This window comes from Streptomyces sp. LHD-70 (assembly GCF_031157275.1).
GTDB lineage: Bacteria > Actinomycetota > Actinomycetes > Streptomycetales > Streptomycetaceae > Streptomyces.
Window position 1 is genome coordinate 341,146 of record NZ_JAVIFW010000002.1, and the last position, 111,186, is coordinate 452,331.

Genomic DNA, 111,186 nt, shown 5'->3' on the forward strand with positions numbered 1-111,186 from the left:
CGGCTACTGCAGGATGGGCCGCATGCACGACCCGAACGACACCGAGCAGCAGCCCGTCGTCCTCGACCGCCGCACCGGCCCGCACGGCGAGGTGGTGTTGCGCAGGCACGGCGGGCTGCTGCAGATCATCGCCAACGGCACGTTCCTGATGGACACTTCGGACGGGCGTTCCGAGCGGCTGCTCGTGGACGCCGCCCGGGACGCGCTCGGCCCCCTCGACGACAGGCCCGCGCCCTCCGTCCTGATCGGCGGCCTGGGCGTCGGCTTCTCCCTCGCACACGCCGCCGCCGACCCGTACTGGGGCCGCATCACCGTCGTCGAGCGCGAGGCGGCCATCGTCGACTGGCACCGCACCGGTCCCCTCGCCCCGTACACCGCCGAGGCGTTCGCGGACCCGCGCACCCGGATCGTCGAGGCCGACCTCGTCGCCCACCTCCACGAGCCGGCCTCGGCCGAGTATCCGGGGTATGACGCGCTCTGCCTCGACATCGACAACGGGCCCGACTGGACCGTCACCGAGGACAACGACAGCCTCTACTCCCCCGCCGGACTCGCCGCCTGCGCGGCCCGTCTGCACCCCGGCGGAGTGCTCGCCGTCTGGTCCGCCCAGCCCTCCGCCGGATTCGAGAAGGCTCTGCGCAATGCCGGTTTCGACGCGGTACGTACGGAAGAGGTAGCCGTTGCCCGGGGCGTACCGGACGTGGTCCACCTCGGCATCAGGGCTGCGTAGCCGAGGGCCCGTAACTCCCCGTACGCTCTGACCCGACACACGCGGGATCTTTACTGCAGATCCACCGAAGGCATTCAAGGCGCATCTTCAGGGGCGGGGCCATGGAGCAGACACACACCTCCCACAACGGCACGGCGCCCACGCCGGGTGCCCAGCGCCGGGTCCTCGTGGTCGAGGACGATCCGACCATCGTCGACGCCATCGCCGCCCGGCTGCGCGCGGAGGGCTTCCTCGTCCAGACCGCGGTCGACGGCCCGTCCGCCGTGGACACCGCCGAGGCCTGGCAGCCCGACCTGCTGATCCTCGACATCATGCTGCCCGGCTTCGACGGCCTCGAGGTCTGCCGCCGGGTCCAGGCGCAGCGCCCGGTGCCGGTGCTGATGCTGACGGCGCGTGACGACGAGACGGACATGCTGGTCGGCCTCGGCGTCGGCGCCGACGACTACATGACGAAGCCGTTCTCCATGCGGGAACTGGCGGCCCGGGTGCACGTGCTCCTTCGCCGGGTGGAGCGCGCCGCGCTCGCCGCCGCGACGCCACGCAGCGGCATACTGCGCCTCGGCGAGCTGGAGATCGACCACGCGCAGCGCCGCGTGCGGGTCCGCTCCGAGGACGTGCACCTCACGCCGACCGAGTTCGACCTGCTCGTCTGCCTGGCGAACACCCCGCGCGCGGTGCTCTCCCGCGAGCAGCTGCTCGCCGAGGTCTGGGACTGGGCGGACGCCTCCGGCACCCGCACCGTCGACAGCCACATCAAGGCGCTCCGCCGGAAGATCGGCGCGGAGCGGATCCGTACGGTGCACGGGGTGGGGTACGCCCTGGAGACCCCCACTCCGTGAGGGGACGGGCATGAACGGGCTGCGGAGCCGGGCGGCCTCCGCCCTGGCGCAGCGGGGCCGAGCGGCGCGGCCGCTCACGGCACGGCTGCGGCGGCTGCGTCCGCGGACCCGCGGGCGCGATCTGCCCACCGCGCTGCGGCCGAAGCGGCTGCTCTCGGCGGTGCGGCGGCCGAAGACACTCTTCGCGGGACTGCTGCGGCAGCCGGGCGCGCTGCACGATCTGCGGCCGTTCTCGATCAAGACGAAGCTCGGCACCCTCGTCGTCGTCTCCGTCTTCATCACCACCGGCCTGCTGATGATCGCCGTGCGCACCGAGACCGAGCTGCGCTTCATCACCGTCTTCTCGGTCATCGCGACACTGCTGATCACTCAGTTCGTGGCGCACTCCCTGACCGCGCCGCTCGACGAGATGAACACCGTCGCCCGGTCCATTTCGCACGGCGACTACACCCGCCGGGTCCGCGGCGCTGGCCGCCGCGACGAGCTCGGCGACCTGGCCTGCACCATCAACCGCATGGCCGACGACCTGGAGGCCCAGGACCAGCACCGCAAGGAGCTGGTGGCGAACGTCTCGCACGAGCTGCGCACCCCGATCGCGGCGCTGCGCGCGGTCCTGGAGAACGTCGTCGACGGCGTCTCCGAGGCCGACCCGGAGACCATGCGTACCGCCCTGAAGCAGACCGAGCGCCTCGGCCGCCTGGTGGAGACGCTGCTCGACCTGTCCCGTCTGGACAACGGCGTCGTACCGCTGCGGGCCCGCCGCTTCGAGGTCTGGCCGTATCTGTCGGGCGTCCTGAAGGAGGCCCAGCTGTCCGGTGCCGCCGCCGCGCAGCGCCAGGGCATGCCGTCCGGCTCGGGCCGGCACATGCGTACGGACGTCCATCTGCACCTCGACGTCTCGCCGCCGGAGCTGACCGCGCACGCCGACGCGGAGCGCCTGCACCAGGTCGTGGCGAACCTCATCGACAACGCGGTGAAGCACTCCCCGGCGCACGGCCGGGTCACGGTGCGGGCCAGGCGCGGGCCGACGCCCGAGTCGCTCGACCTGGAAGTGCTCGACGAGGGCCCCGGCATCCCCGAGTCCGAGTGGCACAAGGTCTTCGAGCGGTTCAACCGGGGCACGGCCGCGGGCAAGCACGGCCCGGACAACGACGGCGGCACCGGCCTCGGCCTCGCCATCGCCCGCTGGGCGGTCGACCTGCACGGCGGGCGGATCGGAGTGGCCGAATCCACCCGTGGCGCCCGGATCCAGGTCACCCTTCCGGGAATCCCCTGACACCGCGGGTTGACGTAGGGTTCGAGGCGGAAGCACAAGATCTTCGAATCTTCGGCTCGCCGCGAACGAAGCAGCGGGGTGTTCACGAGGAACGACGTCTTCCGTGCCAAGGGTGCGGGCCGACCAGGGGCCGCAGTCGCGGGCGATGCTGCCCAGCCGCAGCGGAACCTCGCTTGTTTCCCGCCATTTACGGCACCGAAACACGCGATCCAATGTGACTTACGCGACCAAAGTCCCGCCCGGTCTGCACCTCTCGGCCACAGAGGCGTAGCCTTTATTCCCGCTGTCCATCACCTTGTGAAGCGGAAGAGGGCGGTTACCGCCGTGTCGCCACAGTCCCCCAGTAACTCGAGCACCACGACCGACCAAGAGGGGCAGGGCAAGAACCCTGCCGCCGCGTTCGGTCCCAACGAGTGGCTCGTCGACGAGATCTACCAGCAGTACCTCCAGGACCCGAACTCGGTTGACCGAGCCTGGTGGGACTTCTTCGCCGACTACAAGCCGGGGGGCGCCACCGCCACCCCGGCCCAGCCGACGCAGGCTCCCGCCACCGGTACCGCAGCCGCGGGGGCTGCGGGGACCCCCACCAAGCCGAGCGCTCCCGCAGGCGTATCGACGCAGACCCCGGCCCCGGCCAAGCCCGCGGCCGACGCCCCCGCTCCGGCGAAGCCCGCGGCCCAGGCCGCGCCCGCCGCGAAGCCGGCCGCCGCCCCGGCGAAGCCCGCCGCCGCGAAGGCCGAGCCGGCCAAGGAGGCCCCCGCGGGCCCCGAGCTGGTCACGCTGCGCGGCCCCGCCGCCGCGGTCGCGAAGAACATGAACGCCTCCATCGAGGTCCCCACGGCCACGTCCGTGCGCGCGGTCCCGGTGAAGCTGCTCTTCGACAACCGCATCGTCATCAACAACCACCTGAAGCGCGCCCGGGGCGGGAAGATCTCCTTCACCCACCTCATCGGGTACGCGATGGTGCAGGCCATCAAGGCCATGCCGTCGATGAACTACTCCTTCGCGGAGAAGGACGGCAAGCCGACCCTGGTCAAGCCGGAGCACATCAACTTCGGCCTCGCCATCGACCTGGTCAAGCCCAACGGCGACCGCCAGCTCGTGGTCGCGGGCATCAAGAAGGCCGAGACCCTGAACTTCTTCGAGTTCTGGCAGGCCTACGAGGACATCGTCCGCCGCGCGCGCAACGGCAAGCTCGGCATGGACGACTTCGCCGGCGTCACGGTCTCGCTGACCAACCCCGGCGGCCTCGGCACCGTCCACTCCGTGCCGCGTCTGATGCCCGGCCAGTCGGTCATCATGGGCGTCGGCTCCATGGACTACCCGGCGGAGTTCCAGGGCACCTCCCAGGACACCCTGAACAAGCTCGGCATCTCGAAGGTCATGACGCTCACGTCGACCTACGACCACCGGGTCATCCAGGGCGCCGCCTCCGGCGAGTTCCTGCGCATCGTCGCCAACTTCCTCCTCGGCGAGGAAGGTTTCTACGACGACATCTTCAAGTCGCTGCGCATCCCCTACGAGCCGGTCCGCTGGCTCAAGGACATCGACGCGTCGCACGACGACGACGTCACGAAGGCCGCCCGCGTCTTCGAGCTGATCCACTCCTACCGGGTCCGCGGCCACGTCATGGCCGACACCGACCCGCTGGAGTACCGCCAGCGCAAGCACCCCGACCTGGACATCACCGAGCACGGCCTCACCCTGTGGGACCTGGAGCGGGAGTTCGCGGTCGGTGGCTTCGCCGGTCAGTCGATGATGAAGCTCCGCGACATCCTCGGCGTGCTGCGTGAGTCGTACTGCCGCACCACCGGCGTCGAGTTCATGCACATCCAGGACCCGAAGCAGCGCAAGTGGCTGCAGGACCGCATCGAGCGCCCGCGCAACAAGCCGGAGCGCGAGGAGCAGCTGCGCATCCTGCGCCGCCTGAACGCCGCCGAGGCGTTCGAGACGTTCCTGCAGACCAAGTACGTCGGCCAGAAGCGGTTCTCCCTGGAGGGCGGCGAGTCCGTCATCCCGCTGCTCGACGCGGTCATCGACTCGGCCGCCGAGTCGCGCCTGGACGAGGTCGTCATCGGCATGGCCCACCGCGGCCGCCTGAACGTCCTCGCCAACATCGTCGGCAAGTCGTACGCGCAGATCTTCCGCGAGTTCGAGGGCAACCTCGACCCGAAGTCGATGCACGGCTCCGGTGACGTGAAGTACCACCTGGGCGCCGAGGGCACCTTCACCGGTCTCGACGGCGAGCAGATCAAGGTCTCGCTCGCGGCGAACCCCTCGCACCTGGAGGCGGTCGACCCGGTCCTGGAGGGCATCGCCCGCGCCAAGCAGGACATCATCAACAAGGGCGGCACGGACTTCACGGTCCTGCCGGTCGCGATCCACGGCGACGCGGCCTTCGCGGGCCAGGGCGTCGTGGCCGAGACCCTCAACATGTCGCAGCTGCGCGGCTACCGCACCGGCGGCACCGTGCACGTCGTCATCAACAACCAGGTCGGCTTCACGGCGGCGCCCGAGTCCTCGCGCTCCTCCATGTACTCGACCGACGTGGCCCGGATGATCGAGGCCCCGATCTTCCACGTCAACGGCGACGACCCCGAGGCCGTCGTCCGCGTCGCGCGCCTGGCCTTCGAGTTCCGGCAGGCGTTCAACAAGGACGTGGTCATCGACCTCATCTGCTACCGCCGCCGCGGCCACAACGAGTCGGACAACCCGGCGTTCACGCAGCCGCTGATGTACGACCTGATCGACAAGAAGCGCTCGGTGCGCAAGCTCTACACCGAGTCCCTCATCGGTCGCGGCGACATCACCCTCGAAGAGGCCGAGCAGGCGCTGCAGGACTACCAGGGCCAGCTGGAGAAGGTCTTCACCGAGGTCCGCGAGGCCACCCAGCAGTCCGCTCCGGGCGAAGTCCCGGGCGCCGAGGCCGAGTTCCCGGTCGCGGTCAAGACGGCCGTCTCGCAGGAGGTCGTCAAGCGGATCGCCGAGTCCCAGGTCAACATCCCCGACCGCGTCACCGTGCACCCGCGTCTGCTGCCGCAGCTGCAGCGCCGCGCGGCCATGGTCGAGGACGACACCATCGACTGGGGCATGGGCGAGACCCTGGCCATCGGCTCGCTGCTCCTGGAGGGCACCCCGGTCCGCCTCGCGGGCCAGGACTCCCGCCGCGGCACCTTCGGCCAGCGCCACGCGGTCCTCATCGACCGGGAGACGGGCGACGACTTCACGCCGCTGCTCTACCTCTCCGAGGACCAGGCGCGCTACAACGTCTACGACTCCCTCCTCTCCGAGTACGCGGCGATGGGCTTCGAGTACGGCTACTCGCTGGCCCGTCCCGAGGCGCTCGTGATGTGGGAGGCGCAGTTCGGTGACTTCGTCAACGGTGCGCAGACGGTGGTGGACGAGTTCATCTCGTCCGCGGAGCAGAAGTGGGGCCAGCACTCCGGTGTGACCCTGCTCCTCCCCCACGGCTACGAGGGCCAGGGCCCGGACCACTCGTCCGCCCGCCCGGAGCGGTTCCTGCAGCTGTGCGCGCAGAACAACATGACGGTCGCCATGCCGACGCTCCCGTCGAACTACTTCCACCTCCTGCGCTGGCAGGTGCACAACCCGCACCACAAGCCGCTGATCGTCTTCACCCCGAAGTCGATGCTGCGTCTGAAGGCCGCGGCGTCCAAGGCGGAGGAGTTCACCACGGGCGGCTTCCGCCCCGTCATCGGCGACGCCTCGGCCGACCCGGCCGCGGTCCGCAAGGTCGTCTTCTGCGCGGGCAAGGTCTACTACGACCTGGAGGCCGAGCGGCAGAAGCGCGGTGCCACGGACACGGCGATCATCCGCATCGAGCGTCTGTACCCGCTGCCGGGTGCCGAGCTCCAGGAGGAGATCGCCAAGTTCCCGAACGCCGAGAAGTACCTGTGGGTGCAGGAGGAGCCGGCGAACCAGGGTGCCTGGCCGTTCATCGCGCTCAACCTGATCGACCACCTGGACCTGGCCGTCGGCGCCGACGTCCCGCACGGTGAGCGCCTGCGCCGCATCTCGCGCCCGCACGGCTCCTCCCCGGCGGTCGGCTCGGCCAAGCGCCACCAGGCGGAGCAGGAGGCGCTGGTGTCGGAGGTCTTCGACGCGTAACGCTGCGCTCTGCTTGAGCGGTACGTGATTCGGGCCGCACCCCCTGGGTTGGGGGTGCGGCCCGATTGCCGTTCGTCTGCCGCGCCGTCGTGGCTGGTCGCGCAGTTCCCCGGCGGTAACCCCGGTCCGCAGCACCCATATCCTGGGCACATGTACTTCACCGACCGTGGCATCGAGGAACTGGAGAAGCGGCGCGGCGAGGAGGAAGTCACCTTCGAGTGGCTCGCCGAGCAGCTGCGGACGTTCGTCGACCTGAACCCGGACTTCGAGGTGCCGGTCGAGCGCCTCGCCACCTGGCTGGCCCGCCTGGACGACGAGGACGAGGACGAGTAGGGCCAGTAAGGCGACCAGGGCGAGCAGTGCCCGGTCAGTCGAGTGGGCGCCGGAGTTCCCGTACGAGACCGAGCGCACCGTGGACGAGGAGCACCGCACCAACCGCCGTCAAGGCCGCGCTGTGGCGCCGTAGACCCCAGAGCGTGAGCGGGAGGCCCGCCGCGAGGTGGGCCGCGGCCAGGGCGCGGGCCGTCAGGCTGCCGCCCTCGGGGGCGGGTTCGGCGCGTACGGTTTCGCGTCGGCCGGGCCACTCCACCGCCTCGGCGTCCGGGAGCGCGCGGGCCGCCGCGCTCAGGGACGCCGCGCTCGCGCCCGGGGTGAGGCCCCTGGGCGCGGTGAGTCCGGCGCGGGTGAGGATCGCGAGCAGTACGCGCAGCCGGTCGTCGGCGTCGGCCGCCGGGTCGGCCCGGGTGAGCGGTTCGAGGGACTGCACGTCGAGGACGGGGTCGAGGCCGAGCCGGGCGGCGAAGGTCCGCATCGCCTCGTCCTCACCGACGGGGGTGCCGTCGGCCAGCCATACGTAGCCGACGCCGCGGCGGAAGCCCGAGGCGAGGAGGTAGCCGCTGCGGTCCGGGTCCCACCAGAGCGCGAGCACCGGCCAGGGTGCGCCGACGGCGAGGGCGGTCGCCCAGCCCGCGAGGACGCGGTCGACGGGCTCACCCGCCCGGGTCCACGGCGTGCCGTCGGGGACGAGGACGCTCCACTCCGGTCCGGCCGGCGCGAGGTGGACGCGTTCGCGCAGGAGACCGGCGACGGGGCGGACGTCAGCGGGTGCGGCGCGGCAGAACAGCAGCGCACCGGCGGAAGCAACGTCGGAATCGGGTTCGCGCGGGGTCGGCACAGATCCACGCTAGGGCAATGTGGCCGCCTTGGCCCTGGTGTGCCAACCAGAGCCCTGGTGCGCCAACCAGATGGGAGCCCGGCCCCCTTGACGTCACCCGTCCGCGATATATCGTGTTGTACGAGAGAACGCGATATGGCGCGTCAGGCGCACCGGCCGAGGGAGGCAACCATGGCGGAGTCCAGCTGGGAGATCGCCGAGCCGCGGAAGTTCAGCTTCGACGAACCGGTGAGCTCGGTGCGCGTCCGCATCGCGCGCGGCGCGGTGAACGTGGTCGGTACGGAGGAGAGCGCGGCCCGCCTGGAGGTCTCCGAGATCGACGGACCGCCGCTGCGGGTGACCCGGGAGGGCACGACACTCACCGTCGCGTACGACGACCTGCCCTGGAAGGGCTTCCTCAAGTGGCTGGACCGCAAGGCCTGGCGGCGGCACGCCGTGGTCTCGCTCGTGGTGCCGTCGGGCACGGACGTCGAGGTCGGCACGGTCGGCGCGACCGCCATGGTCTCCGGCGTCGAGGGCCGCACCGCCGTCCGGGGCGTCCACGGCGAGACCACGCTGGCCGGACTGTCAGGCGATGTGCACGCGGAGACGGTGAGCGGCACCGTCGAAGTGCAGGGCGTGACGGGCGACTTGAAGTTCAGCTCGGTCTCCGGGGACCTGACCGTCGTCGCGGCGGGCGCGTCCGTACGGGCGGAGTCCGTCAGCGGCGACATGATCGTGGACCTGGACGGCTCGGACCGCGCCCCCGACGTACGGCTGTCGAGCGTCTCCGGCGAGATCGCGATCCGGCTCCCGCACCCGGCGGACGCGGTCGTGGAGGCGGACACGACGAGTGGCACGGTCTCCAACGCGTTCGAGGACCTGCGGGTCGGCGGCGGGTGGGGCACGAAGAAGATCACCGGCCGCCTCGGTGCCGGCACGGGCACGCTCAAGGCCACCACGGTCTCCGGCGCCATCGCCCTGCTGCGCCGCCCGCAGCCGGACGCGTACGAGACGCACGAGACGTACGAGACGCACGAGGCGCGCGAGCCACACGAGACACACGAGACACACGGCGAGGGCCCCACCCCCGACGCATCGGCCCCACAAGCGGACGGGAACAATCCTCCTACGGACACGCCCCCGGCGGACACCCCGCCCGCCGGTGACAGCACGACCGGGAAGGTGCTCTGACATGCCCCCCGTCTTCGCCCACGGCCGCCTGCGCCTCTACCTCCTGGGACTCCTCGACGAGGCGCCGCGCCACGGCTACGAGGTGATCCGGCTCCTGGAGGAGCGCTTCCAGGGCCTGTACGCGCCCTCGGCGGGCACCGTCTACCCGCGCCTGGCCAAGCTGGAGGCCGAGGGCCTGGTCACGCACACCACCGAGGGCGGCCGCAAGGTCTACTCGATCACCGACGCGGGCCGGGCCGAACTGGCCGACCGCAGCGGCGAGTTGGCCGACCTGGAGCTGGAGATCCGCGCGTCGGTCGCCGAGCTCGCCGCCGAGATCCGGGACGACGTCCGCGGTGCCGCCGGTGACCTGCGGCGCGAGATGCGGGCGGCGGCGAGCGAGACCCGGCGCGGCACGGCGTCCGGCGGGGCGGGCGGCAAGGCCGACGACGGGGAGGGCTCGTTCGGCGACAGCGAGGCCTGGCGGGCCGCGAAGGAGGAGCTGCGTCGGGCCAGGCAGGAGTGGAAGGAGCAGGCCCGCCGCGCCAAGGACGAGTCGCGCCGCGCCCGCGATGAGGCCCAGCGCGCCCGCCGCCAGGCCAAGGAGGCCGAGGACGAGGCGCGCGACGAGGTCCAGCGGATCGCGAAGCGCGTACAGGACCAGGTGCAGGACCACTTCGCGCGCGGGGACTGGCCCACGGGGCTGCGGGAGGGCCTGGCCGAGATCACCAAGGAGTTCGGGCGCTTCGGCAAGCAGGGCGCTGCCGCGGGCTCTGCCACGCCAGCGGAACCCGCCGAACCGGCGTGGGTACGCGAGGAATCCACCGGCGATCCGGCCCGCGACCTGGACCGTCTCCTGGACCGCTTCCGCGACGACATCCGGGACGCTGCCCGCGACAACGGCGTGACGGAGTCCCAACTCCGCGACGCCCGCCGCCACTTGTCCGCCGCGGCGGCACATATCGGGGCGGTGCTGCGGGGGGCGGACGGGGGCTGAGGCACCCCGGGGAACCCCCAGGGGGCTCCGCCCCCGGCCCCGCTCCTCAATCGCCGGAGGGGCTCAATTTGAGCCCCTCCGGCGATTGAGGAGGCCCGTCCGGCAGGACTTTCGGGAAGGGGTGGGTAGGGGAAGAATCAACCGCCCCCCAACACCCGCACCACCGCATCGTAAGAACCCCCGTACGCCCCCAGCACATCCCGCACAACCCCCGGCCGGACGGCCAGGGCCAGCAGCAGGTGCTCGTCGCCGATGGTCCGGTCCCCGCGACCGATCGCGACCCGCAGCGACTGCTCCAGAACCCCCTTGGACTCCCGGTCGAACGGACGGTGCCCGGTGAAGCGGCGACGCTTCGTGCGCGTACGCCCCAACGCCCCCTCCCCATGGGCCTCTTCGACGCGCGAGACGATCGCGCCGACATCGATGCCGAGCCCGGCAAGGGCCGCCTCGTCCGCCTCGGACACTCCCCCGCGTCGTCGCGCCTCGGCGAGCGCGGCGACGACCGCGGAACGCCGCTCGACGACGCCGAGCTCGGCCAGCGCGTACGCCGCCTTCGTACCCTCGGCGTCGAGGAGGGCAAGGAGCAGGTGCTCCGCGGTGACCGTGGGGGCGTCGGCCCGTTCGGCGTGGCCGACCGCGCCCTCCACGACGTCCCTCGCCCCTTGCGTGAACCGCTCGAACATCACTGCCTCCCGTACTTCTTGTGCACGGCCTGCCTGCTGACGCCCAGCTCGGCGGCGATCTCCTGCCACGACCAGCCCTGGTTCCGGGCGCTGCGCACCTGGACGGACTCGAGCTGTTCGAGCAGCCGCCGCAGTGCGGCGACCGCCCGCAGCCCGATGCGCGGGTCACGATCTCCGGCTCGCTCGGCGAGATCCGTTGCCTCGGTCATGACGTCAACTTACGTTGACACACCTCGACCTGTCAACCTCGATTGACACATCCACGTACATCCACGTACCAGCACGTACGTGCACATACGAGAAAGGCCCGGTCGGCGCGCACGCACGCGCGCGCCGACCGGGCCCCGGGAAGGCTCAGACCGTCAGCACGATCTTGCCGAACTGCCCGCCCTCCGCCAGCCGCTCGAAGCCCTCGCGGGCCCGGTCCAGGGGAAGCTCCTCGTCGATGACCGGCCGGATGCCGGTGTTGGCGCAGAACGCGAGCAGGTCCTCCAGCTCGTCCTTGGAGCCCATCGTGGAGCCGACGACCTTCAGCTCCAGGAAGAAGATCCGGGTCAGCTCGGCGTGCGAGGGCCGGTCGCCGCTGGTCGCGCCGGAGATCACCAGCGTGCCGCCGGGCTTCAGGGACTTCACGGAGTGCGACCAGGTGGCCGCGCCGACCGTCTCGATCACCGCGTCCACGCGCTGCGGCAGCCGGGCGCCCGACTCCACGGCCTCCACTGCACCGAGCTCCAGCGCCCGCTTGCGCTTGGCCTCGTCGCGGCTGGTGGCGAAGACCTTCAGGCCCGCCGCCTTGCCGAGGACGATCGCGGCCGTCGCGACACCGCCGCCCGCGCCCTGCACGAGCACCGAGTCCCCGGGCCGCACCCCGGCGTTGGTGAACAGCATGCGGTACGCGGTCAGCCAGGCCGTCGGCAGACAGGCGGCCTCGGCGAAGCTGAGCTCCTTGGGCTTCGGCAGGACGTTCCAGGTCGGTACGGAGACCTGCTCGGCGAACGTGCCCTGGTAGCGCTCGGTCAGGATCGAGCGGGGCTCGTCCGGGCCGACGCCGTGCCCGGACTGGCCGATGACGGAGTGCAGCACGACCTCGTTGCCCTCGGCGTCGACCCCGGCGGCGTCACAGCCGAGGATCATCGGAAGCTTGTCCTCCCCGAGGCCGACGCCCCGCAGGGACCAGAGGTCGTGGTGGTTGAGGGAGGCGGCCCTGACGTTGACGGTCGTCCAGCCGGGGCGCTCCCCGGGGGCAGGACGCTCCCCCAACTCAAGGCCACTGAGCGGCTGGTCACGGTCGATACGGGCGGCGTATGCAGCGAACATGGCGCTGAGGCTATTGCGGGTACGGGTGCCACGGAACCGTAGCCGGATGTGACACCCCGCACCCGCGACCGATTACGCGTCTCGCCGGTACTGCGCCGGCGACCCCTTGGTCCCCTCGTCCTCGTACGAGCCGACCTCGCCCCGGTCCACATGGAAGCTGGTCAGCGTGCTGACCGGCGACTTCGGGTCGCGGCGGTCGCCGATCACCCGCATATGGGCGGAGAAGCGCTCCGGCGTCACCTCGTACACGTCGTAGCCGTAGCGGTTGCCCTCGAAGTACTTGAGGTGCGGGTTGGCCTTGCCCATCAGGGGGCCGTTGGTCTCGTTCCAGTCGGCGGAGTACGCGCCGGACGTCACCGAGTGCGCCGTGAACTCCGTACCCACGAGCGGCGATTCGGTGTCGTCGAAGTCCACGCGGACGTCGTCCACGAACGCCGAGTGCCAGTCGCCGGTGATGACGACCAGGTCCTCCAGACCGCTCGCGTGGACGTGCCCGAGCACCTCCTTGCGCTCGGCGAGGAAGCCGTCCCACTGGTCGGTGAACATGTACGAGCCGCCGGGCCGGCCGCGCAGCTGGCTCAGCATGATCGAGTTGGCCCAGACGTGCCAGGCGTCCGGCGCCCGGTCGATGCCCTGCTTGAGCCAGGACTTCTGTTCCGCGCCGAGGATCGTCCCGTCGGGCAGGTTCTGCGCGGAGCGGTACGAGCGCAGATCGAGCACCGTGAGTTCGAGCAGATCGCCCCACGTGCGTACGCGGTGGATCTCCGGGTCCGGCAGCGCCGAGCCGCCGAAGCTGTCGCGGTGCGGCATGTGCTCGAACCAGGCCTGGTACGCGGCCGCCCGCCGCTGCATGAACGGCGCCCCGCCGCCCGTACCGCTGTAGTCGTTGACGACCTCGTGATCGTCCCAGGTGAGGAACCACGGGTGGGCGGCGTGCGCCTCGCGCAGGGACGGGTCGCCCTTGTAGAGGGCGTGGCGCCTGCGGTAGTCGGCGAGGGTGAGGACCTCGGGGCCGTCGTGGTCGCGGACGTGCTCCTCGGGGACGCCGCCGACCTGGCCGTGCTCGTAGATGTAGTCGCCGAGGTGGACCACGAAGTCGATGTCCTCGCGGGCGACCGCGCGGTGCGCCGCGTAGTAACCGTCGTGGAACGCCTGGCAGTTGAGGGCCGCGAACCGGACCTTCGAGACTTTTCCGAGCGGAGCGGTACGGGTGCGGCCGACGCGGCTGGTCCTGCCGAGGGCCTTGAACGCGTACCAGTAGTGCCGGTTCGCGGACAGGCCCGTCACGGGTATGTGGACGCTGTGCCCGAGCGTCGCCGAGGCCGGTGCCTTGCCGCGGGCGACCACGCGGCTGAGCTCCGGGTCGGCGGCGACGGTCCACTCGACCTCGACCACCTCGGGCAGCGGCTGCTCGGCGGCGAACGGCTCGGGCGCGAGTCTGGTCCAGAGCACCACGCTCGACGGCTGCGGATCCCCGGAGGCCACGCCGAGCGTGAACGGCGCCGGGTCGTAACGGGCGCCCAGCTGCTCGGCGGCCTCGCGGGCCTGCGCCGGGGTGAGGCCGACACTCAGCGGCCAGAGGGCGCCGAGCGCGCCCGCGACTCCGGCGGCCTTGAGGAGATCGCGGCGGTTGACGGTCATCGGCGGCCTCCGGTGGCGCTCAGGGTGAGGGAAAGGGCGTCCGCGTAACCGTCGTTGGAGGTTCCGCTTCCGGTGCGGGTGAAGACGAGCAGGACGCGTGCGGTGCGCGCACCCGGCGGCACCGCGGCCTCGGCGGTCCGCTCGACCAGGCCGGTCCTCCCGCCGCGTTCGGCCGCGGTGACCGGTCCGAGGACGCTCAGGGCGAGCGGGGTGCCCCGGCTGTCGCGGAACTCCACGGAGAGGCGTACGCCGTCCTCCTGCGCCGCGTAGCCGCCGAGCCAGCCGGTCACGGCGTACCGCACCCGGCCCGCGTCCACGGCGGCCCGCCCGGTGGCGCCCTGCGCGGGCAGTGCGACGTCCTGGAGCAGGGCGGTACGGGGTGAGTCGCCGCCGGAGAAGAAGCGGCTGCCGCGCCGCTCGGGGCCGGGGTCGGCCGGGGTGGGATAGCCGCCGCCCAGGCTGTAGTCGATGAGCGCGGGGGCGCCCTGGACGACCTTCCAGCCGGTGACGGTGGGCACAGGTTCAGCGGTGCCGCCGGGACCGGCCTCGGCGTCGCCGTTGACGACCAGATTCACGCACGCCTCCTGGTAATAGGGGGAGTTGGCGCCGGAATCACATCAGCCGCACGTGAACCTCGGGAAGAGCTTCCGCGAATCTTTCTGTTGGACTTGTATGGACAACTTGCGCTGTGGACGGCGCTGCGGACGTCCGCCTCGGGGCACGTGAAAGGGCCCCGCCTGTCGGCGGGGCCCTTTCAACAGTTCAGCCCGTCAGGGCTCGTACGCCGGGTTCAGCGGCGCGCGACGCCCTCCGCACGGGCCGCGGCCGCGACGGCCGCGGTGACCGCCGGGGCCACCCGCTCGTCGAACGGCGACGGGATCACGTACTCCGCGGACAGATCGTCACCGACGACCTCGGCGAGCGCGTCGGCCGCCGCGATCTTCATGCCCTCGGTGATCTGCGAGGCGCGCACCTGCAGCGCACCGGCGAAGATGCCGGGGAACGCGAGCACGTTGTTGATCTGGTTCGGGTAGTCCGAGCGCCCGGTGGCCACGACCGCCGCGTACTTGTGCGCGATGTCGGGGTGCACCTCGGGGTTCGGGTTGGCCATGGCGAACACGAAGGAGTTCTCCGCCATGGACGCCACCGCGGGCTCCGGGACCGTACCGCCCGAGACGCCGATGAAGACGTCCGCGCCCGCGAGCGCCGCCTCCAAGGGGCCGGACAGGCCCGCCTTGTTGCTGATCTCCGCGAGCTCGCGCTTGACCGGGGTGAGGTCCTCCCGGTCCTTGCTGACGACGCCCTTGCGGTCGGCCACCGCCACGTCGCCGATGCCCGCCTCCAGGAGGAACTTGGCGATGGCGACGCCGGCCGCGCCCGCACCGGAGATCACGGCGCGCAGGTCGCCGAGGGTCCGGTCCGTGAGCTTCGCGGCGTTGCGCAGCGCGGCGAGGGTGACGACCGCCGTGCCGTGCTGGTCGTCATGGAAGACGGGAATGTCGAGGGCCTCCTTGAGGCGGTCCTCGATCTCGAAGCAGCGCGGCGCCGAGATGTCCTCCAGGTTCACACCGCCGAAGGACGGGGCGAGCCGGACCACGGTGTCGACGATCTCGTCGACGCTGGTGGTCTGGAGGGCGATCGGGACGGCGTCCACGCCGCCGAACTGCTTGAACAGAATGGCCTTGCCCTCCATCACGGGGAGGGAGGCTTCCGGACCGATGTCGCCGAGTCCGAGCACGGCGGTGCCGTCGGTGACGACGGCGACGACGTTGGACTTCCACGTGTAGTCGTGGACGAGCTCGGGCTGCTCGGCGATGGCGCTGCACACCTTGGCCACGCCGGGCGTGTACGCGAGGGACAGGTCGTCCTTGTCACGCACAGGCACGGTGGCCTGGACGGCCATCTTGCCGCCACGGTGCAGCGCGAACGCGGGATCGAAGGGCTCTTCCGCGCCCTCCGCACCGGCGTCGCTGCGAGGGTTGACGATCTCCGCTGCCACTTTTGTCTGACCCCTTAAGTCTTATTCGTTGAGGGTGACCACTCCTGGTTTAGGGGTGGGCGGGCACCGCGTCCGTGACTTGCTTCGGCGGTTGGCCCGCCTCCGCAAGGGGAGGTACGCACGCGCGGGCGCGCCGCACACGCGCCCTGAGCCCCGGATGAGGGGTGTAACAGCCCTTTTTACCTGAAGACCGCACGGCCCGGCGAGCGGCATTGGTCACTGACCGGTAAGGCCCTTTTGCCCACCCGCCAAACGAACGATCATCGTTCATCGGGCGGCCACCGGAAATTGCCCCGCACGCTTCCCACCTGCGACGTTCCCCGCACCCCCGACGCCGTACGGACAAGGCACCGGCCGTCCGCTCGTCCGGCAGACCCAACTCGCCCGATAAGCACACAAGGCGCACACTGATTACCCGGAAACAACTGTCCACATGGCGAGATTCGCCGGAGATGGGCAGTTAGCGACTGTTCACCGCCTTGTTCGGCGATTACGCCGCGTTCCCCGCATTGCACGGATCGCTCACCCGACCGCCCGCTATCCGGCACCCGTTATCCGATTTTGACATCGCCGACCCCCTGAAGCCGTGCGTCCGAATGGCAAGATGCGTCAATCACCCGAGGTCGAGGCACTCGAAGCCGCGTGCGGACCGGCCTCATCGCACGGCAGCTCCCTCATCCGCCGGAGGAACCACACATGACCGCAAGCACCACTTGTCGCACGGCCGCAGGCAGGTCACGAATACTCGCGGTCGGCGCCATCGCGGTCGCGGGCACCCTGCTCCTGGCCGGCTGCGGCGACCAGACCGACGCGGCCCAGCGCGCCCGGAGCAGCGAGAGCGCCCCGCTCGCCGACAAGCTCCCGCAGAGCATCAAGGACGCCGGCGTCGTCAAGGTCGGCTCCGACATCGCGTACCCGCCGGTGGAGTACAAAGACAAGGACGGCAAGGTCGTCGGCATCGACCTGGACATCGCCGAGGCGCTCGGTGAGCAGCTCGGCGTCGAGTTCAGCTTCGAGAACGGCACGTTCGACACCCTCCTGGGCGGTCTGCGCTCCAAGCGGTACAACATCGCCATGTCCGCCATGACGGACACCAAGGACCGCCAGAACGGCGTCGACTCGGACACCGGCAAGAAGGTCGGCGAGGGCGTCGACTTCGTCGACTACTTCAACGCGGGCGTCTCGATCTACACCAAGAAGGGCGAGACCCAGGGCATCGAGACCTGGGCCGACCTGTGCGGAAAGAAGGTCGTCCTGCAGCGCGGCACCGTCTCGCACGACCTGGCCCAGGCCGAGTCCAAGAAGTGCAAGGGCGGCAAGAAGATCGCCATCGAGGCCTTCGACAACGACCAGCAGGCCCAGACCCGGCTGCGCTCCGGCGGCGCCGACGCCGGCTCCTCCGACTTCCCGGTCGCCGCGTTCGCCGTGAAGACCTCCGGCGGCGGCAAGGACTTCGAGCTGGTCGGCGAGCAGGTCGACGCGGCTCCGTACGGCATCGCCGTACCGAAGAACAACCCCGAACTGCGGGACGCCATCAAGGCCGCGCTCGACGCCATCATCAAGAACGGCGAGTACGAAAAGATCATCTCGAAGTGGGGCGTCGAGGCCGGCGCCGTCACCGAGGCCAAGGTCAACGGCGGCAAGTGACGACCTCGTGTCGTCGGTAAGGGCATCGGTGAAAGGCAACTCGTGACTGTGGACATCGACAAGAAGGGCCCGGAGGACACCCCTCCGCAGGCCCCGCAGGCCATCAAGGCCGTGCCGGTGCGGCACTACGGCCGCTATCTCTCGGCACTCATCACCCTCGCGGCGCTCGGCGCGATCGTCTTCGCGTTCGCCCAGGGTGAGATCAACTGGGACGCGATCCCCGAGTACTTCTTCGACTCCCGCATCCTCGGCGGCATGCGGGAGACCCTGCTCCTGACCGTGCTCTCGATGGTGATCGGCGTGGCCGGCGGCATCCTGCTCGCGGTGATGCGGCTCTCCAAGAACCCGGTGACGTCGTCCATCGCCTGGTTCTACATCTGGTTCTTCCGCGGCACCCCGGTCCTGGTCCAGCTGTTCGTCTGGTTCAACCTGGGCTTCGTCTTCGAGTACATCAACCTCGGCCCGGTCTACAAGGACGAGTGGTCCGACTTCATGACGCCGTTCCTGACGGCGCTGCTCGGACTCGGCCTCAACGAGGCCGCGTACATGGCGGAGATCTGCCGCGCCGGACTGCTCGCCGTCGACGAGGGCCAGACCGAGGCGGCGCACGCGCTCGGCATGAGCCACTCCAAGACGCTGCGCCGTGTGGTGCTCCCGCAGGCTATGCGCGTGATCGTCCCGCCGACGGGCAACGAAGTCATCAACATGCTGAAGACGACGTCCCTGGTGGCCGCCGTCCAGTACTACGAGCTGCTGCGCAACGCCCAGGACATCGGCCAGAGTTCGGGCGCCACGGTCGAGGTGCTGTTCCTCGCCGCGGCCTGGTACCTGATCATGACCTCGATCCTGAGCGTCGGCCAGTACTACCTGGAGCGCTACTACGCCCGCGGCTCGTCCCGCCAGCTCCCGCCGACGCCCTGGCAGAAGGTCAAGGCCAACATGCTGTCGCTGCGCCGTCCGGAGGTCGCCCGATGAACGCCATGGTCAAGGCCGAGAACGTGCACAAGTCCTTCGGGCACGTAGAGGTCCTCAAGGGCATCGACCTCGAGGTCAAGCAGGGCGAGGTCTTCTGCCTGATCGGCCCGTCCGGCTCCGGCAAGTCGACGTTCCTGCGCTGCATCAACCACCTGGAGAAGGTCAACGCCGGGCGGCTCTACGTGGACGGCGAGCTGGTCGGCTACCGGCAGAAGGGCGACAAGCTCCACGAGCTCAAGGACAGCGAGGTCGCCCTGAAGCGCCGGGACATCGGCATGGTCTTCCAGCGCTTCAACCTGTTCCCGCACATGACGGCCCTCGAGAACGTCATGGAGGCGCCGGTCCAGGTCAAGGGCGAGTCGAAGTCCGCGGCCCGCGAGCGCGCCGGCTCCCTCCTGGAGCGCGTGGGCCTCGCCGACAAGGCGGGCAACTACCCCTCGCAGCTCTCCGGCGGCCAGCAGCAGCGCGTGGCGATCGCCCGCGCGCTCGCCATGGAACCGAAGTTGATGCTCTTCGACGAGCCGACCTCGGCGCTCGACCCCGAGCTGGTCGGCGACGTCCTCGACGTCATGCGTGACCTCGCGGAGTCCGGCATGACGATGATCGTCGTCACGCACGAGATGGGCTTCGCCCGCGAGGTCGGCGACAGCCTGGTCTTCATGGACGGCGGCGTCGTCGTCGAGTCCGGCAACCCGAGGGACGTCCTGACGGATCCGCAGCACGAGCGGACGAAGTCGTTCCTGTCCAAGGTGCTGTAACGCAAGGCAGTTGAATACGAGGAGGGCGGTACGGAAGGTTCGTACCGCCCTCCTCGCATGCTCGGGCTACTTCACGGCAAGCACCAGCGCGTCCGACGGCGAGGCCCAGACCGTACGCGCCTCGGCGAAGCCCTTCTCGCGCAGCACGCGCGCGTGCCACTCGGCGGGCGGGGTGTCGCCGTCGGCGTGCTCGCCGTAGATCTCGAACCGCCGCGCGGTCGGCTCGGCGAGCGCCGGGTCCTTGGCCGCCAGCTGCCACCAGTCCGCCCAGTCCAGGGCGCCCGCGGCCTTGGCCCGGTCCTGGCGCGCGTGCCGCTGGGCGCGGTCGGCGGCGTTGATGCGCGGGGTGGACGGGTCGGGCATGTGGTCGGCGTTCATGAACACCCCGCCGTCCCGGACAAGTTCGGCGACCTGGCCGTAGAGCACGGCGAGCGGTTCGCTGTGCAGCCAGTGCAGCGCGGTGGCGGTGAGGACCGCGTCGTACGCGTCGTACGGCAGCTTCGCGCGCCAGTCCGGGTCCTTGAGGTCGGCGGGGACGAAGGTGACGCGGTCGTCCCCGGCGAAGGTGCCCTCGGCGATGGCGAGCAGCGCCGGGTCGAGGTCGACGCCCGTGCTGACCGCGTCCGGGAACCGCCCAAGCAGCCGGTCCGTGATGCTGCCCGTGCCGCAGGCGAGGTCGAGCACGCGCGGTTGCGGGCCGACGAGGGCCTCCACCAGGTCGAGCATGACGCGGAACCGCTCCTCGCGGTCCGGCATGTACCACTCCTGCTGCCGGTCCCAGCTCGTCTGCCAGGCTTGCCAGTCGGCGACGCCCGCCGTGGTGCCGGTGCTGGTCTCGGTCATGGAACCCTCCCGTACGAAATCACGAGTACGTAATACCCTGGACGCAGCAGCGCCCATTACCTCGGCTGAGGTCGACGATAGCCCGCCCCAGTAAGGACTACAAGTGGAACTGGCCTATTACTCGGACTACGCCGTGCGCCTCGTCAACAGTGAGGAGCCGGCCCGGAACAAGGACTCCCTCACCTCCGTCGAGGCGGTCCGCGAGCTGTTCGGGCCGGGTTCCACGGCGGCCCGCCGCGCCACCGACGCCGACGTGACCCGGTTCCGGTCCGTACGGGCCCGGCTTCGCGCGGTCTTCGAGGCGGCGGACGGCGGCGACGAGACCCTCGCCGTCGACCTGCTCAACTCGCTGCTGCTCGAATTCCCGGTCAGCCCGCAGATCTCCGGGCACGGCCACAGGGATGATGGGGGCACCTCCCTGCTCGAGCGGAGCCGAGAGCTTGGGGGAAACCGGCCGCTGTGGCACATGCACCTCGCCGACCATCCCTCGAACGCGACCGCGGGCTACGCCGCCATCGCCTCCATGGGCCTCGCCTTCCACCTCACCGAGCACGGGGTGGAGCGCCTCGGCATCTGCGAGGCGACGCCCTGCCGCAACGCCTACCTGGACACGTCCACCAACCGCTCCCGGCGCTACTGCTCGGACCGCTGCGCGACCCGCGCCAACGTCGCCGCCTACCGGGCCCGCAAGCGCGAGGAGGCCGACCGGTCGCACAGCACCGGACGTACGGCGGACAGCGCCCAGAGCACCGCACGCAACGGCGAGCGCTGCCCCTCCGAGCGCGGCCTGAACCGGCCCACGACGCGGGCGAGGACCAGCTCCTCGGGCACGGTGCCGTAGTCCGTACTGTCCCCGCCCGCAAAGGAGTTGTCGCCGAGCACCCACCAACCGGCCTCACGGCGCTCGACGGCCCGCTTCACGACGAGCAGGTCCTGCTGGAACGGGTGGCGCAGGACGACGACGTCACCCGGCCGGACCCGCGCCCCGTACCGGACGAGCAGCTGGTCGCCGTGGCGCAGGGTGGGCACCATCGACGGCCCGTGCACCTCGGCCACACCGAACGGCGCCCGCGCCTGACCGGCCCGTCCCGGCTCGCTGCCCTGCTCCCGCATTCCGCACCTCTCGCCCGTCGTTCTCACGCGCGCCGTTCTCACGCGTGCCGTTCTCACGCGTGCCGTTCTGACGCCTGTCGTTCTGACGCCTGCCGTTCTCACGCCTGTCGTTCTGACGCCTGCCGTTCTCACGCCTGTCAACGGATGTCACCAGTCTGCCGTTCGCATCCGTCCCGGGTCCCGGTTCCACCCGGGACTTTTGTCCCAGCCCCTGGGCCCCTCGCGAAATCCCCTCCCTCACGGAGTAATGTCCCCCCTGAGAAGACGATCACGAGGAAGGACAGCTCAATGCTCTCCCGCCTGTTTGCCCCCAAGGTGAAGGTCAGCGCTCACTGCGACCTGCCCTGCGGTGTGTACGACCCGGCCCAGGCCCGCATCGAGGCGGAGTCGGTCAAGGCCGTCCAGGAGAAGATGGCCGGCAACGACGACGCGCAGTTCCAGACGCGCGCCATCGGCATCAAGGAGCAGCGCGCGGAGCTCGCCAAGCACCACGTGTCGGTGCTCTGGAGCGACTACTTCAAGCCCCCGCACTTCGAGAAGTACCCGGAGCTGCACCAGCTGGTCAACGACACCCTCAAGGCCCTCTCGGCCGCCAAGGGCTCGTCGGACCCGGCCACGGGCCAGAAGGCGCTGGACTACATCGCCCAGATCGACAAGATCTTCTGGGAGACGAAGAAGGCCTGACCTTCGCGTTTCGTCACGCACATCGCGTCACACAGAACACCCGGCATCCGCGCGGAGCCGGGTGTTCTGCGTTGTGGGGGGGGTGGCCGACGGGCTGTCTCCGATGGGATCTGGGCCTCCGCGTCACTCGTCCACCTCGACACGGCGGACGCAGTGGACGTGCTCGGCCAGTTCGCCGAACTCCTGCGCCCTGGGGGCGATGTACGTGCGCCTCAAGGCCACTGGCAGCACGGGCTGGCTCGACGAACCCGACGGCCGACGGTGGAACACGGTTGGGACCCGGATGAGTTCGCCGCCGCGGTGGCTGGTGCGGGTTCGCGGTCGACGGTGTGGGCCGGGGCCCGTACGTCGAGGTCTGGGCGACCCACAGCGACTGGCCTCCAGGTCGCGGGTGTGCGATGGAGACGGCCTGACCGGCCCGGCCTCTCAGTGGCGACGGCACACGAGAATGCCGCCAAGACAGTGGATCTCGAACGCCCCGTGTCGGGCGATGTGTTCCTCCAGGAGGGTGCGAGCCCGCGCGATCGTGGACTCGAAGGGCACGTCGTGCTGGTCCGCCCATGCTTGGTACGAGGCCATGTGTGCGACCACGGGGTCGGGATCGGTGACCGTGATGGTGCCGGGTAGTTCGGTCGTCTCGACGCGGCCGAACTCCTCGCCGAGGAAGGCCGGCGCCTTTTCCAGGGAGAACCGGGCGCTGAGCGAGATCCGAGCCGGCCCCCGGTCGGTGCCCAGGACGTCACCGGCCGCCCGTACCCACAGCTCGTCCAGCTCGGCCTTGTCGCGGTCGCTGTTGGTGGAGGCAATCAGCAGGCCGTGATCAGTGACGACGCGAGACAGCTCACGGACTGCCTGCGGGATGTCCGAGGCGTGGTAGAGCATGTGCATCGCTAGAGCGGCGTCGGCGCTCGCCGACGGCAACGGGAGCCTTGCCACATCCGCCACGGCAGCCCCGCCGGGCACGTCGGCGAGGATGCCGGGCGCGATGTCCAGGCCCAGAAGTTCCAGATCGGGTCGGTCTCGGTGCAGACGCTTGATGAACTTGCCGTTCCCGCAGCCGACATCGACGACCCGTCCGTGCACAGCGCTCAGGTGCTCCGTGACAATGCCAGGCAGGTCGTAGCGGGGTCGCTGCCACTGGTAGAGGGACTGCCGGGCGGCGAGGTCCCGGTCACCGTTGTAGGCGCTCCCGGCGAGGCGGTCGCGATCGGTCACAGCGGCGTCGTGGGCGGCGGAGAGGTCGGTCACTTCGGCAGCTCCGGTGGACAGGCGGCGGGCGTGGCCGCGAGAACGGCCGTGTGCTGGAGTCGCTCGCGCAGCTGCGTGGCCTGCGCGGCTCCACCGTACTGCGGACTGTTCAGCTCGCGGCTGAGATCGACAAGTCGCCGGATGATGCTGGCAGAGAGCCTCCCGGGCGGTGCCTCAAACACGAACCGGAGCATGGCCTCGGCGCCGTCGATGTCGGCAAGGAGCAGCTGGCCACGCGCGAGGTCGACATGTGCGGCGAAGAGGTCGCCCACCGACTGGTCGTCGGTCTCCGCATTCCGGTAGAGGCAAACTGCCTTGTCAGCACTGGCGATTGCTTGCTGAACGTGCTCACGTCCTCCGAGGGCCAGGTGCGTCGTCCCGGCGTACGCGAACTGTTTAGCCATCGGGAAGGCGAACACGCCTGGGGCCTCGTCTGCCACCTGCTCCCGCTCGCGGGCACGCTCGGCATCAGCCAATGCAGCGCCCGCCCCTTGCCCGTCACCTGCGATGGCGAGCGCTCTTGCCTCCAGACTGGCCAGGCGCGCTCCGATGCTGCCACCCGCCCGGTGCTGGCGGCCGGCTTGCGCCAGGCGTGCCGCCTGTTCGTACCGACCGGTCCAGTAGGCGATCAACGACTCCACAGCCCGCACCCACGCGAGCAATCCCTCATGCCCAGCAGCCTCGGCACACGCCCGAGCCGTCCGGGCGTGGGTGGCCGCCGAGTCGTAATGGCCGAGGTCCAGACAGACATGGGCAGACAGGCCGCAGAGCCGGGAGGCTGATACGTACAAGTCGCTCGTCTGCTTCGGGCGCTGCCGCCCACGCAGGAGGTTGAACACCCCATCGCGTAACTGCCGGATCTCGACGTACAGCTCCATCAACGGGTGACTGACGTAGGCGCGCGCCAGCCGGGCTACGTCGGCTTCGAGCTGTTCGACCACAAACTCGTCCGCGTTGCGCTGGGCGATGAATCGAGCGAACTCAGCTGACGACGAGGCGTCTGCGGGGGTCTCGTCGGCCGCGGAGCGCGGGGCCGGCGACCACGGCTCACGATTCTCCGGGGCACCAGCTGCTTCCACTCCACTGGCTTTTCTCTTGCTGACTGCGACGGCCCGGTCGAGCAGGGCGACATCGACGTCAAAGACAAGAGCGAGAAATCGCCGGGTGTACGGGACCGGGATGCGAACCTCACGCTCGTAACGCCCGATCTCCTTTCCTGTCTTCGCGGCGCGACCCTCCAGGGCGTTGCACTCATCGGCGACCTGCTGCTGGGTCCAACCGCGCCCGCTCCGCAGCTGAACGAGCAAGGCGCCGATGCCGGTTTCACCCATCCCGACTCCTCGCGGTGTACGAACTGTGGCCCCCATCGTGGCCCCCTGATTGGCCCCCGCGCTGGCTCCCGACCCAAATGAGCTACGACGGTTGACTGTTGGCATGCCCAGCAGAACATGCGACGAGACGAAACAACTCGAAGCGGACAAGAACCAACGGCCCCTGAGCGCCGCCGTCGAACGCCACTCCAGACAATTCACCCGGCGCAAGGCCAATGTGCCCGCCGCTCGAAGGTTCGTCGCGGAGGTGCTCACCCGGTGGGACCACGTGCAACGCCTCGGCGACATCCGCCTGTGCGTATCCGAGTTGGTCACCAATGCGCTGCTGCATGCGCCGGTCGCGGACGGGCTGATCCTCGTACGCCTCGAACTCCACAGCTCGCACGTGCTGCTTGACGTAGAGGACGGCGGAGACGGCACCCCGGCACCGCGCCCTGCCCAAGAGGCCGACGATCACGGCCGCGGCCTACTCCTCGTGGCGGCCCTGGCCGACGCCTGGGGAGTAACGGCCCGACATGGTCCTGGCAAGGGTGTCTGGGCGACGTTCCGGCACAGCACCAGTGACGGCCAACCGACGCCCGCACCCACCCCGCGTGCCACGAACGCCCTCGCGCCCTAGCCGAATGAAGTCCCCTCCGAAGCCAGGGAGTTCCCCATGACCTTCATGCCCGTCTCCCCGAACACCGTGCTGGCCAACGCTCTCACCCATGCCGAGGACGTACTCGCCCCACGCATCCTCGCCGCCCCGCCCGAGAACCTGGTGCTGGTCGTCGGCACGCAGATCAACGGTGCCCCGCACATCGGCACCTCGCTCGTACAGTCCCTCGCCTTCGCCGTGGCAGCCCGCCTCCGGAACCGCTTCAGCCTGCCCGCGGAAGTTCTCTTCGGGGCGCTCGACAACGCGCCCTACGACCTGACCACAGACCCGGCAACCGGCCACCGCTACCAGCGCACCTACGCCCAGGCCCTCGGCGAGCAGGCCCTGGCCGCCTTGGTCGACGGGCTCTACGGACCTCTGCTCGCGATGCTGTCGCGACGCACAGGCATCCCGTTCCGCGTCGAGACGTACACCCAGCAGCAGGCCGGCGAGCACTTTCGCCGAACCTGGTTACGACTCCTCCCTCGCATCGACGCCGCCCGCTGGTGGCTGGCCCCGTCCACCGGGACACCACACGTCCGCGTCCCCTGCCCGAGCCCCGGATGCGGCTGGGCGGAGAAGTACGCCGAGCGCACGCAGGTCAGTCTCGCGGCCCCAGAAGCAGCGGTAGTCAACGCCGTCTGCCTCCACCACGGCCCGTACGACGTCCGCATCACCCCCACCGAAGGCCCTTACCTCGACCTGGCCACCCTGTACCGCAACCTGGTCAAGGAATTGGCCACCGTCGGCCCACCGCATAGCGCCCTGCACGTCATGATCAAGGGCGGCGACTGGGTCTTCGGCTCCCACCTCGTCGACGAGGCCCACCAGGCCGTCGGCCTCACCCGCGCCCAACTCCCGGCTCGCCTCTTCTGCCCGCAGGTCGTCACGGACACCGGTGCCAAGCTGTCCAAGTCCCTGATCCGCGAGGGCCGAGCCCCCTTGCCGGACGGCGCTGCCGACTGGATGCTCGACACCCGGCAGTGGCCCGGCTCGTTGCCCGAGTACGCCGACCGACTGCTCGCCCTGACCGAGACCCTGCTCTCCGACCCGCGGCACTTCTTCCGTTCGTACTCCGCCGCCGAGATCGGCCGCATGATGAACGCCCCAGCAGCCAGGAGCATCCCCGCACCATGACCGACACCACCGCCCGCGTCCATGAACTCCACCTCTACCGCAAGTACTTCGACCTCGTGGCCGCAGGCACCAAGACCATCGAGGTGCGGGTGAAGTACCCGCACCTCGAAGACCTAGCCGCCGGCGACAGCATCCGCTTCCGCATCAAGGGCACCGAGGAGACCTGCGACGTGAACGTCCTCCGCGTCACCGAGTACAAGACCTTCGAAGAACTCCTGGACGGCGAGGGCCCCTCCAACGTCAACCCCAGCTCCGGCCGAGACGATCAGCTCACCAACATCCGCAGCATCTACGGGCCGGAGAAGGAGGCGCTCGGCGCCCTGGCCATCGAGATCGAACTCGCGCGGCCGTAACAGGGAGCTTCGGCAATGCGGTCTCAGACACGAGCGGAGGTGGGGTCAGCCGACTTCGCCTCCGTCTTCAGCCGGCGCGAATCCTTCGGAGCCAGCAGGAAAGAGAGCGCCATCAGAGCGGCTGCGGCCACCGGGACGAACGGAACGCCGAGCGTACCGACGACCGCACCACCCACCGCGGCAGCAACGCCTGTGCCCAGGTAGAGGCCGGAGATGTTCAGGGACAGGGCGGTCATCCCGGCAGCTGGGCCAGCGGCGGCCAGAATGCTGCCCTGTACCGGGGGCGTCAGAGCCCAGGCGAAGACAGCCCAGCAGGCGATTACGGCGGTCAGCACATACCGGTTGCCGAAACCGCTGAAGACGATCCCGGCGGCCAAGGCCAACGCGATCGCGTGCCCGGCAAGGACACGGCGCAGGCTCCGCTGCGGCCCCCAGGAGTCCGCCGCCTTCCCCGAGAGCAGCGCCCCGACCAGGCCGGCGGCGCCGACGAGGAACAGAACGAACGACAGCAGGCCGTACGAGCCATCCGCCACCTCGGCTGTGTACGGACCGAGGTAGGTGTAGAACATCAGCCCACCACTCGCCGCCAAGAACGTCACGGCCACCAAACGCAGCACGGAACGATCTCGCAAAGGGTCGAGGCGCTCGCGCAGCGGTGCCGGGCCCCCGCCGGGCACGGCAGGTGCCGTGGCCAGCAGACCGAACGCCGCGACCGCTCCGACGGCGGCGATCAGCCAGAACGTCGCACGCCAGCCGAAGGCTCCGCCCAGCCACGAGCCCAGCGGTACCCCGCTGAACAGCGCGGCGGTCATCCCGGCCGTCACCACACCGAGGTACCGGCCCTGCGCGCCCTCCGGCGCACCAGCGGCCGCGGTAGTGAAAGCCGCTGAGGCCACCACGGCCGCGCACAGTGCCGCAAGAACGCGCGCGACCATCAGAGTCCAGTACCCGGGCGCGAGCGCTGCCGCCACGTTGGCCACGACGAACAGCGAAAGCCCTACGATCAGCACCGTCCGCTTCGGGAAGCGTTCGCTCACCACGGACAGTGTGGGCGCGCCGACCGCGTAGACCACGGCGAACACCGTCACCAACTGCCCTGCAGCGGCGACGCTCACCCCCAGGTCGTCCGCGACGGCGGGCAGCACACCCGCGATGACGAACTCGTCGGTGGCCGTGGCCAGCAGTGTCAGGAACAGGATGTACAGCCAGCCCGGCAGGGCAGCACTTCTCATCGGTCTACTACCTCCGTGGAACGCGATGCGTCGTCCGCACGCTAGGTAGTGACACCGGTGTCAGGGTCAAGCACTAGAGCGCAGGAGCTCCGCGAAGCCCTCCGTGTCCGCAGCTCCGGCGCGTAGACGGGCGATGTGCGCCACGAGTTCGGCACGGTGCCGCTGCAGCTCCGCCGCCTTGGCCTCCACCACGGCGAGCCGCTGCTCGTACATGGCCAGAACCTCGTCCGGGCTGCCGTCACACGCCAGGAACTCTTCGGTCTTCATGTCCAGACATGGCGCCACGACCCGGATGTCCTCCGCAGTGAGCCCGGCGCCGAGCAACTCTCTGACGTTCAAGACCCGGTTCACGGCACGCTCGTCGTACTCGCGCCAGCCCTTCTGGGTCCGGTCCGCCTCCAGCAGGCCCTGCTGTTCGTAGTAGCGAATGGAACGACGGCTCGCACCAGTGCGCTCGGACAGCTCCCCGATCTGCATGTCGCCTCCTCGTGTAAGCGTTCCTCACGGTACGGGGCTCCTGCTGACCGATCGGAGCACTGTCCCAGGCATGGCCACCGGTCCGCACACAGTCCGCAAGCCACCCACTCAAGACCGTCTCACCCCAACGTCACCAATCACCAAAAGGCCAGGTCAGCGACCTACAGAGAAGATCCCCGCAGGTCACCGACCCGGCCCGTTACTTGGAGACGAAGAAGGCCTGACCTTCGCGTTTCGCCACACGCATCGCGTCACACAGAACACCCGGCATCCGCGCGGAGCCGGGTGTTCTGCGTTGTCCGGACCCTGCGGTCCGCCCTCAGCCCACCAGTCGGTTGGCGAAAGTCGACATCGTGTACGTGCCGATGCCGAGGACGACCTCCAGGGCGTTGCGGCGAGTGTGGCCGTGAGCGAGGAAGTCCGAGAGCTCCGCCTCGGAGACCGCACCGGCCGAGGCCAGTACGGCGAGGGTGAACCGGCGTACGGATTCGAGGCGTTCGTCGTCGAGCGGGCGCTGCCCGCACAGGGCGTCGGCCATCCCCTGCGGGGCGCCGAGCGCGGCCAGCTTCGCGGTGTGCATGGCCACGCAGACTTGGCAGTCGTTGCGTACGGCGACGGCCATGATGACGGTCTCCCGGGCCATCGGGGCGAGCGTGGACTGCTCGAACGCGCTGCTCAACCGCTGGAATCCGTCAAGGAGTTGGGGTGACTCGGCGAGGCGGCCCGCCACGGGCGGGACGTGTCCGAGGTCGCGCTCGATCCGGTGCAGGGCAGGCCGGGAGCCGACCGGCGCGGACTCGACGGTGTGCTCCACGAACGCGACGTCAGGCGACGCGAATTCCATGACTTCCCCCTAGAATCGACAACGTGATTGACGAAAATAAAGTAAAGCAGGTTGTCGATCCTGGCAAGCGCAGCGGAGGCGGGACCCCGGGGTTCGAGCTGCCCCTGCTGCTCTTCGCCGGCTTCCGCACGCTCATAGACAAGCTGCACGCCGAACTCGCCCGCCAGGGCCACCCCGGCATCCGTCCCGCTCACGGCTTCGCCCTGCAGGCCATCGGGCTCGGTCCGGACGCGGCGAGCACCAGCGAGGTCGGCCGGCGCCTCGGCGTGAGCAAGCAGGCAGCCGGCAAGACCGTCGACCGACTGGTCGAACTCGGCTACGCGGAACGCTCCGACGACCCCGCCGACGCTCGCCGCAAGCTGGTCCGCCTCACCGCGCGCGGCCGCGATGCCCTGGCCCGCTCCGCGGCGATCTTCGACGAACTGCGCGCGGACTGGGCCGCGGCCCTCGGCGAGCGCCGCCTCGGCGAACTGGAGGGCGCCCTGCGCGAGGTCACCCCGGCCGACTCCTTCGGTCTGGACGCCTCGGCCTGGCTGCGCGGGTAGGCGGAGTGGTTCCGGGCGGCACGGGATGTACGTGCGCCACGCAGATATCGTGGCCCGTCCGCTGCCCGCACCTTGCCCGTCCGCTGCCCACACACTGCAGGAGACCGATGAGCCCCCTCGCCCCCCGCCCACGCCTCCTCTACGTCACCGACCTCGCGTACGAGGCGCGGGGGCGGCGGTACTGCGACGAGGACATCTTTCTGAGTTCGCGGCTGCGCGCCGGCTTCGGGTTCGAGGTGGCGCTCTGTCACCCCGTGGACGCCGCCGCGCTCCTGGACTCCTTCGATCTCGTGGTCGTACGCAACAGCGGGCCCGTCCTCAACTACGCCGACGCGTACGAGGAGTTCAGGAGGAGCGCGCTCGCCTCCGGGGCAGTCGTCTACAACCCGTTGACCGGCCGGGCCGACATGGCGGGCAAGCAGTACCTGCTCGACCTCACCGCCGCCGGGTTCCCGGTGATCCCGACCGTCGACCGGGCCGCGCACCTCGACCGTCTGCCCGCTGCGGCCGAGTACGTCGTGAAGCCCGCGCTCGGGGCGGATTCCATCGGCCTGCGGGTCGTCCCGCGCGCCGAGCTCTCCCGGTCCCTCGACGACACCGGCCCGGGGCTGCTCGTCCAGCCGCGGATCCCGTTCTCGTACGAGGTGTCCTTCTACTTCGTCGACGACGAGTACCAGTACGCCCTGCGCACCCCCGACAGCGGCGAGCGCTGGCAGCTCCGGTCGTACGAACCCACCTCCGCCGACCTGGAGTTCGCCCGGCGGTTCATCGCGTGGAACACCCTCGACCACGGCATCCAGCGCGTCGACGCCTGCCGCGCTCCGGACGGCCAACTGCTGCTCGTGGAGCTGGAGGACCTCAATCCGTATCTCTCGCTCGATCTGACGGCGCCCGAGGTGCGGGAGGCGTTCGTGGCGCGGATGGCGCGGTCGCTGCGGGAGTGTCTGGCGGCGGCGGGGGCGGCCGGTACGCGCTGATCAGTCCGCGTCCCGCTCCCCCAGCCGCGCCGCACGCGCGCGTAGGTAGCGCATTTCGGGGGCGCTGAGCGTGCGGCGGGCCGCGAGCGCGAAGGCGTCGCGCGCGCCCTCCCGGTCGCCCGCGCGCTCCAGGAGGTGGGCGCGCACGGCGTGCAGCCGGTGGTGGTCGCCCAACGCCCCCTCCAGAGCGCAGAGTTCCCGCAGCCCAGCGTCCGGGCCGTGCACCATCGCGACGGCGACCGTGCGGCCGAGCCGGGCCATCGGCTCCGGGGCGCGCTGCACGAGGAGTTCGTAGAGGGCGAGGATCTGCGGCCAGTCCGTGGCGTCGGCGCGCTCCGCCTCGTCGTGCAGCGCGGCGATCGCGGCCTGCAACTGGTAGGCGCCGACCGGCGGTTGGGCCAGGGCCTCCTCGACAAGGCGCAGGCCTTCGGTGATCGTCGCACGGTCCCAGCGCGTACGGTCCTGCTCGTCCAGCGGGACCAGCTCGCCGTGCGGCCCGGTGCGCGCCGGCGTGCGCGCCTCCGTGAGCAGCATCAGCGCGAGCAGCCCGGTCACCGCGCCGTCCGTGGGCAGCAGCCGACGCACCGCCCTGGTCAGCCGGATCGCCTCGCGCGCGAGGTCCGCGCGGTGCAGGTCGGCGCCCGAGGTGGCCGTGTAGCCCTCGTTGAAGATCAGGTAGAGCACCTGCAGCACGGCCGCGAGCCGCTCGTCCCGGTCCTCGCCGCTCGGCTGCCGGAACCGTACGCCCCTGACCTTCTGCTTCGCCCGGCTGATGCGCTGCGCCATCGTCGCCTCGGGCACCAGATGCGCGCGGGCAATCTCGGCCGTGGTGAGCCCGCCGACGGCCCGCAGGGTCAGCGCGACCTGTGCGGGCGGGGTGAGTTCGGGGTGGCAGCAGAGGAAGAGCAGGGTGAGCGTGTCGTCCTCGGAGGGCGCGCGGCTCTCACCGGGCGCGGGCGCGGTGAAGGCGTCGCGCGGCGTGAGCGCGGCGGCGGTCTCCTCCCGTCGGCGGCGCGCCTCCTCGCTGCGCAGCAGGTCCGTGAGGCGCCGGGACGCGACCCGGATCAGCCAGCCGCGCGGGTTGTCGGGCGGCCCCTGCCGCGGCCACTGCTCGGCGGCGGCGAGCAAGGCTTCCTGTACGGCCTCCTCGGCGAGGTCGAAGTGCCCGTACCGCCGCACGAGCGCGCCGAGGACCTGCGGCGTGTGTCCACGCAGCAGGTCCTCGAGGGGTGCGTTCGACGGCAGGCTCGGCATGCGCGGCTCCCCGTTCTGCGACTGGCCGTTGAGGGGCCGCTCGGCCGGAGGGCGGCTCAGCCCTCGGCGCCCTGGATCGGCCTGATGACCACGGGGTACTCCGGGGCGCCCTGCGGCTGGGGGCACTCCATGATCCGGTTGGCGATCTCGGTGACCCGCTCCAGGCTGTCGCAGTCGAGGACCCAGTACCCGGCGAGCACCTCCTTCGTCTCCCCGTACGGACCGTCGGTGACGACCGGACGGCCGTCCTTGTCCCTGCCGACGTACCGCGTCTGCGCCGGTTCCGCGAGCCCCTGCCCGTCGACCATCTCGCCGGACTCGGCAAGGTCGTTGTTGAGGTTCTCCATGAACGAGAACATCGCCTGCAGGTCCTTCTCGCTCCAGGCCGCCGGGCTGTGCTCGTTCGGCTTGCCGCTCATGGCCTCGTAGTCGGCCTGCGATCCCTGCACCATCACCAGGTACTTCATGGTCCACTCCTTGCTCGGGCCCCTGTGGGGCGACTGTCACAGGGGACGTCGGAGCGTCCCGGCCGTTCTCGACAGCTTCCGCCGAAGTTTGTCGTCCGAGTGTCGTCCCGAGTTTCTGCGGCCTTGAGCGGCGTGCGTTCCGCTTCGCTCCGGGCAGGACGTGGCGGCCGAGTCACCGCCCGGCCCGCCGGTGCCGTCGGGCTCACGAATGGCTCAGCCTGTCGGGGCGCTCGCTACGGCTCGGCTTCCCGTACGACGTGGACTTCGCGTCCCCGCCGCCGCCCTGGTCCACGCACGCGGTGCATCCCTCGTGGTGGCACGGGCCCGGACCCCAGCTCGGCACATACGCCCCGAGCACCTTGCGGCGCTTGACGACCGTCTCCACCGGCTGCTTGCACGCCGGGCAGACATGCTCGGCGCGGCGCGGTGCGGCCTGGTCTTCTTCCTTGGCCATGCGTCCAGGTTATGCCCGTTCGTCACCCCCGACCAGCCGCTCGCCGACGCCGTACGAGCGCCCTACCTCTGCCTGCCGTACGTCCTACCTCTGCCTGCTGTACGTCGTGATCACGTTCCCCCCGCTGAAGGACTTCACCGACTCCAGGGCGAAGTCCCTGATCGCGAACCCGGCCCTGGCCAGCGGCATCCCGGAACCCAGGAAGCAGGGGTACGTCTTGATCACCAACTCGTCGATCTCGTCGACGAGTTGACCTGCCAGATCGGCACCGCCACAGAGCCAGACACCGAGCCCCTCCTGCCGCTTGAGCTCCCGCACCTTCGCGACCATGTCACCGGAGACCAACTCCACCTCCGGCGCGGGCAGCTTCTCGATGCCGCGCGAGACGACGTACTGCTTCAGATGCCCGTACGGACTGGTGACCCCTTGCGGCAGTCCCACCTCGTAGGTGCCGCGCCCCATCAGGACCGCGTCGAACCGCCGGTTCGGCCGGTCGTCGATCCCGAACTGCTGCCGCATCGGCGTCGGCATCATCTCGGGCAGCTCCTCCAGTCCGTACGCCAGATACTCCTCATCCACGTACTTCATGAAGAACTCCGCCGCACCGCTCTCGTCGCCGATGAATCCGTCGATCGACGTGGCGATCAGGTACGTGAGCTTGCGCATAGCGCCCCCCTTGATTCTGCTACTGCGATCGCAGCACTGCACCTATACTGCTTCACTTGCAGTGGTTACGCAAGCCCCCCAGCTCCGCCCCTCACCCTTCGCTCCTCACCCTCCGCTTCTCACCCTTCGCTCCTCACCCTTCGTCCCTCGGCTCCCGCCACATCGGGAACATCCTTGGCCCGTCCGGGAGTTGGACCGCCCTGCCCATGAAGGCGAAGCCCAGCCGCTCGTACAGCCCCCGGCTGCGCTCACTGCTCGCCTCCAGATACGCGGGCATGCCCGTACGGTCGCAGCGCTCCAGGACCGACGTGATCAGCGCCGTGCCGAGCCCCTCCCCCTGCCGTTCCGGAGTCGCCGCGATCAGGAGCAGGTAGTCGTGCGCCCGGTCGTGCGGGTGGACGGCGCCGGTCAACCGCCCGACCAGCTCGGCCCGTTCGTTCTCCGGGTCCGCGATCTCCCGCATCCGGGCGGGGGTGTCGTCCTCCTCCTCCTCCGGCTCCCCGGCCGGCACATGGAGCCAGAGCGCGGCCGCGGCTCCGTCCTCCGTGACGTCGACCCAACCCTCGCTCAGGGCCACGTCGAGGAAGACCCCCATGAACGCGCCGTGCACTTTGCTGCGGTGCGACTCGTCGGGGAAGACCCAACTGCTCACCGGGTCGTACTGGAACGCGTCGTCGAGCAACCGCACCAGGCGCTCCCTGTCACCCTCGCCCGCCCTGCGGATCTCCACGCCCATCTGATCTACTCCCCCAACTGCCGGTGTCTGTCGAGCAGTTGCAGCGTAGATGCGTCTTCCTGGCGGCGGGTGGGCGGCGGAGACACTGGCGCGAACCGGCCGCCGCCTCTGGCCGTCGCCAGACCTGGTTCTGTCGGTGCGCCTCGAACCGGGGGCCGGGCCGTCCCGTCCTCTGGCCCTCGCCTCCTCGACCCGGGAACGGCCGGGCGCGGTCCCCCGGCCCTCACCTCCTCGACCCGGGGGCCGGGCGCGGCCCCCGGGCCTTCACCGCCTCCCCTCTGCTCCTCCCCTCTGCCGCCGTTCGCCACAGCCCCGCCCCCGCCGGGCCTCCCTCCCGGCCGGGGCGGGCCTGACCTCCCTCAAGTCCCTGGCATCCCTCCCCTCACTGACATCCCTCCCCTCTCTGGTCCGGCGACGCGACTCACGACGACGTGCGGCTCACGACGACCGGCGGGTCACGAACTCCGCGAGTGCCAGCAGACCTCCCGCCGCCTCCGGGTCCGGGACCGCGCGGGAGAGCTGGTCGACAGCCTGGGACATCCGCTCGGCGGCCTGGGCCTGGGCCCAGTCGCGGCCGCCCGCACGGTCGATCGCCTCCGCCGCGCGGTCGACATCCGCCGGACCCAACCCCGGGTACATCTCCGCCAGTTCCGCCCCGGCCACCGTGTCCGAGGTCAGGGCCGCCACCACCGGCAGCGACTTCTTGCCGGCCAGCAGATCCGCGCCCACGGGCTTGCCGGTGCGGGCCGGATCGCCCCAGATGCCGATGACGTCGTCGATCAACTGGAAGGCGAGGCCCGCCTGTCTGCCGAAGGCGTCCATCGCCTCCACCTCCTCCAGGCCCGCACCCGCGTACAGCGCCCCGACCGCGCAGGCGCACCCGAGCAGCGCACCCGTCTTCGCCTCGGCCACGCCCAGGCACTCGTCCAGCGTGACCCGGTCGCAGGGCCGCTCCTCCAGGGCCGTGTCGACGTGCTGGCCCTCGCAGAGCTCGACGACGCAAGCGGCCAGCCGTGCGGCCGCAGCCCCCGCGGCAGGGTGCTGGTCGTCGGCGAGCACCCGCAGGGCGAGCGCCTGCAGGGCGTCACCCGCGAGGATCGCGTCGGCGTCACCGAACACCGTCCACGCGGTGGGGCGGTGTCTGCGGGTGCTGTCGCGGTCGATGACGTCGTCGTGCAGCAGCGTGAAGTTGTGGACCAACTCCACTGCCGCGGCCGCCTTCACGGCCTCCGTCGGCGAGCCACCGAGGGCGCGCGCCGCAGCCAGCACGAGCCCCGGACGGATCGCCTTGCCGCTCCGCCCCGCCGCGGGCCTGCCGTCCGCGTGCTCCCACCCGAAGTGGTACGTCACGACGCGCCGCATCGTCCCGGGCAGCGAGTCGACCGCCCTGCGCAGCTCGGGCTCGACGGCCTCCCGAGTGCGGTCGAGGAGTACCGCCGCTTCCTGGCCGTCGGCGCCCGCGTCCGCGCCGCCGGCCCGCTCGTCGTGGACACCCGCTCGCGCCGGGGGAACAACGCCTCGTACCTCACCGACGGTGCGGGGCGCCTCGCCCACCGCCAGCATCCGCTCGCTCACCGCCGGCGCCCGATCTCGACGTTCTCCAGGATGCCCAGCGCATCGGGCACCAGAACGGCCGCGGAGTAGTAGGCCGTCACGAGATAGGACATGATCGCCTGCTCGTTGATGCCCATGAAACGCACCGAGAGGCTCGGCTCGATCTCGTCCGGGATGCCGGACTGCCGCAGCCCGATGACGCCCGCGTCCTCCTCACCCGTACGCATACAGATGATCGACGTCGTACGGGCCTCGCTGATCGGGATCTTGTTGCACGGGAAGATCGGCACCCCGCGCCAGGACGGCACCGCCTGGCCGTCCACCTCGACGCTCTCCGGGTACAGGCCGCGCCTGTTGCACTCACGGCCGAAGGCGGCGATGGCACGCGGGTGGGCGAGGAACAGTTTGGACCCGCGGCGGCGGCTGAGCAGCTCGTCCATGTCGTCGGGGCTCGGCGCCCCGTCGTGGGGCTGCAGGCGCTGGTCGTACTCGCAGTTGTTGAGGAGGCCGAACTCCCTGTGGTTGACCAGCTCGTGCTCCTGACGCTCCCTGAGCGCCTCCACCGTGAGCCGCAGCTGCTGCTCGGTCTGGTTCATCGGCTGGTTGTAGAGGTCCGCCACACGCGTGTGGATGCGCAACACGGTCTGGGCGACGCTCAGTTCGTACTCGCGCGGGGCCGGTTCATAGTCCACGAACGTGCTCGGGATGGCCGGTTCGCCGACGTGGCCGGCTGAGAGGTCGATCTCCTTCTCGCCGTACGTGTTGGTGCGCTGCTGCGGGATGGCCCGCACCTGCGCGAGGTGGGTGCGCAGCGACTCCGCCCGCTCCGCGACCAGTTCGACCTCCCGCCGGGGCAGGACGAGCACGGTGCAGCGCGTCACGGCCCGCGTCGTGTACTCCCAGATGGCCTCCGGGTCGATGACGCAGGCGTCCCCGAAATACGAACCGTCGGCCAGGACGCCGAGCACCGCGTCGTCACCGTAAGGACCCGTGCCGACCTTCTCCGCGCGGCCGTGGGCGAGCAGGAAGACGCCGTCCACCTGGCTGCCGAACGAGGCGAGGGTCTCGCCCGCAGCGAACTCCAGCTGCTCGCACCGCCGGGCGAGCTCGCCGAGAACCTCCAGGTCCTCGTACGTACGCAGGGCCGGCAGCTCGCCCAGCTCGGCGGGGATCACCTGCACCTGGTCCCCGGTCTTGACGAAGGTGACACGGCCGTCACCGACCGAGTAGCTCAACCGTCGGTTCACGCGGTACGTACCGCCCTGTACCTGCACCCACGGCAAACGCCTGAGGAGCCAGCGCGAGCTGATCTCCTGCATCTGGGGCGTGGACTTCGTGGTGGTGGCCAGATTCCGCGCAGCGCCGGTCGCCAGGCTCTGCTGAGCCTGGGCCTGCTCCGTGCGGATCTCTTCGCCTACCGACATGTATGTGCCCTCTCCATCAGTCTTGACCTGCGCCGGGCAGGTGTCGTCCGGTGCGCTCAACCAGCCTTCCAGCACCGCGAGTTGTCACGCCATCACACAAACGAGCGGGAATGGATCACTCATCGGCGGGGCACGTGCACGAAATCCCCAGTTCCGCTTGGGCGCCCTGCGCTCGGGCCACCGACAGCAGGAACTCGAAGATCGAGCCGTCCGTTCAACCCCTCAGAACCCACCGCACCATCGGCACCACGACAGGAGACGAGCCATGGCAGGCTTCCTGGACCGCGCCAAGGAGCAGGCGCAGCGCGGCATCACGCAGGGCAAGCAGAAGCTCGACGAGGCCCAGGCGCAGCGCGCGGGCGCAGACCTCCTGAAGAAGCTGGGCGCCGCGTACTACGCGGAGCGGAACGGCAGCGGCGACCCGCGGGCGACGCTGCAGGCGCTCCAGTCCGTGGAGGCCCACATCGCGGCGCACGGGGACGGCATCCTCCGCGGCTGAACTCTGCGGAGCTGAACTCCTCGGCTGACGGCTACGGCTGACCTCCCCCTGCGACCGGCTCCCGCTCCGACCAGCCACGTCCCGTGTCCGGATCGAGTCGCACACCGCGTCGAAAGCGCCCGAACTACTGGCCCCCGTACCGACGTTCCGGTACAAGCAGGACAAGAGGCGGTGCGCATTCGGCCGCCGCCGCGGTCCATGACGGAGGAGTCATGTCCGATCCCATGTCCGCGGGAACCTTTCTCGACGCCCTCAAGGACGAAGGACTCACAGTCGTCGAAGTGCGCGAGTGGCGCACGCACAACCGCAACCACAAGGGGCCGTGGGGCCCGGTCCACGGCGTGATGATCCATCACACGGTGACCACCGGCAGCGCCGAGACCGTCCGCCTCTGCTACGACGGCCACGCCTCGCTCCCCGGCCCGCTCTGCCACGGCGTGATCACCAAGGACGGCAGAGTCCACCTGGTGGGCAACGGCCGCGCCAACCACGCCGGCCTCGGTGACGACGAAGTGCTGCGCGCCGTCATCGCCGAACGGCGCCTGCCGCACGACAACGAGGCGAACACCGACGGCAACCGCTACTTCTACGGCTTCGAGTGCGAGAACCGCGGCGACGGCGAGGACCCCTGGCCCGCGGCCCAGCTGGAGGCCATCGAGAAGGCGGCCGCGGCGATCTGCCGTCACTACGGCTGGAACGAGCGGTCCGTGATCGGGCACCTGGAGTGGCAGCCGGGCAAGGTCGATCCGCGCGGCTTCGACATGGACACCATGCGGCAGCGCATCGCCGAACGCCTCAAGTAGCCCGCATGCGCGCGTACCACCCGCCGTACGGCACCTCACCGGGCACGCGCGCGTACGACCCGCCCGCACGGCACGCACCACCCGTCGGCCCCGCACACGCGCGTGCGGGCCACGCGGCGACAATGACGACGTGAACGCTCCCGACCGCCCCGACGACCAGCCCGACCAGCCCGACCAGTCAGGCCTAACCGACCAGTCAGACCAGTCAGACCAGTCAGACCAACCCGACCTGACCCGACTGCAGCCCCGGCTCCCCTCGCCGCTGCACGGGCTCGACGACGAGCGCTTCACCCGCCACGGCGTCCGCCTGCTCCTCAAGCGCGACGACCTGATCCACCCCGACCTGCCCGGCAACAAGTGGCGCAAGCTCGCCCCCAACCTGCGGGCCGCCGCCGGACGCCCCGTCCTGACCTTCGGCGGCGCCTACTCCAACCATCTGCGGGCCACCGCCGCCGCGGGCCGCCTCCTCGGCTTCGACACCATCGGCGTGGTCCGCGGCGACGAACTGGCCCACCGCCCCCTCAATCCGTCCCTCGCGCGGTGCGTGGCCGACGGGATGCGGCTGCACTTCATCGACAGGTCGACGTATCGCCACAAGAGCGAGCCGCACGTACTCGCCGCCCTCCTCGCCACGGCCGGGCTCGACCCGCAGCAGGTCCACGTCGTTCCCGAGGGCGGATCCAACTCCCTTGCCGTACAAGGCTGCACAGAGCTCGGCGCGGAGCTGCGCGAGGTGGCCGACGTGGTGTCCGTCGCCTGCGGCACCGGCGGCACCCTCGCCGGTCTCGCGGCCGGACTCGCCCCTGGTCAGCGGGCGATCGGCGTACCCGTACTGAAGGGCGGCTTCCTCACCGCCGAGGTGGAGCGGCTGCAGCGCGAGACGTTCGGCGAGCGCACCGGCGAGTGGCGCCTGGAGGGCCGCTTCCACTGCGGCGGATACGCCCGTACGACCCCCGAGCTCGACGCCTTCGCCGAGGACTTCGAGCGGCGCCACGGCCTGCCGCTCGAACGTCACTATGTCGCCAAATTGCTGTACGCCCTGAAAACCCTCACAGAAGAGGGGGTTTTCCCGAACGGCACGCGGCTCGTAGCGGTGATCACCGGGCGCCCCTGGGAAGCGGCTCAGCCCGCCTCTTCCCGATAGGCCGCCGCTTCTTCGAGGTCGAGCCGGCGCAGCAGCGTACGCAGCATCTCGTCGTCGATCCGCCGCTGGTCCCGTAGCTGTACGAAGACGGCGCGCTCGGCGGCGAGAGTCTCGCGGGAGAGCCTGCGGTACGTGTCGTCGGCGGACTCACCGGTGACCGGGTTGGTGGTGCCGAGGCGCTCCCACACAGCGTTGCGGCGGCGCTCCAGGACCGTGCGCAGGCGGTCGGCGAGCGGCTGCGGCAGGGCGTTGCGCTCGTCGGCGAGCAGTTCCTCCAGGCGTTCCTCGGCCGCCCGCGAGGCCTCGCTCTGCGCCTGCGCCTCGGCGAGCGTCGCGGCCTGCTCGTCCCGGCCCGGCACCCGCAGGACCCGGATCAGCCCGGGCAGCGTCAGGCCCTGCACGACCAGTGTCCCGATGACCGTCGTGAACGTCAGGAACAGCACCAGGTTGCGGCCGGGGAACGGCTCCCCGTCGTCCAGTGTGAGCGGGATGGAGAACGCGATCGCGAGGGACACCACACCGCGCATGCCGGCCCAGCCCACGATGAGCGGCCCGGTCCAGGTCGGGCTGGTCTCCCGCTCCCTGATCCGCCGCGAGAGCCGCGGCAGGAACGTGGCCGGATAGACCCACACGAACCGCGCCGCGACGACCACGAGGAACACGGCCACCGCGTACCAGAGCGCCTGCGGCCCCTCGTACTCGCCGAGATCCCGGAGCACGACGGGCAGTTGGAGCCCGATGAGGGCGAAGACGACGGATTCCAGGACGAAAGCCACCATCTTCCAGACCGCCGCTTCCTGGAGTCTGGTCGCGAAGTCCACCTGCCAGGACCGGTGCCCCAGATAGAGCGCGACGACCACGACCGCGAGCACCCCGGAGGCGTGCACCTCCTCGGCGGCCGCGTAGGCGACGAACGGGATGAGCAGCGACAGCGTGTTCTGCAGCAGCGCCTCTTTGAGGTGCGTACGCAGCCAGTGCAGCGGCACCATCAGGACCAGGCCGACCCCCACGCCGCCGAGCGCCGCGACCGCGAACTCCGCGATGCCGCCCGCCCAGCTCGCGCCCTCGCCGACGGCCGCGGCGAGCGCCACCTTGTAGGCGGTGATCGCGGTGGCGTCGTTCACCAGGGACTCGCCCTGGAGGATCGTGGTGATCCGCGAGGGCAGGCCGACGCGGCGCGCGATGGCCGTCGCCGCGACCGCGTCCGGCGGCGCGATCACCGCACCGAGCACGAGCGCGGCGGTCAGCGGCAGATCGGGCACGAGCAGATGCACCGCATAACCCACCACAAGCGTCGCGAACAGCACATAACCGACCGAAAGCAGCGCCACCGGACGCCAGTTGGCCCGCAGATCGAGGTACGAGCTCTCCACCCCCGCGGTGTAGAGCAGGGGCGGCAACAGCAGCGGCAGGACCACGTGCGGGTCGAGTTCGTACGGCGGCACCCCGGGGACGGACGAGACCGCGAGACCGGCGGCGACAAGCAGCAGGGGCGCGGGAACCGGCGTGCGCCGGGCCACTCCGGCGACGGCGGCGCTGCCGGCGACCAACAACAGCAACGGCAAGACATGCATGGCTCCGGGCCCGTCCCCTTCGGCAAGTCCACTTGTCACAGGTGCGTCGTAACCTGGCCATCATGAACGAGTGCTCGCACGTCCCCCTGCTGCCGCACCCCGAGCCCCCGCCCCTCACCGCCACCTGCCCCGAGTGCGAGGCGGTCGGCAGCCACCCGGTGCAGCTGCGCCTCTGTCTGACGTGCGGGCATGTGGGCTGCTGCGACTCCTCCCCGTTCCGGCATGCCACGGCCCATTTCAAGGACACCGGCCACCCGGTGATGCGCAGCCTCGAGCCCGGCCAGAGCTGGCGCTGGTGCTTCGCCGACGGCGCGATCGTCTGACGGCGACGGACAGTGACGGCCCGCGAGACGACGTCGGACGGTTCGACCGCCCGCCACCTGGGTACGTCAACCCGGCGCGCGCTCTTTCCAATTGGGACCGCGAAACCCCTAGCCACTTTCCGTACCCGTAGACTTACTATGAGTGAACAGACGGGTCCGGGGTCCACCGGGACAGGGAGCGTGGGAGCGCGATAGCGTCACCTGCTGAACACACAGCGCATCACCCGTGCGACGCTGTGCCGGACCGCCGCGAGCGGCGGGCCGAACCCCGAACGTGCTTGTACCACCTTGGAGGTGAGGGTGTCCCAGATCGCAGGCGAGCCCGGGACTCAGGACTTCGTGGAAGTCCGGCTGCCGGCTGCGGGTGCCTACCTGTCGGTGCTGCGGACGGCCACGGCCGGCCTCGCGGCGCGTCTTGACTTCACCCTGGACGAGATCGAGGACCTGCGCATCGCGGTCGACGAGGCCTGCGCGATCCTGCTCCAGCAGGCCGTGCCGGGCTCCGTGCTCAGCTGCGTCTTCCGACTCGTCGACGACTCACTCGAGGTCACGGTCTCGGCGCCCACCACCGACGGCCGCGCCCCCGAGCGCGACACCTTCGCTTGGACTGTCCTGTCGGCCCTCGCGGGCAAGGTCGACTCCCATGTCGCCGACGACAAGACCGTCTCGATCAGCCTGTACAAACAGCGCGGCGCGGGACCCGGGCCGGCGTGACGAACGGGGACGGGCCGGTGCGTGACGAAGAGCGCAGCGCAAGGAGTCTGCCCGCCGAGAACACCGACGGCAGCGACGGAGTGCCCAGGGCGCGGCGCGCCCCGGACATCCCCGAGCAACAGGCCAGGCCGCACCCGGAGGAACCGGGCACGACGGAGCGGGCACAGCGCGATGGCAGGAGCGAGCACCAGGTCGGCGGCGGCCGGGGAGCGCCTCCCAGCAGCAGCTGGGGGAGGGCGGGACACATGACAGAGCACGGGCACCACCACGATCCGCAGGACCGCAGCGGCGCGCGGGCGATGTTCATCGAGCTGCGCAAGCTGCCCGACGGCAGCCCGGAGTACGCGCAGCTGCGGAACCAGCTGGTCCGCATGCATCTGCCCCTGGTCGAGCACCTCGCCCGCCGCTTCCGCAACCGCGGCGAGCCGCTCGACGACCTGACGCAGGTCGCGACGATCGGCCTGATCAAGTCGGTGGACCGCTTCGACCCGGAGCGCGGCGTCGAGTTCTCGACGTACGCGACGCCCACGGTCGTCGGCGAGATCAAGCGGCACTTCCGCGACAAGGGCTGGGCGGTACGCGTACCGCGTCGGCTGCAGGAGCTGCGCCTGTCCCTCACCACCGCGACCGCCGAGCTCTCCCAGCAGCACGGCCGCTCCCCCACGGTGCACGAGCTGGCCGAGCGGCTGAGCATCTCCGAGGAGGAGGTCCTGGAGGGCCTGGAGTCGGCGAACGCCTACTCCACGCTGTCCCTGGACGTCCCGGACACGGACGACGAATCACCGGCCGTGGCGGACACCCTGGGCGCGGAGGACGAGGCCCTGGAGGGCGTCGAGTACCGCGAGTCCCTGAAGCCGCTTCTGGAGGACCTGCCGCCGCGCGAGAAGCGCATCCTGCTGCTGCGGTTCTTCGGGAACATGACGCAGTCGCAGATCGCCCAGGAGGTCGGCATCTCGCAGATGCATGTCTCCCGGCTCCTCGCGCGCACGCTCGCGCAGCTGCGCGAGCGCCTGCTGGTCGAGGAGTAACCACCCACCACCGCGCGGGACCGCCCGGACCCGCGCCATCACCTGCGCACACCGATCACGGACGGCGATCAGGCCCGGGACCGCCCGGCCCTCGCACTCGCACGACGAGCGACGGCTAGGCGGTGTCGCGTCGGCCGATGCCCAGCGCCTGCGTCGTCTCCGGGTTCACAAGCAGCACCAGCGAGGTCACCGCGACCACGGCGAGCGCGATCCCGGCGGGGATCGCGACGCTGTTCGTCTGCAGCAGCTGCCAGGCCACCGGCAGCGCCATGATCTGCGTGATGATCGCCGGACCGCGGCTCCAGCTGCGCAGCCGGAACAGCCCGCGCGCGGCGATCAGCGGCAGCAGCGCGAGCGCGATCATCGTCAGCCCGCCGGTCACGGCGGTCCGCTCGTCCCCCGCACCGCTCAGCCCCTGGACCGCGAGATAGCCGCCCACGGCGACGAGCACCAGGCCTTCGAGCGCGGCGAGCGCCGCGGCGGCGGTCAGGCGCGGCGGGCGCGGGCCTTCGGACTTCGGGGTCTGCTCAGCACTGCTCACCCCTGCAGGGTAGCCCCGCCCCGCGGCCGCCCCCGGGGCAAGGGGCCGAGTGCGGGCGGTGTGCGGGGCCGGGTGCGGACTGCGGGCGGACCTCGGTCTGGGCCACGTAAAGAGCGGTGGGTACGCTGCTTCGCATGCGTGCACTTCTCGTGGTCAACCCGGCGGCAACCACCACCAGTGCCCGCACCAGGGACGTACTGATCCATGCGCTCGCCAGCGAGATGAAGCTCGAGGCGGTGACCACGGAGTACCGCGGACACGCCCGCGACCTGGGCCGGCAGGCCGCGGAGAGCAAGGACATCGAGCTGGTCGTGGCCCTCGGCGGCGACGGCACGGTCAACGAGGTCGTGAACGGCCTGCTGCACAACGGCCCGCGCCCCTCCCTGCCCGGCCTCGCGGTCGTCCCCGGCGGCTCCACCAACGTCTTCGCCCGCGCCCTCGGCCTGCCCAACGACCCGGTCGAGGCCACCGGCGCCCTGCTCGACGCCCTGCGCACCGGCAGTGAGCGCACGGTCGGGCTCGGCCTGGCGGCAGGAACCCCGGGCACCGAGGACGAGGGCGTGCCGGAGCGCTGGTTCACGTTCTGCGCCGGCCTCGGATTCGACGCCAGCGTGATCGGCCGGGTCGAAAAGGAGCGGGAGCGCGGCAGGCGTTCGACGCATGCGCTCTACGTACGACAGATGGTGCGGCAGTTCCTCGACGAGCAGAACCGCAGGAACGGCACGATCACTCTGGAGCAGACCGGCGAGGACCCGGTCAGCGATCTTGTCCTCGCCATAATCTGCAACACCTCGCCCTGGACCTACCTGGGCAATCGCCCGGTGTACGCGTCCCCGCAGGCGAGCTTCGACACCGGGCTCGACGTGCTCGGACTGAGCAAGCTGTCGACCCCCGCGATGACCCGTTACGCGACCCAGCTGCTCACTTCAAGCCCGGAGCGCGGACCGCACGGCAAGCACGCCGCGACGCTGCACGACCTGACGGACTTCACCTTGCAATCCAAGGCCCCGATCCCCTTCCAGATGGACGGTGACCACCTGGGACTACGCACGAGCGTGACGTTCACAGGCGTACGCCGTGCACTGCGTGTGATTGTGTGAGCGGAAGACGCTAAAGTCCTTGCACTCGAACGTTTAGACCAGGATCCACCCCATGGAATGACGGCTGTGACCTAGCCGACACCGAGGAATCAAAAAAAACTTTCCAGAAGGGGTTGTATCCGCCGCCGAGGTTTGCGAATCTTTTCTTGGCGCTCAGGACGGCCCGCAACACCGGCCCCACAGAGAGCCCGAACCCCCTCTCTCACACAGGACCTGCACCAGGCAACTGGTGGTTGGCCCTTCACTTGCGGGGGGATTCGTGAAAGCGTTCACATTCACAAGCAACCTGCACGTAATACCAAGGAGAGGTAGCAGCCATGGACTGGCGTCACAACGCCGTTTGCCGCGAGGAAGACCCCGAGCTGTTCTTCCCCATCGGCAACACCGGTCCTGCGCTGCTGCAGATCGAGGAAGCCAAGGCCGTCTGCCGCCGCTGCCCCGTCGTGGAGCAGTGCCTGCAGTGGGCGCTCGAGTCCGGCCAGGACTCCGGCGTCTGGGGTGGCCTCAGCGAGGACGAGCGTCGCGCGATGAAGCGCCGCGCCGCCCGCAACCGGGCCCGCCAGGCCAGCGCCTGACACCCCCGCCCCGAACGAGCCTGAGCCCGGCGGCGCGTACGGCGAGTACGCATCTCCCGCCCCCGAGCCGCAGCGCGCAGTACCCCCCGATGCGCTCAGCAACGTGAGCAGTAAGCCCCGGACCCACCAGAGTCCGGGGCTTACTGCTGTTCGGGGTGAGTGACCAACTGCCTTAACTGCCTTACGGGAATGCCGAGTTGAGGCAGAGGTCCCGGGTGCGAGTTCCCCGGGGCCCCGTGATCCGTGTTACTTCTCGCCGTGCACCGGGATGTCGAGGATCACCCGCGTGCCCTTCTCGGGTGCCGGGACCATGTCGAACGTGCCGCTCAACTCGCCCTCCACCAGCGTCCGTACGATCTGCAGGCCGAGGTTGCCGGCGCGGCGCGGGTCGAAGTCGGCGGGCAGGCCCACGCCGTCGTCCTGGACGGTGATGAGCAGGCGGGCGTCCTTGCGCGTGCCGCCGCGGACCGCGGAGACCTCGACCGTGCCGGTGTCGCCCTCGCGGAAGCCGTGCTCCAGGGCGTTCTGCAGGACCTCGGTGAGGACCATCGAGAGCGGGGTGGCGACCTCGGCGTCCAGGATGCCGAAGCGTCCGCTGCGGCGGCCGGTCACCTTGCCCGGGGAGATCTCGGCCACCATCGCGAGGACGCGGTCGGCGATCTCGTCGAACTCGACGCGTTCGTCGAGGTTCTGCGAGAGCGTCTCGTGCACGATCGCGATCGAGCCCACCCGGCGCACGGCCTCTTCGAGTGCCTCGCGGCCACGGTCGGACTCGATGCGGCGGGCCTGCAGGCGCAGCAGGGCCGCGACGGTCTGCAGGTTGTTCTTCACCCGGTGGTGGATCTCCCGGATGGTGGCGTCCTTGGTGATCAACTCGCGCTCGCGGCGGCGGAGTTCGGTGACGTCACGCAGCAGGACGAGGGAGCCGATGCGGGTGCCCTTGGGCTTGAGGGGGATGGCGCGGAGCTGGATCACACCGTCGTCCCCCTCCACCTCCGTCTCGCGCGGGGCCCAGCCGCTGGCCAGCTTGACCAGGGCTTCGTCCACGGGGCCTCGGGACGGGGCGAGTTCGGCGGTGGTCCGGCCGAGGTGGTGGCCGACGAGGTCGGCGGCGAGGCCCAGTCGGTGGTACGCGGACAGGGCGTTCGGTGAGGCGTACTGCACGATGCCGTCGGCGTCGAGGCGGATCAGGCCGTCGCCCACGCGCGGGGACGCGTCCATGTCGACCTGCTGGCCGGGGAACGGGAAGGAGCCGGCGGCGATCATCTGCGCGAGGTCGGAGGCGCTCTGGAGGTACGTCAGCTCCAGGCGGCTCGGCGTACGGACCGTGAGGAGGTTGGTGTTGCGGGCGATGACGCCGAGGACGCGGCCCTCACGGCGCACCGGGATGGACTCGACGCGGACCGGGACCTCCTCGCGCCACTCCGGGTCGCCCTCGCGCACGATGCGGCCCTCGTCGAGCGCGGCGTCGAGCAGGGGGCGGCGGCCTCGGGGGACGAGGTGGCCGACCATGTCGTCCTGGTACGACGTCGGGCCGGTGTTGGGGCGCATCTGGGCGACGGAGACATAGCGGGTGCCGTCGCGTGTGGGGACCCACAGGACCAGGTCGGCGAAGGAGAGGTCGGAGAGCAGCTGCCACTCCGAGACCAGCAGGTGCAGCCACTCGAGGTCGGTGTCGCCGAGGGCCGTGTGCTGGCGTACGAGTTCGTTCATGGAGGGCACGTGTGCGAGCGTACCTTTCGGCTCGGACAGCGCGGACGCGGTCGTACGGCCCCCGGAAACACCCGCGGGCCGCGGCGCCCGAGAGGGACCCTCAACCCTCACCGGCACCGCAGCCCGGAGCTGATCCGGCCGTCGGGTGTGCGGTCCCGTGCGGCCGGGAGGCTCCGACGCGGTCAGGGCAGAGAGCGTCGGGCGCCTCAATCCGCTCTTCTGTGCGGGAAGAGCGGAAGCTTTGAAGCTTTACTTGTGCATTGTGGACTAGACCATTATCCGATGTCCATGCGTCGGCAGAGGTTTGTTCTTGTTTCTTTCTCTGAGGACGTCCGGGGTCAACGGTCTCATGGACAGGCCTCGTGGACGGTGGACGGGCCTCATGGAGCCGGGGGCCAGGCGGCCATCGCCAGGTCGGCCACGCGCTCCAGCTCCTCCTGGCTCGCGCCGTCCCTGGCCTGCTGGGACATGCCTTGGAAGACGGCGGCGGTGTACCGCGCGAGGGCTGCGGCGTCGCAGTCCGAGGGGAGTTCGCCGGCGGCGATGTCCGCGCGGATGCGGGAGGCGAAGTCGGCGATGTTGGCGTTGCGGCGCTCGCGCAGGGTCTCCTCGACCTCCGGTGTCGTGCAGTTGGTGGCCGCGTGGATGACGAGGCAGCCGTGCGGTCGGCCGGGGGCGGCGAACTCGGCGGCGGCCTCGCGCAGCAACCGGCCGAGACCGGCGCGGGCCGTCGGCTCCTCTTCGAGGGCCCGCGCAGCGAAGGCGCCGTATCTCTCCACGTACTCCGTGAGGACCTCTTCGAAGAGCGTGCGCTTGTCGCCGAAGGCGGCGTACAGGCTCGGAGGACCGATGCCCATGGCCCGGGTGAGGTCGGAGACGGACGTGGCTTCGTAACCCCGCTCCCAGAACGTCCAGATCGCCTGGCGCAGGGCCTCCTCGCGGTCGAAGGAGCGGGGGCGGCCGCGCTGCCTCGCGCCGCCCGCCGGCTGCTCCGACGGGCGGCCGTCACGTCTCTGCGCTGCCGGGTTCGCCACCATGGTGAGAATTGTATAGCGGACACTAGAGAAACGGGGTGCCGGGCTGTGGATTTCTCCGGAGCCCGTGCTCCGGATCGTCCGAGTCGCCGGTGCGGCGTACGGGGTGTGGAGTGGTGGAGGGAGTGTGCGGTTCACGGGGCGAGGGCCGCGGAGCTCTGTTAGATTGGTCTATACCACCAAGACTCACACGACCCAAGCGCGTGCACATCCACTACCTCAGATCGGCAGGCCCAGCGTGGAAGTTGTCATCGTCAAGGACGCCAAGGCGGGCGGAGAGCTCATCGCGGGGGCCATCGCGGACCTGCTGGCCCGCAAGCCCGACGCGCTGCTCGGCGTGGCCACCGGCTCGACCCCGCTGCCCATCTACGACGCGCTGATCGCCAAGGTGCGCGGCGGCGTCGACGCCTCCCGGGCGCGGATCTGCCAGCTCGACGAGTACGTGGGCCTGCCGGCCGGGCACCCGGAGTCGTACCGCGCGACCGTGCTGCGCCAGGTGGTCGAGCCGCTCGGGCTGCCCGCCGAGCAGTTCATGGGGCCGGACGGCAGCGCCGAGGACGTGCAGGCGGCGTGCTCGGCGTATGACAAGGCGCTGGCCGAGGCCGGTGGGGTGGACCTGCAGATCCTCGGGATCGGCACGGACGGGCACATCGGGTTCAACGAGCCGTGCTCCTCGCTCGCCTCGCGTACGCGGATCAAGACGCTGATCGAGCAGACCCGGATCGACAACGCGCGGTTCTTCGACGACGACATCGAGCAGGTGCCGCACCACGTCATCACGCAGGGCATCGGGACGATTCTGGACGCTCGTCATCTGGTGCTGCTTGCGACGGGTGAGGGGAAGGCTGAGGCCGTGGCGCAGACCGTGGAGGGGCCGGTGGCCTCGCTGGTGCCCGCGTCTGCGTTGCAGTTGCATCCGCATGCGACGGTTGTGGTGGATGAGGCTGCTGCGTCCAAGTTGAAGCTTGCGGATTACTTTCGGCATGCGTTCGAGAACAAGCCGGGTTGGCAGGGGATTTGAGGGGTCCCCCTCCTCTCCCAGGCGCCGGGTCCGTTGGGCCCGGCGCCTCTGCTTCCCCTCCCCACCGGAGGGGCTGGGGAACTGGCAGGCGAACCCCGCCTCGGGGATTACGAGTTGGGGAGCAGGGCCTCCGCCGCCGCTGTCCCGCACACCCGTGCCGCGCCGTAGGTCGCGATGTGGATCGAGCCTCGGGGTGGGGACTGGGGGACGCCCATCTCTACGACCACCGTGTCGGGGCGGGCCGTCAGGAGGGCGTCCACCGTGTCCGACATCCAGGCGTGGCGGTGGGCGTCGCGGACCACGGCCACGATGCGGCGGTCGCCGGACGCGGCGAGGATCTCGGCCGGGTCGGACCCTGCCGTGTAGCTGCCGGTCTCCGTTCCGGGGAGCAGGCGGGCCAGCTCGGCGGCCACGCCCCAGGGGGTCTCGTCGCCGACGGCGATGTTGGCCATCGGCGTCAGCGCGGCCACGTACGCGGGTGAAGTGAGGTGCGGGTGCCCGCCGTTGACCGTGACCGTGAGGGCGCGGCGGGCCGCGGTCAGGCCGATGTCGCGGCCGACGCCGCTCTCCACGCGTACGGCCGACGCGGACCACTCCCCCAGGGCGCGCACCCGGGCGGCGGCGTCGGCGAGGCGTTCCTCGGGGAGTTCGCCGTCGCGTACGGCCGTGACGAGGGCGTCGCGCAGGCGCAGGACGGTCTCCTCGTCGGCGAGGCCGCCGCCCACGCAGATCGCGTCGGCGCCCGCGGCGACGGCGAGGACGCTGCCGCGTTCGATGCCGTACGTGGCGGAGATGGCCTGCATCTCCATACCGTCGGTGACGATCAGGCCGTCGAAGTCCAGTTCCTCGCGGAGCAGGCCGGTGAGGATGGGGCGGGAGAGCGTCGCCGGGCGGTCCGGGTCGAGGGCCGGGAGCAGGATGTGGGCGCTCATGACGGCCTTGGTGCCGGCCGCGATCGCGGCGCGGAAGGGGACCAACTCCCGTTCCCTGAGCACCTCCAGGCTCGCGTCGATGCGCGGCATGGAGTGGTGCGAGTCGACGGCCGTGTCGCCGTGGCCGGGGAAGTGCTTGGTGCAGGCGGCGACTCCGGCGGACTGCACGCCCTCGACGTACGCGGCGGTGTGCCGGGCGACGAGGGCCGGGTCGGCGCCGAAGGACCGTACGCCGATGACCGGGTTGTCGGGGTTGGAGTTGACGTCGGCCGACGGGGCCCAGTTGAGGTTGACCCCGCAGGCGGCGAGGCGGCGGGCGAGTTCGGCGGCGACGTCGCGGGTCAGGGCCGGGTCGTCCACGGCGCCGAGGGCGTGGTTGCCGGGGAAGGAGGAGCCGGAGCGGACCTCCAGGCGGGTGACGTCGCCGCCCTCCTCGTCGATGGCGACCAGGACGTCGTCCCGCTCGGCCCGCAACTGGGCGGTGAGCGCGGCGAGTTGTTCGGGGGACGCGATGTTGCGGCCGAACAGTCCGACCGAGTGCAGGCCCTCGCCGATGCGGCGGAGCAGCCAGTCCGGTGCGCTGGTGCCGACGAAGCCGGGCTGGAGCACGGCCAGGGCGTCCCTGGTCAGAGTGTCGGTGGCGCGGGCGTAAGTCGTCATACGGCGGGGTTATCCCTTCACGGCGCCTGCGGTGAGGCCGCTGACGGCCTTGCGCTGCAGGAAGAGGAAGAGGAGCAGGATCGGGATGGCGAAGAGCGAGGAGGCGGCCATGGTGGCGCCCCAGTCGTCGCCGAAGACGGTCTGGAACTTGGAGATCCACAGGGGCAGGGTCTGTGCCTCGGCCTGCTTGTTGAGGATCAGCACCATCGGGAACTCGTTCCAGGCGGTGATGAAGCCGAACAGGGAGGTCGACATCAGGCCGGGCGCGAGCAGCGGCAGGATCACCTTGACGAAGGCCTGCGGCCGGCTGCAGCCGTCGACCATGGCCGACTCCTCCAGGTCCTTGGGTATCGCCCCGACGAAGCCGCGCAGGGTGAGCAGCGTGAAGGGCAGCACCATCATCATGTAGAAGACGGTGAGCGGGACCAGGCTGTTGAGCATGTCGGCGTCGCGCACGATCAGGTAGATCGCGATGACCATGACCTCCCAGGGCGCCATCTGCGCGAGCATGAACCCGACGATGAAGCCGCGGCGCCCCTTGAACCGCATCCGGGCGAGCGCGAACGAGGCGAGCAACGCGATCACCAGGGAGAACAGCACCGCGAGGACCGTGACGGTCACCGAATTCCGTACCAGCGTCCAGAAGTTGTCCGCGGTGACGGCGGTCGTGAAGTGCTCGAAGGTGAAGTCGACGGGGAACCAGACGGGGTTCTCGCTGATGATGTCGCCGGTCGGTTTGAAGGCCGTGGCGAACATCCAGTAGACGGGGAAGACGAACCCGACGAAGAGCACGAGGGCCACGGCGTTGGGCCAGGCACGGCCAAGGGTCGATCGGGGGCGGCTCACAGCTCGTCCTCCTCTTGCTTGAGCACGATGCGAAGGTAGTACGCGGTCAGGGCGAGCAGGATCACGATGGTGAGCAGCGCGATCGCGGAGCCCATGCCGAAGTGCTGGTTGCCGAAGCCCTCGATGTACGCGTACACGGGCAGGATCTCGGTGAGCCGGTTCGGGCCGCCCTCGTTGATGGCGAAGACCTGGGTGAAGGCCTTGAAGACCCAGATGATCTCCAGGAACGTGGTCGCGTAGAGGAAGGGCCGCAGGAACGGCACGGTGACCGAGGTGAAGCTCTTCCAGGCGCCGGCGCCGTCGAGCGAGGCGGCCTCGTAGAGCTCCTTGGGGATGGTGGTCGTCGCCGCGTACAGGTTGATCGCCACGAACGGGATGGACTGCCAGACGATGAGCAGGGTGACCACGGCGAAGGTGGAGAACTGCGTGGCGAGCCAGTTGTGGTCGGCCATGGAGTGGAAGCCGAGCTGGTCGAGCACCCAGTTGACGACGCCGAAGCGCTGCGCGAACAGCCACTTGTAGACGGTGACGGCCGCGATCGGCGGCATCGCCCAGGCCAGGACGAGCCCGATGAGCAGGGTGAGCCGCATCCGCTTGCCGAGACGCGCGAGCAGCAGGCCGACGAGGGTGCCCAGGATCATGATCAGTACGACGTTGGCGCCGGTGAACAGGACGGATCTGACGGTGACCCGCCAGAAGTCCGAACTGCTCAGCACCTCGGCGTAGTTGTCGAAGCCGTTCCACTCGGTGAGCCGCTGGATCAGCTGCCTCATGTTGAGGTTCTGGAACGACAGGAGCCCGTTCTTGACCAGGGGCCAGCCGAGCAGCAGCAGGGTCGCCGCGAGGGCGGGAAGCAGCAGCAGATAGGGCGCGAGTGCGGTGGTGCGGGACCGCGAGGCCGCTCGGCGCTGCGGTCGCCCTCCCCCACCGTCCGCCCCCCGGACCTCCGCCGGGCGGGAGTCCTGGCGTTCGGTCTGCACGGTCATGCTCGCCATCACTTTCGTACGAGAGGGTTCAGAGCAGGCGGTACGTGCCGGGGGCGGGGGCGGGGAGGCCGGTTCCCGCCCCCGGCACGCGGGTCACTGCTTCTGCGCCAGGCGCTTGTTGAACTCGCCCTCGACCTGCTTGGCGGCGGCCGCGTGCGACTTACCGTTCAGGACCGCGGTCATGTACGTCTTGATCGGGTTCGGCGGGTTCTCCACGGCGGCCCACTCGGGGATCAGCGGGGTGGTGCCGCCGGAGGCGACGGCGGGCGCGGCGGCCTCGCCGGCGGGCTGGCCCTTGAGGTTCTCCTGCAGCGACTCCTTGTTGGGGATGACGCCGAGTTCCTTGGAGAGCTGGCCCTCGAACTTGTCGGAGAGCGCGATCTTCAGGAATTCCTTGGCGAGTTCCTGCTTCTCGCTGCCCGCGGCGATCGCGAGGTTGGAGCCGCCGAGGAAGACGCCCTCGGGCTTGTCCGCGGTCTCACCGGGGATCGTGAAGTAGCCGATGTCCTTCTCGATCTTCGGGTTGGCCTTGATGGCGGTGGCGGCCTCCCAGCCCATGCCGATGAACGCGCCGGTCTTGCCCTTGGCGAAGACCTCGGCCTGCTGCGGCGTGGCTTCGTCCTTGTCCTTGGGGGCGGTGGAGTACGAGGCGTACTTCTTGTAGATCTCCATGGCCTCGCCGACCTTGGGGTCCGCGAGGTTGGAGACCCACTTGTCGCCGTCCTTCTTCACGAGGTCGGCGCCGGTGCCGATGGTGAGGCCGTCGAAGAAGTACCAGTTCTGGCCGGGCATGTAGACGGGCTCGGCCTTGCCCTTGGCCTTGATCTTGTCGAAGGCCTCGAAGAGTTCGGCGCGGGTCTTCGGGATCCCGGTGACGCCGGCCTCCTTGAAGACCTTCTTGTTGTAGACGACGACGCGGTTGGCGGCGAACCAGGGGGCGGCGTACTGCTTGCCGTCGAAGACGGACGCCTCGTTGAGCGTCTCGGTCCAGTCGGCGCCGATGGACTTCTTCAGGTCCTCCAGCTCGGCGAGGCCGCCGGTCTGCGCGTACGCCGGGGTCTGGGTGTTGCCGATCTCGAAGACGTCCGGCGGGTTCTCCTCGGAGAGTGCGGTGGTCAGGCGCTGCTGAATGCCGTTCCACTGCTGGACCTCGAACTCGACCTTGGCGCCGGTCTTCTTCTCGAAGGCCGCCGTCACATCCTTGGTCCAGGTGTCCGGAGTCGAGCCGTCCATGGCCCACACGGTCAGGGTCTGACCCTTGAAGCCGTCCGCCCCCGAGCCCTTGCCGTCGTCCGAACCGCAGGCAGCGACAGACACCAACATGCCCGCTGCACCGATCGCGGCTATGAGCTTGCGCTTCACGTCACCCTCCTCAGGGATGCCAGCAACCCCCCACCCACTTCGGTGACATATGGCAGTGCACTGTTCGTGGGGCTGGGACCTGGTCTTTAATGGTGTAGACCAGTACGGGGAGCTTGGCCTAGACCTTTAGGGGTGTCAAGGGTGTATAAGAGGGGTCCCACATCCCGTTACCTGACCGACACCTGAGCCCTCTCGCCAAGGGAGAGCGACCGGTCGCGGCCGGGGCGTGCCACGATGTGAGCCGCGACAGACGGAGGAGCCGGTGACGGCAGCAGCACAGGAGCCGCAGCAGGGCGCCGCGCGGAAGGCGTCCCCGAGCAGTGGCGGCCGGGAGACGGGTGGGCGAGGGATGGCGACCGAGGCGGGCAGCACGCAGAGCGCGACAGGGACCGAGCCGCAGGGGCCGGGCCGTACCGCGCGCGTGCCCAAGTACTACCGCCTCAAGAAGCACTTGCTCGACATGACGGAGACGCTGCCGCCCGGCACGCCCGTACCGCCCGAGCGCACGCTCGCCGCCGAGTTCGACACGTCGCGGACCACCGTGCGCCAGGCGCTGCAGGAGCTCGTCGTCGAGGGGCGCCTGGAGCGGATCCAGGGCAAGGGCACGTTTGTCGCGAAGCCGAAGGTCTCCCAGTCGCTCCAACTCACCTCGTACACCGAGGACATGAGGGCGCAGGGGCTCGAACCGGCCTCGCAGCTCCTGGACATCGGGTACGTCACGGCGGACGACCGGCTCGCCGAGCTGCTCGACATCACCGCCGGCGGACGCGTCCTGCGCATCCAGCGCCTTCGCCTCGCGAACGGCGAGCCGATGGCCATCGAGACCACGCATCTGTCCGCCAAGCGCTTTCCCGCGCTGCGCCGTTCGCTGGTCAAGTACACCTCGCTCTACACCGCGCTCGGCGAGGTCTACGGCGTCCACCTCGCCGAGGCCGAGGAGACCATCGAGACCTCGCTCGCCACCCCGACCGAGGCCGCGCTGCTCGGCACCGACGTGGGCCTGCCGATGCTGATGCTGTCGCGGCACTCGCTCGACGCCTCGGGCAAGCCGGTGGAGTGGGTGCGCTCGGTGTACCGCGGGGACCGGTACAAGTTCGTGGCCCGTCTGCAGCGTCCGCAGGAGTAGCGGCCGCGGTCGCCACGACGGCTGGAAGTCGCCGCCGCGACCTGCGTATTCCGGCGAAATCCGGACACGCGCGGCGGCGAGATTGCGGTTGGGGACCGATATGCGGACGAGGTCTTCCGCTGTCTTGACACCGTCACCTAGATTTCGTGCGCACCGCACGAGGTCACCAGCGAGGGGGACGGAGCCCGCCGCATGTCACAAGCTTCAGAAGAGAACAGACCACCGGTGGTGACGCCGGTGCGCGTCGTCATCGGCCTCTGTCTCGTCGCACCGTTCATCGCCATGCTGTGGGTCGGTTCCTACGCGAAGACGGATCCGGCCTTCATCGGGCTGCCGTTCTTCTACTGGTACCAGATGGCGTGGGTGCTCATCTCGACCGCGCTCACCGTGCTCGCGTACTGGCTGTGGCAGCGTGACCAGCGCGCGCGCCGGGAAGGCGGAGCCAAGTGAACGACGGCGTGAACGGCGTCGCACTCGCCGTCTTCATCTTCTTCTTCGTCCTCGTCACCGCCATGGGCTTCATGGCGGCCCGCTGGCGCAAGGCCGAGAACGAGAACAGCCTCGACGAATGGGGCCTCGGCGGCCGCTCGTTCGGCACCTGGGTCACCTGGTTCCTGCTCGGCGGCGACCTGTACACCGCGTACACCTTCGTGGCCGTCCCGGCGGCGATCTACGCGGCGGGCGCGGCCGGCTTCTTCGCGGTGCCGTACACCATCCTGGTCTACCCGCTGATCTTCACGTTCCTGCCGCGCCTCTGGTCGGTCTCCCACAAGCACGGGTACGTGACGACTTCGGACTTCGTGCGCGGCCGGTTCGGCTCGAAGGGGCTCTCGCTCGCCGTGGCCGTGACGGGCATCCTCGCCACGATGCCGTACATCGCGCTCCAGCTGGTCGGCATCCAGGCCGTGTTGGACGTGATGGGTGTCGGCGGCGGCGAGGACACCAACTGGTTCATCAAGGACCTGCCGCTGCTGATCGCGTTCGGCGTGCTCGCCGCGTACACGTACTCGTCGGGGCTGCGCGCGCCCGCGCTGATCGCGTTCGTCAAGGACACGCTGATCTACATCGTGATCGCCGTGGCCATCATCTACATCCCGATCAAGCTGGGCGGGTTCGCCGACATCTTCGCCTCGGCGAGCGACAAGTTCACCGAGCAGGGCAAGGGCGGTCTGGTGCCGGACGACGGCGGGCACTGGGGTTACGCCACCCTTGCGCTCGGCTCGGCGCTCGCGCTGTTCATGTACCCGCACTCGATCACCGCGACGCTGTCCTCGCGCAGCCGTGACGTGATCCGCCGCAACACCACGATCCTGCCGCTGTACTCGCTGATGCTGGGCTTCCTCGCGCTGCTCGGCTTCATGGCGATCGCGGCCGGGGTCACGGTGGAGAACGGGCAGCTGGCGATCCCGCAGCTGTTCGAGACCATGTTCCCGGACTGGTTCGCCGGCATCGCCTTCGCGGCGATCGGCATCGGCGCCCTGGTCCCGGCGGCCATCATGTCGATCGCCGCCGCGAACCTCTTCACCCGCAACATCTACAAGGACTTCATCAGGCCGGACGCCACCCCGGCGCAGGAGACCAAGGTCTCCAAGCTGGTGTCGCTCCTGGTGAAGGTGGGCGCGCTGGTCTTCGTCCTCGGCATGGACAAGACGGTCGCGATCAACTTCCAGCTGCTCGGCGGCATCTGGATCCTGCAGACCTTCCCGGCCCTCGTCGGCGGCCTGTTCACCCGCTGGTTCCACCGCTGGGCGCTGCTCGGCGGCTGGGCGGTCGGCATGGTGTACGGCACGGCCGCGGCGTACGGGGTGGCCTCTCCGACGCAGAAGCACTTCGGCGGTTCCTCCACGGAGATCCCCGGCATCGGCGAGATCGGCTACATCGGCCTCACCGCGTTCGTCCTGAACGTCCTGGTCACCGTGGTCCTGACCTTCGTCCTGCGGGCCGTCAAGGCGCCCGACGGCGTCGACCAGACCCAGCCGAGCGACTACACGGCGGACGCGGGCGACCCGGGCGTCAAGGCGGACCTGCCGCCGGCCACGGCGGGCTCCTCGCACTGAACCTGGTCTGAACTCCCGTACGACGACGGGCCGTCGGAGCGATCCGGCGGCCCGTCGTCGTATCCGTACGACCTCGCTCTGCCCTGCCGTACGACACAACATATGGGGGCAGCCGCGAGCACCTCCCCCCACATGTATGCTCGACCTCGCTGTCGCCGCAGGGGAATCCGGTGCGAATCCGGAACTGTCCCGCAACGGTGTATCGGTGCGCTTTTGCGTACCTGTCGAGTCCGAGGACCTGCCGACAGCGCACCCGTGCCGCCCGGTCCGGGTGCCCATGTCGTCCGGGCCTCGCGGAATGGGCCGGTGGACGCGTCACGGTGTGCCGTCCCGCGGTGCCGTGCGCCCACTCCCGCCCGCAGCAGGCCCCGAGCCGAGCGAGGGAGTGCCCCACGTGACCATCGCGCCAGCCGATCCCGTCTCAGCCCAGGCCGAACAGGCCGAGGCCGTCGAAGACGCCCCGGGAACCGCGCTCCTGCGGACCCTGACCGAGCTGACCGCCGACCTGCCCGGCACCGACCCCGGACGCGTCGCCGCCGCCGCGCTGCGCGGCCGGCACGCCGGTTCGGACGCGGCGGAGCTGCGCGACCTCGCCACGGACGCCGCCGCGGGCCTCATCTCCGAGGACCCGGCCTACTCCCGTCTCGCCGCCCGGCTGCTCACCCGCGCCATCGCCGACGAGGCCGCCTCGCAGGGCGTCACGTGCTTCACCGGGTCCGTCGCCGTCGGCCACCGCGAGGGCCTGATCGCCGACCGCACCGCCGCGTTCGTGACGGCGCACGCCGCCCGGCTCGACGCCCTGATCGACACCGGCGCCGACGACCGCTTCGGCTACTTCGGCCTGCGCACCCTGCACAGCCGCTATCTGCTCCGCCACCCGATCACCCGCAAGGTCGTCGAGACCCCGCAGCACTTCATGCTCCGCGTCGCCGCCGGCCTCGCCGAGGACGAGAGCGAGCGCGCCCTCGACGAAGTCGCCGCGCTCTACGGCCTGATGAGCCGCCTCGACTACCTGCCGTCCTCGCCGACGCTCTTCAACTCCGGTACGCGGCACCCGCAGATGTCGTCCTGCTACCTGCTCGACTCCCCGCTCGACGAGCTGGACTCCATCTACGACCGCTACCACCAGGTCGCCCGCCTCTCCAAGCACGCCGGCGGCATCGGCCTCTCGTACTCCCGTATCCGCAGCCGGGGTTCGCTGATCCGCGGGACCAACGGGCACTCCAACGGGATCGTGCCGTTCCTCAAGACGCTCGACGCCTCCGTGGCCGCCGTCAACCAGGGCGGGCGGCGCAAGGGCGCGGCCGCGGTGTACCTGGAGACCTGGCACTCCGACATCGAGGAGTTCCTGGAGCTGCGGGACAACACCGGCGAGGACGCCCGCCGTACGCACAACCTCAACCTCGCGCACTGGATCCCCGACGAGTTCATGCGCCGGGTCGCGGCCGACGCCGACTGGTCGCTGTTCTCCCCGGCCGACGTGCCCGAGCTCGTCGACCTGTGGGGCGAGGAGTTCGACGCCGCGTACCGCACGGCCGAGGCCGCGCAGAAGGCCCGTAAGACGCTCCCCGCGCGGGAGTTGTACGGCCGGATGATGCGCACCCTCGCCCAGACCGGCAACGGCTGGATGACGTTCAAGGACGCCGCCAACCGCACCGCCAACCAGACCGCCGAGCCCGGCCACACCGTGCACTCCTCGAATCTGTGCACGGAGATCCTGGAGGTCACGGACGACGGGGAGACCGCGGTCTGCAACCTGGGGTCGGTGAACCTGGGTTCTTTCGTGGACGCCGACTCCCAGGACATCGACTGGGAACGGCTCGACGCGACCGTCCGTACCGCCGTCACGTTCCTGGACCGCGTCGTCGACATCAACTTCTACCCGACCGAGCAGGCCGGCCGCTCCAACGCCAAGTGGCGCCCGGTGGGCCTGGGCGCGATGGGTCTGCAGGACGTGTTCTTCAAGCTGCGGCTGCCCTTCGACTCGGCCGAGGCCCGGGCCCTGTCCACGAGGATCGCCGAGCGCGTCATGCTCGCCGCGTACGAGGCCTCCGCCGAACTCGCCGAGCGCAACGGCCCGTTGCCCGCCTGGGAGAAGACCCGCACCGCGCGCGGTGTGCTGCACCCCGACCACTACGGCGTCGAGCTGAACTGGCCGGAGCGCTGGGACGCCCTGCGCGCGCGGATCGCTCAGGTCGGCATGCGCAACTCGTTGCTCCTCGCCATCGCACCGACCGCGACCATCGCGTCCATCGCCGGTGTGTACGAGTGCATCGAGCCGCAGGTCTCCAACCTGTTCAAGCGCGAGACGCTCAGCGGCGAGTTCCTCCAGGTCAACGCCTACCTGGTGGAGGAGCTCAAGCGGCTCGGCGTCTGGGACGCGCAGACCCGCGAGGCGCTGCGCGAGTCCAACGGCTCGGTGCAGGGCTTCGGTTGGGTGCCCGAGGAGGTGCGGGCGCTGTACCGCACGGCCTGGGAGCTCCCGCAGCGCGGCCTCATCGACATGGCCGCCGCCCGCACCCCGTTCCTGGACCAGGCGCAGTCCCTGAACCTGTTCCTGGAGACGCCGACCATCGGCAAGCTCTCGTCGATGTACGCGTACGCCTGGAAGTCGGGCCTGAAGACCACGTACTACCTGCGGTCCCGTCCCGCGACCCGGATCGCCCGAGCCGCCGGTTCGAACGCCGCCACCGCCACCCCGATCCCCGCGCAGGCCGCCGACCCCGAGGCCGTGGCCTGCTCCCTGGAAAACCCCGAGTCCTGCGAGGCCTGCCAGTAATGACCAGCCAGAACAAGAACCTGCTCGACCCGGGCTTCGAGCTGACTCTGCGCCCCATGCGCTACCCGGACTTCTACGAGCGCTACCGGGACGCGATCAAGAACACCTGGACCGTCGAGGAGGTCGACCTCCACTCGGACGTCACCGACCTCGCCAAGCTCTCGCCGGGCGAGCAGCACATGATCGGCCGGCTCGTCGCGTTCTTCGCGACCGGTGACTCGATCGTCGCGAACAACCTGGTGCTCACCCTCTACAAGCACATCAACTCCCCCGAGGCGAGGCTCTACTTGAGCCGTCAGCTCTTCGAGGAGGCCGTGCACGTCCAGTTCTATCTGACGCTGCTCGACACGTATCTGCCCGATCCGGAGGACCGCAACGCGGCGTTCGCGGCGGTGGAGAACATTCCGTCCATCAAGGAGAAGGCGGACTTCTGCTTCAAGTGGATGGACTCAGTGGAGTCGATCGACCGCCTGGAGACCCAGGCCGACCGGCGCCGCTTCCTGCTCAACCTGATCTGCTTCGCGGCCTGCATCGAGGGCCTGTTCTTCTACGGCGCCTTCGCGTACGTGTACTGGTTCCGCTCCCGCGGCCTGCTGCACGGTCTGGCCACCGGCACCAACTGGGTGTTCCGGGACGAGACGATGCACATGAACTTCGCCTTCGAGGTCGTGGACACCGTCCGCAAGGAGGAGCCCGAGCTCTTCGACGACAAGCTGCAGGGGCAGGTCACCGACATGCTGCGCGAGGCCGTCGAGGCGGAGCTGCAGTTCGGGCGTGACCTGTGCGGCGAGGGTCTGCCGGGCATGAACACCGAGTCGATGCGGCAGTACCTGGAGTGCGTCGCCGACCAGCGCCTGACCCGCCTCGGCTTCGCCCCGGTCTACGGCTCCGAGAACCCGTTCTCGTTCATGGAGCTGCAGGGCGTCCAGGAGCTGACCAACTTCTTCGAGCGCAGGCCGTCCGCGTACCAGGTCGCAGTGGAGGGCTCGGTCTCCTTCGACGACGAGTTCTGAGTACGTTCCACGAGTTCTGAGTACGTTTCAGGGGTCGGCCCACTCGACGGGCCGACCCCTGAACTCGCTTGTGGTGCTCAGTCGTTGGGCACGACCTCGTAGCGCGGCGTGCCCTCCTCCATCTGCCGCAGGGCGTCCTTGCGGTCGCGCTTGGAGAGGCGGTCGATGTAGAGGTAGCCGTACAGGTGGTCCGTCTCGTGCTGCAGGCAGCGGGCGAAGAAGCCGGTGCCGCGCACGGTGATCGGGTTGCCCTTCTCGTCCTGGCCGGTCACCACCGCGTAGTCGGGCCGGGCCAGCTCGGCGTACGCCGTCGGCACCGAGAGGCAGCCCTCGTTGCCGTCGTCGAGCCGGCGCTGCTCGGCGGGGAGGTCCTGCAGTACGGGGTTGCAGATCACGCCGACGTGCCGCTTGCCCTCGTCGTCGGGGCAGTCGTAGACGAAGACCTTCTTGTCGACGCCGATCTGGTTCGCGGCGAGGCCGACGCCCTCGGCGTTGCGCTGGCTGGCGAACATGTCGTCGACGAGCTGCGCGAGCTCGTCACCGAACTCCGTGACGTCCTTGCACTCCTTGTGCAGGACCGGGTTGCCCACGACGGTGACCGGCCGGGACGTACCGCGCTCGCGGTAGGCGGCCTCGCGCTCCTCGGCGTTCTCCGTGTCGATGACGAAGCCCTCGTCGTCGACGGGGAGCACGCCCGCCTTCGCCGCCGTCTGCTGATCGGTGTCCTGCTGCGCCATGTCCGACGTACGCCTTCCTCAACATGCCAAGTGTGGAAGTACAGCCTACGGGGACCTGCTGGGGAGGTGTCTCGGGTCAGCAGACTTCTTCCAGGTCCCGCCAGTCACGGGTGTCCGGGCTGTCCGCCACCCAGCCGTCGAGCAGCCCGCGCACCAGGCCCGCGGGCGCCGCGATGCCGCACTCCCGCTCCGGGACCCACAGGGCGCCGGGGCTGCGGTGCCCGAGCGGTCCGGGGTGGCCGGGCTCGCTGTGGTCGTGCGGGTCGAGGTGCTCGCCGTCGCCCTCGTCGCTGGGCATCCGGCTCTCCGAGCACATCCGGCAGAGCAGCCGCACCGAGGACGACCAGTCCTCGGCGGCGAAACCGGCGTCCGCCGCGAGCCGCTCCAGGGCGTCCCGGTCGGCCTCGCCCGCCGCTTCGAGGAGCACCACCCAGGTCGGCACCGGTGAGGGCGCCCACAGCTCGATCTCGTCGAAGACCGGGTACGACGGGCCCGCGCCCGTGGTCCGCTCGCCGTGCGGGACGCCGTCGTGCAGCACGACCTCGCCCCAGCGCCTTCCGGACGACGGCAGCGGGATGGACAGCACCTCGATCCGGGCCGGGTCGAGCCGCCGGCCCCAGACCACCTCGGCCTCGCCCTCCGGGGACAGCCGCACGGCCGCGCTGCCGAGCTCCATGCCGAGCGGCGGCTCGCCGCCGACGGGTCCGCCGGGGACCTTCAGTCCGTACGCCTGCCAGGCGCGGCGGGCCAGCGGCCAGTCCTGCAGGGCGGTCGCGGCGATTCCGACGTTCCACCAGTCCGGGGCGCCGGCCTCGCGGTCGAGCAGCGCGACGGCCCGCAGGCCCGCGGCGCGCGCCTGCTCCCAGTCGTGCCGGAACTTGTGCAGCAGGGCGAGGTTGAACCAGGACTCGGACAGCCACGGTTCGAGGTCGGCCGCACGGGTCAGGAGCGCCCCCGCGTCCTCGTACCGGCCGTCTCCGATGAGCGTGAACGCCCGGTCGGTGGCCTGCCGCCAGGAGGCGGAGGGCCGGTGCCGTCCCTTGCCGAAGATCCTCACGATTCCCGCCTGCCCAGGTCGTTCCACTCTCAGTGCAGCATCGGGCCTTTGCCCCCGGACACCCTGCACTTCGCATCCAACCATGCCCGGTCGGACGCCCGCTCATTACCCATGGGTTACCCAGGTGGGACCAGGGAATCCCTGCCCGGGACCGCCGATCCGCGACGCATTCCGGACGCCTTCGTCCGGCCCTTCGTCCGGCCCTTGGCCCGGCCCTTCGCCCGGCTCTCTGTCCGGCCCTTCGCCCGGCCCTTGGCGCGGGCCGTGGCGCTCATCCGCCGACCGGGGCCAGACCGCCCCGGGAGAGCACTCTGGCCAGGGACTCGACGACCTCCGGCTGGTAGTCACGGCCGGTGGCGAGGCGCAGTCGCTCCAGGGCGGCGAGCGGCCCTCCCGGGCCTTCTCCCCGCGCCATCTCGTCGTATGCGTTCGCGGCCCGCACGATCCGCGCCGTGAGGGGTTGGTCACGGTACGGATCGGCCTGCCGCTCGACCACCACCGCGACGTCGGAGGGCACCCCGGTCTGGCGCACCACGGCCCCGCCGAGCAGGGCGATCCGGCGCTGCTCCACGGCGGGCAGCGCGGCCGTGGCGCCGTCCCGCACCGGGTCGACCAGGGAGAGCTGCCCGATGTCGTGCATCAGGGCCGCGTACTCGAGTACGACCAGGTCGAACCCGGAGAGCCCCAGGTCACGGCCGACGGCGCGGCTCAGGGCGGCGACGCGGCGGGCGTGGCCCTGCGGGGTGTACCCGGCGATCTCGGTGGCCCGCGCCAGGGACGTGATGGTCTGCCGGTAGGTCGTACGCACCGCCGCGTACCGGCTGAAGGAGAGCTGGGTGAGCAGCAGCGGCAGGCAGAACAGCGGCAGCGCCCACAGCCCGGCGACGGCCACCGCGAGCGCCATCACCGCGCCGCTCGCCCCCACCGCCGAGCCGATGCCGCGCTTGGCCCGCAGCTCGTCGCGGAGCAGCGGCCCGTACGGCCAGCGGGTGCGGGCGCGGACGAGCGCGGCGGCGAGCACGGCGTCGCACAGCCCGGTGAGCGCGACGAGCGCGACCAGCCACAGCGCGTAGACCGGGCCGTGGCCGATCAGCTCGGCCAACTGGCCGGAGTTGTACAGGGGTTGGAAGAGCACGGCGGCGAAGGCGACGGTCAGGACGCGGCGGGCCAGGTGGTCGGGCGTGGGCGCCCGGCCGCGCGCGAGGTGCGGCACGGACCCGACGAGGAGCGCGGCGACGGTCACGGCGACCACCTGCAGCACGCCGTGGTGCGTGGGGTGCCCGGCGTTCTCGCCGAGCAGGGCGTACGCGAGCGCCCCGGCGGCGCCGAGCGGTGCGGGCTCGCGCTCCTCGGCGGCGCCCTCCCCCGCGGTGCCCCCCTTGCGGGCCAGCTCGCCGACGACGACGAGCGCCCCGAAGGCGAGGGCGACCCCGCGCTGCTCAAGCCCTGACCACAGGACGTGGGCGAGCGCGGTCACCGCGAGCAGTGCGGCCGCGGCGTGCGCGGCCCGCACCATGAGGGGGACACGGACCTGTCGTACGGCCGGCCTGCGGGTCATCGCGGGCGGTCCCCGGCGAGGGGGGCACGGCTGCCGCGCGGCCCCGGCACGTGCGCGGCGGCGACCGCGGCCGTCGTCCGCTGCGGCTCGGGTTCGTCGGAGGTGACGGCGGGGCGCCATCCGTGCCGGTCGAGGGCGCGGACGAGGGCGCGGACCATCTGCGGGTCGAACTGCCGCCCCGCGCACCGCTTCAGCTCGGTGAGCGCGTCGGCGACGGGCCGCCCGCGCCGGTAGGAGCGGGTCGAGGTCATGGCGTCGAAGGCGTCGGCGACGGCCACCACCCGGGCGAACTCCGGGATTTGACGCCCCGTCAGGCCGTACGGGTAGCCGCTGCCGTCGAGCCGTTCGTGGTGGTGCAGGATCGCCGAGCGGGCCTCGCCGAGGAAGCCGATGCCGCGCACCATCTCGTGCCCGTACTCGGGGTGCAGTTCGATGACGCGCCGCTCTTCGGGGGTGAGCGGGCCGTCCTTGCGCAGCAGCCGGGTGGGGACGCCGAGCTTGCCGACGTCGTGCAGGATTCCGGCGAACCGGAGGACCTCGACACGCTCGTCCGCCATGCCGAGTTCGCGCGCGATCAGGACGGAGGCCTCGCCGACGCGCTCGCTGTGCCCGCGCGTGTACTCGTCCTTGATGTCGACGGCCTGCACCAGGGCCCGGATCGTGGCCTGATGGGCGGACCGCTCGCGGTGGTACTGCGCGAACACCCACCAGGAGATGTACATCGGCAGCAGGACGAGCAGCGCCGCCGGCGGTCCGTACGGGCTGCGCCAGAGCACCGCCATCATCAGACCCGCGAAGCCGTGCACGAGGACGGGCGCGAGGGAGCGCGGGAAGAGCCCGCGCCAGGCGGCACGCACCGGGACCCGCTCGGCCGTCGCCAGGATGCCGCCGTCGAGCGCCGCCACGACGAGGGCGAAGACGAGCGCGGCGGCAGCGGCGGGCGCGAGCGCGAGGGGGAAGTCGGGCGCGGCGGGCCTGCCCGCGGTGAGCAACTCCCGCCCGCCGAGGGCGACATGGACGGTGGCCGCGGCCCAGCAGGCGAGGGCGTACCGCGCGGGGCGCCAGATCCGGCGGGGCGGCGCGGGCCCTAGGGCGCGTCTTCCCGATCTTCGCGGATCAGGCCGCGGCGTCATGGGGGTCCCCCCTGCTCGAGCGGAGCCGAGAGCTTGGGGGAGCGTGCTCTCGGCGTGCGCCCGGATCGCCCTCGTACTGGACGTACTTGGGCGGTTCGGGCGTGCGGCGAGTGGGGGTCCCCCCGGCCGGAGGCTGGGGGAGCGTGCCAGGCGTCGTGGACCCGCGAAGATCGGGGAGACGGGCCCGAGCTCGACCCGGGCGAGGGCGGCGCCGGGCACGGCGACGAGGGCGGCCGCGGCGGGCGGCACCAGGAACACCCCGGCGAGCAGCACGGGGAAGAAGCCGACCATGCCGCGCGGTGCCCGTGGCCCGATGCGCCGGAGGCGGGTGATCTGCTCGCACCCGGCGTACAGCACGGCGAGCAGGGCGACCGCGCTCCACGGGGTGCGGGCCGACGGGTCGAGGGCGGGCGCCGCGCAGAGGGCGGCGCCGATCGCGGTCAGGCCGATGTAGACCACGGCCCAGGGGGGAACAGACCGCATCACGCTCTCCTCCCCCTGCGACCGCTGTGCCGTTCAGATTCCGGAGAATAGGACGGCTGCGTGGGCAGCGAGAGGGGATCGGGTGATTCCGCGGCTTATGCGACTGCGGATTCGCACCATCGGGTGACGGGGCCGCACGCGGGCTCGCGATGCGCCCCGCAGAGCCTCAACTCTCCGTCACAGAAACGGAGTTCAGGATTCCAACGGCTGGTGAGCGTCAGGATTCCTGGGGCGAGGGGGACGGCGCGGAGCGGCGCGGCGTGACGGGCTGCTGCGGCTCGGGCGGGGGTGCGGTCAGGTCGTGGTCGGGCACGGCCTCACCGGCGCGGATCAGGTCGATCCGGCCCATCACCTTGGCGCGCAGGTCCGTCGGCACGTCATCGTGTCCGCAGCACCTCTTGACCAGCTTCTTCACGGCCTGTTCGAGGCCGTACTTCTCCAGGCACGGGGAGCACTCCTCGAAGTGCGTCTCGAACTTGGTGCAGTCACTGTCGGGCATCTCGTGGTCCAGGAACTCATAGAGATGGTCCAGGACCTCAGAGCACTCCGTCTCGTGCGGGTCTCCGCAGCTCATGAGCCCGAGCCTTTCGTTCCGTTCGACGACTCTGCCGCGCCGGTCGCGGCACCGGCGGGCACGAGGCCGCGGTCCTTCGCGTAGTCCTCGAGCATGCCGCGCAGCTGTCGCCGGCCGCGGTGCAGCCGGGACATCACCGTACCGATGGGCGTTCCCATGATGTCCGCGATCTCCTTGTAGGCAAAGCCCTCGACATCCGCCAGATAGACGGCGATGCGGAACTCCTCGGGGATCGCCTGCAGGGCGTCCTTCACGTCCGAGTCGGGCAGCCGGTCGAGGGCCTGCGACTCGGCGGAGCGCAGTCCGGTCGACATGTGCGACTCGGCGCGTGCCAGCTGCCAGTCCTCGATCTCCTCGGCCGCGCTGCGCTGGGGTTCACGCTGCTTCTTGCGGTACGAGTTGATGAACGTGTTGGTGAGGATGCGGTAGAGCCACGCCTTGAGGTTGGTGCCCTCACGGAACTGGTGGAAGGACGCGTACGCCTTCGCGTACGTCTCCTGCACCAGGTCCTCGGCGTCGGCGGGGTTGCGCGTCATCCGCAGCGCGGCCGAGTACATCTGGTCGAGGAACTCGAGCGCGTCGCGCTCGAAGCGGGCGTTGCGCTCGGCAGAGGTCTCCTCCGCCGGTTCCTGCGCACGGCCCTCGTCGGTCCCAGTGACCTGACCCACCTCCTCCAGCGACAGGGCGGGATCGAGGCCGACCCCGCTCGAATCGGAGGATAGACGACGATCCGGTCCGCCCGCCGCCCGAATAGGGGCGGTCTTGGCCGCAGCCAGCATCGACCTTCCCAGGTCGGCGGCGCTGGCGCGGCTCGGGCAGGCGATCGAACCCATGCGGCGGACTCCCTCACTCTGTGCGTTCTCGACTGACGTCCGCCACAACAGCAGCCAGGGCCTCAGCATTCCCGAAGCCCCTTCACTCCAGAAGTCCCTCGATTCATTCCAGAAGTCCTTCGATCCAGCCGGAGACCGCGTCTGTGATCAGCGCCACAGACTCCTCCTGCCCGATCTCCGCCCGCTTCGGCACGGCGAACCCGTGATCGCCGTACGGCACCTCCACGAGCTCGTACGCACCGCCGGACGGGAACTCGGCGGGCTTGCCGAAGGGGTCGTTGCCGCCCTGGACGACCAGCGTCGGCACCCCGCTGCCGAGCAGCTCGTCGGCCCGTGACTTCTCCGGCTTGCCCGGCGGGTGCAGCGGGAAGCTCAGCGCGAGCACGGCGTGCGCACCGAGCTCCCGCGCCGTACGGCAGGCCACGCGCGCCCCGGCACTGCGCCCCCCGGCGATCACCGGCAGCCCCGGCTCTTCAAGCGCGGGCCAGAGCGCGCGCCAGCCGGTGTCCAGGGTCTTCGGAGCGGGCGCCACCTTCTTCCCGGCGACCCGCCAGGGCTGCTCGACGAGGGCCACGGTCACGCCCTGCGCGGGCAGTGCGGCGGCGAGCGCCCGCAGGTCGCGGGCCTCGATGCCGCCGCCGGCGCCGTGGCTGACGGCGAGGACAAGCCGCGCCTTGCTGCCGGGGTGCCAGGTGATCCTGGCCGGGCCTGCCGGGGTGTCCACGGTCTGCGTCCTGCTCGACTGCGTCTTGCCTGGCTGTGTCTTGGTCACGTGCCCATCGTGCCCCGCGCGGTGCCGGTCGGCGCACCGCACGGTCAGAACAGCGTGCCCTCCTCCGGGCCCTCCAGCTCCTTCAGCAGCTCGGGCCCGTTGTTGCGGACGTTGCTCACCGCCGTCGACACCGGGTAGGCGCGCATCAGGCCCTCCGGCGGCGGGGCGAGCAGGGAGCGCAGGTCCTCCACGTCGGTGTGGCGCGGGTCGAGCCAGGCGTCCCAGCGGTCCGAGGTCAGCATCAGCGGCATCCGCGGGTGGATGTCGGCGAGCGACTGCGGGCCCTCGGCCGGGGCGACGCCGAGGGGGCCCGTCTCCGCCTCCGTGGTGATCACCGAGCAGGTCACCCACCAGGCCTGCGGGTGGTCGTCGGGGAGCGTGCTGTCGCGCCAGAACTCGTAGAGCCCGGCCATCGCGAAGACCGAGCCGTCCGCCGGGGTGACGAAGTAGGGCTGCTTGCGCGGGCGCTTCTTCTTGCCCTCGACCTCCAGGTCCCGCTCGGTGGAGCCGGTCACCCACTCGAAGTAGCCGTCGGCGGGCAGGATGCAGCGGCGGGCGGCGAAGGCACGGCGGTACGCGGGCTTCTCGTGCACCGTCTCCGCGCGTGCGTTGATCATCCGGGCCGCGCCCTCCGGCGACTTCGCCCAGGACGGCACGAGGCCCCACTTCAGGGTGCGCAGCTGGCGGACCGGGGTGCGGTCCGGCGCGTCCTTGAGGGGACGGTCGAGGACCGCGTACACGTCTTTGGTCGGGGCCACGTTGTAGTCGGCGGCGAGCGCCTCCTTCGGCTCCCACTTCTCGACCTCGAAGACGCCTGCGAGGTCCTCGGGCCCACGACTGGATGAATACCGTCCGCACATCGATGACCACCCCAGTACCAGTGTTGCAAGGCGAGCGGCGACCACCGTAACGGACCACCTGATCGCCTCCGTCCAGAGGTACGGGCGCAGGGCCCAGGTGGTCCGTGCCCCGTGGCCTACGGCACGGGCTGCTGTTGCGTCACACAGTGGATGCCGCCGCCTCCGGTGCCGAGGCGGTCGATGTCCAACTGCTCGACGGTGCGGTCGGGGTAGCGGCGGGCCAGCCTTCGCGGCCTCGTCCGCGGCGGTGTCGCCGAAGTGGGCGCAGACGACCGCGTCGTTGCAGAGGTAGTAGTTGGCGTAGGAGGCCAGGAAGCCCGGGTCGGTGGACCGGATCCTGCCGTAGTCCGGACCCTGCAGCCGGCGCACCTCCATCGGTCCTCCGTCGGCGGTCGTCGACTCGGTGAGGATGCGGTACTGCCGGCGGGCGTCCTCGGCGTAGGCGTCGTCGTCCGAGGCCAGGGGCATCTGGACGGCGGTCAGCCCCGCCGCCGCCAGGAAGGTGCGCCTGTTCGGGCCCGGTGCCGCGTGCGGGCCGACGGTGTCGGCGATCAGGGCGGTGGCTTCCGGGACGTTGAGCAGCAGCCCTCTCGCCTGCCGGGATCGCGCGAGTTCGGCGGTGGTGAACAGCAGCAGCCGGTCACGTTCTGCGGGAGTAAGTGGCATGGGTTCGTTCCTCGCTCCGGGGGTTCCAGGGGTTCCGGGAGCTCCGGGGCCTCGATGCTCGGAGGCTGCCGACGGCCTCACTGTGGCACTGACTGAATTTTCAGTCCAGGGCTCGGGCGGCGGCGAGGAAGAGGTGGGATACGGAGATGGGATACAGAGATGGGCAGGCGGAACGGAACGGTGCCGCGCGGCAGTGCCGGTGCTGCTACTTCCCCTGCAGCCGGGCCAGTTCGGCGTCGATCGCGCCCCGCATCAGGTCGCGCGCGTGGCCGAGGTCGAGGCCGCCGCTGAGCCACCGCATGCTGAGACCTTCGAGGAGGGCGGTGAGCCGCTCACCGGCCGCCGCGAGAGCGGGCGCCGGGGCCATCGGCTGTACGTGCCCGAGGAGGGCCGCCACCTCCTGCCCCCACACCAGGGTCGCCCTCGCGAGGTCCTCGCGAAGCACCTGGTCGAACACGGCGCTCGCCCGCAGTTCGCCCCAGGCGGCGCTGTTCTCCCTGACCTCGGGGGTGTCCTGCAGTTCGAGGAGGAGGATCTCCTCCAGTTCCGCACGCGGTTCGAGCGGTTCGGCGTCCGCAGCGCGGCCCGTCGTGTAGCGCTCGGCGCGATCGTTGATGAACTCCAGCGTGTGGCGCAGGATTCCGGTGCGGTCCTTGAAGTGGTAGTAGATCAAGCCGGTCGAGACGCCTGCCTCGGTGGCGAGTTCTTCGACGCGCAGACCGCGCACACCACGGCGGGCGATGAGCCGTGCGGCCGCTTCAAGGATCTGTGTCGTGCGAGTCGCCATGGATCCGAACCTTACCGGGCCCTCAGCGGCCCGGTGATCTCGGCCGACCGGTGGCCGGACGGGGCGGCGCCCGGCCGAAGGAAGCCCGAACCGGGGCGCAGGAAGCCCGATCCGGGCCGAAGGGGGCGATCCGGGCCGGAGGCCCGTCAGCCGTCCTCCCGGTACCCGCTCAGGACCACCGTGACGGGCCCCTCCCCCGGAACGGCCTCGATCAACCGCAGGACGACGATGCTCTTCCCGTCCGGGCTCCGGACGCAGAAGGGGCGCTCGTCGGCCAACTCGTCGTACGGAAGGGCGGTCACCGGCTCCCGCTCGATGCCCCGTACGCAGTCGTCGGGACTCAGTACGTATCCGGCGGCCACGAAAGCGTCACTGTCCTCGGGAAGGACGAACTCGCCCTCAGCGCGCTCCAGATACCACTGAACGGTCTCGACGGGGACGACCTTGCCCGCCGCGAGGTCGAACTCGTAGTCGGGGTCGGGGGAGGTGAGTTCGGCGTCCGCGTAGTCCGGCACGTACACCGGATCGGGCGCGGAGGAGGACGGGCGGGGCGATGGTGTGGGCGGCCCGGAGGACGGCGTGGGCGACCGGTCGGCCGAGCCGCCCGGGTCTGCCGAGTACGCCGAGTCCGCCGAGGCGCGCTCCGTGCCTTTTCGGTACTCCAGCACGTAGTACGCGGTGCCTCCGGCGGACAGCAGGAACGCGGCCACCAGAGCGGCGACGACCCGGCGTCCGCGGCGCCTGCGGGCCCGGTGTGGCGCGGGCCCTTCCCGTCCGCCGCCGCCGCCGGGAGCGGCCTGGGCGAGCGGGGCAGCGGCGAAGTCGGTGAGCGTGGGCTGGGCGTGGACGTGGACGTGTTCCGGTCCGGGAGGCCGCCCGTCCAGGCAGCGCCGCACCAGGTCGTACAGCTCCGCCGGAACCCGGGACAGGTCTACCTCCTCGTGGGCCACCCGGTACAGCACGGCGGACTCAGGACCGCCGCCGAACGGGAGCACTCCCCCGGCCACGTAAGCGGCAAGTGCTCCGAGCGCGAAGACATCGGTCGCCGGGGTCACGGTCCGGCCCACTGCCTGCTCGGGTGCCATATACGCAGCGGTGCCGATTCTCAGCTCCGTGCCGGTCATGCCGGTGGCGTCAGCCGCGCGGGCGATGCCGAAGTCGATGACGCGGGGCCCGTCCCCGGCGAGCAGCACGTTGGCCGGCTTGAGGTCCCGGTGCACCACCCCTGCCCCGTGAATGGCCTGCAGCGCTTCGGCGATGCCCGCCACGAGCAGGAGCGCCGTCCGCACCGGCAACGGGCCGTGCCGCTCCACCACTTGCTGCAGGGAGGGGCCGGGGACGTAGGCGGTGGCCAGCCACGGCGTGGGGGCGTCCGCTCCGGAGTCCACCACCTGAGCGGTGAACAGGCCGTGGATGCTTCGAGCGCTGGCCACTTCGTCGGCGAAGCGCCGACGGAACTCGGGGTCGGCGGCGAACGCGTCCCGGACCGCCTTGAGTGCGATCGGCCGCCCGCCCGGCGTATGGGCCAGGTAGACGATCCCCATGCCGCCCGCGCCAAGCCGGGCGTGGAGCGGGTAGCCACCGATCTCGCGTGGATCGTCGGCCGACAGAAGGGCGTGGGCGGACTGCGCCCCGGAAGGCTGAGTGGACATGCGAGGGCTCTTTCGGCGAGAGGGTGCCGGGTTTCGGTGCGAGGGGGCCGGTCACGGAGAGGTCGGCTTCCGCACCCGCGCGCGGGGCGGCGGGCCGCCCGCAGTCAATGTATGCTAACTGAAAATTCAGTCAATACTGCACGGCATGGGGGCCGACATGGGGACCGGCATGGCGACCGAGCGAAGGGCAGCCATCCTGGAAGCGGCGGCCGGCGTCATCGCCCGGCGCGGGGTCCGCGGGCTTCGCGTGGCGGACATCGCCGCCGAGGCGGGCGTGTCCACGGCGCTCGTCTACTACCACTTCAAAGGCCGTGCGGACATCCTGCGCCGGACCCTGGAGTTCATCAGTGACCGAGCGCAGCGCTACACCGCCCACCACGCACGGACCGAGGGTGCCGCCGTCCGCGTACAGGCCGCCAACCCGCCCCGCAGCCCTCGGCGAGAGCTGGAGCGCGCGCTCCTGCTGGAGCTCCAGGACCGCGCCGAAGTGCGCGAGAACAGCACGGCCTGGGGCGAGTTGCGCGCCTCCGCCGTCTTCGACCCGGAGCTGCGCACCGCGCTGTCGGACGCGCGGCTGCGCTGGATCGACGCACTCGCCGACACCCTCGGCCGCATCCACCGAAACGCGCCGCCGACCGCCCTCACGGCAGCCGCCGAGCGCCTCACCGCGACCTTGGAGGGCCTCAGCACCCGGTGGCTCGGCGGGATCCTGCCCCTGCCGCACGCCCGCGAGCTCCTGCGCGAGGCCATCGCGGTGGAGCTGAGCCAGCTGAGGCGCACCACTCTGGGACGCACCACTCTGGGACGCACCACTCTTTGACTGAATTTTCAGTTCGTGTCAGAGTCGACGCAGCGAGCGGCTCTGCCCGCATCTCGCCCTTCACGTGTCACGCCCGTCCGTGCCCCGCTCCCACCGGGCGCCCGGCCATGCCGACGGATAGCTTGATCCCCATCACGATGATCGGAGTTCACTCGTGTCTCTCCCCCACCCCTACCTCCCCTCCCGCCGCTCGGCACTCCGGGCCATCGCAGGCATCGGCGCGGTGGTCCTGGGCGCCTCGGCCTGCGGACCCGGCGACGATCTCGCGGGCGCCGCGACCGCCGGCGACGAGAACACGTCCGCCGAGGGACTGCGCATGGGAGCCGAGTGGGAGAGCCACGCACGCACCTTCATGTCGTGGCCCGCCCTGGATTCGGTCTGGGCGGAGGACCTCCCGTACGTACGCGAGGACATCGCGCGGATCGCCCGCGCCATCGCGGAGTACGAGTACGTCGTGATGATGGCCAGGCCCGACCAGCAGAAGGCCGCCCAGAAGGCGTGCGGGCGCGACGTCGAGGTGATCCCACTGGCCGTCGACGACCTGTGGGCCCGCGACACCGTGCCGGTGTTCGTGGAGGACGGCGGCAAGGTCGTCGGTGTCGACTTCAATTTCAACGGCTGGGGGAACAAGCAGGAGCACACCAACGACGCCCGCGTGGGCCGCACCCTCCTGGCCGAGTACGACATCCCGCGCCGGAAGGCGCCCCTGGTCTCCGAGGGCGGATCCTTCGAGACCGACGGCGAAGGCACCCTCCTCATCACCGAGAGCTCGATCGTCAACGACAACCGCAACCGCGGAAAGAGCCGGGACCAGATCGAGGCCGAGCTCAAGAAGACCCTGGGCATGCAGAAGGTCATCTGGCTGGCAGGCGTACGCGGTCAGGACATCACCGACGCCCACGTGGACAGCCTCGTACGATTCGTCGCACCCGGCGTGGTCCTCCTGGACCGGGCGCATCCCGACACTCCCGCCGACTCCTGGTCACGCTCGGCGGACCAGGCGAACGCCGTACTGAGCAAGGCGACCGACGCCAAGGGACGGCCCTTCGAGGTGATCGACCTGCCGCAGCCCGACCTGTACGAGATCACCGGCGAGGGCGACGACTTCGTCTCGACGTACGCCAACTTCTACGTCGCCAACGACTCCGTTTTCATGCCCAAGTTCGGTGACCGGAAGGCCGACAAGCGCGCGCGGAGCATCCTTCAGGAGCACTTCCCCGACCGCGACATCGTGCAGATCCCGATCGACACGATCGCCTCCGGCGGTGGCGGCATCCACTGTGCCACCCACGATCAGCCCGGCAAGCCGGTCGACTGATCCCCTCCCGGCGAAGGACTGTGGTCGCCATGCGACTCCTCCACCGGCCCCGCGGTCTGCTGCTCGCGGGGCTGGTCCTGCTGGCCGTGGCGGCCGCCGCGGCCGTTGGGGTCTGGCTGCAGTTCGGTGAGCGCCAGGACCTGGACACCCGGTACCGCGCGGGCAGTTCGGCTCCCGACCGGGTGGACGTCGACGCATCGGTCCAACGCGTCGACGCCGCGGGCAGGGAGCTGGTCCTGCGGGTCATGGTCACCCCGCGCGGAAGCCTGGGGGAGGCGGGCGGCATCTCGCCCGTACGGAGCCTCACGCTGCAGACCTCGCCCTCGATCCGCACCGACCTCACCTTCCCGGCACACAGCCGGATCGCGACCGTGGACGTACCGGTCACCCTGACAGGCGGATCGATCACGGACTATCCGTTCGACGCCTACGCGGCGGTCCTCGAGTTCGGTGCCGTACAGGGCGGCGAGGCCGTCCCCGTCCGCATGACGCTGTCCAACAACGACGCGCTGTTCTCGGCCCTGGTCGAGGCGTCCGATGCGGACGGCGTCGCGGTGTTCTCCGTCGACCTGGCGCGCTCCAGCAGCGTCCTCGTCTTCGCCGTGTTCATGATGGCCGCGATGTGGGCACTCGCCCTCGCCGTGCTCATCGGCACCTGGTTCCTCGTCAGCCGCGGCAAGGGCCTGACCTGGCCCGCCCTCGGCTGGATGGCCGCCACGCTCTTCGCGCTGGCCGCCTTCCGCAACACGGCTCCCGGCACGCCGCCCATCGGCTCCCTGCTCGACTACATCGCCTTCCTCTGGGCGGAGACGCTCATCGCGTTCTGCGTCGTCACCGTGGTCGTGACGGGAATGCGGGCAGAAGCCGTCGCCTCGGAGCCGCCCGCGCCCTGAGGCGTGCGGCGGGCCACCGGAGGCCGGAGTCAGCACAGGTAGCGCGCACCCCGGATCGTTCCGGGCCTCTCACCCGTCGACCTGGATGTTCGCCGTCAGGAACGGCCGCTGCTCCATCGGCGTCTCAGACAGCATCCGCACATACGTGCCACACTGCCAGATCGTCGTACCGAGACGGGAGCCTGTTCCGCGCATGCACATCACCTCAGCCACAGCCGTGGCGGACCTGTGGGACCGCGTCTTCGGCAGCCAGCCGGACCCGGACCTGTGGCTGGTGATCGCCACGGCGGTGGTCGCCCTCGCCGCGGTCGTCCCGCACGGCCTCTGGCGGCTCAGCCGGAACGCCGTCACCATCGCGCACGAGGGCGGGCACGGCCTGATCGCCCTGCTCACCGGCCGCAAGCTCGACGGCATCCGGCTGCACAGCGACACCTCGGGCCTGACCGTCAGCCGCGGCAAGCCCACCGGCATCGGCATGATCCTGACCGCCGCCGCGGGCTACACCGCTCCGCCGCTGCTCGGCCTCGGCGGCGCCTGGCTGCTCGCCGCGAACCACATCACGCTGCTGCTCTGGCTGGCGACGGCCCTGCTCCTCGCCCTCCTCGTGATGATCCGCAACGCCTACGGCGCCCTCACGGTGATCGTCACCGGTGGCGCGTTCGTGCTGATCTCCTGGCTGGCCCCGCCCGAGGTGCAGGCGCTGTTCGCGTACGTGGTGGTCTGGTTCCTGCTGCTCGGCGGCGTGCGCCCGGCCTTCGAGCTGCAGGGCAAGCGGCGCCACGGCGGGGCGCCGGACTCGGACGCCGATCAGCTCTCGCGGCTCACGCATGTACCGGCCGGGCTGTGGCTGTTCCTGTTCCACGCGGTCTCGATCTGCTCGCTCCTTGGCGGCGGACGGTGGCTGCTCGGGCTGTGAGACCCGCCCCGACCAAGGGCGTTACGGTTCCACGGCGAGCGGGCGAGAGTTATCCACAGGCAAAATCCGGGCGCGGGCGCAGCGATTAAAGTGTGGGCATGACCGAGAATCCCGCGCACACCGCCCTCTGGCCCGCCCCGACCGCGAGCGGAGCCGTCGACGCGACGGTCCACGTGCCCGGTTCCAAATCGGTCACCAACCGCGCCCTCGTCCTGGCGGCCCTCGCCGCCGAGCCGGGCGTCCTGCGCCGCCCGCTGCGCTCCCGCGACACCCTTCTGATGGCCGCCGCGCTGCGCGCCCTCGGCGTCGGCATCGAGGAAGAGACGGGTCCGGACGGCGCCGAGGCCTGGCGCGTGCTGCCCGCCGCCCTGCGCGCCCCGGCCACGGTCGACGTCGGCAACGCGGGCACGGTCATGCGCTTCATGCCCCCGGTCGCGGCGCTCGCCGACGGCCCGGTGCGCTTCGACGGCGACCCGAGGTCGTACGAGCGCCCGCTGCACGGCGTGATCGACGCCCTGCGCGCACTCGGCGCGGAGATCGACGACGAGGGCCGCGGCGCCCTCCCCCTGACCGTGCACGGCACCGGTGCCCTGAAGGGCGGCCGGGTCGAGATCGACGCGTCCTCGTCCTCCCAGTTCGTCAGCGCGCTGCTGCTGTCGGCGCCGCGCTTCGAGGACGGCGTGGAGGTGCGCCACGTCGGCAGCAGCCTGCCGTCCATGGCGCACATCCGGATGACGGTCGACATGCTGCGTGAGGTCGGCGCCCAGGTGGAGGAGCCGGAGTCGGGCGGCGAGAAGAACGTCTGGAAGGTCGCCCCCGGCCCGCTGCGCGGCCGTGACCTGACGATCGAGCCGGACCTGTCCAACGCCCAGCCGTTCCTGGCGGCGGCCCTGGTCACCGGCGGCCGCGTCACGATTCCCGACTGGCCGGAGCGCACCACCCAGCCCGGCGACCAGCTGCGCGAGATCTTCACGGAGATGGGCGGCAGCTGCGAACTGACCGCGCAGGGCCTGGAGTTCACCGGCTCCGGCAAGATCCACGGCATCGATGTGGACCTGAGCGAGGTCGGCGAGCTCACCCCGGTGATCGCCGCCGTCGCCGCCCTGGCCGACGGCCCGTCGACGCTGCGCGGCGTGGCCCACCTGCGGCTGCACGAGACGGACCGCCTGGCCGCGCTCACCAAGGAGATCAACGGCCTGGGCGGTGACGTCACGGAGACCGCCGACGGCCTGCACATCCGCCCCCGCGCACTGCACGGCGGCACCTTCCACACGTACGACGACCACCGCATGGCGACGGCGGGCTCGGTGATCGGGCTCGCGGTCGAGGACGTGCAGATCGAGAACGTCGCGACGACGGCGAAGACCCTGCCGGACTTCCCCGACATGTGGACGGGCATGTTGGAGAAGCTCGGGAACCAGCAGGGATAAGGCACCGCGATGCGCCGCTACGGCAAGAACCCCGACGAGGACGACATCCGGGTCCGCCCCAACCGGAAGGGCAACCGCCCCCGCACCCACATCAGGCCCAAGCACGAGGACGCCGCCGAGGGCATGGTCCTCACCGTGGACCGGGGCCGCCTGACCTGCCTCGTCGAGGACCGGATCGTGATGGCCATGAAGGCCCGCGAGCTGGGCCGCAAGGCGGCGGTCGTGGGTGACCGGGTCGCGGTCGTCGGGGACCTGTCCGGCAAGAAGGACACGCTGGCCCGCGTCGTGCGCATCGAGAAGCGCAGCTCGGTCCTGCGCCGCACGGCGGACGACGACGACCCGTACGAACGCGTCGTCGTCGCCAACGCCGACCAGCTCGCCATCGTCACCGCCCTCGCCGACCCCGAGCCGCGCCCCCGCCTGATCGACCGCTGCCTGGTCGCGGCGTACGACGCGGGCCTCGAACCCGTCCTCGTCCTCACCAAGTCCGACCTCGCCCCGGCCGACAAACTCCTGGAGGCCTACGGCGCCCTGGACTTCCCGTACGTCGTGACCAGCCGCGAGGAGCTGGCCGACGGCGAAGCGGCGGACCGGGTGCGGGAGTTGCTCGACGGGCACGTCACGGCGTTCGTCGGCCACTCGGGCGTGGGCAAGACGACGCTCGTCAACGCCCTGGTGCCGAAGGACCGTCGGCGGACGACAGGGCATGTCAACGCCGTCACGGGACGCGGCCGGCACACGACGACGTCGGCGCTCGCGCTGCCCCTGACGGACGCCGAGGGCTGGGTGATCGACACCCCGGGCGTGCGCTCCTTCGGGCTGCACCACGTCGACCCGTCCCGTGTCATCCACGCCTTCCCCGACCTGGAGCCGGGCACGGCCGAGTGCCCGCGCGCCTGCAGCCACGACGAGCAGGACTGCGCGCTCGACGCCTGGGTGGCGGAGGGGCACGCCGACCAGGCCAGGCTGTACTCCCTGCGCCGACTGCTCGCCACCAGGGAGCGGCGCGAGGGCGACTGACCTCGCCGTGGTGCGCCCCGTGGGCCGAACGGTGCAGGCATAATCGCACCGAGCCGGACACCCCGGCCTGTGACGGGACCAACCGGACACCGGTCCGCGGTCCGCGGTCCACGGTCCGCGGTCCGCGGTCCGCGAAACACGGTTCACCGGTTCACCGGTTCACCGGTTCACCGGTTCACCGGGACACCAAGGCGCAGGAGGCCTCAACCATGGCGTGGCTGCTGGTCATCGTCGCCGGAATCCTGGAGACCGGCTTCGCCGTCTGCCTCAAGCTCTCGCACGGGTTCACCCGGCTCTGGCCCACCATCTCCTTCGCCGCGTTCGCGCTGAGCAGCTTCGGCCTGCTGACGCTCGCGTTGAAGCGGCTCGACGTCGGCCCGGCGTACGCGGTGTGGACCGGCATCGGCGCGGCGGGCACGGCGATCTACGGCATGGTCTTCCTCGGCGACGTGGTCTCCACGCTGAAGCTGGTCTCGATCACCCTGGTCATCGTGGGCGTCATCGGGCTCCAGCTCTCCGGCGGAGCCCACTGAGCGAGCAGCTCACCGCCCCGCCTTCATCGCACCCCGTCTCACCGCCCGCCCCTCACCCCAACCCCTCTCACCGCCTGCCCCTCACCCCAACCCGTCTCACCACCCCACCCCGTACGGAATCGGCGCGACCGCTTCCCGTACGAGTCCTGCCGTACCGCACTCCCCCGCGGGCGCGAGCAGGCACGACAGGGCCAGGCGGAGCGCGACCTCGCAGTCCCTGGCCAGGGCGGCGCGGGCCCCGGCGGTGGACGTCGCGGGGGCGAGCACGGCGACCGCGCGGTCCCGTACGAGGGCGATGACCTCGGCGGGCGTGGGCAGCGGCCCGTCGGCGCGGCGCTGGGCGGGGACCAGTGAGGTGGAAGGGGGTGCGGTGGGCGCCGGAGCGGGCAGCCCTTCCGTCCAGCAGCCAGTGAGTACGGCTCTGAGCAGCGCGTTCTCGCCCGCCCTCGTCACGGTCCAGTCGGCAGCGGCGGGCAACCCGCCCTCGGCGAGGGCCCGTTCGACACCGGCCAGATACCGGTCGGTCTCGCGGCGCACAAGGGACCGGGCCAGTCCGTCCTTGCTGCCGAACTCGTTGTAGAGGGTCTGCCGGGACACCCCGGCGAGCGCGGCGACGTCGACCATGCGCACCGCCGGCCACGGTCGGCGCGCAAGCGACGTGCAGGCCGCGTCGAGCAGGGACTCCCGCGCTGCCGGCATCGTTGCCTCCCCGGCGGGGCGGCGCCCCGGCGTAGGTTGCGGCTTCCTGTGCAGAGTTGACGCGTCCTCACGCACTGTCAAGGGTTCGAGGGCAGGTCCGGAGAGAGGACGGAGCACCGCGCGGTCCCGCTCGGCCGGGAGGGAGCGAGGGCCATGTGGTCCAGCTCGGGCCCGGTCGATACTGTTCGCTCATGCCCGACTATCTCGATGATCTGCGTCTCGCCCATGTCCTCGCCGACGCGGCGGACCGCACGACCATGGACCGGTTCAAGGCCCTCGACCTGAAGGTCGAGACCAAGCCGGACATGACTCCGGTCAGCGAGGCGGACAAGGCGGCCGAAGAGCTCATCCGCAGCCAGCTCCAGCGCGCCCGCCCGCGCGACGCGATCCTCGGCGAGGAGTACGGCATCGAGGGCACGGGCCCGCGCCGCTGGGTGATCGACCCGATCGACGGCACGAAGAACTACGTACGCGGGGTGCCCGTGTGGGCCACCCTGATCTCCCTGATGGAGGCGGGCGAGGGCGGCTACCAGCCGGTGGTCGGCGTCGTCTCCGCCCCCGCGCTCGGCCGGCGCTGGTGGGCGGCGAAGGACTCGGGCGCGTACACCGGGCGCAGCCTGACCTCCGCCACGAAGCTGCAGGTCTCGAACGTCTCCCGGGTCTCCGACGCCTCCTTCGCGTACTCCTCACTGAGCGGCTGGGAGGAGCAGGGCCGCCTCGACGGCTTCCTGGACCTGACGCGGGCCTGCTGGCGCACGCGCGGGTACGGCGACTTCTGGCCGTACATGATGGTCGCCGAGGGTTCGGTCGACATCTGCGCGGAGCCGGAGCTGTCGCTGTGGGACATGGCGGCCACCGCGATCGTGGTAACCGAGGCGGGCGGCAGCTTCACCGGGCTCGACGGCACGCCCGGCCCGCACAGCGGCAACGCGGCGGCATCCAACGGACACCTGCACGACGAGCTGCTCGGGTACCTCAACCAGCGGTACTGATCCGCTCGGGTACGTCATTCGGCGGTACTGATCCGCTCGGGTACGTCATTCGGCGGTACCGATCCTCTCGGGTACCCCATTCGGCGGTACTGACCGGACGGCCCTCGCGCTCCCCCTTGTTGACCCTCCCTTGACCTGCCACTCTGAAAGTCCCCCCACTTGTGAACTTGTGAATCGCTTCTCTTTGAACGGCGAATCACTTTTCGCATCCCTCAGGAGGTGGCTTCAGCCCATGCTCGTCCGCGACGCCATGAGCACGATGGTCCTCACGATCGGACCCGACCACACTCTCCGCCAGGCCGCCCGGCTGATGTCCGCCCGCCGGGTCGGTGCAGCGGTCGTCCTCGACACCGACGCGAACGGCCTCGGCATCCTCACCGAGCGCGACATCCTCAACTCGCTCGCCGCGAACCAGGACCCGGACAAGGAGACCGCGGGCACCCACACCACGACCGACGTCGTCTTCGCCGCGCCGTCGTGGACCCTGGAGGAGGCGGCCGACGCCATGGCGCACGGCGGCTTCCGCCACCTGATCGTGCTCGACGGCAACGAGCCGGCGGGCATCGTCTCGGTGCGCGACATCATCCGCTGCTGGGCCCCGCGCCACCGCCACGCGGGGGCGCTTCAGGCCTGACGAAGCCACCCCCTCGGCGCACGAACGCAAGGAGGGCCGGACTCCCCCACGGGAGTCCGACCCTCCGGCCTACGGCAAACGGCCTGGTCAGCCGCGCAGGGCCTGGACCGCGGTGTCCAGACGCTTGCCGAAGTCTCCGTCCGCGCGACGGAAGTTCTCGATCGCGCGCTCGGCGATCCCGTCGTGCGAGACCTGGGCGATGAAGCCCGCCAGGTTGTCGATCAGCCGGCCCTTCTCGTCCTCGGACATCAGCCGGTAGAGGTTGCCGGCCTGCACGAAGTCGTCGTCCTCGGCGTGCGTGGCGGCCGCGTGGTTGCCGGTGCCGCCGGCCACCGCGCTCGGCGCCCACAGCGGGCGGTCGGTCTGGTGCGGGCCACCGAAGGAGTTCGGCTCGTAGTTCTTCGCACCCTTGTGGCGGCCGTCGTACAGGAAGCCGTCACGCGAGTGCGTACGCGCCTCGGTGGCGTGCGGGCGGTTCACCGGCAGGTGGTCGGCGTTGATGCCGACGCGGTACCGGTGGGCGTCGCCGTACGCGAAGAGGCGGCCCTGCAGCATCTTGTCCGGGGACGGACCGATGCCCGGCACGAAGTGGGCGGGGCTGAAGATGGACTGCTCGACCTCGGCGAAGATGTTCTCCGGGTTGCGGTTGAGCTCCAGCTTGCCGATCTCGATCGGCGGGTAGTCCTCGTGCGGCCACACCTTGGTGAGGTCGAAGGGGTTGAAGCGGTAGTTCTCCGCCTCGGCCGCGGGCATGACCTGCACCTGCACGGTCCAGGTCGGGAACTCGCCGCACTCGATGGACTCGCGCAGGTCCCGCTGGTGCGAGTCGGGGTCCTTGCCCGCGAGGAGCTCCGCCTCCGCGGAGGTCAGGTTCTTGATCCCCTGGTCCGTCTTGAAGTGGTACTTGACCCAGAAGACCTCGCCGGCCTCGTTGTTCCACTGGAAGGTGTGCGAGCCGTACCCGTTCATGTGGCGGTACGAGGCGGGGATGCCGCGGTCACCGAAGAGCCAGGTCACCTGGTGCGTGGACTCGGGCGAGAGGCCCCAGAAGTCCCAGACGTTGTCCGCCTCCTGCGAGCCGCTGTACGGGTCGCGCTTCTGGGTGTGGATGAAGTCCGGGAACTTGATGGCGTCCTTGATGAAGAACACCGGGGTGTTGTTGCCGACGAGGTCGTAATTGCCCTCCTCGGTGTAGAACTTCAGCGCCCAGCCGCGCGGGTCGCGCACCGCGTCGGCCGCACCGAGGTTGCCCGCCACGGTCGAGAACCGCAGGAACGTCTCGGTCTGCTTGCCGACCTCGGAGAGGAACTTCGCCCGCGTGTACTTCGTCACGTCGGCGGTCACCGTGAAGGTGCCGTACGCACCCGCGCCGCGGGCGTGCACCACGCGCTCCGGGATGCGCTCGCGGTTGAAGTGCGCCAGCTTCTCCAGGAGCAGCTGGTCCTGGACGAGCACGGGCCCGCCGACGCCGGCCGTCTCGCTGTTCTGGTTGTCGGCTACCGGAGCACCGGCCTCCGTGGTCAGCGGTCCCTGCGTCACGTGCGCCTCCTGCGTCATTCCCTACCGGTCCTGTCCCTTGGCTATTGCCGTACTCGATCCTACGATAGACATTGTCTAAGTCAAGCAAGCTTCTAGACTCACACCCGATCGGGACTTAGGTCTCCTGGCTGTTAGGCTGACCCCCATGAGTGACCTGTTGGAACGACTTCGCGGACGCGGCTGGCGCCTGACCGCCCAGCGGCGCGTCGTGGCCGAGGTCCTCGACGGGGACCACGTACACCTGACGGCCGACGAGGTGCACGCCCGCGCCGTGTCGAAGCTCCCCGAGATCTCCCGAGCGACGGTCTACAACACGCTGGGTGAGCTGGTCAGCCTCGGCGAGGTCCTCGAGGTCTCCACCGACCGCAGGGCGAAGAGGTACGACCCGAACGCCCACCGCCCCCACCACCACCTGGTCTGCGCCCAGTGCGGCGCGATCCGGGACGTGCACCCGGCGGGCGACCCGCTCTCCGACCTCCCCGACTCCGAGCGCTTCGGCTTCGCGGTCTCGGGTGTCGAGGTCACGTACCGCGGCGTCTGCCCCAACTGCGCGGCGGCCTGACCCCCACGACTCCGAGCGAGGCCCCCGGCACCTGACTGGTGCCGGGGGCCTTCGCGCTGCGGTGACGGGCGGCGGGCAGGCGGCAGGCGGCAGGCGGCAGGGGCAGGGGCAGGCGGCAGCTGACAGGCGGGCCGGTTCGTACCGCCCCCCTTCCCGTATCTGACGACCCGTCATATCGTCTGCGGCGCCACCACCCGTACGCACCGCAGGGAGCACCCGTGGGAGACGATCCGCACCCGACCCCACCCCCCAAACTCCACGCCACCGCCCTCACCCGCACCTTCGGCCGCGGCAGCAGGCGGGTCGACGCGCTCGGCCCGGTCGAACTCGACGTCGCGCCGGGCGAGTTCACCTGCATCGTCGGCCCGTCCGGCTGCGGGAAATCCACGCTCCTGCGCATCGCCGCAGGCCTGCTCCGGCCCAGCGCGGGCCGCCTTGAGATACGTACGGACTCCGCCCGCCCGGCCGCGATGATCTTCCAGGACTACGGCATCTACGACTGGAAGACGGTCCTCGCCAACGTCCGCTTCGGCCTCGACGTGCAGCGCGTCCCCCGCAAGGAAGCCGACGCCCGCGCGCACGCCCTGCTCGCCCGCATGGGCCTCGCCGACTTCGCGCAGGCCTACCCGAGCGCGCTCTCCGGCGGGATGCGGCAGCGCGTCGCCCTCGCCCGCGCGCTCGCCGTGGAACCCGAGATCCTGCTGATGGACGAGCCGTTCGCCGCCCTCGACGCGCAGCTGCGCACGATCCTCCAGGACGAACTTCTCGAACTCACCCAGGCCACCCGCACCACCACCCTGTTCATCACCCACAGCCTCGAAGAGGCGATCGTCCTCGGCGACCGGGTCCTCGTGATGTCCTCGCGCCCCGGCCGCATCATCGCCGAACGCCGCCCGCCCTTCGCCCGCCCGCGCACCGGCGACATCCGCGACTCCCCCGAATTCACCGCACTCAAGGGCGAGTTGTGGGAACTCCTGCGCGGCGAAGTACGTCCGGAGGCGGTGCCCGTATGAGTACGACGACCAAGGCGCCGGGGCCCGACCTGCTCGTCAGAGAGCCGGGCCCGCAGGAACTCGACCCCGTCCGCACCCACCGCCGCCGGCGCACCCTCGAACTGTCCCTCGCGGTCGCCGTGCCCGTGGCCCTGCTCCTGCTGTGGCAACTCGCCGCCGTTCAGGGCTGGATCGACGACCGGATCTATCCGGCGCCGCAGACCATCCTGGAGGACGGCATCGCGCGCGCGGCGGACGGCGAGCTGTGGCCGGACGTGTGGGCGACGCTGAAGCGCGTGCTCGCCGGGTACGCCGCGGGCACCGTCAGCGGCTACGCCCTCGGCCTGCTCATGGGCTCGCTCTCACTGGTCCGAGCCGCCCTGGAACCTCTGCTCGACGCCCTCTACGTCGTACCGAAACTCGCGCTCCTGCCGATCTTTCTCAACATGTTCGGCCTCGGCGAGGGCCCGCAGATCGCCCTGGTCGCGGCGACCGTCTTCTTCTTCGTGTGGATCTCCACCATGGCAGCCGTGCTCGCCGTCCCGACCGGCCACCGCGACGCCGGCCAGGTCTGCGGCGCCACCCCCTGGCAGATGTTCCGGCACGTGCTCCTGCCCGCCTCGCTGCCCGCGGTCCTGGTGGGCGCGCGGATCGCGGCGGGCGTCGCCGTCCTGGTGATCGTCGCCTCGGAGTCCATCGCCGCCGACGAGGGACTGGGGCACCTGATCTTCGACTCCAGGGCGCTGTTCCAGAACGACATCATGTTCGTCGGCATCGTCTGCGTCGCCATCCTCGGCGTCCTCTTCTCCGAACTGGTGCGCCTCGTCGGCCGGTTGCTCACCCCGTGGGCCCCGCGCGACCACGGCCGCGGCCAGTCCTGAACCCCCAACGCCCGACGGAGGCCCCATGCGCACCCGCACCCGTACTCGCATACGTACGAGAAAGACCTGGCCCACCGCGCTCCTCGCCGCAGTCCTGCTCGCCACGGCCTCGGCGGGCTGCGCGAAGGAGGACGACCCCCAGCCGACCGGTGGCCCCGCGAAGCCCCGAGCGATCGAGGCGGTCGAGGGCTGCACCGCGCACGGCTGGACCGACCCCGAGGACCTCGCCCCCGACCGCGCACCCGCCCGCTGCGACAAAGGCGCGCCCGCCCCGCAGAAGCTGAAGAAGAAGCGCAAGCTCACCGTCGCCACCGGAACCGTCAGCGCCGAATACGTCGCTCCGCTCCAAATGGCCGTCGAAAAGGGCGAGTTCGCGAAGGAGGGCCTGGACGTGGACGTCAAGGTGCTGCCCACGCCGGACGCCCTGCCGCTGCTCGCCAAGGGCGACATCGACGCCCAGTGGGCCGCCCCCGAGGCCGCCGTGATGAACGGCATCAAGGGCGGCTTCACCATCAAGTGGGTCGCCGCGAACTACTCCCCCGACCCGAAATCCCGCAGCGGCCTGTGGGTCCGCCTCAAGAACGGCCAGTCCGCGCAGCACGTACCGATGGCCGGCCGCACCCTCGGCACGATGATCGGCAAGGGCTCGGTCATCGCGTACCCGATGAGCAAGACCCTGAAGAAGCACGGCGGCGGCCTCGACAAGGTCGACTTCCGCCAGCTCGGCTCCGCCGACGTCCTGACCGCCCTGCAGAACGGAGGCGTCGACTCCGCCTGGCTGCTCGACCCGGTCTGGCGCAAGGTCGACGGCGACAAGAAGTACGCGTTCCTCGGCGGCCAGCCGCTCGGCGAACCCCTGGGCGGCCTGCTGTTCGGCCCGAACCTGCTGCAGAAGGACCCGGACGCGGGTGTCGCCTTCCTGCGCGCGTACATCAGGACCGTGAACACGTACTTCGCGGGTGACTACAAGAAGGACCCCGGTTTCGTCGCCGAGCTGGCGAAGCTGCTGAAGATCGAGGAGCCGGTCCTCAGGTCGACGCCCTCGCTCCGGATGGACTGGGAGATCCGCTCGGGCACCACGGACCGGCTCCAGGCCGCCTACCGCGAGGCGGGCGTCGCCGAGGGGAAGGCCGTCCCGGAGGACGAGGCGGTGGACCGGAAGCTGTACGCGGAGGCGGTGGGCCACAAGCCGTAGCCGAGCCGCAGCCGGAGCCGGAGCCGGAGCCGGAGCCGCTTCCGTCACGGACATGCCGAAGGCCCGGATCCTGAATCGGATCCGGGCCTTCGGTTTCAGTAGCGGGGACAGGATTTGAACCTGCGACCTCTGGGTTATGAGCCCAGCGAGCTACCGAGCTGCTCCACCCCGCGTCGGTGAACACAACAGTACGCGAGGCTTTCGACCAGCGCAAATTCCTTGGTACGAGGCCTCAGGGGCCCTGCGCGGCACCGTTCTGGGCGACCCGGACGGCCTACGCGGTCAGCTCCTGCTGGAGCGCGTCCCGCAGCCGGCCCGCCCGCTCGGCGACCTCCGCCGGACCGAGCCGCACCGCCTGGGCGCACCACTTCTGCCCCTCGGCAAGATCGCCCCGACGCGCGTAGAGCAGGGCGAGCCGCAGCGCCGCCCGGCCATGACCGGCGTCGGCGGCACGCGTCCACCACAACAGCGCCTCCGGCTCGCTGCCCTCCCGCGCGAGCAGCAGGCCGAGGTTGAACGCGCCGCCGAGGCTGCCGGCCTCCGCCGCCTCGCGGTACCAGCGCGCGGCCTCGACCACGTCGCCCCGGGCCGCCGCGAGCGTGCCGACGCGCACCTGGGCGCGCCGGTGGCCCTGCTCGGCGGCCCGCTCGTACCACTCCTCGCACTCGCTCTTCTCACTGACCGCCTCGCCGAGCACGGTGCCGGCGGGCGCCCGCGTCTCGCTCCGGTCGAGCAGCGTGCCCAGGCGGTACGCGCCCTCCGCGCTGCCGCCGCCCGCCGCGCACCGCAGATGGCGCTCGGCCGCCCGCAGGTCGCCCTCGCGGATCTTGGCGATGCCGACCTGGAGCGCGGCCTCGGTGTGCCCGGCCTTGGCGGCGCGCTCGTACCAGCGCAGCGCGGCCTCCTCGTCGTCCCGACCGGCGTGCAGGATGCCGAGATTGAACGCGGCGTCCACGCTGCCCGCCTCGGCGGCCTTGGAGAACCACGGCTCCGCGCCTGCGGTGTCGCCGACCTGCAGAAGCAGCACGGCGAGCGCGTTGGCGGCCTCGCGGTGACCGGCGTACGCGGCGCGGCGGTACCACTGCTCGGCCTGCGTCGTGCGGCCCTGCTCGGCGCAGAGCAGCCCGAGGTTGTACGCGCCGTTCACATCCCCCGCGTCCATCGCCGCGCGGTACCAGCGCTCGGCGGTCTGCGTCTCTCCGCGCTCCGCGTGCAGGGCGCCGAGCGCGTTGGCCGCGTTGCCGTCGCCGTCCTGGGCGGCCTTGAGCCACCACACCGAGGCGTTCTCCTCGTCGCCCGCGTCACGCAGCAGGAAGCCGAGCGCGCAGGCGGCGCGCGGCTCGCCGTCCTTCGCGGACATGAGGTACCAGCGGCCCGCCTCCTTCAGCTCGCCGCGCTGCTCCAGGATCGCGCCGAGCTGGAGCGCGGCCCTGCGGTGCCCGCGCGCGGCCGCCTGCCGGTACCACTGCTCGATCTCCTCGGCGAGCGTCAGCTGCGCCCCGGCGGCGAGGTCCTCGACCGGCTGTCCGGTCTCCTCGGCGGCCGCCGGTCCGTCGAGCGCGGGCTCGTCGATGCCGATCACCACGGACGCGGAGCGCAGCAGTCCGGCGCCGAACACGACCGGCCGCCCCTCGCCGCCGTCGGCCGCGCGCAGGGTGTGCCGTCCGGTGTGCGGGCCGCCGGTGAGGACGCGGTGCCGGGTGCCCGTGGAGGGGCCGCTGCCGGGCGGGAGCTCCTCGGCGGCGCGGCGCTCCAGGGCACGGGCGAGGCGGTACGCCGCTTCGCGGTGGCCGCGCTCGGCGGCGGCCCGCATCCAGCGCTCGGCGCCGACGTCGCTGCGGTGCTCCAGGAGGTCGGCGAGTGCGTACGCCCCGAGGACATGGCCCTGCTCGGCGGACTGGCGCAGCCAGTACTCGGCGGCCGGCTCGTCGCCGCGCTCGCGGTGATGCCGGCCGAGGGCGTGGGCGGCGGGGGCGGATCCGGCGACGGCGGCGATCCGCCACCAGCCGGCGGCCTCGTCGGCGTACCCGCGCTGGTGCAGCAGGACTCCGAGGTTGTTGGCCGCGGCGCGGTCGCCCTCGGCGGTCGCGCCGCGCAGAAAGGGCTCGGCGCCGTCGAAGTCACCCCGGCGAAGCAACAGGGCACCGAGCACGCTCATCGAGGCGACGTCACCGGCCTCGGCGGCGAGCCGATGACGTGCCTCCTCCGCGACCGCACCGGGGTCGTCCCGGTCATCGGCCGACTGCATAAGTCGCCCTGTTTCCAACAGAGTTGCCTTGTCCCCCATAACGCCCATCGTCGCACCACCCGCAACCCGGGTACACCTGGTATACCCATGCCAGTGAGGTCACTACAACGTTTTGTCGACATGCCCACAGAGAGATAAGTCAAACACAGATCTCTCAACTCGCCCCGCCCGCCGCACAGATGACTTCAACACCCCCGGTCAGCGAGGTGCACCCCTACGCCAAAAGGGGTGTGGGCACGCACGACGAAGGCCCGGATCCTGATTCAGGATCCGGGCCTTCGTCATTCAGTAGCGGGGACAGGATTTGAACCTGCGACCTCTGGGTTATGAGCCCAGCGAGCTACCGAGCTGCTCCACCCCGCGTCGTTGTGTTGCAACCGTACCACGGTGCGGGAGGGGTTCCTGACCAGGTGGTGGGCGGTCGCCGGGACTGACCAGGTGGTCGGAGCCGGTCGCCGGGAGCGAAGGCCCGCTCCCGGCGACGCCGGCTCCAGCCTCTAGCCGCCGTTCTTGTCGCCGGCCTTGTCTCCGCTGTTGACACCGGCCTTGTCGCCGGCCTTGTCTCCGCTCTTGTTGCCGGCCTCTTCCTCGCGGGCCTTGGCCTCGGCGTCCGTCGCGCGCTTCAGGGCCTCTTCAAGATCCTTCTGCGCCTCGCCGTACGCCTGCCAGTCCTGCTTCTTGAGGGCTTCCTCGCCGCGCTCGAGGGCGTTCTGCGCGTCCTCCAGCGCCTGCTGGACCGTCGGGTCGGTGGACGGCGGCTGGTCCGGGTCAGTGGGTGGCTGATCCGGGCTGTCGCCCTCCGCGCCGAAGATCGCGTCGAAGGCCTCGCCGAGGGTGTTCTTGAAGACGGTGTTGCGGTTGTACTGAACGCCGACCTTCTTCAGCAACGGATAGTTCGCGCTGCCACCCTTCACGTACACCGGCTCGATATAGAGGAAGCCGTCGTTCATCGGCACCGTGAGCAGGTTGCCGTAGACGATGTCCGAGTCGGTGCCTCTCAGGTTCCGGACGAACTCGGCGACCTCTGGGTCACCGTTGAGCTCACTCTGCACCTGCGCCGGCCCGGGGACGTCCGACTTCACGTTCAGCACGCTTATCGAGCCGTAGCTGTCGCTGGTGGCGTCGGCGTCCACCGCCATGAACGCGCCCAGGTTGGGGCGTCCGTTGGGCGTGAACGTCGTCGTCAGCGAGAACTTCTGTTCCTTGTCCCCAGGCATCTTCATGCTCAGGTAGTACGGCGGAACCGCGTTCTTCTCGTTGTTGGTCGGGTCGTTGGGGACCTGCCACACGTCCGAGCCGCTGTAGAACTGCGAGGGACTCTCCACGTGGTAACGCGTCATGAGCTCGCGCTGGACCTTGAACAGGTCCTGCGGGTAGCGCATGTGCTCGCGCAGCTCCGGGGAGATCTCGCTCTTCTTCTTGACCGTGTCCGGGAAGGCGTTCATCCACGTCTTCAGGACCGGGTCCTTGTCGTCCCACTGGTAGAGCTTGACCGAGCCGTCGTACGCGTCGACCGTCGCCTTGACCGAGTTGCGGATGTAGTTGACCTGGTTCTCCTGGGCCACCACCGCGCGCTGGTTGTTGGCGGCGGTCAGGGAGTCGGCCGTGGTGTCGCCGAGCGTGGTGCGCGAGGCGTACGGATAGCCGTTGCTCGTCGTGTACGCGTCGACGATCCACTGGATCTTGCCGTCGACCACCGCCGGGTAGGCGTCGCCGTCGATGGTGAGCCAGGGGGCCACCGCCTCGACGCGCTCCTTGGGCGTGCGGTTGTAGAGGATCCGCGAACCCTCGCCGATCGCACCCGAGTACAGGATCTGCGGCTCGCTGAACGCGACCGCGTACGCCGCCCTGTTCACCGGGTTGGAGAGGTTGACCCCGCTGTTGCCCTCGTAGCTGGTGGTCCTCTCGCCGTCGGCCTCGTAGTCCAGCTCCTTCTGCGGGCCGCCCACGATCGAGTACTGCTGGGTCTTCTCGCCGTAGTAGATCCGCTGCTGGTACTCGCCGAGCTGGCCCTTGGTCGGCAGTCCGGCCTCGGTGAAGTCCGGGGAGCCGGCCGGGTCGGCCTTCGGGTCGGTGCCGGTCCCCTTGGCCGTGATCGCGCCGTAGCCGTGGGTGTAGGTGAAGTGGTCGTTGATCCAGTTCCGCTTCGGGATGCCGTCGAGGTCGAGCTCACGCAGACCGATGACGGTGTCCTGCTCCTTGCCGTTCGCGTCCTTGTAGCGGTCGACGTCGAGCGTGGTCGGGAACTGGTAGTACTTCCGCTGGCGCTGCAGCTGGTCGAAGGTCGGACCGACGACGTTCGGGTCGATCACGCGGTAACTCGCCTGCGCGTCCGCGTCCTTGCGCAGCTGCTCCTTGGGTACCTGCTCACCGGTCTTGCCCTTGCCGGAGTAGTCGGTGACCTTGGCGTCCTGGATGCCGTACGCCTTGCGGGTCGCCTCGATGTTCTCCTTGATGTACGGCGACTCCTTCTTCTGCTCGTTCGGCTCGACCTGGAACTTCTGGACGATGGCCGGGTAGAGGCCGCCGATCAGGATCGCCGAGAGCACCATCAGGCCGAAGCCGATGACGGGCAGCTGCCAGGTGCGCCGCCAGAGCGTCGCGAAGAACAGCACGGCGCAGATCGCGGCGATGCAGAAGAGGATGGTCTTGGCCGGAAGGTACGCGTTCGCGTCGACGTACCTGAGGCCCGTCCAGTTGCCCGCCGCCTTGAACTCGCTGGACTTGACCGCGAGGCCGTACCGGTCGAGCCAGTACGCCACGGCCTTGAGCGCGACGAAGATGCCGAGCAGCACCGACAGATGACCGGTCGCCGCGGCCGTGGCACGCGCGCCAGGGCTGGTGACGCGGAGGCCGCCGTACAAGTAGTGCGTGAGGGCGGCGGCGATCAGGCCGAGCACCGCGGCCGCGAAGCCGAAGCCCAACAGGAAGCGGTACCACGGCAGATCGAAGGCGTAGAACGCCACGTCCATGCCGAACTGCGGGTCCTTCTGACCGAACGGGACGCCGTTCACCCACATCAGCCACGTGCGCCACTGGCCCGCGGCCGAGGCTCCGGCGATGAGGCCGACCAGGGCCGTGATGCCGAGGAGGATCCACTTCTTGTACGGAGCGATCCCCATGCGGTACCGGTCGAGGTTCTGCTGCTCCATCGACATGGCGCTGAGCGGCGGGCGCAGACGGTGCGCCAGCCAGATGTTCACGCCGACCGCCACCGCCATGAGCAGACCGAAGACCGCGAAGAGTCCGATCTTGCTCCACAGGGTGGTGGTGAAGACGGAGGAGTACTTGACCGACCGATACCAGAGCCAGTCCGTCCAGAACCCCGCGAACATGACGAAGAGCATGGCCAGTACGGCCAGGACGCCCAGCGTCAGAAGCAGGGTGCGGACCCGCCGGGAGGGTCGGCCCACTCTCATCCGTGGCCCCGATGGGCCTCCGCCGCGGTCCGGCATCTGGAAAGCCAAGGTGCGCACCTCGAAGTTCGCTGTTGGTCGCTGCTGTTGAACTGCTGTTGAACTGCTGTCGATACGGGCTCAGCGATCGTAGAGCCCACTGATGCAACTTACTGAGGCTTTACTCAGTTCCCGATCTCGGGCATGAACCAGGCAGGATATTGCTCATGCCCAACCAGACCCCCTCCGGCCCCCCGATGGCTGCAAGCCCGCTGACCCGCGCCGTGCTCGAGATCGACGACTACGTCGCCGGTATCGGCTGGGACCAGCCCGCCCGTCTCTTCGCCCTTGTCGACACCGCTCAGCTGCGCAGTCAGGAACCCGGCCTCGCCGACCGCCTCGGCCTCGGCGACGAGCAGCCCGCCGGCACCCTCACCCCCATCGAGCAGGAGGAACTGCCCGCGGGCAGCCCGCTCGACGAGTTCCTCGGCACCATCGCCTGGCCCGACGCGGTGGTCGGCTGCGCGCTGTCCGTGGAGCGGCTGATGCTGCCGCCGTCGGCGGAGACCGCGGTCCCGAAGGGCCTGAGCGAGGCCGAGTTGACCAAGTGGGTGGCCGAGCACCCGGACCGTCAGGAGGTCCGGATGTCGGTGGCCGTGCTGCGGGACGGCGCGCGCGAATCGGCGCTGCGGCTGCGCGAGAAGGACTCGCCGACCGAGGTCCTCACGGGCTCGGACCTCGTGCCGGGTCTAGCGGACGCGCTGGCGGCGACGTTCGCGGACTAGGTGTAGCTCAGTTGTAGCTGTAGCTGTAGCTGCCGGTTGTACGTCAGTGGGGGCGCCCTCTTCGTCGGGGGCGCCCCCACTTCGCTCGGCTGCTTCGCTTCGGCTGCTTCGTTTCGGCTACTTCGCGGCCGTGCAGCTCGGCAGGCTGCCGGTCCTGCCCGCGCGGATGTCCTTCAGCGACTTCACCGCGTCGTCGATCGTCTTGACCTTCACGAGCGTGAGGCCGTCGGGGATGTCCTTCGCGGCGGAGCCGCAGTTCTCGGCGGGCGTCAGGAAGTACTCGGCGCCCCGGTCGCGCGCGCCGACCGTCTTCATCTCGATACCACCGATGGGCCCGACCTTCCCGTCCTCGGTGATCGTGCCCGTACCGGCGACGAACTTGCCGCCCGTGAGGTCGTCCGCGGTCAGCTTGTCCACCAGGCCGAGCGCGAACATCAGGCCCGCGCTGGGGCCGCCGACGTCGGCCAGCTTGATGTCGATGTTGAACGGGAACGTGTGGTCGGTGCCCGCCTGGATGCCGACGATGGCGTGCTTGTCGCCCTTCTTCGGGTCGGCCTCCTCGGTGGTGACGGCGACCTGCTCGGTGCCCGTCGGCTCCTTGCCGGCCTTCTCGGCGGCGGCCGCCTCCTTGGCGGGGACGACGCTGAAGACGACCTTCTCGCCCGCCTGGTGCTTCGTGACGATCTTCGCGACGTCGGACGGCTGCTTCACCGCGGTGCCGTCGACCGCCTTGATCACATCGCCCGCGTGCAGCTTGCCCTGGGCCGGCTTGGCCTTCGCGACGGTGGAGACGACGACCCGGGTCTGCACCGGGATGCCCAGCTGCTTCAGGGCGGCGACCTTGGCGCTCTCCTGGGACTGGCTGAACTCCTCGGCGTTCTCCTGGCTGGACTGCTCCTCGGTCTTGCCGTCCGGGTAGAGCGTGTCGTGCGGCACGACGATGTTGTCGTGGGCCAGCCATCCGTAGACCGCCTGGAACAGGTTCATGTTGTAGTCCGCGCTGGTGACGCGGACCGTCGTCATGTTCAGGTGACCGGTCGTCGGGTACGTCTTGTGGCCGCTGACCTGCAGAACCGGTTCGCCGCCGTGCTCCCCGAGCGTGTTCACCGTCGGCCCCGGAGTCATCTCCGAGTACGGGACCTTGATGAGGACTCCCGCACACAGAAGCGCGATCAGCATCAGGGTGGAGGCGAGCATCGTCGCGGTGCGGCGTGGCATGGAACGACAGTACGGGACAGGTCTGTCAGTGCACCGCCGGGGCCGGTCCGTACGAGCCCCGGCCCGGGGTTACGGCGCAGCTCAGGAGGCTCGGGCGGGGTCCGAACCGGAACCTGTCCGCTGCATCCGGGCCGGCTCCGAGACGGCCACGTTCGACAGAGCGGTCCGGTCCTCGTCGGCAGGCTCGACAGCTTCGCTGTCCTCCGCCTTCTCCATGGCCTCGCGGAACTTCGCGTACCCGGCAAGCTCGGAGACGTCACCGGTTCTGCGGTTGCGGGAAGCCCAACTGCCCCACATACCCGCACAGATCGCAGCCATAAGCGGAATCAGCAACCACGCAAGCGCCGCCATGCCGACCTCCCGACCTCATGAGCGACCTCAACCGACTGATCAGCAGATTAACCATCTGCACGGTCAACGCTCGCCTCAGGGGTGCGGTTACGCAACCGGAGCACACTCCCCGACCCCGCGTGTGCAAGGTTCCGCGCCGTGGACCACGGACAACTCACCGATCCGGGCGAGCGTAAAGGGGGCCGTTCGGGCGACGCGGGCGGATCCACCGGGGGTCGTACGGGGCCCGCGCGCGGTCACCCGCTTTCGGGGCGCGCGGGGGCGGATCAGCAGGCGCCGACCCACTCCTCCGTGCCGTCCGAGAAGCGCTGGTGCTTCCAGATCGGCACCTCGTGCTTGAGGTCGTCGATCAGCTTGCGGCAGGCCGCGAACGCCTCCGCGCGGTGCGGGCAGGACACGGCGACGACCACGGCGAGGTCACCCACCGCCAGGTCCCCCACGCGGTGCACCGCGGCCAGCGCGCGCACCGGGAAGTCGGCGACGACCTTGTCGGCCACGCGGCGCATCTCGGCCTCGGCCGTGGGGTGGCAGGAGTACCCGAGCGCGTCCACGTCGGCCCCGCCGTCGTGATTGCGCACCGTGCCCACGAACAGGGCCGTGCCGCCCGCGGTGGGGTCGCCCACGGCCTGGAAGACCTCGTCGAGCGAGAGCGGGGTGTCCCGGATCGCGAGCAGACGGATCGGGTCCGCGTGCTGCTCCGCCGAGGCGTCGAGATCGGGCGTCTGATCGTTCCGTGCTGCCATACCGTCCATGGTGCCGTACGCCACTGACAGGCGGAATAGCGGTTTCGACCGGTCGTACGGGGCTGCTCTAGGAGAGAGATACAGGGAGGAGGCCCGACGGGGGCCCGCAAACTGCACAGTCGAGCACGGGTTCGACCGCACCATCAGGCACTACAGAAGAAGTGCCCGCCCCGCCGGAGCCGCGCCGCTGGGTCCCGGGCCCCTCCGCTAGATCCCGCGCCTCCTCCGCGCCCTGCGGACCACCGCCGCCGCGCCGAGCAGGGCCACCGTCGCGCCCGCCGCACCCGCGGCCGTCGCGTCCTTGCGGCCGAGGCGGCGGCCCGCCACGGTGTGCCGCCCGGAGACCTCCTCCAGGAGCTCGGCGAGCACCTCCTCGTTCGTCCACTGCGGACGCCAGCCCGCCTCGTGCAGACCGGTGCCGCTGACCACCCACGGGTACATCGTGTACGCGAGGTCGCCCGCCGGGGACGGCGTGAGGCCGATGCGGTGCAGTCGCGCGGCCGCACCGAGGGCGACCGTGGAGGGCAGTTCCATGCGGCGGATCCCGCTCAGCTCCTCGACCTCCTCCTGTTCCAGCCACCCGTCACAGCCGACGGCCACCTCGCCCTCGACCTTTTCCAGTACGGCGTACTCCAGCGCACTGCACAGGTCCTCGACGTGACAGAACTGCCAGACAGGACGCGAACCCGCCACTACAAGAAGACGGGGCGATTCGAAGTAGCGCGTCAGGGCCGTGTCCGTACCGCCGACCAGGACGGCCGGGCGCAGAACCGTCACATTGAGGCCGGGGTGGGCGCGCGGCGCACGGCGCGCGAGGCGCTCGATCTCCAGGAGGTCGCCCACCCCCGTCGCCTCGGCGGTGGCCCGCAGCTCGGCGTCCTCCGACAGCGGCAGCTCGTTGTCCTCCAGGGCGCCGTAGACCATCGCCGACGTGCACAGCACGACCCGGTGCACGCCGGCCGCGGCAGCCGCGGTGAGCACCGTCTGCGTACCGCGGACGTTGTACGCGGTACGCGCCGCGGCGTCCGACTCCAGGTCGAGGTCGAGCGCCAGGTGCACGACGACGTCCGCGCCGCGCAGCTTCTCCGCGATGGACGGGTCCCGGACGTCGAGGATGTGCCACTGCGCCTCCGCGCAGTCGCCGCGCCGCTCGTCTATGGCCACGACCTGCTTGATCTCGGCCGAGGCCGCGAGGCGCTCGGCGAGCAGCGCTCCCATGCCCGAGGCGGCGCCGGTCACGGCGACGACGGGGCCGCGGGCGGCGGGTGGGGTTGAGCGGTTTCGCGCTGCGCGAACCTGCGGATCTGGGGAACTCACCAGGCGTCTCCAGCGGTTGTCTTCAGTACGTGCGCGGTCGCCGCGTGCGTACCAGGTGGCATCCATCCTGCCGCAGCCCGGAAGCCGGCGGAGCACCGAGCCCGGAAGCGGTGTCGGTGTCTACGCTGGATGACAAAGTCGGGCAGACGCCGTCGGCACGAAGTCGGCGGCCCAACGAGCCGAGGATTCCCGTGAGTGACACCCCATTCGGATTCGGCCTTCCGCCGGAGGAGCCGGAGAACGGCGACGAGGGCAAGAAGAAGGACCAGCAGGGCGGTGGTGGCCAGGACGGCCCGGCGAACCCGTTCGGCTTCGGCGGCTTCCCCGGCGCCGGCGCCCCCGGCGGTGGCGACAACCCCTTCGCCGCCATGTTCGGGAACATGAACCCGAACGACCTGGGCGCGGCCTTCCAGCAGCTCGGCCAGATGCTGTCGTACGAGGGCGGCCCGGTGAACTGGGACATGGCCAAGCAGATCGCCCGCCAGGTGGTGTCCCAGGGCACCGCGGACGGCACGAAGGACGCGAGCGTCGGCCCCGCCGACCGCAGCGCCGTCGAGGAGGCCGTGCGCCTGGCCGACCTGTGGCTGGACGGCGTGACGTCCCTGCCGTCCGGCGCCGGATCCGCCGTCGCGTGGTCCCGCGCGGAGTGGGTCGAGGCGACCCTTCCGGTGTGGCAGGAGCTGGTCGACCCGGTCGCCGAGCGGGTCGGCTCGGCCATGGGTGACGTCCTGCCCGAGGAGATGCAGGCCATGGCGGGCCCGCTGATCGGCATGATGCGCTCCATGGGCGGCGCCATGTTCGGGCAGCAGATCGGACAGGCCGTCGGCGCGCTCGCGGGCGAGGTCGTCGGCTCCAGCGACGTCGGCCTTCCGCTCGGCCCGGCCGGCAAGGCCGCGCTGCTTCCGGTGAACATCGAGGCGTTCGGCAAGGACCTGAGCGTCGACCTGAACGAGGTGCGGCTCTACCTCGCCCTGCGCGAGGCCGCCCACCAGCGCCTCTTCGCGCACGTGCCGTGGCTGCGGTCGCATCTGTTCGGCGCCGTCGAGGGGTATGCGCGCGGCATCAAGGTCGACACCTCGAAGCTGGAGGACGTGGTCGGCCAGTTCGACCCGCAGAACCCCGAGGAGATCCAGCAGGCGCTCCAGCAGGGCATGTTCCAGCCCGAGGACACCCCGGAGCAGAAGGCCGCCCTCGCCCGTCTGGAGACGGCGCTCGCGCTCGTCGAGGGCTGGGTCGACGCCGTGGTCCACGAGGCCGCCAAGGACCGGCTGTCGTCGGCCGCCGCGCTGCGCGAGACGCTGCGCCGTCGCCGTGCCTCGGGCGGGCCCGCGGAGCAGACCTTCGCCACGCTGATCGGCCTCGAGCTGCGTCCGCGCCGGCTGCGGGACGCCTCGCGCCTGTGGGCGTCGCTCACCGACGCGCGCGGGGTGGACGGCCGCGACGGCCTGTGGGAGCACCCGGACATGCTGCCGACGGCCGAGGACCTGGACGACCCGGACGGCTTCGTGCACCGCGAGCAGCTGGACTTCTCCGAGCTGGACAAGATGCTCGGCGAGGCCGCGGGCGGCTCCTCCCGCACCAAGCCCGACCTCAAGAAGGACACCGCGAGCGACGACCAGGCCGACGAGAACGACGAGGACGACAGCAGCAAGTGAGCCTCCACGACGACGCGATCCTCGTACTCAAGGCGTACGAACGGGACGGCGAGCAGGGCGAGTTGCGCACCGCCTACCTCGATCACCTGGCGGCGCGCCCGGACGGTATGTGGAAGGCCTGCGAGGCGGGGCACATCACGGCGAGCGCGCTCGTCGTTGACCCGTCGCGCGGCCGGGTGCTGCTGACCCTGCACAAGAAACTGCGGATGTGGCTGCAGATGGGCGGGCACTGCGAGCCGGGCGATGACACGCTCGCGGCCGCGGCCCTGCGCGAGGCGACGGAAGAGTCCGGCATCGAGGGCCTGACGCTCCTCCCGGGCGGCCCCGTCACCCTGGACCGGCACCCGATCCCGGCGCCCTGCAACTGGCATCTCGACGTGCAGTACGCCGCGCTGGCCCCGGTCGACGCGGTGGAGGCGATCAGCGACGAGTCGCTCGACGTGCGCTGGTTCGCGTACGACGAGGTGGCGGGCGTGGCCGACGCGTCGGTCGTACGCCTGTTGGAGGCGACGCGCGCGGCGCTGTGACGCGCTGAGCATGGGTAAGGGGCGGTCGCCTGGCGACCGCCCCTTACCCATGCGCTACAGGAGGGTTACTCCCAGGCGTTGCCGCGGTTCTGTCCGCGGGCGCCCTGCTGGCCCATGCCGTACTGCGCGGCCACACCGCCGCCGATGACGGCGTTCTGCGGCGGGAGCAGTTCGCTGGGCTGGACGAGCGCGAAGCCGTTGCCCATGAAGCTGAGCTCCCAGCCCTCGCCGGTGTTGCCGCGGCGGCGGCGCACGCCCGAGGAGTGCGTCTGCGCCTGCATCTGCACCCGCAGGGAGTTGGACCAGGCGACGATCGCGTCCGCGTCGGCGTTGACGTACTTCTCCGGCGTGACCTGCAGCATCAGCGGCTGGCCCGACGTCATCAGGGCGACCTTGCCGCTGCCCGTGATGTTGAGCTGGTACTTGCCGGAGCCGGAGATGCCGAACTGGCTGTCCACAGCGATGACTTCGGTGTGCAGCTGGGAGTCGAGCGCGAGGACATAGCTGCTGTCCACGGTCAGGCCCTGCTGGTCGATGTCGACGATGTGGATGTACTGCGCGAGGTTGGCGAGGTAGACCGTGCCCTGCCCGGAGCAGCGCATCAGGTCCAGGCCCTCACCGGTGTTGGCGCGGGCGCGCCGCTGCCCCTGTGACTGGTACTCGCCGTCGAACTCCATGAGGCCCTGGTAGGCCACCATGGCGCCCTTGCGGGCGAGGATGTCGTCGTGCCCCTCCAGGGAGACCCGCAGCATCTGCGGGTTCTGGATCGCGTAGCGCTCCTGGGTCTGCTGCTCGGTGTGAGCGAAAAGCGGGCTCTGCATGGTGTGTTCGCTCCCCCTAGCCCCGGATCCGGAGACGGTCGCTGCTGTCCTCACTGGGCTGTACGACGACGATTCCCTGACCCGAGAAGGCCATCTGGTACGCCTCGCCGCTGCCCCGGCCGATCATCGAGGAGGCCTTGAAGCTGCGCTTGCCCTTCACCTTGAGGTTCGGGGACCAGGCCACCAGGGCGTCCGGGTCGACGTACGTCTCGTCCTCGCCGCTTCCGCAGTCGACGACGATCGGGGCGCCGCGCGAGGTCAGCGCGACCCAGCCCTGGCCGCCGAGCTTGACGTTCCACAGGCCCTGTCCGGCGAACTTGGCGAGGCCCTTGACGCGTTCGACGCCCCACTGGAGGCTCGCGTCGAAGGCCAGCAGGTTGGTGCCGTTCACCGAGAGCGCTTCGCCGTTGAGGTTGATGACGACGACGTCCGCGCCGTAGTCGGCGAGGTAGAGCATGCCGTCGCCGCTGGCCTTCATCAGCGGCGTGCCCTCACCGGTGATCCACTGCCCGGCGATCTGCCGCACGGCCGGCGGGTTCGGCTCGTACTGGACGAAGCCCTCGTACGCGACCATCGAGCCGGTACGCGCGAAGAGGTCCTGTCCGGACTGCATGGCGATCTTCACCATGCTGCGGCCGTGATTCTCCATCCGGGCCGCGACGGGGGTCGGGGCGAAGCCCGCGAGCTGCTGGTTCATTGACTTCGCTCCCCTTAGATCTCGTAGGGCTGGACGACGACGAAGTTGCTGCCGGGCGCACCGCGGAACTGGAGGTTCACGGTCTCGCCGCTGTGGCCCGGGAAGGCCTGGCGGCGCAGCCGCACCTGGCTGGAGATGATCACCTGTGCGGTGGCGGACCAGGCCACGACGGAGTTGGCGTCCACGAACGTGGTCGGCGTGACCGGCAGCACCACAGGGGTGCCCTTGGTCTTCACGATCACCGTGCCAGTGCCCTGGAACTGCATCGTGAACAGCGCGCCGCCGGGGATGCCGTGGCCCTCGATCCTGCGGACCTCGTGCTGGAGCGACTCGTCGAACGCCATCACGTTCTCCGCGGAGACGCAGATCGCGTCGCCCTGGAGCTCGATCGGGTGCAGATGGGCCTCGTTCTCCGCGAGGAAGACCTGGCCGCGGCCGGTGCAGCGCATCAGCTGCATCTCCTGGCCGGTGGCGTTGCCCACGATGCGGCCGGCGAATCCGGCGCCCTTGTAGCTGAATTCGACCTTGCCCTGGTAGAGCACCATGCTGCCCTGGCGGGCGAGTACGGGCTGGTCACCGGCGGCACCGAGGTCGACGCGGACCAACTGCTCGTTCTGCTGCGTCCAGCGCTGGCCGGTGGGCACTTCGCGGTACTTCTGCAGCGCGACGGCGACACCGCCGGGACCGCCGCCCTGAGGGACGCCCTGGGGGACGCCTTGGGGCTGGCCGTACGGGGACGGGGCGCCGGGCGGCTGCTGGCCGGGGAATCCGGCGGGGGGCTGCTGGCCGTAGCCGGGCGGCGGCGGGGCCTGGCCGGGCGGCATCTGGCCCGGGACCTGGCCGAACTGCGGCTGCTGGGGCGCCTGCGGCGCGGGAGCGGCCTGGCCCGGCTGTCCGTACCCGGGCGGCATGGGCGGGGCCTGACCCGGCGCGGGTGCGATGGGCGCGGCGATGGTCGGCTGCGCGTGCACATCCGGCTGAGCGGGCGCGGGGGGCGGATTGGCTCCACCGGGCGGCGGTGCGAACCCCTGGGCAGGCTGCGGTGCTTGGGGCGCCTGCGGGGCGGGCTCGGGAGCCGGGGCCGGGGCGGGTGCGCCCTGGGGCGCGCCGAAGGACGGGGCCGGGGCGGGCGCGGGCCCTGCCGGGGCGCCGAACGACGGGGCGGGTGCCGCTCCGCCGGGCGGCGCGGCGAAACCGGGTGCGGCGCCGCCCTGCGGCTGGGGCGCGGCGGCCGGCTCCTCCTCGGCGACCTCGCCGCCGAAGTTCTTCAGCAGGGCGTCGAGCCCGCCGTCGAACCCCTGGCCCACGGCGGCGAACCGCCACACGTCCTTGAGGTAGAAGTCGCCCAGCATCACGGCGCGTTCGGTGCTGAACTCCGAGCCGTCGAAGGCGTACCGCGCGACCTCTTCGCCGCCCGCGACGATCCGGACGTATCCGGGCGCGACCTGCGACATCTGGCCGGCGCCGTCGATCGTCGCTGTGAAGGACAGCTTCTGGATCTGCGGCGGAATCCGGTCGAGGGTGACGCGGAAGGACTCCGTGTCCCCGGCCTGGGCGCCGAGGAGCTGAATGGACTCCTCCGGCGACTTCGGCTGGTTGAAGAACACGAAATAACGGTCGTCCGAGAGCTGTTCGTTGGCGTCGAGGCCGAAGCAGCTGATGTCGAACGTCAGCCCCGGGGCGTTGATCTGCACGCCTACGTACAGATCGGTGCCCGAGGTCAGGTCACTGATCTTGGCCTTGTGGCCGCGTTGGAATTCCCTGGCCATGCGTAACGACCGTCCCCCATCCCGAATGTGAATGCGTCGCGCCAGGCTAACCGCTAACGCTGACAACGAGCCAAGCCGGGACCGACCCGGTACACAATCGCTGCCTGCGGCGTCACCCTGCGCTCACAGGTGTTACACAACGCGCGCGTGCAGGGCGTTTTCCCGACGCTCGGCATCGGCTCTGCATCCGCTCGCGACATCCGCTCGACATCCGTGAGAACCAGAGACCGAACGGACGCGCAGCCATGCGTAGGCGTCACACCTCGCGCGTGCCCGGCTGTTCGCCGCGCGCCGCCGGCAGATGCGGAAGCCGTTCGGCCGCGACGACCCCTTCCAGGTAGCCACGGGCCCGTTCGGTACGCGGATACGCCTCGAGGAGTCGCCAGAAGCGCGGCCCGTGACCGGGGACCAGCAGATGCGCCAGCTCGTGCAACAGGACGTAGTCGATGACGTATTCGGGCATCCCCTGCAGCCGGTGCGAGAGGCGGATGCTGCCCTCGGCAGGAGTGCACGAACCCCAGCGCGTGTTCTGGTTGGTGACCCAGCGGACCGAGCTCGGGCGGGCCCTCCCCTGGAAGAACTGCTCGGAGAGCATCCCTGCGCGCTCGGCCAGCTCCGCGTCGCCGAGGAGCCTCTTACTCTCTTGCGCGGCGAGCTTGTCGAGCATCACGCCGACCCAGCGCTGCTCCTCCGCCTCGGACATCCGCGCGGGGATGAGCACGATCGTGCGGTCGCCCTCGCGGTACGCCGAGACCGTTCGCCGCCTTCTCGCGCTGCGTCTCACCTCGACCGCGCTCACCGCCGAGCCGCGTGGCGGCTGGCTTTGCGGGCTGCGCTCAGAGCTCTCGGCGCGCTGCGGTACGTCGGCGGGCACGCCCCGACGTTACCCGCTGGCGCCAGGGGAAGTCCCGACTCCGGCAGGGTTCCCGGCCGATCCGCACGCCCCGGCCAAGATTTGTACGACTAATCCCCCTCGCCTGTGGACAACTCGCGGCACCGTGTCGACGGGACGGGCATGCTGGCAGCGGCTCGGGGGACGAGCGCGGCCGACTCGCATCGGTCGCGCTCGGCTGCACCCATCGGGCCGCACGGTCGCGTCGGCTGCCACGGGAGAGCAGCCGACGCGACCGAACACTCCAGACATTCACGGCATTTCAGGTTTATCGGTTGGGCCACGCGGACCAGAACGGGGGACGGTCATGCATCCGAGGGTGAAGCCCGCACTACGGCGCGGCTGGCGGGACTTGACGACGGTGCAGTTCGGCGTGGCCCGCGCCCACGCCGTGGTCCTCGGCCCGATGGATCCCGCGACGGCCGGCCTCCTCGACCTGATCGACGGCACCCGCGGGCCGGCGATGCTCCGCGAGGAGGGAGAGCGCCTGGGCCTGCCGCACAGCCACGTCGACCAACTCCTCTCCCGCCTCACCGAAGCGGGCCTCCTGGACGATGCGACAGGCGGCGGCGAGCCGGCGCACGCGCTGCGCCAACGCACGGAAGTCCTCGACCGGCTGCGCCCCGACCTCGCCTCGCTCAGCCTCACCGACCGCGAACCGACAGGCGGCATAAGGAGGTTGACGGCGAGGCGCGGGATGCGCGTACAGGTGCGCGGAGCCGGCCGGGTGGGCGCGACGATCGCCGCCTTGCTGGCGGGCGCGGGCGTCGGCCGGGTCGACGTCCTGGACGGTGGCCGCGTCGAGGCCTCCGACGTGGCACCCGGAGGCTTTCCCGCCGAGGCGGTCGGGGAGCGCAGGGACGAGTCCGCGCGACGTCTCGTACGTCGATGCGCACCCCAGCGCGCACCGCGCCGGGCACGGCCTTTCCGCACGGCCCGCTCGCCATTCGCGGAGCTGCCGTCGACGGCCAAGGGGGCCGGTGCGGCCACCGATACGGCGGGCGGTGGAGAACCGTACGCGGATCCCGGGCTCTCGCTGGTCGTCATCGCCCCGCGGGACGGCCTCGCCGCGTACGCCCCCGACCCTCGGCTCTCCACCCCTGTCATGGAGTCGGGCACGCCGCATCTCTACGCGGGAGTCATCGAGGGCACTGGCGTGGTGGGCCCGCTGGTGCTGCCGGGGGCGTCGGCCTGCGCGGGCTGCCTCGACCTCGGCCGCGCGGAGCGGGACCTGGCGTGGCCGCGGATGCTGGCACAGTGGCGGTCGGGGCGGTCCCGTCCGGTGCAGGCCTGCGACCTGGGCCTTGCGACGACGGTCGCGGGGCTCGCGGCCACCCACGCGCTGGCGTTCCTCGACGGCGGCCTGCCGGCCAGTACGGGCACGCGCTGGGAGCTCCCGCTCCCGGAGCTGGACTGGCGACCGGAGCCGGTGGGCCCGCATCGCGAATGCCCCTGCGGCGCTGCCCGACGGAGGAACCCGCTGGGCGAGTGGGAGCGTGTGATGGATGAGAGGGAGGACACCTCCAAAGAAGGCGAACCGCACGAGACAATGGCCGGGTGAGCGTCGAATGCGGCGTGGCAGTCTGGGTTTTGGAGGGGCGCATGTCTGATCTTCCCCGGAAGGCGGTTACCCGTACCGCCAAGCTGGCCGCGCTGCCCCTCGGCATCGCGGGTCGGGCCACCTGGGGCCTCGGCAAGCGGATCGGCGGGAAGTCCGCCGAGATCGTGGGGCGCGAGCTGCAACAGCGCACCGCCGAGCAGCTGTTCAAGGTGCTCGGCGAGCTGAAGGGCGGCGCCATGAAGTTCGGGCAGGCGCTGTCCGTCTTCGAGTCGGCACTGCCCGAGGAGGTCGCCGGCCCGTATCGGGCGGCGCTCACGAAGTTGCAGGAGGCTGCGCCGCCGATGCCGACGGCCACAGTGCACTCGGTGCTTGAGGAGCGGCTCGGGGACGACTGGCGCGAGCATTTCCTGGAGTTCGAGGACAAACCGGCCGCGGCCGCGTCGATCGGCCAGGTGCACCGGGCGGTGTGGCACGACGGCCGGGAGGTCGCGGTCAAGGTGCAGTACCCCGGAGCGGGCGAGGCTCTGCTGTCGGACCTGACCCAACTGAGCAGGTTCGCCAAGCTTCTTGGCCCGCTCATCCCGGGCATGGACATCAAGCCCTTGATCACGGAGCTGCGCGACCGCGTCGCGGAGGAGCTGGACTACGAGTTGGAGTCCCAGGCTCAGCAGGAGCACGCCCGGGAGTTCGCGAATGATCCCGATGTGTTCGTCCCCGAGGTGCTGCACCAGAGCGAGAAGGTGCTGGTGACCGAGTGGATCGACGGCATACCCCTGTCCGAGGTGATCGCCGAAGGCACCGAGGAGCAGCGGGACAGGGCGGGCCAACTCCTGGCCCGTTTCCTCTTCTCCGGCCCGGCCCGCACCGGACTCCTGCACGCCGACCCGCACCCGGGGAACTTCCGGCTGCTGCCCGCCGACGAGGGTGACGAGGACGGCGAGTGGAAGCTCGGCGTCCTCGACTTCGGCACGGTCGACCGCCTGCCCGGCGGGCTGCCCCCGACCATCGGCCACTGCCTGCGAATGACCCTGGAGGGCGAGGCCGAGGCGGTCTACGAGCTGTTGCGCGGCGGAGGCTTCGTCAAGGAGGACATCGAGCTCGACCCCGACGCGGTCCTCGAGTACCTGCTGCCGATCATCGAGCCGGCCCAGGTCGACGCGTTCACGTTCACCCGGGACTGGATCCGCAGTCAGGCGGCGCGGATAGCGGATCCGCGATCTCCGGCACACCAGTTGGGCAAGCAGCTGAACCTGCCGCCCTCGTATCTGCTGATACACCGCGTGACGCTCAGCACGATCGGCGTCCTGTGTCAGCTGGGGGCCACGGTCCGGCTGCGGGACGAACTCGAGTCCTGGCTGCCGGGGTTCCTGGCCGAGAACGAGACGGCGGACGAGACAGGGGACGGGACGACCGAGGCACCTGAGGAGTGCGAGCCGATCGCGGACGGTACTGCCGCTCAGGCCTGAGGCTGAGCCGTGCCGACGCCAACCGTACTGGCGGTACAGGTAGTACTGGCCATGCTCACCACCAGGAGGAGTCCAGGCGGCCCTCGATGGCCCTGAGGTGGGTCCGGGCGCAGTCGTCGCAGAAGTAGCGGCGCATTCCGTCCTCCACGGAGCAGGTCCAGTTGGTGACCTGCTCGCCCTCCGCGCGAGCGCCGCAGCGGGAACACACCACGCTCTCGGCACCCGGCTGCTGTTCAGCTGAGTGATGAGTTCGAGGGTCCATAACGCGACGGTACCGCCGTGTCCGGAGGTCCGTGAGCACAACGCACCGCGGAGGCCGCTCCGTTCGGAACGGCCGCCGCGGGAGTCGGCATCGCAGGCGGGCGCCGGGCTGCCCGGCGCCCGCCTGCGTCACCTCACGCCACGTCTCACCTCACGCCACGACTCACCTCACGCCACGTCTCAGGTGACGTCTCAGGTCACGTCTCACCATGAGACGTGTCGTCGTCGCTCGTCAGTTCATGACGGCCATGGCCAGCGCGCGGCGCGCACGCAGCGAGGCGCGCTCGGCGCGACGCTGCATCCGACGGGCGCTGATCAGCCGCACCGCCTGGCGGTCGGCGTCCGCCTCGCGCATGCGCTCATGCATATGCGCGCGTGCCAGGGCTTCGGGTTGGAGTTGCATCTCACGGGTCCTGTTCTGACGCGAGGAGATCGCGCCGGATTCTGCAGTGGTCTCTGGGATCGCGGAGCCGACGGGCTCACTGGCGAAGGGCTTCATCGGGGCCTGCTTCATGGGGTCGTGCGTCAGGGGGCGGTCGATGGTTCCGGAGGCGTTCATGCGGCGACCGGGTTCTTGCGCGGGCGACCACGCGGCCGCTTGCGGGCAACGACCACGCCCTGGACGAAGAGCTCGCCACCCCAGACGCCCCACGGCTCACGCCGCTCCTTGGCGCCGGCGAGGCAGGCCTCCATCAGCGGGCAGGTGCGGCAGAGCGACTTGGCGTACTCGACGTCGGCCGGCGACTCGGCGAAGAAGACCTCCGGGTCGTAGCTACGGCAGGGGACGGGTACGCCGAGGTTCTCGATGGCGTCGTCGAGCGCAGTGAGCGGAGTCAAGGTCTTCTCCTGAAGGCCGGGCGGGGGGAGCGTCTCTGAAGGCGGTACGGACGGGGCGTGCGTTTCGGTCTGCACGGTTCGTGTCTTCCTCGTCTGGTCGTTCCGGCCGGTCGGCCGGGTGGCGGCTTGGTACCAGGTGCTGCAAGTCCGTCGGCCCCTTCGTCCCGCTCTCCCCGTTCGGAGAAAACAGAAGGGCCGCGGATCCCGGGTGGGGTTCCGCGGCCCTGAAGGCGCCGGCCTGATCGTCGATCAGGCTGGATCACTCCAGGGTTCGAGCCCGCGGAAGGCCCACATGTGCTGCTGCGTCGTCGTCTGCTTCCGGAGTCCGGCACCGGCTGCCGCAAAGGCATAGGCCTGCGCCTGTGCCGCTGCTACTGCTGCTTCCGGTGCCTTGGTCGGTCGCTCATTGCGCTCGCTCAGGGAAAGGAACGCGTGGGACAGGGAGGCCGGACGCGCGGCGGAGAGGCCGACGGGCAGACCGGTGCCCTGGTGCGAGAGACCGAGCGGGCAGGTGGCGACGACCGAGCGATCGGTCATTTTGACGACGTTGCTGTTGAAGCTGGTGTTGATGCTGATCACTGGAATCGCCTCCTCTCGGCGTCTCGGGAACCGGCGCGAACCGGTCCGCTGGCGTACAAGGTTTAAGTACAGCACGGAACCAGGGCTTCGGAGAAGCCGCTGTTTCCGTGGTTAAGAACCTATGGGGATTGCTGCGGCGTACGCAAACTATTTTTTCGACGAGTTTGTATCAGTCACCGTCGTCTGCTCCTCCAAGTCCGAGCGGACGCTCCTCACCTGCGCAGATGGCCAGAACATCGGCTCCGAAGCGGCCCAGTTTGCGGGCTCCGACGCCGGGGATGCGGGACAGTTCGGCCTCGGACTCGGGAACCTGCTCGGCGATGGCGATCAAGGTCTTGTCCGTGAAGACGCAGAACGCGGGCTGACCGAGCTCGGCCGCCTCGTGGGCGCGCCAGATGTGCAGGCGGTCGTACACCCCCTCGTCCATGTCCGAGGGGCAGTCCTCGCAGCGCATCAGCTTCATCTCGCCAGCGGTGCTGAGGGTGCGGCCGCAGACGCGGCACAGGACCGGGCCGCGGGGCTTGCGGTTGCGGGCCGGAGCGCGCTCGACACCGCCGGCCACCGAGGACGTACGCGGAGCCGCCGCGGCGGCCGAGCCCGTGCGCAGGCCGTTGAGGAAGCGGCTCGGGCGCCGGGAGGCACGGCCGCCCGGCGAGCGGGCCAGCGCCCACGACAGGGAGAGGTGCGCGCGGGCACGGGTGATGCCGACGTAGAGCAGGCGGCGCTCCTCCTCGATCTGCTCGTCGGTCTTGGCGTAGGCGATGGGGAGCATGCCCTCGGTGAGGCCGGCGAGGAAGACGGCGTCCCATTCGAGGCCCTTCGCGGCGTGCAGCGAGGCCAGGGTGACGCCCTCGACGGTGGGGGCGTGCTGGGCGCCCGCCCGCTCGTCCAGCTCGGCGACCAGGTCCGCGAGCGTCGCCTGCGGCCGGGCGCGGGCGAAGTCCTCCGCGAGGCGCACGAGGGCGGCCAGGGACTCCCAGCGGTCCCGCACGGCACCGGAACCCGCCGGGGGCTGGTTCGTCCAGCCCTTCGTGGACAGCACGGCGCGGACCTGGGACGGCACGTCCACCGCGTCGTCGAGCAGGGCGTCGTTGGCGCCGAAGCGGGCCGCGCCGCGCAGGGCCGCGCCCGCCTCCCGCACCTCGGTGCGCTCGAAGAAGCGCTCGGCGCCGCGGAGTTGGTACGGGATGCCCGCGTCGGCCAGCGCCTGTTCGTAGAGCTCGGACTGGCCGTTCGTACGGAAGAGGACCGCGATCTCGCTGGCGGGGACGCCGGAGTCGAGGAGCTTGCGGATGCGGCGGGCGGTGCCTTCGGCCTCCGAGGGCTCGTCTCCGTACTCCGTGTAGCTCGGGTCCGGGCCCGCTTCGCGCTGGGAGACCAGCTCCAGGCGGTGCTCGGCGGCACGGCCGTGGGCCTGGGCGAGGACGCTGTTGGCGAGGTGGACGACCTGGGGCGTCGAACGGTAGTCGCGGATCAGCTTGACCAGCGTGGCCTGGGGGTGGCGGTTCCGGAAGTCCAGGAGGTGGTCGGGGGTGGCGCCGGTGAAGGAGTAGATCGTCTGGCTGGCGTCGCCGACCACGCACAGGCTGTCCCGCTCCCCGAGCCACAGCTCCAGGAGGCGCTGCTGGAGCGGGCTGACGTCCTGGTACTCGTCCACCACGAAGTGCTGGTACTGGGCGCGGACCTGTTCCGCGATGTCGTACCGGTCCTGGAGGACTCCGACTGTGAGGAGCAACACGTCCTCGAAGTCGATGACGCCGCGGTCTCGCTTCAGCTCTTCGTATGTCGCGTAGATCTGGGAGATCTCGGCGGGGTCGCGCGGGACCTCGCGGCCGGACTTGACCGCGGCCGCCGCGTAGTCGCCGGGGACGGTCTGGGTGACCTTGGACCACTCGATCTCGCCGGTGACGTCCCGCAGTTCGTTGCGGTCGAGGCGGATGCGGCAGCGGGCGGCGGCGTCGGCGACCAGCTGCACCTTCCGCTCCAGGAGGCGGGGCAGCTCGCCACCGACGGCTTTCGGCCAGAAGTACTGGAGCTGTCGCAGGGCGGCGGAGTGGAACGTACGCGCCTGGACGCCGCTCACTCCGAGCTGGCGGAGGCGGCCGCGCATCTCGCCCGCGGCGCGGTTGGTGAACGTGACGGCCAGGACGCCGTCGGGCCGCAGGATGCCGGCCCGCACTCCGTACGCGATCCGGTGGGTGATCGCGCGCGTCTTGCCCGTACCGGCTCCGGCCAGCACGCACACCGGGCCGTGCAGGGCGGTCGCGACCGCGCGCTGCTCGGGGTCGAGCCCTTCGAGCACGGCGTCCGCGTCCGGCGGCACCGGGGCGTACTGGCCGGCGCCCGGTGCCTGCGAGAAGAGAGTGGAGTGCGTTGCTGCTGTCACCCCGCCATGCTGCCAGGTTCGCGGAGGCGGGCGAGCCGGTTGTCCACAGGCGTGACGCATTGGTCGTACTAATACGGGAATGGAGGCTGCTTCGCTTACGTTCGGTCTGGTGCGACCACGCATCGGACGAGCAATGAGGAGCGCTGGAGACATGCCGGGCACTGTGACGATGTACAGCACCACCTGGTGCGGCTACTGCCGTCGGCTCAAGGGCCAGATGGACCGCGAGGGCATCGCCTACAACGAGATCAACATCGAGCACGACGCGGATTCCGCGGCGTTCGTCGAGAAGGCGAATGGCGGAAACCAGACGGTTCCGACCGTGCTGTTCGAGGACGGCTCGACGCTGACCAACCCGTCGCTGGCCCAGGTCAAGCAGAAGGTCGGCGCCTGAGGCCCGTACCGCCTGGGCCCGAGCCGGCGCTCCGGCTTCTCGGAGACCCCCGCCTTCCCTTTGTGGAGCGGGGGTCTTCGCGTACGGCCTGAGCTCTGAGCCCTGAGCCCTGAGCCCTGGGCCGCCCGGATGTCCTGAGGTCAGTCCTCGCCGCCCGCGACGAAGCCCACCGAGCCGTCCGGCAGGATCGCCTCCACGCGCGCGCCGTGCTCGACGGTGCGGCTGACCGTGCAGTGCTTCTCGTGGGTCAGGCGGACTCCGCGGGCGAAGACGTCGGCGGCGCGGCCGCCGTTGGCGTCGGCGGGGATGTCCAGTTCGTAGCTGACGCGGACCTTGCCGATGCGGCCGTCGTCCTCGGGAGTAGTGACGGATTCCACGACGATGCGCAGGTCGTCGTGGTCCACCGCACGCGCGGTGCGGTCGACGACCAGACCACCGCAGCCGCCGAGCGCCGCGAGCAGCAGCTCCACCGGCGTGAACGACGGCTGGCCCGTCTCGTCGTCGGCGGCCGCCATGCGCACCTCGGCGCCGCGGTCGTTGCGCGCGGTCCACTGGCGGTAGCCGGTGCGGACGGTCTCGATGCGGTAGTCGGCCATGGCGGCGCCCTTCTCTGCGACCTTGATCAG

Annotated in this window: 109 protein-coding genes, 2 tRNA genes, 2 pseudogenes and 1 riboswitch (1 of these 114 only partly in view); of the genes and pseudogenes, 51 read left to right on the plus strand and 62 right to left on the minus strand. The window is 70.6% G+C overall.

Annotated features, from left to right (window positions below; translation table 11 throughout):
* Nucleotides 1-22 precede the first annotated feature (22 nt).
* The 5 genes from RCO28_RS06505 to RCO28_RS06525 all read left to right on the plus strand — a co-directional run bounded on the left by RCO28_RS06505 (nucleotide 23) and on the right by RCO28_RS06525 (nucleotide 7,306).
* Nucleotides 23-730, plus strand: a complete 708-nt coding sequence (locus RCO28_RS06505; protein ID WP_308939996.1) for a spermidine synthase — start codon at nucleotides 23-25, stop codon at nucleotides 728-730.
* 101 nt (nucleotides 731-831) lie between these two features.
* Nucleotides 832-1,569, plus strand: a complete 738-nt coding sequence (locus RCO28_RS06510; RefSeq protein ID WP_308939997.1) for a response regulator transcription factor — start codon at nucleotides 832-834, stop codon at nucleotides 1,567-1,569.
* Between the two features lie 220 nt (nucleotides 1,570-1,789).
* Nucleotides 1,790-2,845, plus strand: a complete 1,056-nt coding sequence (locus tag RCO28_RS06515; protein WP_374991115.1) for an ATP-binding protein — start codon at nucleotides 1,790-1,792, stop codon at nucleotides 2,843-2,845.
* A gap of 324 nt (nucleotides 2,846-3,169) precedes the next feature.
* Nucleotides 3,170-6,973 carry a multifunctional oxoglutarate decarboxylase/oxoglutarate dehydrogenase thiamine pyrophosphate-binding subunit/dihydrolipoyllysine-residue succinyltransferase subunit gene (locus RCO28_RS06520; RefSeq protein ID WP_308939998.1) on the plus strand — a complete coding sequence of 1,268 codons (3,804 nt, stop codon included), beginning with the start codon at nucleotides 3,170-3,172 and terminating at the stop codon, nucleotides 6,971-6,973.
* Between the two features lie 150 nt (nucleotides 6,974-7,123).
* On the plus strand, nucleotides 7,124-7,306 hold the full coding sequence (locus RCO28_RS06525) for a DUF6104 family protein (protein ID WP_003961784.1): 183 nt from the start codon (nucleotides 7,124-7,126) through the stop codon (nucleotides 7,304-7,306).
* A 34-nt stretch (nucleotides 7,307-7,340) separates the two neighbouring features.
* On the opposite strand, the gene RCO28_RS06530 is transcribed toward RCO28_RS06525, so the two are convergent.
* On the minus strand, nucleotides 7,341-8,147 hold the full coding sequence (locus RCO28_RS06530; protein ID WP_308939999.1) for a hypothetical protein: 807 nt from the start codon (nucleotides 8,145-8,147) through the stop codon (nucleotides 7,341-7,343).
* A 171-nt stretch (nucleotides 8,148-8,318) separates the two neighbouring features.
* Between RCO28_RS06530 and RCO28_RS06535 the strand changes: the two genes are divergently transcribed.
* Nucleotides 8,319-9,320, plus strand: coding sequence for a DUF4097 family beta strand repeat-containing protein (locus tag RCO28_RS06535; protein ID WP_308940000.1), 1,002 nt, complete (start codon nucleotides 8,319-8,321; stop codon nucleotides 9,318-9,320).
* 1 nt (nucleotide 9,321) lies between these two features.
* Nucleotides 9,322-10,296 carry a helix-turn-helix transcriptional regulator gene (locus tag RCO28_RS06540; protein ID WP_308940001.1) on the plus strand — a complete coding sequence of 325 codons (975 nt, stop codon included), beginning with the start codon at nucleotides 9,322-9,324 and terminating at the stop codon, nucleotides 10,294-10,296.
* A 137-nt stretch (nucleotides 10,297-10,433) separates the two neighbouring features.
* Here RCO28_RS06540 and RCO28_RS06545 read toward each other — a convergent pair whose 3' ends face one another.
* The 6 genes from RCO28_RS06545 to RCO28_RS06570 all read right to left on the minus strand — a co-directional run bounded on the left by RCO28_RS06545 (nucleotide 10,434) and on the right by RCO28_RS06570 (nucleotide 15,936).
* Nucleotides 10,434-10,979 (minus strand): Clp protease N-terminal domain-containing protein, encoded by a 546-nt coding sequence (locus RCO28_RS06545; RefSeq protein ID WP_308940002.1) that lies wholly within the window; start codon nucleotides 10,977-10,979, stop codon nucleotides 10,434-10,436.
* A complete protein-coding gene (locus RCO28_RS06550) occupies nucleotides 10,979-11,188 on the minus strand; it encodes a helix-turn-helix domain-containing protein (protein ID WP_308940003.1) in 210 nt (69 codons plus the stop codon). Before RCO28_RS06550 ends, RCO28_RS06545 begins: the two co-directional genes overlap by 1 nt.
* Nucleotides 11,189-11,333: 145 nt before the next feature.
* The gene (locus RCO28_RS06555) at nucleotides 11,334-12,296 is read right to left on the minus strand and encodes a zinc-binding dehydrogenase (RefSeq protein WP_308940004.1); all 963 of its coding nucleotides are present in this window, start codon (nucleotides 12,294-12,296) and stop codon (nucleotides 11,334-11,336) included.
* Between the two features lie 72 nt (nucleotides 12,297-12,368).
* Nucleotides 12,369-13,937: an alkaline phosphatase D family protein gene (locus RCO28_RS06560; protein WP_308940005.1), complete on the minus strand. Its 1,569-nt coding sequence runs from the start codon at nucleotides 13,935-13,937 to the stop codon at nucleotides 12,369-12,371.
* The gene (locus RCO28_RS06565) at nucleotides 13,934-14,512 is read right to left on the minus strand and encodes a phosphoesterase (protein WP_308940006.1); all 579 of its coding nucleotides are present in this window, start codon (nucleotides 14,510-14,512) and stop codon (nucleotides 13,934-13,936) included. Before RCO28_RS06565 ends, RCO28_RS06560 begins: the two co-directional genes overlap by 4 nt.
* A 215-nt stretch (nucleotides 14,513-14,727) precedes the next feature.
* On the minus strand, nucleotides 14,728-15,936 hold the full coding sequence (locus RCO28_RS06570; RefSeq protein ID WP_308940007.1) for an NADP-dependent malic enzyme: 1,209 nt from the start codon (nucleotides 15,934-15,936) through the stop codon (nucleotides 14,728-14,730).
* A 696-nt stretch (nucleotides 15,937-16,632) separates the two neighbouring features.
* Here RCO28_RS06570 and RCO28_RS06575 point away from each other — a divergent pair.
* From RCO28_RS06575 to RCO28_RS06585, 3 genes are read left to right on the plus strand one after another with little or no spacing between them, the layout of a single operon-like run.
* Complete coding sequence (locus RCO28_RS06575; protein WP_308940008.1) at nucleotides 16,633-17,583, plus strand: ABC transporter substrate-binding protein; 951 nt, start codon at nucleotides 16,633-16,635, stop codon at nucleotides 17,581-17,583.
* A gap of 42 nt (nucleotides 17,584-17,625) precedes the next feature.
* Nucleotides 17,626-18,558 carry an amino acid ABC transporter permease gene (locus RCO28_RS06580; RefSeq protein ID WP_308940009.1) on the plus strand — a complete coding sequence of 311 codons (933 nt, stop codon included), beginning with the start codon at nucleotides 17,626-17,628 and terminating at the stop codon, nucleotides 18,556-18,558.
* Nucleotides 18,555-19,316, plus strand: coding sequence for an amino acid ABC transporter ATP-binding protein (locus RCO28_RS06585; RefSeq protein ID WP_308940010.1), 762 nt, complete (start codon nucleotides 18,555-18,557; stop codon nucleotides 19,314-19,316). The genes RCO28_RS06580 and RCO28_RS06585 overlap by 4 nt, the downstream gene beginning before the upstream one ends.
* A 66-nt stretch (nucleotides 19,317-19,382) precedes the next feature.
* Here RCO28_RS06585 and RCO28_RS06590 read toward each other — a convergent pair whose 3' ends face one another.
* Complete coding sequence (locus tag RCO28_RS06590; protein WP_308940011.1) at nucleotides 19,383-20,159, minus strand: class I SAM-dependent methyltransferase; 777 nt, start codon at nucleotides 20,157-20,159, stop codon at nucleotides 19,383-19,385.
* Nucleotides 20,160-20,262: 103 nt separating this feature from the next.
* Between RCO28_RS06590 and RCO28_RS06595 the strand changes: the two genes are divergently transcribed.
* Nucleotides 20,263-21,000 carry a CGNR zinc finger domain-containing protein gene (locus tag RCO28_RS06595; protein WP_308940012.1) on the plus strand — a complete coding sequence of 246 codons (738 nt, stop codon included), beginning with the start codon at nucleotides 20,263-20,265 and terminating at the stop codon, nucleotides 20,998-21,000.
* Nucleotides 21,001-21,017: 17 nt separating this feature from the next.
* On the opposite strand, the pseudogene sodX reads toward RCO28_RS06595, so the two are convergent.
* Nucleotides 21,018-21,272 (minus strand): annotated as a pseudogene (gene sodX / locus RCO28_RS06600) (nickel-type superoxide dismutase maturation protease); the annotation flags it as partial.
* 288 nt (nucleotides 21,273-21,560) lie between these two features.
* On the opposite strand from sodX, the gene sodN reads away from it, so the two are divergent.
* Nucleotides 21,561-21,956, plus strand: a complete 396-nt coding sequence (gene sodN / locus RCO28_RS06605) for a superoxide dismutase, Ni (protein WP_190081992.1) — start codon at nucleotides 21,561-21,563, stop codon at nucleotides 21,954-21,956.
* Nucleotides 21,957-22,382: 426 nt separating this feature from the next.
* Here sodN and RCO28_RS06610 read toward each other — a convergent pair whose 3' ends face one another.
* Nucleotides 22,383-23,204 (minus strand): class I SAM-dependent methyltransferase, encoded by an 822-nt coding sequence (locus RCO28_RS06610; protein ID WP_308940013.1) that lies wholly within the window; start codon nucleotides 23,202-23,204, stop codon nucleotides 22,383-22,385.
* Nucleotides 23,201-24,535, minus strand: a complete 1,335-nt coding sequence (locus RCO28_RS06615; protein ID WP_308940014.1) for an XRE family transcriptional regulator — start codon at nucleotides 24,533-24,535, stop codon at nucleotides 23,201-23,203. Before RCO28_RS06615 ends, RCO28_RS06610 begins: the two co-directional genes overlap by 4 nt.
* Nucleotides 24,536-24,638: 103 nt before the next feature.
* Here RCO28_RS06615 and RCO28_RS06620 point away from each other — a divergent pair, with 103 nt between their 5' ends.
* From RCO28_RS06620 to RCO28_RS06630, 3 genes are read left to right on the plus strand one after another with little or no spacing between them, the layout of a single operon-like run.
* Nucleotides 24,639-25,154, plus strand: coding sequence for an ATP-binding protein (locus tag RCO28_RS06620; protein ID WP_308940015.1), 516 nt, complete (start codon nucleotides 24,639-24,641; stop codon nucleotides 25,152-25,154).
* A 36-nt stretch (nucleotides 25,155-25,190) separates the two neighbouring features.
* Nucleotides 25,191-26,309: a hypothetical protein gene (locus RCO28_RS06625; protein ID WP_308940016.1), complete on the plus strand. Its 1,119-nt coding sequence runs from the start codon at nucleotides 25,191-25,193 to the stop codon at nucleotides 26,307-26,309.
* Nucleotides 26,306-26,662 carry an ASCH domain-containing protein gene (locus RCO28_RS06630; protein WP_308940017.1) on the plus strand — a complete coding sequence of 119 codons (357 nt, stop codon included), beginning with the start codon at nucleotides 26,306-26,308 and terminating at the stop codon, nucleotides 26,660-26,662. Before RCO28_RS06625 ends, RCO28_RS06630 begins: the two co-directional genes overlap by 4 nt.
* A 23-nt stretch (nucleotides 26,663-26,685) precedes the next feature.
* Here the strand turns inward: RCO28_RS06630 and RCO28_RS06635 are convergent, their stop codons facing one another.
* The 3 genes from RCO28_RS06635 to RCO28_RS06645 all read right to left on the minus strand — a co-directional run bounded on the left by RCO28_RS06635 (nucleotide 26,686) and on the right by RCO28_RS06645 (nucleotide 29,215).
* On the minus strand, nucleotides 26,686-27,894 hold the full coding sequence (locus RCO28_RS06635) for an MFS transporter (RefSeq protein WP_308940018.1): 1,209 nt from the start codon (nucleotides 27,892-27,894) through the stop codon (nucleotides 26,686-26,688).
* Between the two features lie 66 nt (nucleotides 27,895-27,960).
* Nucleotides 27,961-28,371, minus strand: a complete 411-nt coding sequence (locus RCO28_RS06640; RefSeq protein ID WP_308940019.1) for a MerR family transcriptional regulator — start codon at nucleotides 28,369-28,371, stop codon at nucleotides 27,961-27,963.
* Between the two features lie 319 nt (nucleotides 28,372-28,690).
* Nucleotides 28,691-29,215 (minus strand): carboxymuconolactone decarboxylase family protein, encoded by a 525-nt coding sequence (locus RCO28_RS06645; RefSeq protein WP_308940020.1) that lies wholly within the window; start codon nucleotides 29,213-29,215, stop codon nucleotides 28,691-28,693.
* A 14-nt stretch (nucleotides 29,216-29,229) separates the two neighbouring features.
* Here RCO28_RS06645 and RCO28_RS06650 point away from each other — a divergent pair, with 14 nt between their 5' ends.
* Entirely contained in the window at nucleotides 29,230-29,760 is a 531-nt protein-coding gene (locus tag RCO28_RS06650) for a MarR family winged helix-turn-helix transcriptional regulator (RefSeq protein ID WP_308940298.1), read from the plus strand.
* Between the two features lie 107 nt (nucleotides 29,761-29,867).
* The gene (locus RCO28_RS06655) at nucleotides 29,868-30,737 is read left to right on the plus strand and encodes a hypothetical protein (RefSeq protein WP_308940021.1); all 870 of its coding nucleotides are present in this window, start codon (nucleotides 29,868-29,870) and stop codon (nucleotides 30,735-30,737) included.
* Here the strand turns inward: RCO28_RS06655 and RCO28_RS06660 are convergent, their stop codons facing one another.
* From RCO28_RS06660 to RCO28_RS06690, 7 genes are all read right to left on the minus strand, one after another.
* On the minus strand, nucleotides 30,738-31,991 hold the full coding sequence (locus tag RCO28_RS06660) for a sigma-70 family RNA polymerase sigma factor (protein ID WP_308940022.1): 1,254 nt from the start codon (nucleotides 31,989-31,991) through the stop codon (nucleotides 30,738-30,740).
* A gap of 56 nt (nucleotides 31,992-32,047) precedes the next feature.
* On the minus strand, nucleotides 32,048-32,458 hold the full coding sequence (locus tag RCO28_RS06665) for a YciI family protein (RefSeq protein ID WP_308940023.1): 411 nt from the start codon (nucleotides 32,456-32,458) through the stop codon (nucleotides 32,048-32,050).
* Nucleotides 32,459-32,660: 202 nt separating this feature from the next.
* Nucleotides 32,661-32,912, minus strand: a complete 252-nt coding sequence (locus RCO28_RS06670) for a hypothetical protein (protein WP_308940024.1) — start codon at nucleotides 32,910-32,912, stop codon at nucleotides 32,661-32,663.
* 84 nt (nucleotides 32,913-32,996) lie between these two features.
* Nucleotides 32,997-33,578: a dihydrofolate reductase family protein gene (locus tag RCO28_RS06675; RefSeq protein WP_308940025.1), complete on the minus strand. Its 582-nt coding sequence runs from the start codon at nucleotides 33,576-33,578 to the stop codon at nucleotides 32,997-32,999.
* Nucleotides 33,579-33,711: 133 nt separating this feature from the next.
* Nucleotides 33,712-34,314, minus strand: a complete 603-nt coding sequence (locus tag RCO28_RS06680; protein WP_308940026.1) for a GNAT family N-acetyltransferase — start codon at nucleotides 34,312-34,314, stop codon at nucleotides 33,712-33,714.
* Between the two features lie 438 nt (nucleotides 34,315-34,752).
* Nucleotides 34,753-35,877 carry a family 2 encapsulin nanocompartment cargo protein polyprenyl transferase gene (locus RCO28_RS06685; RefSeq protein WP_374991116.1) on the minus strand — a complete coding sequence of 375 codons (1,125 nt, stop codon included), beginning with the start codon at nucleotides 35,875-35,877 and terminating at the stop codon, nucleotides 34,753-34,755.
* 8 nt (nucleotides 35,878-35,885) lie between these two features.
* A complete protein-coding gene (locus RCO28_RS06690) occupies nucleotides 35,886-37,292 on the minus strand; it encodes a family 2B encapsulin nanocompartment shell protein (protein WP_308940028.1) in 1,407 nt (468 codons plus the stop codon).
* 265 nt (nucleotides 37,293-37,557) lie between these two features.
* Between RCO28_RS06690 and RCO28_RS06695 the strand changes: the two genes are divergently transcribed.
* The 4 genes from RCO28_RS06695 (at nucleotide 37,558) to RCO28_RS06710 (ending at nucleotide 39,738) form a co-directional block, all read left to right on the plus strand.
* Nucleotides 37,558-37,791, plus strand: a complete 234-nt coding sequence (locus RCO28_RS06695; protein WP_308940029.1) for a hypothetical protein — start codon at nucleotides 37,558-37,560, stop codon at nucleotides 37,789-37,791.
* A gap of 212 nt (nucleotides 37,792-38,003) precedes the next feature.
* Nucleotides 38,004-38,594: a peptidoglycan recognition family protein gene (locus tag RCO28_RS06700; protein ID WP_308940030.1), complete on the plus strand. Its 591-nt coding sequence runs from the start codon at nucleotides 38,004-38,006 to the stop codon at nucleotides 38,592-38,594.
* 5 nt (nucleotides 38,595-38,599) lie between these two features.
* Nucleotides 38,600-38,728 (plus strand): hypothetical protein, encoded by a 129-nt coding sequence (locus RCO28_RS06705; RefSeq protein ID WP_308940031.1) that lies wholly within the window; start codon nucleotides 38,600-38,602, stop codon nucleotides 38,726-38,728.
* Between the two features lie 95 nt (nucleotides 38,729-38,823).
* Nucleotides 38,824-39,738 (plus strand): pyridoxal-phosphate dependent enzyme, encoded by a 915-nt coding sequence (locus RCO28_RS06710; protein ID WP_308940299.1) that lies wholly within the window; start codon nucleotides 38,824-38,826, stop codon nucleotides 39,736-39,738.
* On the opposite strand, the gene RCO28_RS06715 is transcribed toward RCO28_RS06710, so the two are convergent.
* A complete protein-coding gene (locus RCO28_RS06715) occupies nucleotides 39,717-41,312 on the minus strand; it encodes a Na+/H+ antiporter (RefSeq protein ID WP_308940032.1) in 1,596 nt (531 codons plus the stop codon). The genes RCO28_RS06710 and RCO28_RS06715 overlap by 22 nt on opposite strands.
* 62 nt (nucleotides 41,313-41,374) lie before the next feature.
* On the opposite strand from RCO28_RS06715, the gene RCO28_RS06720 reads away from it, so the two are divergent.
* From RCO28_RS06720 to RCO28_RS06730, 3 genes are all read left to right on the plus strand, one after another.
* Nucleotides 41,375-41,635, plus strand: coding sequence for a UBP-type zinc finger domain-containing protein (locus tag RCO28_RS06720; protein WP_308940033.1), 261 nt, complete (start codon nucleotides 41,375-41,377; stop codon nucleotides 41,633-41,635).
* Between the two features lie 300 nt (nucleotides 41,636-41,935).
* Nucleotides 41,936-42,349 (plus strand): anti-sigma regulatory factor, encoded by a 414-nt coding sequence (locus tag RCO28_RS06725; protein ID WP_282511513.1) that lies wholly within the window; start codon nucleotides 41,936-41,938, stop codon nucleotides 42,347-42,349.
* Nucleotides 42,346-43,377 (plus strand): RNA polymerase sigma factor SigF, encoded by a 1,032-nt coding sequence (locus tag RCO28_RS06730; protein WP_308940034.1) that lies wholly within the window; start codon nucleotides 42,346-42,348, stop codon nucleotides 43,375-43,377. Before RCO28_RS06725 ends, RCO28_RS06730 begins: the two co-directional genes overlap by 4 nt.
* A 115-nt stretch (nucleotides 43,378-43,492) precedes the next feature.
* On the opposite strand, the gene RCO28_RS06735 is transcribed toward RCO28_RS06730, so the two are convergent.
* Nucleotides 43,493-43,918 (minus strand): hypothetical protein, encoded by a 426-nt coding sequence (locus RCO28_RS06735; protein WP_308940035.1) that lies wholly within the window; start codon nucleotides 43,916-43,918, stop codon nucleotides 43,493-43,495.
* Between the two features lie 134 nt (nucleotides 43,919-44,052).
* Here RCO28_RS06735 and RCO28_RS06740 point away from each other — a divergent pair, with 134 nt between their 5' ends.
* Together RCO28_RS06740 and RCO28_RS06745 are read left to right on the plus strand one after the other, a co-directional pair.
* On the plus strand, nucleotides 44,053-45,018 hold the full coding sequence (locus RCO28_RS06740) for a diacylglycerol kinase family protein (protein WP_308940036.1): 966 nt from the start codon (nucleotides 44,053-44,055) through the stop codon (nucleotides 45,016-45,018).
* Between the two features lie 317 nt (nucleotides 45,019-45,335).
* Nucleotides 45,336-45,593 carry a WhiB family transcriptional regulator gene (locus RCO28_RS06745; protein ID WP_040248489.1) on the plus strand — a complete coding sequence of 86 codons (258 nt, stop codon included), beginning with the start codon at nucleotides 45,336-45,338 and terminating at the stop codon, nucleotides 45,591-45,593.
* Nucleotides 45,594-45,839: 246 nt separating this feature from the next.
* Here RCO28_RS06745 and RCO28_RS06750 read toward each other — a convergent pair whose 3' ends face one another.
* Both RCO28_RS06750 and RCO28_RS06755 read right to left on the minus strand, forming a co-directional pair.
* On the minus strand, nucleotides 45,840-47,306 hold the full coding sequence (locus tag RCO28_RS06750) for a PAS domain-containing sensor histidine kinase (protein WP_308940300.1): 1,467 nt from the start codon (nucleotides 47,304-47,306) through the stop codon (nucleotides 45,840-45,842).
* Between the two features lie 380 nt (nucleotides 47,307-47,686).
* Nucleotides 47,687-48,343, minus strand: a complete 657-nt coding sequence (locus tag RCO28_RS06755) for a TetR/AcrR family transcriptional regulator (RefSeq protein ID WP_308940037.1) — start codon at nucleotides 48,341-48,343, stop codon at nucleotides 47,687-47,689.
* A 235-nt stretch (nucleotides 48,344-48,578) separates the two neighbouring features.
* On the opposite strand from RCO28_RS06755, the gene nagB reads away from it, so the two are divergent.
* Nucleotides 48,579-49,361 carry a glucosamine-6-phosphate deaminase gene (gene nagB / locus RCO28_RS06760; RefSeq protein WP_308940038.1) on the plus strand — a complete coding sequence of 261 codons (783 nt, stop codon included), beginning with the start codon at nucleotides 48,579-48,581 and terminating at the stop codon, nucleotides 49,359-49,361.
* Between the two features lie 107 nt (nucleotides 49,362-49,468).
* Here the strand turns inward: nagB and RCO28_RS06765 are convergent, their stop codons facing one another.
* The 4 genes from RCO28_RS06765 to RCO28_RS06780 form a co-directional block, all read right to left on the minus strand.
* Nucleotides 49,469-50,953 (minus strand): glycoside hydrolase family 3 protein, encoded by a 1,485-nt coding sequence (locus tag RCO28_RS06765; protein ID WP_308940039.1) that lies wholly within the window; start codon nucleotides 50,951-50,953, stop codon nucleotides 49,469-49,471.
* A gap of 9 nt (nucleotides 50,954-50,962) precedes the next feature.
* On the minus strand, nucleotides 50,963-51,799 hold the full coding sequence (locus RCO28_RS06770; RefSeq protein ID WP_308940040.1) for a carbohydrate ABC transporter permease: 837 nt from the start codon (nucleotides 51,797-51,799) through the stop codon (nucleotides 50,963-50,965).
* Entirely contained in the window at nucleotides 51,796-52,785 is a 990-nt protein-coding gene (locus RCO28_RS06775; protein ID WP_308940041.1) for a sugar ABC transporter permease, read from the minus strand. Before RCO28_RS06775 ends, RCO28_RS06770 begins: the two co-directional genes overlap by 4 nt.
* Nucleotides 52,786-52,878: 93 nt before the next feature.
* The gene (locus RCO28_RS06780) at nucleotides 52,879-54,147 is read right to left on the minus strand and encodes an extracellular solute-binding protein (protein ID WP_308940042.1); all 1,269 of its coding nucleotides are present in this window, start codon (nucleotides 54,145-54,147) and stop codon (nucleotides 52,879-52,881) included.
* Between the two features lie 349 nt (nucleotides 54,148-54,496).
* On the opposite strand from RCO28_RS06780, the gene RCO28_RS06785 reads away from it, so the two are divergent.
* From RCO28_RS06785 to RCO28_RS06805, 5 genes are all read left to right on the plus strand, one after another.
* Nucleotides 54,497-55,273: a GntR family transcriptional regulator gene (locus RCO28_RS06785; protein WP_308940301.1), complete on the plus strand. Its 777-nt coding sequence runs from the start codon at nucleotides 54,497-54,499 to the stop codon at nucleotides 55,271-55,273.
* Nucleotides 55,274-55,465: 192 nt separating this feature from the next.
* Entirely contained in the window at nucleotides 55,466-55,723 is a 258-nt protein-coding gene (locus RCO28_RS06790; protein ID WP_308940043.1) for a DUF3311 domain-containing protein, read from the plus strand.
* The gene (gene mctP, locus RCO28_RS06795) at nucleotides 55,720-57,330 is read left to right on the plus strand and encodes a monocarboxylate uptake permease MctP (RefSeq protein ID WP_308940044.1); all 1,611 of its coding nucleotides are present in this window, start codon (nucleotides 55,720-55,722) and stop codon (nucleotides 57,328-57,330) included. The genes RCO28_RS06790 and mctP overlap by 4 nt, the downstream gene beginning before the upstream one ends.
* A 119-nt stretch (nucleotides 57,331-57,449) precedes the next feature.
* A riboswitch (cobalamin riboswitch) is annotated at nucleotides 57,450-57,591 on the plus strand.
* A gap of 133 nt (nucleotides 57,592-57,724) precedes the next feature.
* Entirely contained in the window at nucleotides 57,725-60,109 is a 2,385-nt protein-coding gene (locus RCO28_RS06800) for a ribonucleoside-diphosphate reductase subunit alpha (RefSeq protein WP_308940045.1), read from the plus strand.
* Nucleotides 60,109-61,122, plus strand: coding sequence for a ribonucleotide-diphosphate reductase subunit beta (locus tag RCO28_RS06805; RefSeq protein ID WP_308940046.1), 1,014 nt, complete (start codon nucleotides 60,109-60,111; stop codon nucleotides 61,120-61,122). Before RCO28_RS06800 ends, RCO28_RS06805 begins: the two co-directional genes overlap by 1 nt.
* Nucleotides 61,123-61,199: 77 nt before the next feature.
* Here RCO28_RS06805 and def read toward each other — a convergent pair whose 3' ends face one another.
* The 11 genes and pseudogenes from def to RCO28_RS06860 all read right to left on the minus strand — a co-directional run bounded on the left by def (nucleotide 61,200) and on the right by RCO28_RS06860 (nucleotide 72,234).
* The gene (def, locus tag RCO28_RS06810; RefSeq protein ID WP_308940047.1) at nucleotides 61,200-61,859 is read right to left on the minus strand and encodes a peptide deformylase; all 660 of its coding nucleotides are present in this window, start codon (nucleotides 61,857-61,859) and stop codon (nucleotides 61,200-61,202) included.
* Nucleotides 61,860-61,935: 76 nt separating this feature from the next.
* Nucleotides 61,936-62,916, minus strand: coding sequence for a hypothetical protein (locus RCO28_RS06815; protein WP_308940048.1), 981 nt, complete (start codon nucleotides 62,914-62,916; stop codon nucleotides 61,936-61,938).
* A gap of 271 nt (nucleotides 62,917-63,187) precedes the next feature.
* Nucleotides 63,188-64,474, minus strand: a complete 1,287-nt coding sequence (locus RCO28_RS06820) for an HD-GYP domain-containing protein (protein ID WP_374991105.1) — start codon at nucleotides 64,472-64,474, stop codon at nucleotides 63,188-63,190.
* The gene (locus RCO28_RS06825; RefSeq protein ID WP_308940049.1) at nucleotides 64,471-66,090 is read right to left on the minus strand and encodes an HD-GYP domain-containing protein; all 1,620 of its coding nucleotides are present in this window, start codon (nucleotides 66,088-66,090) and stop codon (nucleotides 64,471-64,473) included. Before RCO28_RS06825 ends, RCO28_RS06820 begins: the two co-directional genes overlap by 4 nt.
* 217 nt (nucleotides 66,091-66,307) lie before the next feature.
* A complete protein-coding gene (gene rsrA / locus RCO28_RS06830) occupies nucleotides 66,308-66,664 on the minus strand; it encodes a mycothiol system anti-sigma-R factor (protein WP_308940050.1) in 357 nt (118 codons plus the stop codon).
* Nucleotides 66,661-67,332: a sigma-70 family RNA polymerase sigma factor gene (locus RCO28_RS06835; protein WP_308940303.1), complete on the minus strand. Its 672-nt coding sequence runs from the start codon at nucleotides 67,330-67,332 to the stop codon at nucleotides 66,661-66,663. Before RCO28_RS06835 ends, rsrA begins: the two co-directional genes overlap by 4 nt.
* Nucleotides 67,333-67,600: 268 nt before the next feature.
* Nucleotides 67,601-68,269 (minus strand): alpha/beta family hydrolase, encoded by a 669-nt coding sequence (locus RCO28_RS06840; protein ID WP_308940051.1) that lies wholly within the window; start codon nucleotides 68,267-68,269, stop codon nucleotides 67,601-67,603.
* A 44-nt stretch (nucleotides 68,270-68,313) separates the two neighbouring features.
* Nucleotides 68,314-69,129, minus strand: a complete 816-nt coding sequence (locus tag RCO28_RS06845; protein ID WP_308940304.1) for an SOS response-associated peptidase — start codon at nucleotides 69,127-69,129, stop codon at nucleotides 68,314-68,316.
* Nucleotides 69,130-69,245: 116 nt separating this feature from the next.
* Nucleotides 69,246-69,795: pseudogene (locus RCO28_RS06850) on the minus strand (agmatine deiminase family protein).
* A 205-nt stretch (nucleotides 69,796-70,000) separates the two neighbouring features.
* Entirely contained in the window at nucleotides 70,001-70,582 is a 582-nt protein-coding gene (locus RCO28_RS06855; RefSeq protein WP_308940052.1) for a helix-turn-helix domain-containing protein, read from the minus strand.
* Nucleotides 70,583-70,728: 146 nt separating this feature from the next.
* On the minus strand, nucleotides 70,729-72,234 hold the full coding sequence (locus RCO28_RS06860; RefSeq protein ID WP_308940053.1) for a serine/threonine-protein kinase: 1,506 nt from the start codon (nucleotides 72,232-72,234) through the stop codon (nucleotides 70,729-70,731).
* A gap of 145 nt (nucleotides 72,235-72,379) precedes the next feature.
* Between RCO28_RS06860 and RCO28_RS06865 the strand changes: the two genes are divergently transcribed.
* The 3 genes from RCO28_RS06865 (at nucleotide 72,380) to RCO28_RS06875 (ending at nucleotide 75,265) form a co-directional block, all read left to right on the plus strand.
* Entirely contained in the window at nucleotides 72,380-73,054 is a 675-nt protein-coding gene (locus RCO28_RS06865; protein WP_308940054.1) for a helix-turn-helix domain-containing protein, read from the plus strand.
* A gap of 154 nt (nucleotides 73,055-73,208) precedes the next feature.
* Complete coding sequence (locus RCO28_RS06870) at nucleotides 73,209-74,372, plus strand: agmatine deiminase family protein (protein ID WP_308940055.1); 1,164 nt, start codon at nucleotides 73,209-73,211, stop codon at nucleotides 74,370-74,372.
* A 29-nt stretch (nucleotides 74,373-74,401) separates the two neighbouring features.
* Nucleotides 74,402-75,265: a DUF4436 family protein gene (locus RCO28_RS06875; RefSeq protein WP_308940056.1), complete on the plus strand. Its 864-nt coding sequence runs from the start codon at nucleotides 74,402-74,404 to the stop codon at nucleotides 75,263-75,265.
* Between the two features lie 69 nt (nucleotides 75,266-75,334).
* On the opposite strand, the gene RCO28_RS06880 is transcribed toward RCO28_RS06875, so the two are convergent.
* Entirely contained in the window at nucleotides 75,335-75,460 is a 126-nt protein-coding gene (locus tag RCO28_RS06880) for a hypothetical protein (RefSeq protein WP_308940057.1), read from the minus strand.
* Between RCO28_RS06880 and RCO28_RS06885 the strand changes: the two genes are divergently transcribed.
* From RCO28_RS06885 to RCO28_RS06900, 4 genes are all read left to right on the plus strand, one after another.
* Complete coding sequence (locus tag RCO28_RS06885; protein WP_308940058.1) at nucleotides 75,459-76,181, plus strand: M50 family metallopeptidase; 723 nt, start codon at nucleotides 75,459-75,461, stop codon at nucleotides 76,179-76,181. The two genes, RCO28_RS06880 and RCO28_RS06885, sit on opposite strands and share 2 nt — an antisense overlap.
* 98 nt (nucleotides 76,182-76,279) lie before the next feature.
* Complete coding sequence (gene aroA, locus RCO28_RS06890) at nucleotides 76,280-77,611, plus strand: 3-phosphoshikimate 1-carboxyvinyltransferase (RefSeq protein ID WP_308940059.1); 1,332 nt, start codon at nucleotides 76,280-76,282, stop codon at nucleotides 77,609-77,611.
* A gap of 9 nt (nucleotides 77,612-77,620) precedes the next feature.
* Nucleotides 77,621-78,631 (plus strand): ribosome small subunit-dependent GTPase A, encoded by a 1,011-nt coding sequence (rsgA, locus tag RCO28_RS06895; protein WP_308940060.1) that lies wholly within the window; start codon nucleotides 77,621-77,623, stop codon nucleotides 78,629-78,631.
* Nucleotides 78,632-78,840: 209 nt separating this feature from the next.
* Nucleotides 78,841-79,164 (plus strand): multidrug efflux SMR transporter, encoded by a 324-nt coding sequence (locus RCO28_RS06900; RefSeq protein WP_308940061.1) that lies wholly within the window; start codon nucleotides 78,841-78,843, stop codon nucleotides 79,162-79,164.
* Nucleotides 79,165-79,260: 96 nt separating this feature from the next.
* On the opposite strand, the gene RCO28_RS06905 is transcribed toward RCO28_RS06900, so the two are convergent.
* Nucleotides 79,261-79,863, minus strand: coding sequence for a TetR/AcrR family transcriptional regulator (locus RCO28_RS06905; RefSeq protein ID WP_308940062.1), 603 nt, complete (start codon nucleotides 79,861-79,863; stop codon nucleotides 79,261-79,263).
* A 191-nt stretch (nucleotides 79,864-80,054) separates the two neighbouring features.
* Between RCO28_RS06905 and hisN the strand changes: the two genes are divergently transcribed.
* Nucleotides 80,055-80,855: a histidinol-phosphatase gene (hisN, locus tag RCO28_RS06910; RefSeq protein ID WP_308940063.1), complete on the plus strand. Its 801-nt coding sequence runs from the start codon at nucleotides 80,055-80,057 to the stop codon at nucleotides 80,853-80,855.
* 232 nt (nucleotides 80,856-81,087) lie between these two features.
* Nucleotides 81,088-81,489, plus strand: coding sequence for a CBS domain-containing protein (locus RCO28_RS06915; RefSeq protein WP_308940064.1), 402 nt, complete (start codon nucleotides 81,088-81,090; stop codon nucleotides 81,487-81,489).
* A gap of 87 nt (nucleotides 81,490-81,576) precedes the next feature.
* On the opposite strand, the gene RCO28_RS06920 is transcribed toward RCO28_RS06915, so the two are convergent.
* Complete coding sequence (locus tag RCO28_RS06920) at nucleotides 81,577-83,046, minus strand: catalase (RefSeq protein WP_308940065.1); 1,470 nt, start codon at nucleotides 83,044-83,046, stop codon at nucleotides 81,577-81,579.
* A 127-nt stretch (nucleotides 83,047-83,173) separates the two neighbouring features.
* On the opposite strand from RCO28_RS06920, the gene RCO28_RS06925 reads away from it, so the two are divergent.
* The 4 genes from RCO28_RS06925 (at nucleotide 83,174) to RCO28_RS06940 (ending at nucleotide 86,658) form a co-directional block, all read left to right on the plus strand.
* Complete coding sequence (locus RCO28_RS06925) at nucleotides 83,174-83,590, plus strand: Fur family transcriptional regulator (protein ID WP_308940066.1); 417 nt, start codon at nucleotides 83,174-83,176, stop codon at nucleotides 83,588-83,590.
* Nucleotides 83,591-83,808: 218 nt separating this feature from the next.
* A complete protein-coding gene (locus RCO28_RS06930; RefSeq protein WP_308940067.1) occupies nucleotides 83,809-84,603 on the plus strand; it encodes an ABC transporter ATP-binding protein in 795 nt (264 codons plus the stop codon).
* Entirely contained in the window at nucleotides 84,600-85,463 is an 864-nt protein-coding gene (locus RCO28_RS06935; RefSeq protein WP_308940068.1) for an ABC transporter permease, read from the plus strand. The genes RCO28_RS06930 and RCO28_RS06935 overlap by 4 nt, the downstream gene beginning before the upstream one ends.
* A gap of 25 nt (nucleotides 85,464-85,488) precedes the next feature.
* Entirely contained in the window at nucleotides 85,489-86,658 is a 1,170-nt protein-coding gene (locus RCO28_RS06940) for an ABC transporter substrate-binding protein (RefSeq protein ID WP_308940069.1), read from the plus strand.
* 99 nt (nucleotides 86,659-86,757) lie between these two features.
* On the opposite strand, the gene RCO28_RS06945 is transcribed toward RCO28_RS06940, so the two are convergent.
* From RCO28_RS06945 to RCO28_RS06960, 4 genes are all read right to left on the minus strand, one after another.
* A tRNA-Met gene (locus tag RCO28_RS06945) sits at nucleotides 86,758-86,831 on the minus strand.
* A gap of 101 nt (nucleotides 86,832-86,932) precedes the next feature.
* The gene (locus tag RCO28_RS06950) at nucleotides 86,933-88,954 is read right to left on the minus strand and encodes a tetratricopeptide repeat protein (RefSeq protein ID WP_308940070.1); all 2,022 of its coding nucleotides are present in this window, start codon (nucleotides 88,952-88,954) and stop codon (nucleotides 86,933-86,935) included.
* A gap of 241 nt (nucleotides 88,955-89,195) precedes the next feature.
* Nucleotides 89,196-89,269 (minus strand) — tRNA-Met (locus tag RCO28_RS06955).
* Nucleotides 89,270-89,403: 134 nt separating this feature from the next.
* Nucleotides 89,404-92,361, minus strand: a complete 2,958-nt coding sequence (locus RCO28_RS06960; RefSeq protein ID WP_308940305.1) for a UPF0182 family protein — start codon at nucleotides 92,359-92,361, stop codon at nucleotides 89,404-89,406.
* Between the two features lie 167 nt (nucleotides 92,362-92,528).
* Between RCO28_RS06960 and RCO28_RS06965 the strand changes: the two genes are divergently transcribed.
* On the plus strand, nucleotides 92,529-93,086 hold the full coding sequence (locus RCO28_RS06965) for a PPA1309 family protein (protein ID WP_308940071.1): 558 nt from the start codon (nucleotides 92,529-92,531) through the stop codon (nucleotides 93,084-93,086).
* 117 nt (nucleotides 93,087-93,203) lie between these two features.
* Here the strand turns inward: RCO28_RS06965 and RCO28_RS06970 are convergent, their stop codons facing one another.
* From RCO28_RS06970 to RCO28_RS06985, 4 genes are all read right to left on the minus strand, one after another.
* Complete coding sequence (locus RCO28_RS06970) at nucleotides 93,204-94,304, minus strand: S16 family serine protease (protein ID WP_308940072.1); 1,101 nt, start codon at nucleotides 94,302-94,304, stop codon at nucleotides 93,204-93,206.
* A gap of 81 nt (nucleotides 94,305-94,385) precedes the next feature.
* On the minus strand, nucleotides 94,386-94,622 hold the full coding sequence (locus RCO28_RS06975; RefSeq protein WP_308940073.1) for a hypothetical protein: 237 nt from the start codon (nucleotides 94,620-94,622) through the stop codon (nucleotides 94,386-94,388).
* A 299-nt stretch (nucleotides 94,623-94,921) separates the two neighbouring features.
* A complete protein-coding gene (locus tag RCO28_RS06980; RefSeq protein WP_308940074.1) occupies nucleotides 94,922-95,398 on the minus strand; it encodes a molybdenum cofactor biosynthesis protein MoaE in 477 nt (158 codons plus the stop codon).
* Nucleotides 95,399-95,605: 207 nt separating this feature from the next.
* Nucleotides 95,606-96,715, minus strand: coding sequence for an SDR family oxidoreductase (locus tag RCO28_RS06985; RefSeq protein ID WP_308940075.1), 1,110 nt, complete (start codon nucleotides 96,713-96,715; stop codon nucleotides 95,606-95,608).
* A 191-nt stretch (nucleotides 96,716-96,906) separates the two neighbouring features.
* Between RCO28_RS06985 and RCO28_RS06990 the strand changes: the two genes are divergently transcribed.
* Nucleotides 96,907-98,370: a zinc-dependent metalloprotease gene (locus tag RCO28_RS06990; RefSeq protein WP_308940076.1), complete on the plus strand. Its 1,464-nt coding sequence runs from the start codon at nucleotides 96,907-96,909 to the stop codon at nucleotides 98,368-98,370.
* Complete coding sequence (locus RCO28_RS06995; RefSeq protein ID WP_308940077.1) at nucleotides 98,367-98,897, plus strand: NUDIX hydrolase; 531 nt, start codon at nucleotides 98,367-98,369, stop codon at nucleotides 98,895-98,897. Before RCO28_RS06990 ends, RCO28_RS06995 begins: the two co-directional genes overlap by 4 nt.
* Before the next feature lie 65 nt (nucleotides 98,898-98,962).
* Here RCO28_RS06995 and RCO28_RS07000 read toward each other — a convergent pair whose 3' ends face one another.
* The 4 genes from RCO28_RS07000 to RCO28_RS07015 form a co-directional block, all read right to left on the minus strand.
* Entirely contained in the window at nucleotides 98,963-99,718 is a 756-nt protein-coding gene (locus RCO28_RS07000) for an AIM24 family protein (RefSeq protein ID WP_308940078.1), read from the minus strand.
* A gap of 16 nt (nucleotides 99,719-99,734) precedes the next feature.
* Nucleotides 99,735-100,415: an AIM24 family protein gene (locus tag RCO28_RS07005; protein ID WP_282532960.1), complete on the minus strand. Its 681-nt coding sequence runs from the start codon at nucleotides 100,413-100,415 to the stop codon at nucleotides 99,735-99,737.
* A gap of 14 nt (nucleotides 100,416-100,429) precedes the next feature.
* A complete protein-coding gene (locus RCO28_RS07010; protein WP_308940079.1) occupies nucleotides 100,430-102,184 on the minus strand; it encodes a TerD family protein in 1,755 nt (584 codons plus the stop codon).
* Between the two features lie 256 nt (nucleotides 102,185-102,440).
* A complete protein-coding gene (locus RCO28_RS07015; RefSeq protein ID WP_308940080.1) occupies nucleotides 102,441-103,058 on the minus strand; it encodes a M48 family metallopeptidase in 618 nt (205 codons plus the stop codon).
* Between the two features lie 325 nt (nucleotides 103,059-103,383).
* On the opposite strand from RCO28_RS07015, the gene RCO28_RS07020 reads away from it, so the two are divergent.
* Together RCO28_RS07020 and RCO28_RS07025 are read left to right on the plus strand one after the other, a co-directional pair.
* Nucleotides 103,384-104,637, plus strand: coding sequence for a ThiF family adenylyltransferase (locus tag RCO28_RS07020; RefSeq protein WP_308940081.1), 1,254 nt, complete (start codon nucleotides 103,384-103,386; stop codon nucleotides 104,635-104,637).
* A 41-nt stretch (nucleotides 104,638-104,678) separates the two neighbouring features.
* Nucleotides 104,679-106,103 carry an AarF/ABC1/UbiB kinase family protein gene (locus RCO28_RS07025; protein ID WP_308940082.1) on the plus strand — a complete coding sequence of 475 codons (1,425 nt, stop codon included), beginning with the start codon at nucleotides 104,679-104,681 and terminating at the stop codon, nucleotides 106,101-106,103.
* A gap of 55 nt (nucleotides 106,104-106,158) precedes the next feature.
* Here RCO28_RS07025 and RCO28_RS07030 read toward each other — a convergent pair whose 3' ends face one another.
* The 5 genes from RCO28_RS07030 to RCO28_RS07050 form a co-directional block, all read right to left on the minus strand.
* Nucleotides 106,159-106,365: a hypothetical protein gene (locus RCO28_RS07030; RefSeq protein WP_308940083.1), complete on the minus strand. Its 207-nt coding sequence runs from the start codon at nucleotides 106,363-106,365 to the stop codon at nucleotides 106,159-106,161.
* 231 nt (nucleotides 106,366-106,596) lie between these two features.
* Nucleotides 106,597-106,923: a hypothetical protein gene (locus tag RCO28_RS07035; protein WP_308940084.1), complete on the minus strand. Its 327-nt coding sequence runs from the start codon at nucleotides 106,921-106,923 to the stop codon at nucleotides 106,597-106,599.
* A complete protein-coding gene (locus tag RCO28_RS07040; protein ID WP_308940085.1) occupies nucleotides 106,920-107,276 on the minus strand; it encodes a WhiB family transcriptional regulator in 357 nt (118 codons plus the stop codon). Before RCO28_RS07040 ends, RCO28_RS07035 begins: the two co-directional genes overlap by 4 nt.
* A 174-nt stretch (nucleotides 107,277-107,450) precedes the next feature.
* Entirely contained in the window at nucleotides 107,451-107,780 is a 330-nt protein-coding gene (locus tag RCO28_RS07045; protein WP_308940086.1) for a hypothetical protein, read from the minus strand.
* Between the two features lie 169 nt (nucleotides 107,781-107,949).
* Nucleotides 107,950-110,226 (minus strand): ATP-dependent DNA helicase UvrD2, encoded by a 2,277-nt coding sequence (locus RCO28_RS07050; RefSeq protein WP_308940087.1) that lies wholly within the window; start codon nucleotides 110,224-110,226, stop codon nucleotides 107,950-107,952.
* 91 nt (nucleotides 110,227-110,317) lie between these two features.
* Here RCO28_RS07050 and RCO28_RS07055 point away from each other — a divergent pair, with 91 nt between their 5' ends.
* A complete protein-coding gene (locus tag RCO28_RS07055) occupies nucleotides 110,318-110,560 on the plus strand; it encodes a mycoredoxin (protein ID WP_308940088.1) in 243 nt (80 codons plus the stop codon).
* Nucleotides 110,561-110,700: 140 nt separating this feature from the next.
* Here the strand turns inward: RCO28_RS07055 and RCO28_RS07060 are convergent, their stop codons facing one another.
* On the minus strand, nucleotides 110,701-111,156 hold the full coding sequence (locus RCO28_RS07060) for an OsmC family protein (RefSeq protein ID WP_308940089.1): 456 nt from the start codon (nucleotides 111,154-111,156) through the stop codon (nucleotides 110,701-110,703).
* A gap of 26 nt (nucleotides 111,157-111,182) precedes the next feature.
* Nucleotides 111,183-111,186: the final stretch of an NAD(+) diphosphatase gene (gene nudC / locus RCO28_RS07065; protein WP_282532949.1), read on the minus strand. 938 nt of this gene lie beyond the right edge of the window; the window shows 4 of its 942 coding nt (coding positions 939-942); its start codon lies off the right edge, out of view; it ends in the stop codon at nucleotides 111,183-111,185.

Bases quoted from the DNA above. Each gene is read 5' to 3' on its own strand.
- RCO28_RS06505 (WP_308939996.1), top strand. From the start codon at position 23: ATGCACGACCCGAACGACACCGAGCAGCAGCCCGTCGTCCTCGACCGC.
- RCO28_RS06510 (WP_308939997.1), top strand. From the start codon at position 832: ATGGAGCAGACACACACCTCCCACAACGGCACGGCGCCCACGCCGGGT.
- RCO28_RS06525 (WP_003961784.1), top strand. From the start codon at position 7,124: ATGTACTTCACCGACCGTGGCATCGAGGAACTGGAGAAGCGGCGCGGC.
- RCO28_RS06535 (WP_308940000.1), top strand. From the start codon at position 8,319: ATGGCGGAGTCCAGCTGGGAGATCGCCGAGCCGCGGAAGTTCAGCTTC.
- RCO28_RS06540 (WP_308940001.1), top strand. From the start codon at position 9,322: ATGCCCCCCGTCTTCGCCCACGGCCGCCTGCGCCTCTACCTCCTGGGA.
- RCO28_RS06545 (WP_308940002.1), bottom strand. From the start codon at position 10,979: ATGTTCGAGCGGTTCACGCAAGGGGCGAGGGACGTCGTGGAGGGCGCG.
- RCO28_RS06550 (WP_308940003.1), bottom strand. From the start codon at position 11,188: ATGACCGAGGCAACGGATCTCGCCGAGCGAGCCGGAGATCGTGACCCG.
- RCO28_RS06555 (WP_308940004.1), bottom strand. From the start codon at position 12,296: ATGTTCGCTGCATACGCCGCCCGTATCGACCGTGACCAGCCGCTCAGT.
- RCO28_RS06560 (WP_308940005.1), bottom strand. From the start codon at position 13,937: ATGACCGTCAACCGCCGCGATCTCCTCAAGGCCGCCGGAGTCGCGGGC.
- RCO28_RS06575 (WP_308940008.1), top strand. From the start codon at position 16,633: ATGACCGCAAGCACCACTTGTCGCACGGCCGCAGGCAGGTCACGAATA.
- RCO28_RS06585 (WP_308940010.1), top strand. From the start codon at position 18,555: ATGAACGCCATGGTCAAGGCCGAGAACGTGCACAAGTCCTTCGGGCAC.
- RCO28_RS06590 (WP_308940011.1), bottom strand. From the start codon at position 20,159: ATGACCGAGACCAGCACCGGCACCACGGCGGGCGTCGCCGACTGGCAA.
- sodN (WP_190081992.1), top strand. From the start codon at position 21,561: ATGCTCTCCCGCCTGTTTGCCCCCAAGGTGAAGGTCAGCGCTCACTGC.
- RCO28_RS06615 (WP_308940014.1), bottom strand. From the start codon at position 24,535: ATGGGTGAAACCGGCATCGGCGCCTTGCTCGTTCAGCTGCGGAGCGGG.
- RCO28_RS06620 (WP_308940015.1), top strand. From the start codon at position 24,639: ATGCCCAGCAGAACATGCGACGAGACGAAACAACTCGAAGCGGACAAG.
- RCO28_RS06625 (WP_308940016.1), top strand. From the start codon at position 25,191: ATGACCTTCATGCCCGTCTCCCCGAACACCGTGCTGGCCAACGCTCTC.
- RCO28_RS06630 (WP_308940017.1), top strand. From the start codon at position 26,306: ATGACCGACACCACCGCCCGCGTCCATGAACTCCACCTCTACCGCAAG.
- RCO28_RS06635 (WP_308940018.1), bottom strand. From the start codon at position 27,894: ATGAGAAGTGCTGCCCTGCCGGGCTGGCTGTACATCCTGTTCCTGACA.
- RCO28_RS06640 (WP_308940019.1), bottom strand. From the start codon at position 28,371: ATGCAGATCGGGGAGCTGTCCGAGCGCACTGGTGCGAGCCGTCGTTCC.
- RCO28_RS06645 (WP_308940020.1), bottom strand. From the start codon at position 29,215: ATGGAATTCGCGTCGCCTGACGTCGCGTTCGTGGAGCACACCGTCGAG.
- RCO28_RS06655 (WP_308940021.1), top strand. From the start codon at position 29,868: ATGAGCCCCCTCGCCCCCCGCCCACGCCTCCTCTACGTCACCGACCTC.
- RCO28_RS06660 (WP_308940022.1), bottom strand. From the start codon at position 31,991: ATGCCGAGCCTGCCGTCGAACGCACCCCTCGAGGACCTGCTGCGTGGA.
- RCO28_RS06665 (WP_308940023.1), bottom strand. From the start codon at position 32,458: ATGAAGTACCTGGTGATGGTGCAGGGATCGCAGGCCGACTACGAGGCC.
- RCO28_RS06670 (WP_308940024.1), bottom strand. From the start codon at position 32,912: ATGGCCAAGGAAGAAGACCAGGCCGCACCGCGCCGCGCCGAGCATGTC.
- RCO28_RS06675 (WP_308940025.1), bottom strand. From the start codon at position 33,578: ATGCGCAAGCTCACGTACCTGATCGCCACGTCGATCGACGGATTCATC.
- RCO28_RS06680 (WP_308940026.1), bottom strand. From the start codon at position 34,314: ATGGGCGTGGAGATCCGCAGGGCGGGCGAGGGTGACAGGGAGCGCCTG.
- RCO28_RS06685 (WP_374991116.1), bottom strand. From the start codon at position 35,877: ATGCTGGCGGTGGGCGAGGCGCCCCGCACCGTCGGTGAGGTACGAGGC.
- RCO28_RS06690 (WP_308940028.1), bottom strand. From the start codon at position 37,292: ATGTCGGTAGGCGAAGAGATCCGCACGGAGCAGGCCCAGGCTCAGCAG.
- RCO28_RS06695 (WP_308940029.1), top strand. From the start codon at position 37,558: ATGGCAGGCTTCCTGGACCGCGCCAAGGAGCAGGCGCAGCGCGGCATC.
- RCO28_RS06700 (WP_308940030.1), top strand. From the start codon at position 38,004: ATGTCCGATCCCATGTCCGCGGGAACCTTTCTCGACGCCCTCAAGGAC.
- RCO28_RS06705 (WP_308940031.1), top strand. From the start codon at position 38,600: ATGCGCGCGTACCACCCGCCGTACGGCACCTCACCGGGCACGCGCGCG.
- RCO28_RS06715 (WP_308940032.1), bottom strand. From the start codon at position 41,312: ATGCATGTCTTGCCGTTGCTGTTGTTGGTCGCCGGCAGCGCCGCCGTC.
- RCO28_RS06720 (WP_308940033.1), top strand. From the start codon at position 41,375: ATGAACGAGTGCTCGCACGTCCCCCTGCTGCCGCACCCCGAGCCCCCG.
- RCO28_RS06740 (WP_308940036.1), top strand. From the start codon at position 44,053: ATGCGTGCACTTCTCGTGGTCAACCCGGCGGCAACCACCACCAGTGCC.
- RCO28_RS06745 (WP_040248489.1), top strand. From the start codon at position 45,336: ATGGACTGGCGTCACAACGCCGTTTGCCGCGAGGAAGACCCCGAGCTG.
- RCO28_RS06750 (WP_308940300.1), bottom strand. From the start codon at position 47,306: ATGAACGAACTCGTACGCCAGCACACGGCCCTCGGCGACACCGACCTC.
- RCO28_RS06755 (WP_308940037.1), bottom strand. From the start codon at position 48,343: ATGGTGGCGAACCCGGCAGCGCAGAGACGTGACGGCCGCCCGTCGGAG.
- RCO28_RS06765 (WP_308940039.1), bottom strand. From the start codon at position 50,953: ATGACGACTTACGCCCGCGCCACCGACACTCTGACCAGGGACGCCCTG.
- RCO28_RS06775 (WP_308940041.1), bottom strand. From the start codon at position 52,785: ATGACCGTGCAGACCGAACGCCAGGACTCCCGCCCGGCGGAGGTCCGG.
- RCO28_RS06785 (WP_308940301.1), top strand. From the start codon at position 54,497: ATGGCGACCGAGGCGGGCAGCACGCAGAGCGCGACAGGGACCGAGCCG.
- RCO28_RS06790 (WP_308940043.1), top strand. From the start codon at position 55,466: ATGTCACAAGCTTCAGAAGAGAACAGACCACCGGTGGTGACGCCGGTG.
- RCO28_RS06805 (WP_308940046.1), top strand. From the start codon at position 60,109: ATGACCAGCCAGAACAAGAACCTGCTCGACCCGGGCTTCGAGCTGACT.
- def (WP_308940047.1), bottom strand. From the start codon at position 61,859: ATGGCGCAGCAGGACACCGATCAGCAGACGGCGGCGAAGGCGGGCGTG.
- RCO28_RS06820 (WP_374991105.1), bottom strand. From the start codon at position 64,474: ATGACCCGCAGGCCGGCCGTACGACAGGTCCGTGTCCCCCTCATGGTG.
- RCO28_RS06825 (WP_308940049.1), bottom strand. From the start codon at position 66,090: ATGCGGTCTGTTCCCCCCTGGGCCGTGGTCTACATCGGCCTGACCGCG.
- rsrA (WP_308940050.1), bottom strand. From the start codon at position 66,664: ATGAGCTGCGGAGACCCGCACGAGACGGAGTGCTCTGAGGTCCTGGAC.
- RCO28_RS06845 (WP_308940304.1), bottom strand. From the start codon at position 69,129: ATGTGCGGACGGTATTCATCCAGTCGTGGGCCCGAGGACCTCGCAGGC.
- RCO28_RS06855 (WP_308940052.1), bottom strand. From the start codon at position 70,582: ATGGCGACTCGCACGACACAGATCCTTGAAGCGGCCGCACGGCTCATC.
- RCO28_RS06860 (WP_308940053.1), bottom strand. From the start codon at position 72,234: ATGTCCACTCAGCCTTCCGGGGCGCAGTCCGCCCACGCCCTTCTGTCG.
- RCO28_RS06865 (WP_308940054.1), top strand. From the start codon at position 72,380: ATGGGGGCCGACATGGGGACCGGCATGGCGACCGAGCGAAGGGCAGCC.
- RCO28_RS06875 (WP_308940056.1), top strand. From the start codon at position 74,402: ATGCGACTCCTCCACCGGCCCCGCGGTCTGCTGCTCGCGGGGCTGGTC.
- RCO28_RS06885 (WP_308940058.1), top strand. From the start codon at position 75,459: ATGCACATCACCTCAGCCACAGCCGTGGCGGACCTGTGGGACCGCGTC.
- RCO28_RS06880 (WP_308940057.1), bottom strand. From the start codon at position 75,460: ATGCGCGGAACAGGCTCCCGTCTCGGTACGACGATCTGGCAGTGTGGC.
- aroA (WP_308940059.1), top strand. From the start codon at position 76,280: ATGACCGAGAATCCCGCGCACACCGCCCTCTGGCCCGCCCCGACCGCG.
- rsgA (WP_308940060.1), top strand. From the start codon at position 77,621: ATGCGCCGCTACGGCAAGAACCCCGACGAGGACGACATCCGGGTCCGC.
- RCO28_RS06900 (WP_308940061.1), top strand. From the start codon at position 78,841: ATGGCGTGGCTGCTGGTCATCGTCGCCGGAATCCTGGAGACCGGCTTC.
- RCO28_RS06905 (WP_308940062.1), bottom strand. From the start codon at position 79,863: ATGCCGGCAGCGCGGGAGTCCCTGCTCGACGCGGCCTGCACGTCGCTT.
- hisN (WP_308940063.1), top strand. From the start codon at position 80,055: ATGCCCGACTATCTCGATGATCTGCGTCTCGCCCATGTCCTCGCCGAC.
- RCO28_RS06915 (WP_308940064.1), top strand. From the start codon at position 81,088: ATGCTCGTCCGCGACGCCATGAGCACGATGGTCCTCACGATCGGACCC.
- RCO28_RS06920 (WP_308940065.1), bottom strand. From the start codon at position 83,046: ATGACGCAGGAGGCGCACGTGACGCAGGGACCGCTGACCACGGAGGCC.
- RCO28_RS06925 (WP_308940066.1), top strand. From the start codon at position 83,174: ATGAGTGACCTGTTGGAACGACTTCGCGGACGCGGCTGGCGCCTGACC.
- RCO28_RS06935 (WP_308940068.1), top strand. From the start codon at position 84,600: ATGAGTACGACGACCAAGGCGCCGGGGCCCGACCTGCTCGTCAGAGAG.
- RCO28_RS06940 (WP_308940069.1), top strand. From the start codon at position 85,489: ATGCGCACCCGCACCCGTACTCGCATACGTACGAGAAAGACCTGGCCC.
- RCO28_RS06950 (WP_308940070.1), bottom strand. From the start codon at position 88,954: ATGGGCGTTATGGGGGACAAGGCAACTCTGTTGGAAACAGGGCGACTT.
- RCO28_RS06960 (WP_308940305.1), bottom strand. From the start codon at position 92,361: ATGCCGGACCGCGGCGGAGGCCCATCGGGGCCACGGATGAGAGTGGGC.
- RCO28_RS06965 (WP_308940071.1), top strand. From the start codon at position 92,529: ATGCCCAACCAGACCCCCTCCGGCCCCCCGATGGCTGCAAGCCCGCTG.
- RCO28_RS06970 (WP_308940072.1), bottom strand. From the start codon at position 94,304: ATGCCACGCCGCACCGCGACGATGCTCGCCTCCACCCTGATGCTGATC.
- RCO28_RS06975 (WP_308940073.1), bottom strand. From the start codon at position 94,622: ATGGCTGCGATCTGTGCGGGTATGTGGGGCAGTTGGGCTTCCCGCAAC.
- RCO28_RS06980 (WP_308940074.1), bottom strand. From the start codon at position 95,398: ATGGCAGCACGGAACGATCAGACGCCCGATCTCGACGCCTCGGCGGAG.
- RCO28_RS07000 (WP_308940078.1), bottom strand. From the start codon at position 99,718: ATGCAGAGCCCGCTTTTCGCTCACACCGAGCAGCAGACCCAGGAGCGC.
- RCO28_RS07005 (WP_282532960.1), bottom strand. From the start codon at position 100,415: ATGAACCAGCAGCTCGCGGGCTTCGCCCCGACCCCCGTCGCGGCCCGG.
- RCO28_RS07010 (WP_308940079.1), bottom strand. From the start codon at position 102,184: ATGGCCAGGGAATTCCAACGCGGCCACAAGGCCAAGATCAGTGACCTG.
- RCO28_RS07020 (WP_308940081.1), top strand. From the start codon at position 103,384: ATGCATCCGAGGGTGAAGCCCGCACTACGGCGCGGCTGGCGGGACTTG.
- RCO28_RS07025 (WP_308940082.1), top strand. From the start codon at position 104,679: ATGTCTGATCTTCCCCGGAAGGCGGTTACCCGTACCGCCAAGCTGGCC.
- RCO28_RS07030 (WP_308940083.1), bottom strand. From the start codon at position 106,365: ATGGACCCTCGAACTCATCACTCAGCTGAACAGCAGCCGGGTGCCGAG.
- RCO28_RS07035 (WP_308940084.1), bottom strand. From the start codon at position 106,923: ATGAACGCCTCCGGAACCATCGACCGCCCCCTGACGCACGACCCCATG.
- RCO28_RS07050 (WP_308940087.1), bottom strand. From the start codon at position 110,226: ATGCGTCACGCCTGTGGACAACCGGCTCGCCCGCCTCCGCGAACCTGG.
- RCO28_RS07055 (WP_308940088.1), top strand. From the start codon at position 110,318: ATGCCGGGCACTGTGACGATGTACAGCACCACCTGGTGCGGCTACTGC.
- RCO28_RS07060 (WP_308940089.1), bottom strand. From the start codon at position 111,156: ATGGCCGACTACCGCATCGAGACCGTCCGCACCGGCTACCGCCAGTGG.